Genomic DNA, 112708 nt, shown 5'->3' with positions numbered 1-112708 from the left:
TGGCGCACGACGTCCTGGCTCCCGGCTTCAACCGGGAGGCCATGGAGGGCTACCACCGGACGATGCTGGCGGTGGCCGGGCGGCTCACCGGCCACTGGGACGGTGAACTGGCGGCGGGGCGCCCGGTGGACGTGCCCGGCGACATGACCAAGCTGACCCTGGAGACGATCGCGCGGACCGGTTTCGGGCACGACTTCGGCTCCTTCGAACGCTCCCGCCCGCACCCCTTCATCACCGCGATGGTGGGCACGCTCACCTACGCGCAGCTGCTCAACACCGTGCCGTCCCCGCTGCTGCTGCGCCGGGCCGCCCGCCGCAACGAGACCGACATCGCCCACCTCAACCGCACGGTGGACGAGCTGGTCCGCGCCCGGCGCGCGAGCGGGCAGGGGGGCGGCGACCTGCTGGACCGGATGCTGGACACGGCCCATCCGGAGACCGGGGAGCGGCTGTCGGTGGAGAACGTGCGGCGCCAGGTCATCACCTTCCTGATCGCGGGCCACGAGACCACCTCCGGCGCGCTCTCCTTCGCCCTGCACTACCTCTCCCGCCATCCGGAGGTCGCCGCCCGCGCCCGCGCCGAGGTGGACCAGGTGTGGGGCGCGACGGCGGTGCCCGGCTACGACCAGGTGGCCAGGCTGCGGTACGTGCGCCGGGTGCTGGACGAGTCGCTGCGGCTGTGGCCGACGGCGCCCGCCTTCGCGCGGGAGGCCCGCGCGGACACCGTGCTGGCGGGGACGCATCCGATGCGGCGGGGGGCGTGGACGCTCATCCTCATGCCGATGCTGCACCGGGACCCTTCCGTCTGGGGCGCCGACGCCGGGCGGTTCGACCCGGACCGTTTCGAGGCACGGGCCGTACGGTCCCGGCCGCCGCACACCTACAAGCCCTTCGGGACCGGGGTGCGGGCCTGCATAGGACGGCAGTTCGCCCTGCACGAGGCCACCCTGGTGCTGGGACTGCTGCTGCGCCGCTACGAGCTGCGGGCCGACCCGGCGTACCGGCTGCGGGTGACCGAGCGGCTCACCCTGATGCCGGAGGGGCTGCGGCTGCGGCTGGAGCGGCGGTCCGGTGCCGCGACCGCCCCGGCCGGGGTGCGCCGCGCCGACGTCTCCTCCGCGCCGGACGGGAGCGAGGCCCCGTCAGCAGACCGCTGTCCAGTGCGCCGGCCGGGTGACTGACCCGGGCAGCCGGGTGCCCGGGCCGCCCCTGGCCGCGTTCAGCTGGGGCTGGGTGAGGAAGAAGGCACCGGTCAGGTCGGCGTCCGTGAGGCCGGCGTCGCGCAGGTCGGCACCGATCAGGTCCGCGCCGCGCAGGTCGGCGCCGCGCAGGTCGGCGCCCCTGAGGTCGGCGCCCTTGAGGCGGGCTCCCATCAGGTCCGCGCCCCGGCGGTTCTTCTTCCGGCCGCCCGTCCCGGCCCGCGCGAGCTCGCTGGTCCTCAGCAGGAGCACGTTGACCTGCTGCCGGTGGGCGCCCACGTCCAGGGCCCCGAGTTCTTCCGGGCCCCGGCGGGTCAGTGCCTCGGTCTCGTCCAGGGCGCGGCGCAGGCCGGCGTGGACCGGGCGGGCGGCCGGCAGGGTGAGCGCCTCGGTGAGGTACCAGAGCAGTTCGTGCAGCCGGCGGACGACCGGGAAGACGTCGAGCATGCGCCGGGTGTGCTCGGGCGGGCCCGTGCGCCAGTCCCGTCCGCCGAAGGTGATCTGTGAGACCTTCTGGCCCGCGCCGAAACAGTCGTAGACCGTGCAGCCGGTGAAGCCCTCGGTCCGCAGTTCCGCGTGGATGCCGCAACGATGGTCGCCCCCGAGGTTGGGGCAGGGCCGTCCGGCCGGCTTGTCGATCGCGAAGTCCGCCGAGGCGGCGAACGGCAGGGCGACGCAGCACAGGCCGGAACAGCGTCGGCAGTCACCGCGCAGGCCGGCCCGGTCGGTCGTGTGGTCAGGCATCCCGCCAGCCTACTTACCGGCGGGTAGTGACCCGGACTCCGCCCGTCCGGAACGGAAACTCACCGAGGGGTTTCCGGCACTGTGGGGGTCCTCTCATCCAACGGAAAACAACCTCGGCTACCACTGGGGCAGGAACCGAACGAACCAGGAGCCGACCCCGGACCGAGGAGAGACGTCATGTGCAGCCACCAGCCGCCGTGCCCCACCGCGGACAGTCCCGGCCACCGCGCCGCCGTCATCGTGTCGGCCCACCCCGAACAGGGCTGGAGCCTGCTGTGCGACGGCACCATCGTGTTCGACGACACCGGTGAACTCCTGCCGGACGGACGGGTGGTGAGCCCGCGGCGCGTCCCGGGTGCGGCGGCCGTGGCCGCCTGAGTCAGCCGAGGCCGTCGGGCAGGTCCAGTTCGGCGAGGCGCTCGGGGTCGGCGAGGATGTGCATCGCGACGATCCGCCCGTCGGCGACCACCAGGTGCATGACGGTGAGCAGGCGCCCTTCGGAGACGTTGACCAGGCCGACCGCGCCGTTGACCAGCACCGGCCGGGCGAGCGGGGTGAACTCCCGGAACAGCATGGCCTGTTCGGCGACCGGCCTGGCCCCGCGCAGCAGTGTGGACGCCGCCGCGCCGGTCAGGGCTCCGGAGTCGGCCCGCAGCACGGCATCGGGGTGCAGGACCGCGACCAGTGCCTCGAAGTCCCCCGCCAGCGAGGCCGCCATGAAGGCGTCGACGACCTTGCGCTGCCGTCCGAGGTCCGGGTCGGCCGCGGGCGTGGCCCCCTGCACCCGGCGCCGGGCACGGCTGGCCAGTTGGCGGGTCGCGGCGGCACTGCGGTCCACGATCGGCGCGATCTCGTCGAAGGGCACCGCGAACATGTCGTGCAGGACGAACGCGAGCCGCTCGGCGGGCTCCAGCGTCTCCAGGACGATCAGGAGGGCGAGGCCCACCGAGTCGGCCCGCAGGGCCTCCTGTTCCGGGTCCGTCACCCCCAGGGGCCGGATCACGGGGTCGGGGACGAAGGTGTCGTCCAGGGGATCCTCACGACGTCCGGTGCGCCAGCGCAGCATGTCGAGGCAGACCCGGCCGGTCACGGTGGTCAGCCAGCCGCCGAGGTTGCGGATCTCCCCCGCGTCGACGCGGCCCAGCTTCAGCCAGGTCTCCTGGACGGCGTCCTCCGCCTCGGCCAGCGAACCCAGCATGCGGTAGGCCACCGCCCGCAGCTGACCGCGGTGCTGTTCGAAGCGGTCCGCCAGAAGTTCCGTCTCGTCCACGCCGTCCCCCATGCCCAGTCCGGTGCCCGCCGTGTGAAGGCGTGATGATCCAACCACGCCCGCACGCCGCTGTGAACGCCGTTTCTCTGACACGGCGGGCGTCCGGTACCGCGACGCCTCGGCGGTTCAGTACCGCTGTGTCTGGGCGAACTCCGGTGTCGGCGCCGGCCGGGCGGTGGAGGGGTGGGCCGGCGCCGTCGGCGTCCGTGCCGCACGACACCAGCGTGACCGTGCCGGCCAGGATGACGGCCGTCCGCCGGGAGCGGGCACGGGTGACGAGGGGGCCGTCATCGAGCCTTCCGAGCCGCGGGCAGACGCACGGCACGCTATGGCGGGGCTGTGGCAGGGCTTGTCGTGCCGTCGGCGGACGGCCGCCGCCTGGGGAACGCTCAGCGCGCCGCGAGGCTGGAGCGTCGCACCACCAGCTCCGGCTGGAGCACGACCCTGCGGTGCTCGTGCTGCCGCGCCGCGGTCTCCTCCTCCGTCTCCTCCAGGAGGAGCTCGGCGGCCAGGGCGCCCATGGTGACCGCGGGCTGGCGGACCGAGGTGAGCGGGACGGCCGCGGCGGCGGCGAACTCGATGTCGTCGTAGCCGACGATCGCGAGGTCGTCGGGGACACCGACGCCCGCCGCGTACATGGCCTGCAGGACGCCCAGGGCGAGCAGGTCGTTGGCGCAGAACACGGCGGTCGGGCGGTCGGCGAGGCCGAGCAGGCGGGCGCCGGCGTCCCGGCCGGCGGCCACGTCCAGCCGCTCGGTGGGCAGTTCCCGCAGGCACTGCGGGCCGAGGCCGGCCTCGGCGAGCGCGTTCAGGGCGCCCGTACGGCGGTCCCGGACCTGGTTGAGACCGGGCGGGCCGCTGACGTACGCGATGGAGCGGTGTCCGGCGTCCACGAGGTGGCGGACGGCGAGCGCGCCGCCCGCCACGTCGTCGACGGAGACCGAGCACTCGGTGGTGCCCTCGGCGACCCGGTCGACGAGGACGAAGGGGATGCCGTGGCGCCGGAACGACTTGATGTTGCGGCCGGTCGCGTCCGCGGGGGTCAGCAGCACGCCCCGGACCCGCTGCTCGGCGAAGAGCGAGAGGTAGTCCGCCTCCTCGCCGGCGTTCTGGGCGCTGTTGCAGACCATCACGCCGAGTCCGGCCTCGCGTGCGGCCCGCTCGGCACCGCGCGCCACGTCGACGAAGAAGGGGTTGCCCATGTCGAGGACGAGCAGCCCCATGATCCGGCTGCGGCCCGCGCGCAGCTGGCGCGCGGACTCGCTGCGGACGTAGCCGAGCCGGTCTATCGCGGACAGCACCCGGGCCCGGGTCTCCGTGGCGACCGTGTCGGGCCGGTTGATGACGTTCGACACCGTGCCGACGGAGACCCCGGCGGCACGGGCGACGTCCTTGATACCCACCGACTGGGCCATCAGGCAGGGACCTCCAGGAGAACGAGAAGGAACGAACGCGGCGGGAAGACCTTCACATTACAGTCACCCCGCCGCACTCCGGACCGGGGTCAGGCGGGCAGTCGGAAGTCGACGACGTGGAGCGCCGAGGGCGTCGTACCGCTCGACTTCTCCTGATAGAGCACCGACAGGACGTTGTCCTGCGCGATGCGCGTCTCGTCGATGACGACCTCGCCGAAGGCGTTGAGACCGCTGCCGTCGAAGAGCACCGTCCAGTCGGTGTACCCGGAGGCCGCCGAGGCTCCGGCGATCCGGCCGAACGGGAAGATCGCGTAGGCGTTGTCGTACTTGTCGAGAGCGAGCTTGGTGCGCTGGCTGGAGTTCAGCGGCACCGGTATCTCGGTCTTCTGCCAGGTGCCGGAGGCGTTCTTGCGGACGTGGAAGGCACGGCCGTTGGCGGTGCGGTTGGCCACGTAGTTCGTGGTGCACTGGCCGAAGCGGCCCGGCACGTAGCTGATGATGGCGTGCGGCCGGCCCGCCGAGTCGGTGAACTGGCTCTCCTGGTTCATCAGGGAGTGGTCCGGGTTCAGCGGGTCCACTACGAGCCCGGCGTCGGTGACCGCCACCTTGTCGGAGCCGCCGGTGGTGCCGACCACGGCGCCCGCGTTGTTGCGCCAGGTGCGGCCGCGGTCGTCGGAGTAGACGTAGCCGGTGTCGTGGTTGGTGATGCCGCCGCTGTTGCACATCACGGCGCCGTTCTGCTCGCGCCAGGTGAAGAAGGAGTGCAGGCGCCCGTTCTTGTCGTAGTCGATGCCGTGCAGGTACATGTTGCGGGCCGTGCTGGAGCCGTGCTCGCTGGTGTAGGTGCCGGTGGAGCTGGACCACTCACCGAGGTTCGTCCACTTGGTGCCGTCGTACTCGGCCAGCGCGTTGCGGCCGTTGCCGGAGATGGCGACCCGGTAGCTCAGCTGGAGCTTGCCGTCGGGGGTGGAGACGAACTGGGGGTAGGTGAACTGCGAGGTGAGCGCCAGCCCGTCCAGCGTGGACTGCGGGGCACCGAAGCGGCTCGCGGTCCAGCTCAGCCCGGCCGGGTTGTCCATGAGCCCGGCGACCGACTTGACGTAGGTGAAGCCGTCGCTGTGGGAGTCCATGTTGAGGTGGAGACGGCCGTCGACCTTGGAGACGCCCATGGAGATGACGTTGTGGGAGTCGTCGTAGCGCAGGGTGTGGCCGACCTTGACCGTGGACCAGGTGCTCCCGCCGAGCACGCGGCGGCCGACGACGGCGTTGCGGTCGGCGGTGTACCAGACGGCGTACTGGTAGCCCTTGTAGGTCAGCAGGCCGTTCTTCTGGAACGAGTTGTTGTTGACCAGACCGTCGTACGACACGAAGAAGAGGGCCTGGCTGTCGAGGGTGGTGTTGCCGGTCAGGGTGACCGAGGGGCCGGGGTCTGCGGCCCGGGCGGTACCGGCGGCGAACACGGGGGTCATCACGGCTCCGGCGAGGGCGGCGCCCAGCAGCGTACGTCTGTTCATCTCGGGGACTCCGTTGTCAGCGAGGTGGAGCGGGGGTAGAGGGGGATCTCAGGCGAGGTGGAACACTTCCGTGAGCGGTTTCATGGCCTCGTCGGGCCGGGCGCCGTCCAACGACTCGAAGAACGGCGCCATCTCGGCCTGCCACCGGGCGTTGACCTCGGTGGCCTCCATGCCGGCCTGGGCGGCGGCGAAGTCCTCGGTCTCCAGGTAGCCGACGAGCAGGCCGTCGTCCCGCAGGAAGAGCGAGTAGTTGTGCCAGCCGGTGGCCGTCAGAGCCTCCAGCATCTCCGGCCACACGGCGGCGTGCCGCTCTCGGTACTCGTCGAGACGGTCCGCCCGGACCTTCAGCAGGAAGCACACACGCTGGGTCAACGCCACTCCAGGGACTAGAAGTTGAACTGGTCGATGTTCTTCGCGTCGAACACGGTCGGCTTGCCGAGGCTGATCACGCCGTCCTTGCCGATGGTGTACTCGCCCATGGCGCCGGCCGTGAAGGTCTCGCCCTCCTTGCCGGTGATCTGCCCGGAGGACAGCGCGACGGCCGTGCGGGCGGCCAGTTCGCCGAGCTTCGCCGGGTCCCACAGCTCGAAGCCCTCGACCGTGCCGTTCTTGACGTACTTGCGCATGTCGTTCGGGGTGCCGAGGCCGGTCAGCTTGACCTTGCCCTTGTACTTCGAGCCGGAGAGGTACTGGGCGGCGGCCTTGATGCCGACGGTGGTCGGGGAGATGATCCCCTTCAGGTTCGGGTACTCCTGGAGCAGGCCCTGGGTCTGCTGGAAGGACTGCTGGGCGTCGTCGTTGCCGTAGGCGACCTTGACCAGCTTGATGTCCTTGTACTTCGGGTCCTTCAGCTCCTCCTTCATGAAGTCGATCCAGATGTTCTGGTTCGTCGCGGTCTGCGCGGCGGACAGGATCGCGATCTCACCCTTGTAGCCGATCTGTTCGGCGAGCAGCTGCACCTCGGTGCGGCCCAGGTCCTCGGCGCTGGCCTGCGAGACGAAGGCGTTGCGGCAGTCGGGATTGGTGTCGGAGTCGTAGGTGACGACCTTGATGCCGTTCTTCATGGCCTGCTTCAGCGCGGTGCACAGGGCGCCCGGGTCCTGCGCGGAGACGGCCATCGCGTCGACCTGCTGCTGGGTGAGCGTGTTGACGTAGGAGACCTGGCCGGAGGTGTCGGTGGCGCTGGAGGGACCGACCTCCTTGTAGCTGGAGCCCAGCTCCTTGACGGCCTTCTCGCCGCCCTTGTCGGCGGTGGTGAAGTACGGGTTGTTGACCTGCTTGGGCAGGAAGCCGACGGTCAGGCCCTTCTTGAGGGGCGCGTTGGGGTCGGCCTTGCCGGCGGAGGCGGCGGAGCCGGTGCTGTCGCTCTTCACGTCCTCCTTGGTGGTGCCGCCGCAGGCGGTGGCGGCCAGGGCGAGGGAGGTGACGGCGGCGAGCGTCGCACAGGTGCGGCGGAGGGTCGATGTGCGCATGGCTGGGGTTCCTTCAGGAGGGTGAGGTGAGGGACGAGGTCGGAGTCGAGGCCGCTCGGCGGCCCGCCCTGGCTACGGAGATCTGCCGTGCGACCCGGGGGCCGAGCACGGAGAGGACGAGCAGAACGCCGGTGACGACGATCTGCGACTGGGCGGAGACGTCCTGGAGGCTCATCACGTTCTGCAGCGCGCCGAGCAGGAAGACTCCCGCGATCGCGCCGCCGAGCGTGCCCTTGCCCCCGTCGAAGTCGATGCCGCCCAGCAACACGGCGGCCACGACGGACAGTTCGAGGCCGGTGGCGTTGTCGTAGCGGGCGCTGGCGTAGTGCAGCGCCCAGAAGACGCCGGTGAGGGAGGCCATCAGGCCGGTCACCGTGAACAGGATCAGCTTCTGCCGCCTGACGCGGATCCCGGCGAACCGGGCCGCCTCCTCGTTGGCGCCGATCGCGAACAGCGACCGTCCGAACGGCGTGGCGTGCAGGGCGACCACGGCGATGGCGAGCAGCAGCAGGAAGGGCAGGAAGGCGTACGGGACGAAGGTGTCGCCGATACGTCCGGCCGCGAAGTCCAGGTACTGGGTGGGGAAGTCGGTCACCGCGTCGGAGCCGAGGATGATCTGCGCGATGCCCCGGTAGGCGGCCAGGGTGCCGATGGTGACGGCGAGGGACGGCAGGCCGAGCCGGGTCACCAGCAGGCCGTTGACCAGCCCGCAGACGACTCCGAGCAGCAGGCAGATCGGGATGATCGACTCGATCGTCATGCCCTGGTTCCACAGGGCGCCCATCACCGCGCCGGACAGGCCGGCCGTGGAGGCGACCGACAGGTCGATCTCGCCGGAGACCACGAGGAGCGTCATCGGCAGGGCGATCAGCGCGATGGGCAGGGTGTTGCCGATCAGGAACGACAGGTTGAGGGCGTTGCCGAAGCCGTCGACGGTGGAGAAGGACAGCAGCAGCAGGACGATCAGGAGGGCGCCGACGACCGTGTCCCAGCGGACCACGCGGTTCGCGAGGGAGACAGAGGACTCAGGCATGGCGGGCGTTCCTCTTCTTCAGGGCCGACGCCACCCGCAGTGCGACCACGCGGTCCACGGCGATGGCGAGGATGAGCAGGATGCCGTTGATGGCGAGCACCCACACGGAGCTGACGCCGAGGGCGGGCAGCACGCTGTTGATGGAGGTCAGCAGGAGGGCGCCGAGGGCCGCGCCGTACACGCTGCCGGAGCCGCCGGTGAAGACCACGCCGCCGACCACGACGGCGCTGACGACGGTGAGTTCGTAGCCGGTGCCGGTGCCGGAGTCGACGTTGCCGAACCGGGCCAGGTACAGGGCGCCGGCGAGTCCGGCGAGCGCGCCGCAGAAGGTGTACGCGACGAGGATCCGCTTGCGGACCGGGATGCCGGCGAGCCGGGCGGCCTCGGGGTTGGAGCCGAGGGCGTACATCTCGCGGCCGCTGCCGAAGTGCTTGAGGTAGTAGGCCGTCGCCACCAGGACGGCGAGGGCGATCATCGCCAGCCACGGCACCGCCGACAGGCCGCCGGAGCCGAAGTCGACGAAGCCGCCGGGCAGGTCGGCCGCGGTGATCTGGCTGGAGCCGACCCAGATGGAGTCGATGCCGCGGATGATGTAGAGCGTGCCGAGGGTGACGACGAGGGCCGGCACCTGGCCGAGGCTGACGAGGAGCCCGTTCAGCAGGCCGAAGCCGATGCCGAGGAGGATGGCCAGCACGACGGCGACGACCGGGGTGCCGCCGCCCTGGAGGTAGGTCCCGGCGGCGAAGGCGCTGATGCCGAGGGTCGAGCCGACCGACAGGTCGACGTTGCGGGTGATGACGACCATCGCCTGGCCGACGGCGACCAGCACCAGGATGGTCGCGTTCAGCAGCAGGTCCTTGATGCCCTGCTCGGACAGGAAGTCGCTGTTGCCGGCCTGGGTGACCGCGATCATCACCAGGAAGACGGCCAGGATGGCCAGTTCGCGCATCTTGAAGACGCGGTCGACCAGCCGGGTGCCGCTGGACTTGGGCACCTCGGTGGCGGGGGCGTGGTCGGGGGCGGTGACCGTCATGCGGCGGCCCTCCCGGTGGCTGCGGCCATCACGGATTCCTCGGTGGCTTCGGAGCGCGGGATCTCTGCGGTGAGGCGTCCCTCGTGCATCACGAGCACACGGTCGGCCATGCCGAGGATCTCGGGCAGGTCGGAGGAGATCATCAGAACGGCGACCCCGTCGGCGGCCAGCTCGCTGAGCAGCCGGTGCACCTCGGCCTTGGTGCCGACGTCGATGCCGCGGGTCGGCTCGTCGACGATCAGCACCCTCGGGCCGGTGGCGAGCCACTTGGCCAGCACGACCTTCTGCTGGTTGCCGCCGGAGAGGGTGGAGACGGCGTCGGCGATCCGGGCGTACTTGACCTGGAGTTTGACGGCCCAGTCGAGGGAGCGGCTGCGTTCGGCGCCGCGGTCGACGAGGCCGGCCTTCACGGTCGTACGGAGTCCGGTGAGGCCGATGTTGCGCTCGATGGACATGTCCATCACCAGGCCCTGGGCGCGCCGGTCCTCGGGGACGAGCGCGAGCCCGGCGGCCATGGCGGTGGACGGTGCCCCGTTGGTGAGCGCGCGCCCCTGGACCTCGACCTCCCCGGCGTCCCAGCGGTCGATGCCGAAGACGGCCCGGGCGACCTCCGTACGGCCGGCCCCGACGAGTCCGGCCAGGCCGACGATCTCGCCGTGCCGCACGTCGAAGGAGACGTCGGTGAAGACGCCCTCCCGGGTCAGCCGCCGCACGCTCAGCGCGACCTCGCCGGGCTGGACGTCCTGCTTCGGGTAGAGCTCGTCGAGGTCGCGGCCGACCATGCGGCGCACGAGGTCGTCCTCGGTCATGCCGTCGATCGGCTCGCTGGAGATCCAGGCGCCGTCGCGCATGGTGGTCACCCGTTGGCAGATCCGGAAGATCTCCTCCAGGCGGTGCGAGATGAACAGGACGGCGGCGCCCTGCTCGCGCAGGGTGTCGACGACGCCGAAGAGGCGGGCCACCTCGCTGCCGGTGAGGGCGGCCGTCGGCTCGTCCATGATCAGGACACGGGCGTCGAAGGAGAGGGCCTTGGCGATCTCGACGATCTGCTGGTCGGCGATGGACAGGCCGCGGGCGGGGCGGTCGGGGTCGAGTTCGACGCCGAGCCGCCGCATCAGGGCGAGGGTCGCCGCGTGCGTGGCCTTGTGGTCGATCCGGCCGAGGGCGCGGTGCGGCTGGCGGCCCATGAAGATGTTCTCGGCGATCGACAGGTCGGGGAAGAGTGTGGGCTCCTGGTAGATCACGGCGATGCCGGCGTCGCGGGCGTCGCCGGGGCCGTGGAAGTGGACGGGTTCGCCGTCGAGCAGCACCTGGCCGGCGTCCGGTCGGTGCACCCCGGCGAGCGTCTTGATGAGGGTCGACTTGCCCGCACCGTTCTCACCGGCGAGTGCGTGCACCTCGCCGGGGAACAGTTCCAGGGACACGTCCCGCAGGGCGCGCACCGCTCCGAAGGACTTGGACACGTCCTTGAGCGACAGCACGGGGGCCGGACCCGTTTCGGACGGGTGGGTCATGAGGGCTCCTCGACGACGCCGGCGGAGGCCGTCACAGCGTCGTGAAAGGTTTCAACTGGATTGCCGGGACGTTAGGCGCGCCAGCCATGGCACGTCAATGGTCCGTCTCGAAAAAGTTTCGATAGCCAGAGGTCACGGTCAGGGCACGGCCCGCGGGGTTTGCCGCACCTCTTGACACCCCTTCGGGCGACCCATAACTTCGCCGTTTGAATCGATTCATACGGCATGGCTGACAGAGGAGCCCCGAAGTGACCGACCTCGCCGCGGTGAAGGCCGCTCTCAAGACCCAGGCAGTGGAGACGCCGTCCTGGGCGTACGGGAACTCCGGCACGCGCTTCAAGGTGTTCGCGCAGCCCGGGGTCCCCCGCGATCCGTGGGAGAAGCTGGCGGACGCGGCGAAGGTGCACGAGTTCACGGGCGTGGCTCCGACGGTCGCCCTGCACATCCCGTGGGACAAGGTCGACGGCCCCGACGCCTACACAGCGCTGGCGAAGTTCGCCGAGGAGCGGGGTGTGAGGCTGGGGGCGGTCAACTCCAACACGTTCCAGGACGACGCCTACAAGCTGGGCAGCATCTGTCACGCGGACCCGGCGGTGCGGCGCAAGGCGCTGGATCACCTGCTGGAGTGCGTGGACATCATGGACGCCACCGGCTCGCGTGACCTGAAGCTGTGGTTCGCCGACGGGACCAACTACCCCGGGCAGGACGACATCCGCGAGCGGCAGGACCGGCTGGCCGAGGGGCTGGCCGAGGTGTACCGGCGGCTCGGCGACGACCAGCGGATGCTGCTGGAGTACAAGTTCTTCGAGCCGGCCTTCTACCACACGGACGTGCCCGACTGGGGCACGGCGTACGCCCACTGCCTCAAGCTCGGCGAGAAGGCACAGGTCGTGGTCGACACCGGGCACCACGCCCCGGGCACCAACATCGAGTTCATCGTCGCCACGCTGCTGCGCGAGGGGAAGCTCGGCGGGTTCGACTTCAACTCGCGCTTCTACGCCGACGACGACCTGATGGTCGGTGCCGCGGACCCGTTCCAGCTGTTCCGGATCATGTACGAGGTGGTGCGCGGGGGCGGTTTCTCCGCCGAGGTCGCGTTCATGCTCGACCAGTGCCACAACATCGAGACGAAGATCCCCGCGATCATCCGGTCGGTGATGAACGTGCAGGAGGCCACGGCGAAGGCGCTGCTCGTGGACCGCGAGGCGCTGGACGCGGCGCAGCGGTCGGGCGACGTGCTGGAGGCCAACGCCGTGATCATGGACGCCTACAACACGGACGTGCGTCCGCTGCTCGCGGAGGTCCGCGAGGAGATGGGGCTCGACGCCGACCCGATGGCCGCGTACCGCCGGTCCGGGTGGGCCGAGCGGATCGTCGAGGAGCGGGTCGGCGGTCAGCAGGCCGGCTGGGGGGCGTGAGCGGCTGTTTCGCGTCCGCCGGGTCAGGCCGGTTACAGGCTGCGGGCCGTACGTGGCCGGTCGCGCAGTTCCCCGCGCCCCTTCCCGGGGCGCAGTCCACACCCTCGTCACCCTCGTCACCGTCGTCTCCCTCGTCACCCTCGTCTTCGAAGGACTGAACACACATGGCACCCCATCCCGAAGCCGCCGCTCTTCTCGCTCGTTCCCACCGGCTCGGCGCCGATCCCCGCAACACGAACTACGCGGGGGGCAACGCGTCGGCCAAGGGCACCGAAACCGATCCCGTCACCGGGGGTGATGTGGAGCTGATGTGGGTCAAGGGGTCCGGTGGTGACCTCGGGACGCTGACCGAGGCGGGGCTGGCCGTGCTGCGGCTGGACCGGATGCGGGCGCTCGCCGGCGTCTACCCGGGTGTGGAGCGCGAGGACGAGATGGTCGCCGCGTTCGACTACTGCCTGCACGGCAAGGGCGGTGCCGCCCCCTCCATCGACACCGCCATGCACGGGCTCGTCGAGGCCGCCCACGTGGACCATCTGCACCCCGACTCCGGGATCGCGCTGGCGTGCGCGGCCGACGGGGAGAAGCTGACCGCCGAGTGCTTCGGCGACACCGTGGTGTGGGTGCCGTGGCGGCGGCCCGGTTTCCAGCTCGGACTGGACATCGCGGCGGTGAAGGAGGCCAACCCGCAGGCGATCGGCTGCGTCCTCGGCGGGCACGGGATCACCGCCTGGGGGGACACCTCGCAGGAGTGCGAACGCAACTCGCTGCACATCATCCGCACCGCGGAGGCGTTCCTCGCCGAGCGGGGCAGGCCCGAGCCGTTCGGTCCGGTGATCGAGGGCTACGCGCCGCTGCCCGAGAGCGAGCGGCGTCAGCGCGCGGCGGCCCTGGCGCCGTACGTCCGTGCCGTCGCCTCGCAGGACAAGCCCCAGGTCGGTCACTTCACCGACGCCGACGTCGTCCTCGACTTCCTGGCCGCCGCCGAACACCCGCGGCTCGCCGCGCTCGGCACCTCCTGCCCGGACCACTTCCTGCGCACCAAGGTCCGGCCGCTGGTTCTGGACCTGCCGCCGACCGCTCCGCTGGACGAGGCGCTCGCGCGGCTGAAGGAACTGCACGCCGAGTACCGCGAGGAGTACGCGGCCTACTACCAGCGGCACGCCGCACCCGACTCCCCCGCGATGCGCGGCGCCGACCCGGCGATCGTGCTGATCCCGGGCGTCGGCATGTTCTCCTTCGGCAAGGACAAGCAGACCGCCCGGGTGGCCGGCGAGTTCTACGTCAACGCGATCAACGTGATGCGCGGGGCCGAGGCGGTCTCCACGTACGCGCCGATCGAGGAGTCGGAGAAGTTCCGCATCGAGTACTGGGCGCTGGAGGAGGCCAAGCTCCAGCGGATGCCGAAGCCCAAGCCGCTGGCGACCCGCGTGGCGCTGGTCACCGGCGCGGGCAGCGGGATCGGGAAGGCCATCGCCGAGCGGCTGGTCGCCGAAGGCGCGTGTGTCGTGATCGCGGACCTCGACGCCGAGAACGCGGCCCAGGTCGCCGAGGAGCTGGGCGGGCCGGACAAGGCCGTCGCCGTGACCGTCGACGTCACCTCCGAGGAGCAGATCGCCGAGGCGTTCCAGGCGGCGGCGCTGGCCTTCGGCGGTGTGGACCTGGTGGTCAACAACGCCGGCATCTCCATCTCCAAGCCGCTGCTGGAGACCTCGGCGAAGGACTGGGACCTCCAGCACGACATCATGGCCCGCGGCTCCTTCCTCGTCTCGCGCGAGGCGGCCCGGGTGATGATCGCGCAGGGACTGGGCGGCGACATCGTCTACATCGCCTCCAAGAACGCCGTGTTCGCCGGGCCCAACAACATCGCCTACTCCGCGACCAAGGCCGACCAGGCCCACCAGGTGCGGCTGCTGGCGGCCGAGCTGGGCGAGCACGGCATCCGCGTCAACGGCATCAACCCGGACGGGGTGGTGCGCGGCTCCGGGATCTTCGCGGGCGGCTGGGGCGCCAAGCGGGCGGCCGTGTACGGGGTCCCGGAGGAGAAGCTGGGCGAGTTCTACGCCCAGCGGACCATCCTCAAGCGGGAGGTCCTGCCCGAGCACGTCGCCAACGCGGTCTTCGCGCTGACCGGCGGCGAGCTGACCCACACCACAGGTCTGCACATCCCGGTCGACGCCGGCGTCGCGGCCGCCTTCCTGCGATGAGCGGGCCCGTGAAGTCGTACGCCGCGGTCGACCTCGGGGCGTCCAGCGGGCGTGTCATGGTCGGCCGCGTCGGGCCCGACAGCCTGGAGCTGACCGAGGCGCACCGCTTCCCGAACCGGCCGGTCCGGGTTCCGGAGGGGCTGCGCTGGGACATCCTCGGGCTCCACGGGGGTGTCCTGGACGGGCTGCGGGCGGCGGGCGCCCGCTGCGGCGGGCGGCTCGACTCCGTCGGCATCGACAGCTGGGCCGTGGATCACGGCCTCCTCGACGCCGACGGGGCGCTGCTGGGCAACCCCGTGCACTACCGGGACGCCCGGACCGAGGGCGTCGCGGAGAAGGTGTGGGCGACCGTCCCCGCCCCCGAGCTGTACGCGGCGACCGGGTTGCAGTACGCCCCCTTCAACACCCTGTACCAGCTGGTCGCGGCCCGCTCCTGCGAGCAGCTCACGTACGCGAGGCGGCTGCTGCTCATTCCCGATCTGCTCACCTACTGGCTGACCGGCGAGCAGGGCACCGAGCTGACCAACGCGTCGACGACCCAGCTGATCGACCCCCGCACGCGCGGGTGGTCGTACGACGTCGCGTCCCGGCTCGGCATCGACCTGGACCTGTTCGCGCCGCTGCGGCAGCCCGGCGATCCGGCGGGCGTGCTGCGGCCGGACGTGCTGGAGGAGACCGGGCTGGCCGGTCCGGTGCCGGTGACGGCGGTCGGCTCCCACGACACCGCGTCCGCGGTGGCGGCCGTCCCGGCGGGCTCCGAGCGGTTCGCGTACATCTGCACCGGCACCTGGTCCCTGGCGGGCCTGGAACTGGACGCGCCGGTGCTGACGGAGGAGAGCCGCCTCGCCAACTTCACCAACGAGCTGGGGCTGGACGGCACTGTCCGCTACCTGCGCAACATCATGGGCCTGTGGCTGCTCCAGGAGTGCGTACGGGCCTGGGGCAACCCCGATCTGGGGGCGCTGCTCCTCGACGCCGCCAAGGTGCCTGCGCTGCGGTCGGTGGTGGACGCGGGGGACGCCGGGTTCCTGGCACCGGGCCGGATGCCGGAGCGGATCGCCGAGGCGTGCCGCGTCTCGGGGCAGCCGGTGCCCACGTCGCCCGCCGAGATCACGCGCTGCATCCTCGACTCCCTCGCCCTCGCGCACCGCCGGGCGGTCGAGGACGCGCAGCGGCTGGCCGGCCATCCCGTCGACGTCGTGCACGTCGTCGGCGGCGGCACCCGCAACGCCCTGCTGTGCCAGCTGACCGCCGACGCCTGCGGGCTGCCGGTGGTCGCGGGCCCGACCGAGGCGGCGGCCCTGGGCAACGTCCTCGTGCAGGCCCGCGCCCACGGCCTGGTCGGCGACCTGGCGGGGATGCGCGGACTGCTCACCCGCACGCAGCCGCTGACGCGCTACGAACCGCAGGGCGACACCGCCCGGTGGCGCGAGGCGCAGGCCCGGCTCGCCGCCGGGTGACGGGGGCTCCCCCGGGGCCACCTGGCCGGACTACCCTTCACCCATCCGATGACCGACCACAAGGAGCCGCGATGCGTGTCGCCCTGTTCCTGACCTGTGTCAACGACACGCTCTATCCGGACACCGGGCGCGCCGTGGTGAAACTGCTGACCAGACTGGGTGTCGACGTCGACTTCCCGATGGCGCAGACCTGCTGCGGGCAGGCGCACTACAACACCGGCTACCGGCATGAGGCGGAGCCGCTGGCCCGGCATTTCTCCGATGTCTTCCGGGACTACGAGGCGATCGTGACACCCTCCGGCTCCTGCGGGGCGATGGTGCGGGAGCTGTATCCGCGGATGGGCGAGCGGGCCCGCGCCGAGGGGCGCGGGGACACCCTCGCGGCGACCTTGGCGCCGGTGGTGCCGAAGACGTACGAACTCACCGAGTTCCTGGTGGACGTGCTGGGGGTGACGGACGTCGGGGCCCACTACCCGCACACCGTCACCTACCACCCCACCTGCCACGGGCTGCGCGGCCTGGGTCTGGGCGACCGGCCCCGGCGGCTGCTCCAGGCCGTGCGGGGGCTGGAGCTGGTCGAGCTGCCGGGTGCCGACGAGTGCTGCGGCTTCGGCGGCACGTTCGCGCTGAAGAACGCCGACGTCTCGGCGGCGATGGGCGCGGACAAGGTGCGCAACGCCGAGTCGACGGGCGCGGAGGTACTGTGCGCGGCCGACAACTCCTGTCTGATGCACATCGGCGGGACCATGACCCGGCTGAAGACGGGTCTGCGGCCGGTGCACATCGCGGAGATCCTGGCCAGCACGGAGGAGGAACCAGCGGCATGAGCGGCACGTTCGTAGGCATGCCTGCGTTTCCCCCACCCGCCCACCCAACCCACCCGGCGTTTCCCGAGGCCGCGCACGAAGCGGTCAACAACCCCACCCTGCGCGGCAATCTGCGGCACGCCACGCACACCATCCGCGCCAAGCGGGCCAAGGCCGTCGCCGAGGTGTCCGACTGGGCGGAACTGCGGGAGGCCGGCAAGCAGATCAAGGACCACACGCTCCGCCGTCTCGACCACTATCTGGTGCAGGTGGAGGCGGCGGTCACGGCGGCGGGCGGCGTCGTCCACTGGGCCGCCGACGCCGATGAGGCCAACCGGATCGTGACCCGGCTCGTCAAGGAGACGGGCGAGTCGGAGGTCGTCAAGGTCAAGTCGATGGCCACACAGGAGATCGGGCTCAACGAGGCGCTGGAGGCCGAGGGCATCCGCGCCTACGAGACCGATCTCGCCGAGCTGATCGTGCAGTTGGGCAAGGACCGGCCCTCGCACATCCTGGTCCCCGCGATCCACCGCAACCGGGGCGAGATCCGGGACATCTTCGCGCGCGAGATGGGCGAGTGGGGCCGCCCGGCCCCCGAGGGCCTCACCGACACGCCCGCCGAACTCGCCGAGGCGGCCCGGGTGCACCTGCGGGAGAAGTTCCTGCGCGCCAAGGTCGGCATCTCCGGCGCCAACTTCATGGTCGCCGAGACCGGCACGCTGGTCGTGGTGGAGTCGGAGGGCAACGGGCGGATGTGCCTGACCCTGCCCGAGACGCTGATCTCGGTCGTCGGCATCGAGAAGATCGTGCCGACCTGGCGGGACCTGGAGGTGTTCCTGCAGACCCTCCCCCGCTCCTCGACGGCCGAGCGCATGAACCCGTACACCTCGACCTGGACCGGGACCACCGACGGGGACGGGCCGCGGACCTTCCACCTGGTGCTGCTCGACAACGGCCGCACCGACACCCTCGCCGACGAGGTCGGCCGCCAGGCCCTGCGCTGCATCCGCTGCTCGGCCTGTCTCAACGTCTGCCCGGTGTACGAACGGGCCGGCGGACACGCCTACGGCTCGGTCTACCCGGGTCCGATCGGAGCCATCCTCAGCCCTCAACTCCGGGGAACCGCAAGCGAGATCGACGCCTCCCTGCCGTACGCCTCGTCGCTGTGCGGGGCCTGCTACGAGGTGTGCCCGGTCGCCATCGACATCCCCGAGGTGCTGGTGCATCTGCGGGAACGGGTCGTGCAGGGCGGCCCGGTGACCCGGGAGGGCAACAAGGTGGTGCTCAAACCGGCGAAGGGGCATGCCGCGGAGCGGGCGGCGATGCGCGCGGCACGCTGGGCGTTCGCGCGTCCGGGCGCGCTGCGCGCCGGCCAGCGGCTCGCCTCGCGCACCCGCCGCTTCCATCCGCGCACGCTGCCCGGCCCCGGCGGCGCCTGGAGCGACACCCGGGATCTGCCGCCGGTGCCGGCCGAGCCGTTCCGCGACTGGTGGCGGCGTACACAGGGCGAGAACGGCGCGAACGGCGACAAGGGGGCCGCGAAGTGAGCAGCAGGGAACGGATCCTGGGCCGTGTGCGGCGCGCGCTGGCGGACGTACCGCGGGACGACCCGCCGTACGAGCGGGCGGTCGCCCGGGACTATCTGCGCGAGCACGGCGACCTGGATGTCGAGCGGACGGTGGACCTGCTGGCCGAGAACCTGGCGGACTACCGGGCCATCGTGCACCGTTGCACGGCCGCGGACCTGGCGTCGACGATCGCCGGGATGCTGGCCGCGCGGGGGGCGAAGACCGTGCTGGTCCCGCCGGGGCTGGACCCGTGGTGGCTGTCCGCGACGGCCGCCGAGACGGTGCCCGACCTGGCGGAGAGCACCCCGCGGGAACTCGACGGGGTCGACAGCGTGGTGACCGCGTGCGCGGTGGCGGTCGCCGAGACCGGCACGATCGTCCTGGACGGCGGCCCCGACCAGGGCCGCCGCCGCATCACCCTCGTCCCCGACCACCACATCTGTGTCGTACGGATCCCCGAACAGGTCGTCGCCTCCGTCCCGCAGGCTCTCGAACGCCTCGACCCGGCCCGCCCGTTGACCTGGATCTCCGGGCCGTCGGCGACCAGCGACATCGAGCTGGACCGGGTCGAGGGGGTGCACGGCCCGCGCACCCTGGAGGTGGTGCTGGTGAGCGGTCGGGTGAGCACGGGGGTCACCTCGCAGCGGCCGGAGGGAGCCGGCAGGACGCGTTGACGTCCCGGTACGTACGCCCTCAGCGCGGGCCAGGGCGACCGGCCCGCGCGCGGGGTGGTCCTGGGTACACCCCCGGATACGGGTTCTGCGCCCCATGTGCTCCGCCCGGCCTCTCCGTAGCTTCGTGAGCGAGGCACACCGCGTGCCGGACGGAGAGGATGACGATGTTTCGCACAGGCTCACGGCGGACGCACGACACGGGCCCCGCCCCGGAGGCACTGCGGCTGGTCAAGGTCAGCAAGACCTACGGCACGGACGACAGCGCCGTGACCGCGCTGGACGGGGTGACCCTGTGCCTCGGTCGCGGCACCTTCACCGCGGTGATGGGGCCGTCGGGCTCCGGCAAGTCCACGCTGCTGCAGTGCGCGGCCGGGCTCGACCGGCCGGACAGCGGGATCGTGCGGGTGGACGGCACCGAGCTGACCGGCGGCGGCGAGGCCGAGCTGACGAAGTTCCGGCGGGGGCGGATCGGGTTCGTGTTCCAGCAGTACAACCTGCTGGACACCCTGACCGTGGCCCAGAACACCGTGCTCCCCCTCAAGCTCGCCGGGCAGCGCGTGGACCGCAGACGGACCCGGGAGGTGCTGACGGCCGTCGGTCTGGGCGACCGGCTCGGGCACCGGCCCGACCAGCTGTCCGGCGGCCAGCGGCAGCGGGTGGCCATCGCCCGCGCGCTGGTCGGCGAACCCCGGGTGATCTTCGCGGACGAGCCGACCGGGGCTCTGGACACACGCAGCGCGCGCGGTGTGCTGCGGCTGCTCCAGGACACGGTGCGGGTGCACGGCCGGACCGTGGTGATGGTGACGCACGACCCGGTCGCCGCCTCCTACGCCGACTCCGTGCTGTTCCTCGCCGACGGCCGGCTGGCCGGGCACCTGGACGCCCCGACACCGGACGCGGTGGCCGAGCGGCTGGCGCACCTGGGCGACGACATGACGGCGGGGGTGTGAGCGATGTTCCTGCTGGCGATGCGGTCGGTACGGCAACGGCCCGGACGGTTCCTCGCGACGCTGCTGTCCGCCTTCCTGGGCGCGGCGATCATCATGACGTTCAACTCGCTGTACGACACGGCCGGGCAGGGCGGAGTCGACCCGGTGAGCGCGGACACCCTGAACACCTCGGCGAGTGTCGTCGGCGGATACGGCACCCTGCTGGTGTTCTTCGCCGTCGCCTCGACGCTGACGGTCAACGTCCGCCAGCGGGCGGCCGAGCTGGAGCTGCTGCGCTGCTCGGGGGCGACTGCGGCCCAGCTCAAGCGGATGGTCGTGGGTGAGGCGGTGGCGGTCGCCCTGGTGGGCGTGGTGCTGGCGAGCGGCCCGGCGATGCTCGGCGGGCGGGCCCTGCTGGCGGTGTTCCAGGACAGCGGGCAGGTCGCGCGGTCCGTCGACCACTCCTTCGGCCCCCTCGCGCTGATGTCGGGCCTCGCCATCACGCTGGTCGCCGCGGCGGGCGCCGCGTTCCTCGCCGTACGGCGCGCCACCCGCGGACACCGGCAGCGGGGCCGGGTACGGACGGTGCTCGCGTACGCCGCGCTGGTGATCGGTGCCGTGGCGGCCTGCTCCACCTTCGCCCTCTCGGCGACGGACGCGGCGCTGATGGCGGCGCCGGCGTACGGGGCGATCCTGCTGTCGGTGGGTTTCGCGCTGCTGTCGCCGCGGCTGCTGAAGGGCGTGCTGGACCGGCTGCCGCTGACCGGCGCCAGCGGCTGGCTGGCGGTGCGCAACCTGCGCCGCCGCTCGGACCACCTCGCCGGGATCCTGATGTCGCTGATCCTGTTCACGGCGGTGGCCACGGCCACGCTCTACATGCAGGCGGTGGAGAACGACGCCATGACGGCCACCGGGGTGACCAAGTCGGTCGAGGCCAAGAACCTGGAGACGCTGAACCTCACGGTCGTCGGCATCATCGTGGTGTTCGTCTGCGTGATGCTGGTCAACTCGCTGTACGCGGCGACCACGTACCGCGGCCGGGAGTTCGGGCAGCAGCGGCTCGCCGGAGCGACCCCGGGACAGGTGCTCGGCACCGTGGGCACCGAGGGGCTGATCCTCACGGTCACCGGGCTGTTCTTCGGCACGGTGGCCGCGCTGGCCGGGATCGTCCCGTTCACCGTCGTCCGCACCGACTCGGTGCTGCCCGGCCAGGGGCTGGGCATCTGGCTGGCGGTCGTGTCGATCGCGGCGGCGGCGACCCTGGGCACCAGCCTGGTCACGGCCCGGCGGGTGCTGCGCACTCCGGCCGTGCGGGCGGTCGCGGTGGCCGCGTGAGGACGACGGAGAGAGGCTGCCGGTCCGACGGCCGCCTTCTCCTTGCGGCGGCTTCCGCGGCGCGGCGGCTTCCGCGGCGTGGCGAGTGGTCGGTTCCCGTGTCCGCAATCACCCGGTGACACTGTTGATGCGTCAGGTGGCGCGGGCCGTCGTGGAGGGACACTCCCCGGCGGTCGCGCGAGCCACGGACGGCCCTGCCGGACGCACCGCTCCGGCAGTCTGCGCAGGGCCAGAGCGACGAAGGACGCGGGCGGCAGGATCGTCGACGACGTGATAGCGCGTCAACTCAGCGGCTCGGTGCAGAAGTCGGCGTATCCGGGTCTGCCCGTGGCGGCGGGTACGGTCGCCGCCACGTCCCCGGGCGGACTGGCGGCCGGGGGGTGCGGAGGATCTACCGTGCGGCGGTCGCCACTCCGTCGGCGGTCGGCGACGGCTACGGGACCGCGCCCGAGGCCGTGGCGGAAGCAGTGCGAAGAGTCTTCGAACTCGCGGATGCGGAGCGCCGCAGCGGGCGCGTGCGGCTGTGCTCCATCGCCCTGCCGCTCCTGGGAGCGGGCCGCGGCGGCCTCGACGCGCGCACCGGCGTGGAAACCATCCTCGGAGCACCGGAGCCGGCGCTCGCGGCGCACCCCGACTGGTCGGTGCACCTGGTGACCCGCAACCCGCTCAGTGCCCGCGCCGTCCTCGACGCCCTGGCCGCACGCCGACGGTGACACGCCCACGGGCCATATCCTCCCGAGAGCCCGCCGGAGCGGAGCGTGTGTCAGTCCGCCTCGCGCAGACGGTACTTGCTCTGTGTCCCGTCGGGCGTCTCGACGGTGACCCACCCGTCCCGGATGACGTACAGAAAGCCGCCGTTGCGTGCCGTGTACCCGAGCTCAGTCCGGGTGGCGGGGACGGTGATCGCCTCGTTCCCGTCGCCCTGCAGCCAGGATCCGTCGTAGTACACCTCCCCGTCTGCGGTGCGGCACAGGATGATCCGGTGCTGGGATGTCGTGTAGTGGTGCAGCAGCACGGCTCCGGAGCCGTGCGGAATGCGGTCGGCCACGGCCGTCGGGCAGCCGGCGCCGTCCCGCAGCGTCCGGACGTCCGCGCCCTGACCGGTGCCACGCTCGTACCAGTAGGCGGCGGCACCAGCGACCACGGTCACGAGCAGCGCGGCCGACAGACCCCAGGCCAGGCCTGGTCGACGACGCCCTCTGGCCGGTGGCCGCGCGATCTGCCGGGGCGGCAGGGGCTGCGGCTGAAATCGTGGCTGCGGCTGCGGCTGCGGCTGCGGCTGCGGCTGCGGCTGCGGGGCGACCGGTAGCCGCACCGGGGCCGGACTCGGTACGGGGGCCGGACTCGGTACGGGGGCCGGACTCGGTACGGGGGCCGGTCTCGGTACGAAGACGGCAGCGCGTGGGGCCGGAGGCGACGGGGAGAAGCCGCCGGGTCGGATCTCCTGGCGGCGCCGGTCGGCGTACGTGTCCAGGACGCGCAGCGTGTCGCCACGGTAGCCGAAGCCCCGGGCGCGGGTGAGGAATACCGCGTGCAGGGTGTCCCGCCACTGAGCGGCCGTGGGCCGGCCGGTCGTGGCGTACGGGTCGTCGAGGGCGCGAGTGAACAGCCCGCGCAGTCTCCCGTCCAGGTCGGTCGGGAAGTCCGAGGCCTTCACCCAGGGACCGCGCGCTCCATGGTGCCAGCGCGGGCCACCGGGATTGAGGAACAGACCGCGGTAGAGCACCAGCGCCAGGGCGAACCGGTCGCTGTAACGGTCGTGCGCCTTGATCCTCCCGGCGATGAGGCGGGGATCCTGCCACTCCGTCGTGGCGACCCCGTGCGTCGGCGGCGGGTGGTGCGGCATGAGGCCGTCGCAGTCGATGAGGTAGGCGTGGGTGTCCTGCTCCCGCCAGACGAGGTTCTTCCAGGCGACATCCCCGTGCGTGAGCTCGCGCTCGTCGAGCTCCACGAAGATGTCGCACACCCGGATCAGCACGCCCAGCCGAACCTGGGCCCGCGGCGGGTCGGCGCGGGCGAGGCACAGGAAGTCCAGCGTGCGCGTCCGGAGCCGGCCCTGGTCGTCGTGGCGCATGAAGGACTCGGGAAGCAGCGGCAGGATCACTCCCGCGACCGCGCCCCCGCGACCGTGGATCACGTCGATGGGCCAGTTGATCGATGACTCCGCGGTCGTCGCGAGTTTCCCCGTCCCGTCCCGTCCCGGCCCTCGGCCCGCCGTACGACCTCGTCCCCGATCAGGGCGAGCCGGTGCAACCGGTCGATGTCCGGCGACGCCGAGACCGGCGTCCGGTACTCCTTGTAGACGCGGCGCCGCCCGTCCTGGCCCTCGCACCGGTACAGCACCGCCTGGCCGCCGTCATCGTTCAGCGGTCGCGCCTCGACCTTGTAGGTCCGCCCCAGCCTGTTGGACACCACCCTCATCGGCTACACGTCCTCGGTGCGGTGCGGCCAGAGGACCAGGGCGGTACGGTCGTCGTGCGAACCCTGGCGCCGGTAGCGCAGGGAGTCGGCCATGGCCGAGGCGTCGCAGCGCACGGCCCACCGCTCCGCGAGCCACGTCCGCACCGCCGGGGAACCGAAGACGTCCTCAGCGAGACCGTCGGAGGCGAGGACGAGGCTGCTGTCCCGGGTGTCCGGCAGGGGGGCGTACTCGGCGGCGTCCGCGGGCGCGGGATGCGGCAGGGCCGCGGTGACGCGGTTGAGCGGACCCTCCTCCTTGTGGAACACGGTCCCCCACACGCCGTCGGCCAGGGTCATGACCGCGCAGTCGCCGATGCGGACGGCCCAGCCGACGCCGTCCGCGGGCACCAGGACGAAGGCGACCGTGGAGGACAGGTCACCGTCCGTCAGCCCGGGGAGGGCAACCGCACGCAGGCGGAGCAGCTGGGCGCAGGCCTCGCCGAGGATGTCTCCCAGCACCGCGTGCGGATTCGCCTCCAGCCGCTCTGCCGTGGTCCGGCGTGCCGCCGTACACAGGAGGGCGGACAGCAGGGAGGCACCCAGTTGCGAGGTGAGGGCGCGGGAACCGAGGCCGTCGCAGACCACGGCGGCCAGGAGGGAGCCGTCGTCCGAGACGGTGAACTGGTAGGCGTCCTGTGCCGTGGTGCCGCTGTTCAGGTGCGACTGCCCGACGAGGCTGGCCGCGCCGAGCCAGCGGTCCCGCAGCAGTCCCGCGTCGGCCCGCACGCCGGGGAGCGAGGTGTCCACGGGGGACAGGCGCGGCAGTGGGAGCGGTTGGAGGGTTCCGACGCGCGGGGCGTGGGTGGAGAGAGTGCGGGGCCGGCCCGCCGGGCCGGTTCCCCCGGTGTCGGCCGCGTGCGGATTCCCGCCGCGGGCGGGTGACTCGGATCCGTGGCCGGCGGGCTGTCCGGTGGCGGACCCGTCGCCGGCGGGCGGCTCGCCGGCGGAATCGCCGCCGGAGGCCGCCTCGGTGGTGGTCCGGACGTTCACAAAGACTCCGGCTGACCCGTCGTCGGTGGAGCCCTCGGAGGCGGATCCCCGTCCTGCGGTCCCTTCGGCGGTCCCTTCGGCGGTCCCTTCGGCGGTCCCTTCGGCGGTCCCTTCGGCAGCGGTATCGTGGCCGTCGGCTCCGGTCCCGTCGTGGACCGGGTCCGCCGGGCCAGCGGCGGTGCCCGCGCCGGGCAGTGGCGGGTCCGCTGTCACGGCGCCGGGCCACGGCCTGGCGGCCGGTATGTCCGCACTCCCGGTCTGCCGGGCCGCGCCCCGCCGGACCGGAGCCGGGTCGGCCGGCGGGCCGGCCGGCGAGCGTCCGTCGTCCGCCTCGCTGCTCGGGCCGGCACCCCGGCTGCGGCGCCATCTGTCGAACATGCTCACCCCACCAGGCGCTGGTCGAGCGGGAGTTGCGTGAGCTTGGTCCCGTCGCTCGGGACGGAGAGCGCCCCGCCGGCGGTGGAGGAGAAGGAGCTGGAGGTGGTGCGGATGCTTCTGACCACCGTGTGCAGGATCTCCCGCACGGCCGTGCCCGGATCGCTCTCGTCGGTGAAGAAGGCGAAGCCCGTCGAAACGCGCTGGATGGCCTCACGGTTGGCCCGGCCGAAGCCGAAGCTCACGATCTGGACGCCGTACTTGTCCTCCTTCGCCGTGATCTCCGCTCGGGCCTGTGTCCAGTCCTCATGGGCGTTGTGTTCGCCGTCGCTGATGAAGAAGACGACGGGCTGGTGGTAGGCGCTGCCCTTGCCGAGGCCCTTGATGCCGTCGCGCAGGGCCTGCCCGGAGGCCCGCAGCCCCGTCGCGAAGTCGGTTCCGCCCTGCGGAGCGAGCACGGGCATGTCGGCGAAGGCGATGTCCGTCAGCGGCAGGACGCACTCGGCGTGGTCGGAGAAGGTGACGACGGCGAGCCGCGCGATCTCTCCGGTGCCCGGGTCGTCCTTGATGACCTGCTTGATCTCGGGCAGTGCCTGGTTGACGGCGTCCATCGGTGCGCCTCTCATCGAGATGGAGACGTCGAGGCAGAGGCAGACGGGAAAAACAGCGGGCCGTTCGACGTTGGAGAATGCGGACATGCGTGTCATCACTTCCGTTCAATACGCGGAAAGCAGCGAACTCTGAATGACCTCTCTTCATTCCGTTTTTTGGGCGCGCTCCACCGGTACACGTGCCACCGGCAAACGTGATCCATTCACCGGAAGGAAATATCAGGAGGCGCGAAGAGGGACATTCACCGAAGCGGAACGCCGGGCCACCCAGTGGGCCGCTGAAAGGAAAGTATGCACCTGCACGAGCGAGTGCGAAGCACTTTCGGCCCATTCCCCGGAAAAACCCGGAAAATGCCCGGCTCTCGCCCAGGTGGTCAGGACCAGGGGGCGCGCTCCTCGCCCGGCGGCCCGATCTCGACGCCGTAGCGCGCCAGCTCCCTGCCCACCCAGCGCATGGTCTCCGAGGCGTCCAGGTCCCGCGGGGGCTCGTCGGTGACCTCGACGAGGCCGCTCTCCGCGCCATGGTCGAACAGCACCAGAGACTCGTGCGGGAGATCGAGCCGGGACAGCCAGACGAACCCCTGCGCCCAGTCCGCCTCGGCACGCAGCCAGTGCCCCCAGCGCCTGGTGAAGGCGTACTCCGTGGGGTTGGAGTGCACCAGCCACCCGTCGCTCTGCTGCACCGAGTTGAGGTCCGGCATGCTGCGCAGGGACACCAGCGACACGTCACGGGCCAGCCGGACCTGGGAGAGCCGCTTGCCCTCCACCTCCTTGCGCGGCAGGATCCGGCGATTGCCATGGCCGTCGAAGCGCATGTCGCGGATCAGCCTCTCGACGAGGGCGGTCACCGGCTCGGGTGCCGCGTACAGATACGCGTACCGGTCGTTGGGGGTGCTGTCGAACCGGGCGCCGCCGAAGTGGTGGTCCTGCGCGGTGGTGTTGAAGCAGTCCGCGTCGCGCTTGCGCGAGTGCACTCGGTAGAGGACCTTGCCGGCCCTCCATGTGACGCGCCGGGGCTCCGCCGTGCCCTTGCCGGGCAGTCCCGCACCACGAGCCATGTCAGTCCTCCTCCCCCACCACACGTGCGGCGGCCAGTAGTTGATCGTCCAGGCCCGCGCCGAGCAGGGCCGCCGGCACCGCGTCCAGCCAGAGGTTGGGGCCGAGCCACCAGTCGGCCACGCCCCACGGGTCGAGGGCCGCGCCCAGCAGGCCGTTGATGGTGAGGACCAGCGTGCGGGACCGCCCGTCCGGGCCGAACTGGAAGGCCGGGAGCAGTTCGGCCCCGTCCTGTGACCGCAGGCGGATGAGTTCCGCTTCGTCGGCTTCCACGCCGAAGCCGTCCCGCAGCTCATCGGCGGTGACCGCGGGTTCGGACAGGATCCGCTCGCGGGCCGAGGCCCAGCGCCGTTCCGCGGCCGGGAGGGGACCGGTGCCGCCGTCCGCCGCCGCCCCCGGTGCGACCGGGTCCGCGGAGCCGCGGGGCCGGCCCGCGCCGGGGCCGCCGAGCGAGAGGTGCGCGACCAGCAGCTCGTGCGGCGCCTGCGCCGTCGTGCCGTGGAAGCGCCGGCCGACCGCGCCGCGCTCGGAGTCGGGCAGGGCCGTACGCAGATGCAGGGCGAGGGCCTGCGTGACCGCCCGCAGCCGGTGTTCGTCACCCCCTTCGGCCACGAGGGCCAGCAGGCCGTCGAGTTGTTCCCGGTCCCGCGACCTCAGTTTCTCCCGCATCGCCTGTAGATCCCATACCAGCGCGCTGATCAGTTGCCGGTCATAGTCTCCATGCGCCCCCTCTCGGAATCAGGACGGAGACGTACGCTAGTGAGATACGGTTCCTTTGGCAATTGGGCGGCACGACCGGGGGATTTCGGAGGAAGCTATTCCTGCACGCGGACAGGGGGCATTCACGCGCATGGGCAATGAGGCTTCGGATGATCATTCCGAGGAGTCCGCAGCGGCGGAATTCGTCGAACTGAGCACGTACGGGAACGAACACCCGTACGAGAATGGCGGAGCGGAACGGGCCGCGAACGGAACGGCGGACGGGGCCCGGGAGGAACCAGTGCACCGGGCGGTCCACCTGCTCGGACTGGCCGAGGAGACACTGGCCGCAGAGACACCGGCCGAAGAGACGGTGACCGCGCAGACGGTGACCGCGCAGACGGTGACCGCGCACACGCCGTCGGGAGAGCCGCCGACCGTCCGCCCGGGAACCGGGGCCGAGGTGGAACGGGCCGTGGCCGCGCTGGAGGAGGCGGAAGGCATCCTCGCCGGACCGTGTGCCTCGGCGACGGAGACCGGCGAACGCCGGCGGCTGTACGAGGGGTCGCTGTGGGCCGCCGAGATCCGCTACGCCCACGGGCGGGCTGCCCCCGACCTGGACACCGTGATCGCCCGCGCCGAGGCCCTGCGCGCCCTGGCCGTCGAGGCGGGCGCAGCCTCCGCCACCGACGACGGCGATCCGCAGGCCGCCCGCCATGCGTTGGTGGATCTCACCTGTGACCTGGCCCTGGACCTCGCGACGCGCTGGAGCCTGAGCGAGCCCGGCACGCGCCCACCCGCGACCGCGTTCAGTCCGTCGCCTTCGCGTATTCCTGTGCCATGCCTCCCGCGAAGTCGTACACCACGACCTGCTCGTCGCTGACGACCCAGGCGTCGTGGCCGGGTGTGCACACGAAGACGTCGCCGGGGCCCACCTCGCTCTCGGCGCCGTCGTCCATGTGGATACGCAGACGCCCCTGGACGACGTAGCCGTTGTGGTGGACCTGGCAGCTGTCCGTGCCCGCTATCGGTGCCACGGACTCCGACCAGCGCCAGCCCGGCTCGAAGGTCGCGACAGCGAAGTCGAGTCCGCTGAGATGGACGGCTTCGAGATGCCCCCGGGGGAAATCGCGGCGCTCGTCCGCCTTGTCGAGTGTCTTCACCTCAAGCATGACGGCTCTCCCTTCCGGCCGTTGTCCGTACGGCCGGGGCCGGTCTCCGTCTTCCGCCCGTTCGAGCGGAACCGGCGGGGGCCGCGCCCCATCACTCCATGGTCCGCCCGTCCATCCGGAGCCGCCATTCGGGTGACGGCGGCTCCTGGTGTCAGGCTCCGGTCGCGCACAACCGGGCGAAGCGCTCCACGTCGATGTTCCCGCCGGAGACGATCACTCCGATCCGGCTCGGGAGGGTTCCCGCCCGGCCGGCGAGCAGGGCGGCCAGCGGGGTGGCGCCGCTGGGCTCGACGACGATCTTCAGGCGTTCGAACGCGAACCGCATCGCCGCCCGGATCTCGTCGTCGGACACCAGGGCGATCCCGTCCACGAGCCGCCGGTTGACGGAGAAGGTCAGCTCCCCCGGGGTCTCCGCGGCCTGGCCGTCGGCGATGGTGCGGGGCACGGGGATCGTGACCCGCCGGCCCGCCTCCAGCGACCGTCTGGTGTCGTCCCCGGCCTCCGGCTCCACGCCGATCACCCGGATGCCGGCGTCCAGGCCCTTGGCCGCGGTGGCACTGCCGGCGATCAGCCCACCGCCGCCGACCGGCGTCATCAGCGCACCCAACTCCCCCACCTCTTCGAGGAGTTCGAGTGCCGCGGTGCCCTGGCCCGCGATGACGTGCGGGTGTTCGTAGGGCGGGATGAGGGCGAGGTCGCGCTCGGCGGCCAGGGCCTCACCGATGGCCACGCGGTCGCCGGTGTAGCGGTCGTACGTCACGATCTCGGCGCCGTAGGCGGCGGTGGCCGCCCGCTTGGAGGCCGGGGTGTCCTCCGGCATGACGATCACCGCGGTGGTGCCGAGTTCCCGGGCGGCCAGGGCGACGGCCTGGGCGTGGTTGCCGGAGGAGTAGGCGGCGATGCCCCGGGCCAGTTGCCCGGGGGTGAGCCGGGAGGCCGCGTTGTAGGCGCCGCGGAACTTGAAGGCGCCCACGCGCTGGAAGTTCTCGCACTTGAGGAAGACCTCGGCGCCGACGAGTTCGTCGAGGGTGCGTGAGCGCAGGACGGGGGTGCGGTGGGCGACGCCCTTCAGTTGGGCGGCCGCGTCACGGATGTCGTCGAGGGTGACCGGCGGGGTGGTGGTCGTCACGCGTGTCCTCCATCGGAAGCGGAAGAAGAAGCAGCAGCGGCAGGGCCGGAGGAGCCGGCCACGGCCCCGGAGGGGGACCCGACGGCGGAACCGGCCATGGCGTCGGAGGGACCGGAGGGATCAGGGGCATCGGCGGCCGGGGTGGTCGCGGCCCTGGCCTGGGAGAGGTAGCTGTACGCGGAGGCGCGGGAGATGCCGAGCCGGGCGGCGACCTGCTCGACCGCTCGCCGTACGGCGAAGACCCCGCGGTCGTCGAGGCTGCGGAACAGCTCCAGGCGTTCCGCGCGGTCGAGGCCCGCCCAGGGGCGGTTCTGGCGGAGCTGATGGGCGTCGAGTATCACGTCGACGACGGAGTCGATGTCGTTGCCGAACGTGGTGACCGGCAGTTCGGCGGGTGCCCGGCCGATTCCGGCGAGTGCGCCGAGCAGGGCGTGGGCCTCGGTGACCGCGGAGACGTCGAGGTTGACGCAGACGGCGCCGAACACCGCGCCGGTGGAGTCCCGCAGCACCATGGTGGAGGACTTGACGGTCTGCCCGGCGGGCGTGCGGGTGACGTAGTTCAGCTCGTCGGCCGCCCGGTCGCCGCGCGCGACCATCCGCAGGCCGATCTCACTCATCGCCCCGCCCACGGCACGGCCGGTCACCGCCCCGGCGAGGGCGACCACCGACCGCTCCGGGCGCCGGTAGTCATGCAGGACCACTTCGCACATCGGGCCGAACGTCGCCACGATCCCCTCGACGACCGGCTTCAGCGCGCCGAGGATCGCGTCCCGCTCGGCCTCCAGGCGCTGTTCGCCCGACATCACGCCCTCCCTCTCCCGACCAGCTCCTCTAGACTACACGTCCAATCACTGGACTGGAAGTCCAATCAGCCTCCGGTCGTCCCCTCGGACCCACCCCCGGACGCACCCCTGCCCAGGACCTTGACGGCACTGATGTTACCGGTAACATCAGTGCCGTCGGAGCGAACGAGAGGTGTGTGCTGTGCCGGGGGAAGAACGCGTTGTCGACAGCAGCAGGCCGGTGCCGTCCGTGGCGGCGCCGGCGCACACACCGGTTTTCAGTCCGGCCGCCGTGGTGGCTTCCTGCGTCGGCTTCGTCCTGATCGGAGCCCTGCAAGCCCTCTACGGTCCGGCCATTCCGGCGTTCCGCGAGGAGTTCGGGCTGACTCCCTCGGCCGCCGGCCTGGGGCTGAGCGCCCATTTCGTCGGCGGGGTCGCCGGTGTGCTGCTGTTCGACCGGCTCTACGGCCGCTTCGGCAACCGGCAGATCCTCGGCGCCTCGTACCTGCTCATGGCGATCGGCGCGGCGGGCTTCGCGCTGGCGCCGGCCTGGCCGGCCGCGCTGGCCTCGGCGCTGTTCGCCGGGCTCGGCTTCGGCGGCATCGACTACGGCCTCAACCAGCTGTTCGCGCTCGGCTTCGGTCACCGTTCGACCGCCATGCTGAACATCCTCAACGCGCACTTCGGCGTGGGCGCGATCCTCGGACCCGCGCTGATCGGTGTGGTCGGCTCCGAGCACTACCCGGCGGTCTTCCTCGGATTCGCGCTCGCCAACCTGCCGTTGCTGCTGTGCCTGAAGGGCGTCCGCGACCGGGCGCCACAGCCGGCCGGTGCCCCGGAGGCGGGCGGCGCGCGGGTCGTCGGCCGCAGCCTGGGCTCCGTACTGGCCGTCTTCGTCGCGCTCTACGTCCTGCACGTGGGCATCGAGGCGGGTGTCGGCGGCTGGGAGCCCACCCATCTGGAGACCGTCGGCTACGGCGCCGGGGTCGCCGCGACCGCCACCTCCGTCTACTGGCTGATGATGACCGTCGGCCGGTTCCTGGTCGCGCCGATCGCGCTGCGTTTCTCGGCGCAGGCCATCATCACGGTCTCCTGCGCGGGCATGACGGTCTGTCTGCTGCTGGCCTCGGTCCCGGCCCTCGCGCCGTACGCCTACGCCGGGGTCGGTCTGTTCATCGCCCCGATCTTCCCCACCGGCCTGCCCTGGCTGCACCGGGCCGCCCCGAGCGCCCGCCGGGCCGGTGCCGTGGTCATCGCCGCGTCCATGATCGGCGGTGTCGCCGCCGGGCCGGCGCTCGGCAAGGCCATCGAGGCGTCCGGCGTCCGCGCGGTCCCGCTGCTGCTGTCCGGGATCTCGGCGCTGTGCCTGGCGGCGACGCTCTGGCTGATCCGCGCGACCCGCGCCCGCTGAAGCGGTCCGGTCCGACCCCCTCCGTCCTCACTCAGCGTCCGTTCGGCTCTCCGTCCGAACCCATCCGTCCGCACTCGGCACCCGATCCCTCCGTCCGAGCCCCTCCTCCGTTCCCAGCGCCTCTCCCCACCCGCACCGGCCTGTCGCACCCGACCGAAGGGAAGCCCCCGCATGCCCGCTCTGACGACGTCGTCCGACGGATTCCTCCTGCACGGCGAGCCGTTCCGGATCATCTCCGGGGCCCTGCACTACTTCCGCGTCCATCCCGACCAGTGGGCCGACCGGCTGCGCAAGGCACGCCTGATGGGGCTCAACACCGTCGAGACGTACCTGCCGTGGAACCTCCACGAGCCGCAGCCCGGCACGCTCGTCCTCGACGGCCTGCTCGACCTGCCGCGCTTCCTGCGGCTGGCGCGACAGGAAGGCCTGCACGTCCTGTTGCGTCCCGGGCCGTACATCTGCGCCGAGTGGGACGACGGCGGACTGCCCGCGTGGCTCATCGCGGACCCGGACATCCGCCTGCGCACCAGCGACCCCCGCTTCACCGAGGCGTTCGACCGCTACCTCGACCAGCTCCTGCCCCCGCTGCTGCCGCACCTCGCGGCGAACGGCGGGCCGGTGATCGCCGTCCAGGTGGAGAACGAGTACGGGGCGTACGGCGACGACATCGCGTACCTCCAGCACGTCGAACAGGCCCTGCGCTCCCGGGGTGTCGACGAGCTGCTGTTCACCTGCGACCAGGCCAACGCCAAGCACCTGACCGCCGGCAGCCTGCCCGGCACGCTCAGCACGGGGACGTTCGGCAGCCGGATCGACGAGCATCTGGCCGCGCTGCGCGCGCACCGGCCCGACGGCCCGCTGATGTGCGCCGAGTTCTGGATCGGCTGGTTCGACCACTGGGGCGGCCCGCACCACGTGCGGTCGGCACAGGACACGGCCGCCGACCTGGACCGGCTGCTGTCCGCGGGTGCCTCGGTCAACATCTACATGTTCCACGGCGGCACCAACTTCGGCTTCACCAATGGTGCCAACCACCACCACACGTACGCGCCCACCGTCACGTCGTACGACTACGACGCCCCGCTCACCGAGAGCGGCGACCCCGGCCCGAAGTACCACGCGTTCCGTGAGGTCATCGCCCGGCACGCGCCGGTCCCCGACGAGCCGGCCCCGCGGCCGGGTCCCAAACTCCCGCCGCGCACCGTCGACCTGGACCGCAGGGCTCCGCTGCTGCCGTACCTCGCCACGCTGGGCGGGGCGGTGCGCACCCAGGACCCGGTGACGATGAACGAACTCGGCGTGCACGGCGGGTATGTGCTGTACCGCACCACCGTTCCCGCGTCGGGCGACGGCCTGCTGCACTTCGCGGGCGGGGTGGGCGACCGGGCCCAGGTCTTCGTGGACGGCGCCTCCGTCGGCGCACTGGAACGCGAACGCCACGACGAGACACTGCCGTTGCGCGTCCCGCGGTCCGGTGCCGTGCTGGAAGTGCTGGTGGAGAACCAGGGCGGGGTCAACTACGGGCCCCGCATCGGCGCGCCCAAGGGGCTGCTCGGACCGGTGTCCTTCCAGGGCACCGCTCTGCACGGCTGGGAGTGCCTGCCCGTGCCCCTGGGCGACCTCGGCGCGGTGCCGTTCGATCCGTCCGAGGCGGCCACGGACGCGGTGCCCGCCTTCCACCACGGCACGTTCGAGGTGGACACCCCGGCCGACACGTTCCTGGCCCTGCCGGGCTGGACGAAGGGCCAGGCGTGGGTCAACGGCTTCCACCTCGGCCGCTACTGGAACCGCGGCCCGCAGCGCACGCTGTACGTGCCGGGCCCGGTCCTGCGCGGGGGCGCCAACGAGCTCGTCCTGCTGGAACTGCACGCCACGGCCGGCACCCGGGCACGGTTCACCGACGCCCCCGACCTCGGACCGGAGAACACCTGATGCCCCGCCCTCATCACCTGCGCGTCCCCGCCCCCGCCGGTCCACCGCTGACCGGGCACCTGCCCTTCGCCGACGCCCCCGGCGTGCCCGACCCCATCGAGGTCACCAGCCGGTGGCTCACGCGTGGCGGACGGCCCTGGTTCCCGGTCTCCGGCGAGTTCCACTACTCCCGCTACCCGGCCGCCGAGTGGGAGGAGGAGCTGCTGAAGATGAAGGCGGGCGGTGTCACGGCGGTCGCCAGCTATCTCATCTGGATCCACCACGAGGAGATCGAGGGCCGGATCCGCTTCGACGGCGACCGTGACCTGCGCCGCTTCGCCGAGCTGTGCGCCCGGCACGGCCTGGACTTCATTCCCCGCATCGGTCCCTGGTGCCACGCCGAGGTCCGCAACGGGGGCCTGCCCGACTGGCTGCTGGCCCGCGACTGCGCCCCGCGCACCGACGACCCCGCCTACCTGGAGCCCGTGCGCGCCTGGTTCGCGGCGATCGCCGGGCAACTGCGGGGCCTGGACCGGGCGCACGGCGGCCCGATCGTGGCGGTCCAGATCGAGAACGAGCTGTACGACCAGCCCGGCCATCTGCTCACCCTCAAGCGGATGGCCCAGGAGGCCGGACTGAGCGCCCCGCTGTGGACGTCCACCGCCTGGGGCGGGGTCCGGCTCCCGCCCGACGAGCTGCTTCCGCTCTACGGCGGCTACACCGAGACGTTCTGGACCGAGGCGGACGGCGGCTGGCCCGACACCTGCCGCAAGCACTTCTTCTTCACCCACCAGCGCGACGACGAGGGCATCGGCGCCGACCTGCGGCCGACCACCGTGCGCGGCGGCGAACCGGACGCCCTCGCGGACCGGTTCCCCTGGGCCACCTGCGAGCTGGGCGGCGGGATGGCGGTGTCGTACCACCGCCGCCCGCGGGTCGACGCCGACGACATCGGCGCGCTGGGGCTCACCAAGATCGGGTGCGGCTCGGTGTGGCAGGGCTTCTACATGTTCCACGGCGGCACCAACCCGGCGGGCGGGCTGACGACCCTGCAGGAGTCCCACGCCACCGGCTACCCCAACGACCTGCCCGTCCTGACGTACGACTTCCAGGCACCGCTCGGCGAGTACGGCCAGTACCGGCGGACGTACGACGAACTGCGGTTGCAGCATCTGCTGTTGGCGGACTTCGGTCATGTCCTCGCGCCCATGGAGTCCGTGCTGCCGGAGCGGCGGCCGGCGGATCAGGACGACCGGAAGACGCTGCGCTGGGCGGTGCGCGGCGACGGCGGGTCGGGGTTCCTGTTCGTCAACAACCACCAGCCGCACGAACCGCTGCCGGACCATCCGGACACGTCGTTCACGGTCGAATTCCCGGGCGGCACAGGGGCGTTGACCCTGCCGAGTACGCCCGTCACGGTCCCGAGCGGCGCCTACTTCTGCTGGCCGTTGCGGCTCGACGTGGCGGGACTGCGGCTGGAGTGGGCCACCGCGCAGCCCGTGTGCACGGTCGACCTGGACGGCCGTACCGTGCTGGTGCTGGCCGCCACCGACGGCATCGCTCCCGAACTCGCCCTGGACGCCTCGACGGTGGTGTCGGTCGGTACGCCGTCCGGGGACCTCACACCGGTCGGCGACCGGCTGCTGGTGACGGGGCTGCGGCCCGGCACCGAAGCCCTGGTCGAGGTGGACACGGCGGACGGCGGCCGGGTCGGCCTGCTGGTCCTGGACGCGGCGACGGCACGTACCGCCTACCGGGGCGAGGCGTGGGGCGCCGAGCGGCTGGTGCTGTGCGACGCGGGAGTCGTCTTCGACCGGGAGCGGCAGGAGGTACGGCTGCACGGGCCGGACTCGGCCGTCTCGTTCGCGGCCCTGCCCGCTCCGCCGCGGGCGCCGGTGGTCGACGGGACGGCGGCGGTCACCGAGTCGGCGGACGGGGTGTTCACGCGGTACACGGCGTGCGCGGGTACCGAGTCCGGGGACCCGGCCGCCGTGCCGCTGGTGCTCGTCCGGCCGGCGGGTCCGGCGCCGGAGCCCACGACGGGCGTGCAGGGACGGGCGAGCGTGCCCGCGGACAAGCACTTCGACTCCGTGGCCGCCGAGTACCACGTCGACGTACCGGACGACCTGCCGCCGGGCACGCTGCTGCGCCTGCGCTGGACCGGGGACGTGGCACGGGCGTACGTGGGGGACACGCTCGTCGCGGACCAGTTCTTCTCCGGGCGGGTCTGGGACATCGGTCTCGACCGGCTGCCCGCCGGCACACTGCGCGCGCGGGGGCTGCGGCTGCGGATACTGCCGCTGCACCCGGACGCCCCGGTGTACGTACCCCGGGAAGCGGCCGACGGCACCCGGACAGCCGCCGTGACACGCGCCGAGTGGGTCACACGGCACACCTGCTCGGTACGGGCGGACCGAAGGACCGCCTCGCCAGAGGGCGCAGAGGGCTGAGAGGACTGAGGGTCGGGCGTGGCCGGGTGGGTCTCGGGGGCCGCCCGGCCGGCGGGTCACGAGGCGCGGCGAGGACGGGCCGGCCCTCGCCACGCCCTCGCCACGCCCTCGGCGTGCTGCGTCGCCCCCGCCACTCGGGGACCGGGGCCGTCCGTCGTACGTCCGGCCTATGCTGTGGTCCTGCCGGGCGGAACAGGACCGCCGCAACGATGTCGAGGAAACTGTCACCATGACCCGAAGCGCCGCCGACGGAGCCGTTCCGAAGTGGCGCAGCAGACGGAACTTCGCGGGGGCGCGTCCCGTGATGGACGACGTGGCCCGGCTGGCCGGTGTCTCCAAGCAGACCGTCTCCCGCGTGCTCAACGACCATCCGTCCGTTCGCGCCGAGACCCGCGAGGCGGTCCTGGTGGCGATGCGCACGCTCGGTTACCGGCCCAGCCGCAGCGCCAGGTCGCTGGCCAGCGGCCGGACCCGGATGCTCGGGGTGATCTCCTTCGACGCCGCCCGCTACGGGCCCGCGTCGATCCTCACGGCGATCAACACGGCGGCGCAGGACGCCGGGTACCTGGTGAGCTCCATCGCGCTCGACACCGCCGACCACGGCACGGTCGTCGAGGCGGTGGACCGGCTCTCGGCCGAGGGCGCGGACGGGGTGATCGCCATCGCGCCGCAGCTGTGGGTGGGCCGGGCGCTGGCCGACACCCACCTGGACATTCCGCTGGTGGTGCTGGAGAACGGCTTCGACACCGAGACCCCGCTGGCCACCGGCGACTCACGGGCGGGCGCCCGCAAGGCCACCGAGCATCTGCTGCGGCTCGGCCACCCGACCGTCTGGCACATCGCGGGGCCGACCGGCTGGACCTCCGCCGATCACCGGCGGGCCAGCTGGCGGTCGACGCTGGCGGCGGCCGGCGCCGAGGTCCCCGAGCCGCTCGTCGGTGACTGGAGCGCCGACTCCGGGTACGACCTGGGCCGCCGGCTGGCCTCACGCCCGGACGTGACGGCGGTGTTCGTGTCCAACGACCAGATGGCGCTCGGCCTGCTGCACGCCCTGCACGAGGCCGGCCGCTCCGTCCCCGGCGACGTCAGCGTCGTCGGCTACGACGACATCCCCGAGGCCGCGCACCTCCTCCCGCCCCTGACCACCGTCCGCACGGACTTCGCGGAGATCGGCACCCGTTCCCTCCACCTCCTCCTGAACCGCATCGACGGTTCCGCGGAACCGCCCGGCCCCGAGTCACTGGTCCCGGTCGACCTGGTGATCCGCGCCAGCAGCGGACCCGCGCCGGGACACTGACGCCGGCGCCCGCCACCGGGACCGACGCTGCCGCGGCCCGCAGACCGCGTGGCCGGCGCCGGTGGTGACCGCCCCGTGGCGCCGAGCCCGCTCCCTCCCGGCCCACCTGCTTTCGCAGGAACGCAACGGGCCGCCGAAACGGCGCGCCCGTCACAGGCAGCGTTCCACCCACATGTAGACGAGGCCGATCGCTCCGGTACCCATGCCGTAGCAGGCACCGCGCAGCATGTGGGTGAGGGCGGTGCGCCGGCGGCCAACGGCCCACTCGACGGCGGTGGTCAGGCGTCCCGGGCCCGTGCGGGCCGGGTCGTGGCCGGCGTTCATGGGAGACGTCCCCTCTCGCACATCAGCGGCGTCCTGCGGTGAACTGCTGGAGCTGGTCGACCAGTTGGCGGTCCGGCCGGGCGACGATGACGGAGCAGCCGGGGGTGCGCGAGGCGAGCCGGTCGACCTCGCTCTCCAGCCGGCCGCTCGGGGCGTAGGCCCGGGAGCCGTTGGTGCGCACGTACCGCGCGAAGATCTCCAGTCCTTCGATGAAGGCGGCGTCCGGTGGAGCGGTGTCCGCCATGGAGTGCGTGAGCTGGTGGAACCAGTGCCGCGCGCGCTTCGACTCACCGAGGGACAGATGGTGCAGGTGGAGGCAGTACGCGGCGGCCCGGCTGCCCGCGCCGGCGGCGAGTTCCCACCAGAACTGGGCGGACTCCGGATGCCGCGTCAGAAACAGCAGGCAGCCGAAGACGAGGGCTCCGTCGACGTCCATCTGCTCCTCGGTCAGCGGCCCGCGGCCCGGTCCTTCGGCGATCTTGTCGACGTGCGCGGCGGCGTCCGGCTCGTTGAGCACCCACCGGCAGACCACGCTCAGGCGCTGTCCGGCCTGTGCCGCGCGGGTGATCTCCACGGTGGGAGTGCGGCGTGAGGCGTCCGCCGCGAGCCGGCGCAGTGCGGTGGCGACGTCGAAACGGTCCGCGGCGGAGACGGGGATCCGCGCGTCGGCCAGGAGGGCGTCGACGTTGGGGGTCATGGTCCTTCTCCCTTCTTCTTCGGCTTCTTGCGGTCGTCGGGCAGGCCCAGCTTGATCCGCAGGCGTTCCTTGCCCCGGCGCAGATGGTGGCCGACGGTGCGCTCGTCGATGCCGACGAACCAGGCGACCTTGGCGGTGGGGTAGCCCAGGACGTAGCGCAGCACGATCACCTCGAACTGCCGGTTCGGCAGGTCCGCGATCGCCTCGTACAGGCCGCGGCTGGACTCCATCTTCTGGAACTTGTGCCGCGCGGCGGCCAGCGCCTGAGCGATCGGGCCGTTGATGACGAACGCGGGCGCCCGCCCTTCCGACTCCAGGCGGTCGTGCACGGCCCGCCGTACGATCGCCCAGGCGCCCTGTTCGAGGTTCCCGGCGCTCAGCAGTTCCGTCCAGCCGGCGTGGATCTCCAGGAACACCTCGTGTATGACCTCTTCGGCCGCCGCGCGGGTGCCGAAGTGGACTTCCGCGTACGCGTGGAACACCTCCTGGTGCCCGAGGTAGAAGGCCTCGAAATCCAGTGGCAGATCCAGCGGAACGAACATCGACTGGGCCGGCCCGAGGCCGTGTTCCGGAGGCGGGGCGTCCTTGCGGGCGTCGTCGTGACTCACACGAGCCTCCCGTCGACTGGGGACATGGGCAGAGATCCTCTCCATCGAGGGGCAGCAAGGGACCGGCCCAACTCGCTCCCGGGGGCGGCTCGTTGGGTCTGCTTCCCACCTAAGCGATTCACCGCCCGGATCACTCACCACAACGCCACGGAATGACCGGCCGCCCCCGCGCGACAGCTCCGCGCGAGCTTCCCCGAGCGCCGCCGGTCACTCGCTGTAGCCCCCTGACCAGGACCGACCCGTGAGAGGGGCAGGCCGCACACCTGTCCGCCCCACTCATCGTGTTCTCCATCACACCCCCCGGGCGCCTCACGCCTCCGTCCCGCACGCGCGGTGGACTCATCGGGGAGCCAGCACTTAGTAGCCATGGCTATAGTAGCTATGTATTCTATTGTCGAGTCATTCCGTGAGGACATCGACAGACCCACAGAGACATCGAGGAGCAGCCATGACCACCACCGCCGCCGCCACCGCCTCCGTCGCCTCCATCGCCCCGAATCCCGCCACCGCGCCTTCCGTCGACGGCCGGGTCATCGGCCTGGCCCACTACGCCAGTCGCGCGGTCCTGGAGTCCGTCCTGGCCCACCACGGACTCACGTTCCAGCAACTGCTGGCCCTGCGCCTCGCCTCGATCGCCGACACCCCCGTCGAGCGCGACGAGCTGGCCGGTCAGGTCGCCGGGTCCCTCAAGGTCGACCCGGCGCAGGTGCACAGGACCGTGGACGAGCTGATCGCCAAGGAGCTGGTGACACCCGAGGCCTCCCGGTTGCGGGTCACGGACGCCGGGCAGGCCGTGTACGCCGAGGCGCGTGCCGGGACCGCACCGATCTCCGCCCGGATCTACGCCGGCATCCCCGCCGCGGACCTGGCGGCCGCCGGCCGCGTCCTGACCCTGGTCACCGAGCGGGCGAACGCGGAACTGGCCGCCTTCTCCCAGTAGGCGGCAGTCTCGCCGAAGCAGTGAAACGCCTGACCGTCTCGCGGGGTTGGAGGCCGCAAGGAGGTCGCCGCGCGTGTGGCCGCTTGCGCACCTCGTCCAGCAGACCGGGGTCGCAGTCGGACCACTCGAAGCCACTGTCCGCTCCCGCAACCCGCCCGATGCAGCACGCGCCCGATGCGGCACGCGCCCGATGTGGCACGCCGCTTGTGACTCGTTGCCTGTGACTCGCCGCTACGCCAGGCCGCCCGCAAGTCGCCGGTACGGCGCGCCGTCCGCTACGTCGCCTCGGCGCCGCCCACCCGTGTGCGCCGTCCCCGCCGGTGGGCGATCTCGCCCAGGACGACGTCCACGGCGATGAAGGCGGCCAGCGGGATGCCGAGCAGCGGAACGAAGTAGCCGAGTACGGCGACGGCCGCCGCGCACGGCAGCAGGATCTGCGGGGGCACCTGCTGCCAGGCGCCGCGCGGGATCGGCCGGCCGAAGGCGGAGCCCCGCCCGCGCTGCCACCACATGCGGTAGCCCCACACGATCAGCAGGACGAGACCGAGCGCGAGGAACATCAGGGCGATCTGGTTGACCAGCCCGAAGAGAGATCCGGTGTGCAGGTCGATGCCCCAGCGGGTCAGCTTCGCCAGCACCGGGTAGTCCGCGAACCGCAGGACGTCGGTGACCTCGCCGGTCGTCGGGTCGACCGCGGCGGAGTCCTGCTTCTCGGGCCAGCTGCGCTGCACCTGCTTCACGACGTACGCCGACGAGGCGTCGGCGGGCGGGACGATCTCGACCGGGTCGCCGAGACCCTCGGCGCGGGCGGCCGCCAGGACCTTGTCGAGGCCGACGCCGTGCTCGGCGCCCCCGGCCGAGGCCGAAGCCCCGTGGCCCCCGTGCTCGCCGCCCGCCGCCGCCGTGACCGACGGGGTGGCCTGGCCGAGCGAGGTGCGCAGTTCGTCGATGTTGGCTCCGGCGTACGTCGACCAGGTCAGCCCGGTCGCCGAGAGGAACAGGAACCCGGCCGCGGCCCAGGCGCCGACGGTGCCGTGCAGGCCGAGCGTGCGGCGCCGCCCGTCGGTGCCCCGCAGCTTGCGCAGCGCACGGCGGCGGGAGAACCACAGCGCCAGACCGCCGAGGGCGATCACCCCGAGCCAGCTCGCGGCGAACTCGCTGTAGAGGCGGCCGGACTGCCCGAGGTGCAGATCGCGGTGGAGCTCGTCGATCCAGGTGCGCAGGGGCAGCGCACCGGTCGCGCCGTACTGTTCGAGCGCGCCGCGCACCTTCCCGGTGTACGGGTCGACGAACACGGCCAGTGTGTGGTCCGCGTCGACTCCCCCGACACCGGAGAGCAGCACGCGGGTGGTCGCGTCGGCCGCGGGCGAGGGACGTATCGCGGACACCGTGCCCTCGGGGTGCGCCTCGCGGGCGGCGGCCACCTGCTCGGATATCGGCAGCTTGCGGTCGCCGACGGCGGAGACGGTCAGCTCGTCGGCGTACACGAACTTCTCGGCCTGGAACGAGCCGGCGTACAGGAGGCCGGTTACGGCGGCGACGAGCAGGAACGGTGCGACGAGCACTCCGGCGTAGAAGTGCAGGCGCAGGACCAGCGGGCGCAGCGAGGCCCCTGAGCGGGGCGACGACGCCGGGGCGGCGGCGGGTTGCGGGGCCTCGTCCGTGGCGGACGAGGGAGCGGTGGACATCGGCGGGCCTCTCCCGGGGCAGGGGGCGTTTCTCGGCTCTGGCGGCCACAGGGGCTGTGGCGGTCCAGATGTCGGGAGGAAGGGGCGTCGAGTTCCCGGCCATAGGAGTGGCGTGCGTCACATTGGGGGGTCCGGGGCGTCCGGAAGGGCCGTGGCATGCTGGCGCGATGGCATCTCCCCGTGATCGCGCGCCCGTTGCCGACCTCGTCGAGGAACTCCTGGCCGTGGACGGCCCGTTGCCCGTCGTCGCGGCCGGAGATCCGGTACTGCGGCGCGGCACCGAGCGCTTCGACGGTCAGCTGGAGCCCGCGCTGCTGTCCCGTTTCGTCGATGCCCTGCGGCTGACCATGCACGCGGCGCCGGGCGTGGGCCTGGCCGCACCGCAGGTGGGGGTGGGGCTGCGGATCGCGGTGATCGAGGATCCCGCGCCCGTGCCGGAAGAGGTACGGCTGGCGCGCGGCCGGGTCCCGCAGCCCTTCCGGGTGCTGGTCAACCCCTCGTACGAGCCCGTCTCCACCGCCCGTGCCGCGTTCTTCGAGGGGTGTCTGAGCGTGCCGGGCTGGCAGGCGGTGGTGGCGCGGCACGCCGAGGTGCGGCTGACGGGCGAGGACGAACACGGGCGTGCGGTGGACGAGGTGTTCACCGGCTGGCCCGCGCGGATCGTCCAGCACGAGACCGACCACCTCGACGGCCTGCTGTACCTCGACCGTGCGGAACTGCGGTCGCTGTCGTCGAACGAGGCGGTGGCGCGGCGGTGGGCGCAGCCGACACCGGGGGAGGCCGCGGTCTCCCTCGGGTTCGGACTGCCCGGGTGACGGGGCGGGTCAGTTGTCCCGGTACGCCTCCAGCAGCCGCAGCCACACCTCGCTGATCGTCGGATACGACGGCACCGCGTGCCACAGCCGGCTGATCGGGACCTGGCCCGCGACGGCGATCGTGGCGGAGTGGAGGAGTTCGCCGACGCCGGGGCCGACGAAGGTGACGCCGAGGAGGACCTCGCGTTCGAGGTCGACGACCATGCGGGCGCGGCCCTTGTAGCCGTCGGCGTACAGGCCCGCTCCGGCGACCGACGCGAGGTCGTGGTCGACCGCGCGGACGCGGTGTCCCGCCTGTTCCGCCTCCGCCAGGGACAGGCCTACGGAGGCCGCCTCGGGGTCGGTGAAGACGACCTGGGGGACGGCGGCGTGGTCGGCGGTGGCCGCGTGGGCGCCCCAGGGGTCGGACTCCACCGACGGCACGCCACAGGCGCGGGCGGCGATGGCGGCGCCCGCGATGCGGGCCTGGTACTTGCCCTGGTGGGTGAGCAGCGCGCGGTGGTTGACGTCGCCGACGGCGTAGAGCCACTCGCTGCCGGTGACGCGCAGGCTGTCGTCGACGTCCAGCCAGGAGCCGGGCTCCAGCCCGACGGTGTCGAGGCCGATGTCGTCGGTCTGCGGGGCGCGTCCGGTGGCGAAGAGGATCTCGTCGGCCTCGATGCGGTCGCCGGTGCCGGTGACGACCACGACCGTGTCGTTGTCCCGGGTGACCGACTCGACGGACGTGGCGGTACGGACGTCGGCGCCCGCCTCGGTGAGCGCCTCGGCGACCAGTTCGCCGGCGAAGGGCTCCATGCGGTTCAGCAGGCCCTTGCCGCGCACCAGGAGGGTGACCTGCGAGCCGAGGGCCTGCCAGGCGGTCGCCATCTCGGTGGCGACCACTCCCCCGCCGACCACGACCAGCCGGCCGGGGACCGCCTTGGCGCTGGTGGCCTCACGGCTGGTCCAGGGCCTGACGTCGGCGAGGCCGGGCAGGTCGGGCAGGACGGCGCGGGTGCCGGTGCAGACGGCCACCGCGTGCCGGGCGGTCAGCACCCGCCGGGTGCCGTCGGCGCCGGTGACCGTGACCGTGCGCGGTCCGGTGAGGCGGCCGTGGCCGCGGTGGAGGTCGACGCCGATGCCGTCGAGCCACTGGACCTGGCCGTCGTCCTTCCAGTGGGAGGTGTAGTGGTCGCGGTGCGCGAGGACCGCGGACGCGTCGAGGGGGCCCTGCGCCGACTGGCGCAGACCGGGCACCCGGCGGGCGTCGGCGCGGGCGATGACCGGGCGCAGCAGGGCCTTGCTGGGCATGCACGCCCAGTACGAGCATTCGCCGCCGACCAGTTCACTCTCCACGACCGCGGTGGAGAGTCCGGCCGCACGGGTGCGGTCGGCGACGTTCTCCCCCACCGGCCCGGCCCCGAGCACCACGACGTCGTAGGCGATGGCTTCCGTTTCCGTCATGGGGTCAGTCTGGTGGGTGGTGTGCGTGGAGGCCACATGGGTACGTGCGCGGAATATGGACCCGGGCCGTCGTGTTGTGCCAGCGGCTTCGCCCCGACTTCAGGAAGAGGGATCACGCCATGAGCAGCACCGTGGAGCTCACCAAGGAGAACTTCGACCAGACGGTCACGGACAACGAGTTCGTCCTGATCGACTTCTGGGCGGCCTGGTGTGGTCCGTGCCGTCAGTTCGCGCCGGTATACGAGAAGGCGGCCGAGGAGAACCCGGACCTGGTGTTCGGCAAGGTGGACACCGAGGCGCAGCCGGAGCTGGCCGCGGCCTTCGGCATCCAGTCCATCCCGACCCTGATGATCGTGCGTGACCAGGTAGCCGTGTTCGCGCAGCCGGGCGCCCTGCCCGAGGCCGCCCTGACGGATGTCATCGGGCAGGCCCGCAAGCTGGACATGGACGAGGTCCGCAAGGCGGTCGCCGAGCAGCAGGCGCAGGCCGGGCAGAACGGCGAGTAGGGGCCCGTACCGCCTCCCGGCGGGCGAGCCCGTGGTACCGCCTTCCGGCTTCTAGAAGGGGTACGTCGCCACGTCGCCGCGCACCGTCGTCCAGCGCACCTCGGTGAAGGCCTCCAGGTTGGCCTCGCCGCCGAAGCGGGCACCGGTGCCGGACGCGGCGATACCGCCGAAGGGGGCCACGGCCTCGTCGTTCACGGTCTGGTCGTTGATGTGGACGATGCCGGTCGGGATCCGCTCCGCCAGGTCGAGGCCGCGGGCGGTGTCCCGGGTGACGATGCCGAGCGAGAGGCCGTAGGGTCCGGCCGCCGCCAGGGCGGCCGCCTCGTCGGGCGTGCCGAAGGACCGTACGGGCGCCACGGGGCCGAACACCTCGTCCGTGTACGCGGGCGTGCGGTCGTCGACATCGGCGAGCACCGTCGGCCGGTAGAAGCGCCGGTCGTGCGTGCCGCCCGCGGCCAGCTTGGCGCCGTTCGCGGTGCTCGCCTCCACCAGGCCGTGCACCTTGGCCAGTTGGCCGTCGTCGATGATCGGACCGAGGTGGACCTGCTCGCGGTGCGGGTCGCCGACGGCGAGCGAGTCGGCCTTCGCCGCCAGCCGCTCGACGTACGCGTCGTACAGGGAGGCGTGGACCAGGTGGCGGCCGGTCGTCATGCAGATCTGGCCCTGGTGGAAGAAGGAGCCCCACGCGGCCGTGGAGATCACGGCGTCCAGGTCGGCGTCCTCCAGCACGATCAGGGCGGAGTTGCCGCCCAGTTCCAGGTGCGCGCGCTTGAGATGGCGGCCGGCCGCCTCGCCGACCGCCCGGCCCGCCGCGGTCGACCCGGTGAACGAGATGACGGGGATGCGGGGGTCGGCCACCAGCGCCTGGCCCGCGTCCGGGCCGCCGGGCAGGACGTGGAACAGGTCCTCGGGCAGGCCCGCCGCGGCGAAGACCGCGGCGAGCGACAGGCCGCCGCAGACCGCCGTACGCGGGTCCGGCTTCAGGACGACCGCGTTGCCGAGGGCCAGCGCGGGGGCGACGGAGCGGATGGAGAGGATCAGCGGGGCGTTGAAGGGGGCGATCACGCCCACCACGCCGACCGGGACGCGGCGGGTGTAGGACAGGCGGGCCGCCTCGCTGGGCAGCACCTGTCCGGCCGGGCGGGAGGCGAGCGCGGCGGCCTCGTAGCACTCCTGGGCGGCGACGTGCAGTTCGAAGTCGGCCTTGCCGGGGATGGAGCCGGACTCGCGGACGAGCCACTCGCGCAGTTCGTCGGCGTGCGCGGCGAACAGGTCGCCGGCCTTGCGCAGCACCTGTGCCCGGACGAAGTGCGGGACGCGGGCCCACTCGGTCTGGGCGCGGCGGGCGGCCTCGGCGGCGGCTTCGACGTCCCCGGCGGTGGCGAGCGTGACGGTGCCGAGCGGGTCGCCGGTGGCGGGCTCGGTCACGGTGTGTTCGGGTCCGGACAGGCTGCGGGACTGCCAGGTCTTGGGGTCGAGCAACGACATGACGGCTCTCCGTTCGGTCACCGGCGGACTCACGGGGGAAGCGGACGTCCCGGGGCGCGGCCCCCATTTGGTTGAGTGTGCAACATCCTAGTCATGTCGCCGGGAAAGCGGGGCCCGCGGCGCGTCAGCTGGAGCCGCGGTGCACGACCGACGCGCCGAGCACCCTGTGCGTCTCGGGTGCGGCGCCCGGGTCGCGTACCGCCCGGTCGACCAGTTCGGCCAGGTCACGGCCGGACGGCAGTTCGAGGTTGACCGTGCTCAGCCGCGGCCGCAGCAGCCGGCCGAGCATGAGATCGTCGGCGCCGATCACCGCCGTGTCCCCGGGGATGTCGACACCCTCGTCCTGCAGGGCGCGCATCAGCAGCATCGCGTACTCGTCGTTGTACGTGAACACCGCGTCCAGGCCGCGCTCGGGCCAGCGGGCGGCGAGCCGGGCGGCGGACGTCTCGTCGTAGGCGAGGGGCAGTTCGGTGACTGTGGCGTCGGTACCGCGCAGAGCACTGCGTACGCCTTCCAGGCGGGGCGCGGAGAAGGGCTCCAGGCCGGGTTCCTGCGGTACGACGACACCGATGCGGCGCCTGCCGCGGGCGTGGAGGTGCGCGGCCGCGCAGCGGCCGACGGCCTCGTGGTCCATGAGCAGGGCGTGGGCTCCCTCGACGGACTCGGGGCCGAGGGTGACGACGGCCCGGGCACCGGAGCGCTTGAGCACCGTCACGCCCTTCGGGCCGAGGCCGGAGCCGGGCACCAGCACCGCGACCGGCCGCAGCTCGGCCCAGGAACGGGCGGCCTCGTCACCCTGGAGTCCGACCGCGCCGTACTGCACGACCGTGTAGTCGAGGCGCCCCAGCTCCCACTGGAGTTCGCTGATGAACCGGTTGTAGAGCGGGCCCACCGGGAAGGAGGGCGCGGGCATCAGCACCATCCGGCTGTGCCCGGCGCGCAGGCTGCGGGCCGCGGCGTGCGGCACGTACCCGAGTTCCTTCGCGGCCTCGTGGACGCGGCGGCGGGTGGGTTCGCTGATGCGGACGGCACTGGTGTTGTTGAGGACGTAGGAGACGGTCGCGCGCGAGACGCCGGCCAGGCGGGCCACATCGGCACTCGTGGGGACAGAGCGCGGAACGGGCGACGCGGGCGCGGGCGTTTTCGGTATCTGCACCATGACGTACCGCATCTTCGCAGAACCTGTGTTCCGGCTTTCGAGTGGGGGAACGTCGCGACGGGTTCGGTTGCCCGCTCAACTTCGCGGAGTCACCGGCGAACGTGTCCGGTACGAGTGTGTCCGCCGCGAACAGGCCTGTGTCCGCGACACCGCGGAGCAGCACCCGGCCGTCCTGGACGAGCTGCTCGGACCGGTCGGGCCGGCGCCGGCCGAGGGCTCGTGGCGCGGACGTCCGGAGCGGGAGGGTGCTGACGACGTACACGGCGAGGCTCCTCGCCGTGCCTGCCGGACAGGCTCGCGGCGCTCGGCTGAGCCCGCGGCGCCGGGTTGATCGGTGACACCGGGTTGATCGGTGACACCGGGTTGATCGGACGCCGGATTGATCGGCGACGCCGGCTCGAACAGCGGTAGCGGTCCGGCCGGCGGAGCTGGCCGAAAGGGAGTCACCGGCCGCCCGTCACCCGGTCGACCAGGTCGTCCCATCCGGTCTCCAGTCGCTCCAGCGGCATCCCGCACTGCCGGGTGAGGTGGTGGATCAGGACGGGGCTCAGGTACCCCATCAGCGTGTGGGAGAGCAGGTCGATGTCCGCGTCCGGTGCCGCCTGCCGCAGCAGCAGGGCGACATGGCCGCGCAGCACCTGGCGGGGCGCCACGGAGAAACGGCGGTCCGGGCTCGGCTCGGCCGCCAGCTGGAGGTCCAGTTCGTCGACCGAGCGGCGGAGCATGGCGCGGCCGAAGGCCCGCAGCCGCTCCACGGGCGGCGCGCCGGGTCCGAGGGGCGGCGGGCCGCTGAGGAAGGCGGCCTGGAACTTCTTCTCGGAGTGGTCGAGCAGCGCCGTCAGGAGGCCCGTGCGATCGCCGAAGCGGCGGAAGACGGTGCCCTTGCCGACGCGCGCCGCGGCGGCCACCGCCTCCATCGTCACCCCGGCCGCCCCGTGTTCCGCCACCAGGCGGGCGGCGGCCTCCAGGAGCCGGGCCCGGTTGCGGGCGGCGTCGGCCCGCAGGCACGGCTCGTCCTCGGCGCCGCCGAGCTGGAGCAATTCGGGTGCGGCTGCCTGGTACCGCGGTTCGGCGAAGGGAGGCGGGGAGGCGGACATGAACCCAGAGTAAGGCACCGGGAAGAAAACTGGACCGCGGTCCGCTTAGGGTGGTAGAACCTTGAAGCGGACCTCGGTCCGGATCGTTACGGCAGTGTTTCAGTCTCAGGGAGTCCCGCATGTCTGTTCGTATCCTCGCGCTCGTCGGCAGCCTTCGTGCCGGTTCGCACAACCGCCAGCTCGCCGAGGCCGCCGTCAAGGTCGCTCCCGAGGGCGCCGACGTGGTGCTGTTCGAGGGCCTGGCCGACATCCCCTTCTACAACGAGGACATCGACGTCGAGGGCAGCGTCCCGGCCGCCGCCGCCAAGCTGCGCGAGGCCGCGCAGGCGTCCGACGCCTTCCTGCTCTTCTCGCCCGAGTACAACGGCACCATCCCGGCCGTCCTGAAGAACGCCATCGACTGGCTGTCCCGCCCGTTCGGCGCCGGCGCCTTCGGCGGAAAGCCGGTCGCCGTGGTCGGTACCGCCTTCGGCCAGTACGGCGGCGTATGGGCGCAGGACGAGACCCGCAAGGCCGCGGGCATCGCCGGCGGCAAGGTGATCGAGGACCTCAAGCTCTCCATTCCCGGCTCGGTGACCCGCTTCGCCGAGACCCACCCGGCCGACGACGCCGAGGTCGCCGCGCAGCTGACCGACGTGGTCACCCGTCTGCACGGCCACGCGGGGGAGGCCGTCGCGGCCTGAACCGTACACCTGGTCAGCTGACCTGCCGCGGTTCCCGAAGGGGGCCGGAACCGTTCGGTTCCGGCCCCCTTCGCGTGGCTCAGGCCACCGCCGTCGGCGCCAGTTCGCGCAGCTCCTCCAGCGCCGCCACGACCGCCGGACGGGCCCGGCCGCCCCGGCGGGTGCAGGTCAGGAGCTTGCGGTGCGGGTTGCCCGTACAGCGCACCCGGGCGATCGGCAGGTGCGGGGTCAGCTGGGCCAGGCGCGGGATCAGCGCGACGCCGAGCCGGTGGGCCACCAGGTGGGCGGTGACGTTCCAGTCCAGGGCGTGATGGACCACGTCGGGGCTGAAACCGGCCTCGCCGCACGCCGACAGCACGTGCGCACGGCAGGGGCTCTCCGGCACCGGGGCGATCCACTCCTCGTGCGCCGCGTCCGCGAGGCCGACGCGGTCGCGCCCGGCCAGCGGGTGGTCCTCGGGCACGACGAGGTCGAACGGATCGTCCAGCAGCGGCTGTTGCTCGAAGCGCGCGTCGGTCAGCGGCGGGTTGTACGGGGTCGCCTCGACCACCGCGAGGTCGCTCTCCCCCTCGAAGAGCAGGTCGAAGCTCGCCGGGACGCCCGACTCCTGGATGCGGACCACCAACCGCGGATGACGTGCGCGCAACCGGACCGCCATCGGGGCCAGCAGCACCGACACGGCCGTCGGGAACCCGCTCGCCCTGAGCGGCCCGGCGGGCTCGCCGTCGCCGGCGCGCAGGTCGAGTTCGGCCTGTTCCCAGCGGGCCTGGATGGCGTCGGCGTGGGCGAGCAGACTCTCGGCGGCCGGAGTGAGCCGGATGCCGCGCCCCTGCGGTTCCAGCAGGTCGACACCCAGCTCACGGGCCAGCTGCCGGATCTGCTGGGAGGCGGCGGACGGGGTGAAGTGCAGGGCGCGGGCGGCTGCGGTGACCGTGCCGTAGTGCGCCACCGCGCGCAGGACATGAAGCCGACGCAGGTCGATCATGAAGGCCACGCTTCACGGTGCCGTCCAGAAAGTCAACCTGGACGTGTACGGAGGCTTCGGCGCACGCTGGCTGGGTCGCGACGGCCCACCAGCCCTCCGTACCCGAGGAGTTCCCATGACCAGCCCCACCGGCGCCGCCTGCCCGCACTGCGGTCGGCCCGACGGCGCCGAGCCCTTCCAGGTGGTGTCCCGGCACGGTACGGCCGCCGGGCACACGATGTGGACGCGCTGCGGCTGCGGCTCGTTGCAGGTCCGCGTCGCCGACCGTCACGGCACGCGGGTGGTCTCCCGCAGCCGGCCCGCAGCCGCCCGGTCGAGCCGGGCCGGCCGGTGAACACCGGGCCAGGCAGGCGACCGCGGCCGGTCGGCAGTCGGCAGTCGGCAGTCGGCAGTCGGCGGTCAGCGGTCAGCGGTCGGCGGTCAGCGGTCGGTGGTCGGCGGTCGGCGGTCGGCGGTCGGTGGTCGGCGATCAACGGTCGGCAGTCGGCAGTCGCCTCGCCTTGACGGCTTGATGGGCGCGGGCGGCCCGCCGGCGATCGGTGGCGTCGTCAACGTGCGGCGAACTGGACGCGGGTCGGCTGCACGACGTCCGGTTGCAGCGCGATTCCGCTGAGAGTCAGTCGTTCTCCGTAGATGTCGGTGATCCTGACCTCGCCGCCGCACCCGGTGCCTTTTTCGGACAGGAAGTAGTTGAACTCGGCGCGGGGCAACTGCTGCCAGCCGGTGCCGCTGCGCACCTCCAGCCGCGCCAGCGGATTGCGGTGGCCGATCGCCTGGATGCCGCACCACCAGCGGCTGGATCCGGTCTTGTACCGGATCGAGATCGTGTCGGATGTACGAGGGCTCAGCAGGCTCCAGGTGATCGGGATCCGGCCGAGCGAGGGCTCGGCGAGTGCGGCGAAGGCCTGTTCGCTGAGGTCGAGCTGGCCGGGTGCGCAGGGCAGCGGGCATTCGTTGGTGATCCGGACCGTGATGGCGGCGCCATCGGCCGCGCGGACGCGCACGTACGCCCCGCATGCCTTGGCCGACTCGTAGTCGGTGTGGTTCATCGCCGCGATCATGAGGTCATCGCTCGGGCCGTACAGACAGGCGCCGTCGCCGGAACCGGCGTCGTAGGCGGTGGCGACACCCCGGTAGGTGACCTCGGGGCGGATCCGTCCCGCCAACGGTGCCGCGCCGGAATCCGGCCCGGGGATGCTCGTGGCCGACGGCTGCGCCGCCGTGGCGGTCGCAGCCGCCGGTGTGGTGGCGACCGGCGGAGTGGTCGCGCCGGCCGTTGCGGACGGGGACGCCGCGGTCGGCTTGCGCCCTGGTGCGGAGGGCGGCGCGGTCACGCCGTCGCCGGCGCCCGCGTCGCCGACGGACGTGGCCCCGGCCCGCCCGGCATCGACCTCGCGGTCCGGGCTGGAGACCATGACCAGGGACAGGACCAGCCCGACCGCCGCGACGGCGGCGGCGGCGGAGACGAGGACGGTACGCCGCTTGCGGCGAGGGAGCCGATGGGAAGAGGACGCCACGGATGAGTCCGTTCTTGACGGGCCGACGGGCACGACCGGCTTGACCGGCTTGACCGGTCGGGAGAGCGAGGGCTTTGTGTGAGGCCCCGGTGAACGGAGCTTCCGGCCCTTCAGTGGCCGCCGCGTCCGAAAAGGTTGCCGTGGTTTCCGACCTCTTCGGCCAGGTTCTCACCGGCGATGCAAGGGCCTGTGACTGAGACCTGCGTTGCAGAACGGCTCAGTGCAGCGATTCGCTCCTGCTCCCCGCAACAGCTCCGGCTGCGTTCAGGGCGGGTGGCAGCGGCCGGACGGTGGTGCTCGGCGCCGTTCCGGTGCGGTGCGCCCCGGGGCCGCTGCCGTCGCGGACCGAGGGGCCGTCAGGTCACCCGTTCCGTCGCCGCCTCCTCCTGCTTCTTCGCCGCCCGCAGGCTGGTCAGCGTGGTGACCGCGAGGACCAGCACGATGAAGCCGAGCGAGAAGGGGATGCTGATCTCCGGGACGTGGACCCCGGACTCGTGCAGCGCGTGCAGGACGAGCTTGACGCCGATGAAGCCCAGGATGATCGACAGGCCGTAGCTGAGGTGGACCAGCTTCCGGAGCAGGCCGCCGATGAGGAAGTACAGCTGCCTCAGACCCATCAGCGCGAACGCGTTGGCCGTGAAGACGATGTACGGATCCTGGGTCAGCCCGTAGATGGCGGGGATGGAGTCCAGGGCGAACAGGACGTCGGTGGAACCGATGGCGAGCATCACGACCAGCATCGGGGTCATGACCCGCTTGCCGTTCTCCGTGACGAACAGCTTGGTGCCGTGGTACCGGTCGGCCACACCGAACCGTTCCTCCACCGCCTTCAGCAGCTTGTTCTCCTGGTACTCCTCCTCGTGTCCCGCCTTGCGGGCGTCCTGGACCAGCTTCCAGGCGGTCCAGATCAGGAAGGCGCCGAAGAGGTAGAACACCCAGGAGAACGCGGAGATGATCGCCGCTCCGGCCGCGATGAACCCCGCGCGCAGCACCAGGGCCATGATCACGCCGACCATCAGCACCCGCTGCTGGTACTGGGTGGGCACCGCGAACTTGCCCATGATCAGGACGAAGACGAAGAGGTTGTCTACGCTCAGCGACTTCTCCGTGATGTATCCGGCGAAGAACTCACCGGTGGGCCCGCTCCCTCCGAAGAAGAACAGCCCGACCCCGAACAGACAGGCCAGGACCACCCAGACGACCGTCCAGGTCCCCGCTTCCCTGATCGACACGTCGTGGGGTTTGCGGCCGATGAAGAAGTCCGCGGCCACGAGGGCACACAGGGCTGCGACGGTCAGCAGCCAGACGGTGAGAGAGACGTGCACTGGTGCTCCTGGTGCTCCTGGTGCTCGATGGGCATCGACAGCGTTGCCAGCTCCGCTGATCTCTTCCACCGACAGGAGGTGAAGAACAGGCCATGACCTGGCAAAGAACAGCGGTTCACGAGGGTACGTGGCCGAAACGCGGCGGTGCTCCCCGCCGGACGGCGGGCAGGCTCCGCCGGACGGCGGTGCACCGGACGGCGTCCGACGCGCGGATCATTGCGCCACCAGCCGCCGTGCCTCACGTGAGGAGACACCATGAGTCACGTCCCGCCCCCGTTCGACCCCGAGCTGGCCGCCGCCCTGGATCTGATCAAGGACGTGCTGACACCGGGCCTGACCCTCGACGAGCTGGACGCCGTACGCCAGGGTCCCGCCATCCAGCTGCTGGCCGAGCTGGACCTGACCATGGAGGGGTTCTTCGAGATCGAGGACCGTACGGTGCCGGGCCCCGAGAACGCTCCCGACATCTCGCTGCTGATCTGCCGCCCCGCCGCCCCGGCCATCGCCGCGCCGCTGCCGGTCATCTACCACGTGCACGGCGGCGGCATGATCCTCGGCACCAACCGGGTCGGAGTGGACGGTCCGCTGGGCTGGGCGAGGGAACTGGGCGCGGTCGTGGTGTCGGTGGAGTACCGGCTGGCGCCCGAGCATCCGCATCCGGCCCCGGTCGAGGACGTGTACGCCGGCCTCGTGTGGACGGCGGAGCACGCCGCCGAGATCGGCGGTGACCCTGAGCGGATCGTCGTCGCCGGGGCCAGCGCGGGCGGCGGGCTGAGCGCGGCCCTGGCCCTGCTCACCCGGGACCGCAAGGGGCCGCAGCCGATCGGCCAGCTCCTGATGTGCCCGATGCTGGACGACCGCAACGACACCCCGTCCGCCCACCAGATGGCGGGCCTCGGCGTCTGGGACCGCACGGCGAACGAGACCGGCTGGACGGCGCTGCTGGGCGAGCTGCGCGGCGGCCCGGACGTACCCGCGTACGCGGCACCGGCCCGGGCCGAGGACCTGTCCGGGCTTCCTCCGGCGTTTCTCGACGTGGGTTCCGCGGAGACCTTCCGGGACGAGGTCGTCGCCTACGCCTCGCGGCTCTGGCAGGCCGGCGGGGCGGCCGAGCTGCACGTCTGGCCCGGCGGCTTCCACGGCTTCGACGGCTTCGCCCCCCAGGCGTCCCTGTCCCGGTCGGCACGGGCGGCGCAGCTGGAGTGGCTGCGGAGGCTGCTGGGCGGCTGAGGTCCCCGCGATCGTTCTGCGGGGTGAGCCGGGAGGGGCGGTTCGGCGGGACGGGGCCCGGGGTGGAACGGGACCGGACCAGGGGGTAGATGCCTGAGCTGGGCTGAGCTGAGCTGAGCCGGGTTCAGCTGAGCTGGACCGGCTGGGCTGGACCGGGCTCAGGGCGCGGGCGAGGTGGCCCCGCCACTCCGTCACCCATCCGCAACGCGCCACGGAACGTGACCGGATGCCGCACCATGGGGCGTATGAAAGAGCTGGCCGGGCGCCTGACCGCGCTGGATCCGGACGCCGGTGCCGCCGTCCAGGTCATCGCCTACTTCGACCGGCTGGCCGAGTCCCGGGCCGGCCTGGAGGCACTGGTCCGCGGGGCCGCCGTACTGGCCGGCGTGCCCGCGCGGCTGGTCGACGCCGAGCGGCGGGTGCGTGTCCGCGTCCAGGCCGACGGTGCCCGCCGGGACACGGACCTGCCGCCCGATCCCGCGTGGCCGTCCGCCGCACTGACCCCGGACGGGGAACCCGCCCTGTGGCTGGAGCGGGCGGAGGGCGGGCCCAGCGTGGTGGACGCGGTGATCCTTGAGCGGGCCGCCGGCGCCGTACGTCTCGTCCTCGACCGCACCCGGGGCCGGGTCCCGGCCGACGACCCGGCGCTGATCGAGACGGTGCTCGACGCCACCGCCCCGGCACGGGCCCGCCTGCACGCGGCCCGTGGACTGGGCCTGGACCCCGCGGCACCGGCGCGCGCCCTGGCCTCGCGCGGCGGGCGTCCCCGGGTCGTCGCCGCGCACCCGGACGCCGGCCTGCCCGCCGGGCGCCTCGGAGTCGGCCCCGCCGTACCCGTGCTCGACCTGCCGCGTTCCTGGAGCGCGGCCCGTACCGCTCTGCGGTTCACCGCGGACGGCACCGCCCAGGACCCCGGCCGGCGTGTGGTGCACGCCGACGAACTCGGCGGGATCGCTCTGCTGGCCGACCTTGTCGCTCCGGGCGCCGAGCCACCGCCGGACGTCCGCGACCTGGAGAGGGCCGCCGCGGCCACACCCTGGCTGCTGGCCACCCTGGACGCGGTCGCCTCGACGGCGAGCCTGCGCGCGGCGGCCGCCGAGGTGAACGTGCATCACTCCACGCTCCAGGACCGCCTCACCCACGCGGAGCACCTGCTCGGCTGGCCGGTACGCACACCCCAGGGCCGGCTCAGGCTCCAGCTGGCCCTGATGATGCGGCACTTGGCCCGGCCGTAACGGTCATCGGGACCGGCCGGCGTGCCGGGGGGCTTCGGGCACGCTCCCAGCCCAGCGCACCCGCCAGAGCAGCCTTTGCTTGCATGCGCGCAATAAACGCATCCGCCGGAAATTTCAATGATGCCCTATCCTGGGTGTCATCACTTCGGGACGGAGGAGCAGGCCCCATGACCGCCACAGACCCCGCACTGACCGCTCTCGCGCAGGGCTGGTGCGCGCTCTCCCTGCTGCACGGCCGGATCGAGGCCCACATCGAGCGGGTGCTGCAGGCGAAGCACGACCTGAGCGTGCGGGAGTACTCCCTGCTCGACGTGCTCAGCCGCCAGCACGACGGGGTGGGCGGCCATCTCCAGATGAAGCAGGTCGCCGACGCGGTCGTGCTGAGCCAGAGCGCCACCACCCGCCTGGTGACCCGGCTGGAGGACCGCGGGCTGCTGTCCCGGTACCTGTGCCCCACCGACCGCCGCGGCATCTACACGAACGTCACGGAGGCGGGCCTCACGCTGCTGGAGGAGGCGCGCCCCACGAACGAGGGCGCCCTGCGCGAGGCACTCGACCAGGCCGCGCGCAATCCGGAACTGGCCCCGCTCGTCCGGGCGGTGGAGACGCTCGGCGTGCCGGCCTGAGGCCTGCGGATCGTCGCACGCACGCCGCACGCGCGCAGCACGCGCACGCGCCCCCGGCCCCCTCTCCCGTGAGCGCTACACACCCGCGGGAGAGGGGGCGTCCGCCTACTCGCCGACCGTCAGCACCAGCTTGCCGCGGGTGTGTCCCGCGCGGCTCAGGCGCCAGGCCTCCGCCGCCTCGGCGAGCGGCAGCGCCCGGTCCACGGTCACGGAGAGGCGGCCCTGGTCGGCCAGTTCGGCGAGCGCCGTCAGGTCGGCCGGATCCGGGCGCACCCACACATAGTGGCCGCCCTTCTCGGCCGCGCCGGCATCGACGACGGACGCGACGCGCTCGGGGCTCTTCAGGACCTCCCGCGACACCTCCACCGCATCCTCACCCACGAAGTCGAGGGCCGCGTCCACGCCGTCCGGGGCGAGTGCGCGGATCCGGTCGGCGAGTCCGTCGCCGTAGCTCACGGGCTCCGCGCCCAGGGCACGGACGAAGTCGTGGTTGCGTTCGCTCGCGGTGCCGATGACACGGGCGCCGAGGGCCGCGGCGATCTGTACGGCGAACATGCCGACCCCGCCGGCCGCGGCATGCACCAGGACGGTCTCGCCGGCACCGATTCCGACACGCTTGATGGACTGGTAGGCGGTGAGACCCGCCAGCGGGACCCCGGCGGCCTCCTCCCAGCTGAGGGAGGCCGGCTTGCGGGCGAGCATCCGGACGTGCGCGGAGACCAGTTCGGCGTAGGAACCGAGCTGCACGGAGTCCTTGCGGACGTAGCCGAACACCTCGTCGCCGGGCGCGAACTCCTCCACGTCCAGGCCGACCCGTTCGACGACCCCGGCCACGTCCCAGCCGGGAATCAACGGGAAGTGCGTCTCCATCAGGGCGTCCAGGTGCCCGTCCGCCAGTTTCCAGTCGACCGGGTTGACCCCGGCCGCCTTCACCCTGACCAGAACCTCGCCCGGCGCCACCTTCGGCTCCGCATGCTCCCCCAGCTCCGGATCCTGACCGTATCGCTGCAGTGTGATGGCTTTCATGACCATCCATGTAACCACAGGCTCCGCGTTTGCACACATCCGGCGCATGCAAGTATTGACAGCGCCTGCAAGTTTCGCGTGCATCAAAATATCGAGGTCATCGAGGTACCCCGCACATGACTACAACTGACAGCTCCACGAGGCCCGAAAAAGCACAGGTCAGCGCCGATGTGCACCGTTGACAGCCGGTGGAGGCGGCCGTAGAAATGGGCCCCATGAGCCTCCCGCAGCGCCCCCTGTCCGGGATCACGGTGGTCAGCCTGGAGCAGGCCGTGGCCGCCCCCTTCGCCACCCGGCAGCTCGCCGACCTCGGTGCCCGGGTGATCAAGGTGGAGCGGCCCGGCGACGGTGACTTCGCCCGCCGCTACGACACGACCGTGCACGGCCACTCCAGCTATTTCGTCTGGCTCAACCGGTCCAAGGAATCCCTCACCCTGGACCTGAAGGACCCCCGGGGGCGCGAGATCCTGCACCGCCTGCTGGCCGACGCCGACGTGTTCGTGCAGAACCTCGCCCCCGGAGCCGCCGACCGCCTCGGACTCGGCGTCGACGCGCTGGCGGACCGCTGTCCCCGGCTGATCCCCTGCACGATCTCCGGGTACGGCACCTCCGGCCCCTGGGCCGACCGCAAGTCGTACGACCTGCTGGTGCAGTGCCAGACCGGGCTGGTGTCCCTGACCGGAACCGCCGAGGAGACCGCCCGGACCGGGATCTCCGTCGCCGACATCGCCGCCGGGATGTACGCCTACAGCGGCGTCCTCACGGCCCTGTACACGCGCGCCACCACCGGCAGGGCGCACCCGGTGGAGGTGTCCCTGTTCGAGGCACTGGCGGAGTGGATGAGCCAGCCCGCCTACTACACCCGCTACGGCGGCACCCAGCCCCCGCGCCTGGGCACCCAGCACGCCACCATCGCACCGTACGGCGCCTTCCCCGCCGCCGACGGCCGGGACGTGCTGTTCTCCATCCAGAACGAGCGCGAGTGGACCGCCCTGTGCGCGCACTTCCTGGGCCGGCCCGCACTGGCCGACGACCCGCGCTTCGCCACCGGCTCCGACCGCGTCGCCCACCGCCGGGAACTCAACGCCATCGTCGCCGAGCGGGTCGCCCGCTCCGGCGCGCAGGAGATCCTCCAGGAACTGTGCGCTGGGTGCTGCTCCCAGCGCAGCGCTGCGCGCGCTCGCACGGCGGCGGTGTAGGGGAGCTCGGCCGCCGGGGGCGCGGGCACGCCCTCCCGGGGTCGGCCGTCACCCATGGCATCCACGGCCCGTGCGCCCGCCACCTCCACGGTCTAACCTAGACCCCCTAGGAAAATGCGACCCAGAGGTGCCCATGCCCCGAGCAGGTCTGACCCCCGACCGCATCACCGCGGCCGCCGCCGAGCTCGCCGACGAGGCCGGTTTCGAGCACGTCACCCTGTCCGCCCTGGCCCGGCACTTCGGCGTCAGGGACGCGAGCCTGTACTCGCACGTCAGGAACCTCCAGGACCTGCGCACCCGCCTCGCGCTGCTCGCCGGGGCCGAGATGATCGACCGGATCGGCGCCGCGGTGGCCGGGCGCTCCGGCAAGGACGCGCTGGCCGCGTTCGCGGGCGCCTACCGGGAGTACGCCCTGCGGCACCCCGGCCGGTACGCCGCCACCCAGATCCGCGTCGACCAGGCCCTGGCCGCCGACTCCCCCGCCCTGCGCCGCACCGCCGAGATCACCTACGGCATGCTCCGCGCCTACGGGCTCGACGAGCCCGACCTCACCGACGCCGTACGGCTGTTGCGCGCCACCTTCCACGGCTACTGCGCCCTGGAGTCCAGCGGCGGCTTCGGCCACCCCCGCGCCGTACAGGCCTCGTGGGACAAGGCGATCGACGCCCTGCACCTCACGCTCGAGCACTGGCCGCGCGAGGCGAAGGGCCATGGCTGAGGCGCGGTTCGGCGAAGGGCGCGCCGAACCGCTCCGGCCGGCCGGGCGGTGAACGGGACCCGCACCGGCCGGCGGGACGGCGGCGGGGTCAGCGGCCGGGGCGGGGGTGGGTGCGGAAGGTCCGGCGGTAGGTGTCCGGGGGCACGCCGATCGTGCGGTTGAAGTGCCGGCGCAGGGTGGTGGCGGTGCCCATGCCGGTCGCCGCCGCGATGGCGTCGACGCTGTCGTCGGTGGCCTCCAGCAACTCCTGGGCGCGGTGGATGCGTTGCGTCAGCAGCCATTGCAGCGGGGTGGTGCCGGTCGCGGCCCTGAAGTGGCGGTTCAGGTTGCGCGCGCTCATCCGCGCCCGGCGGGCCAGGTCCTCCACGGTCAGCGGGCGGTCGAGGCGCTCGATCACCCAGGGCAGCAGCGCGGTGAGCGGGTGGTCGTCCCGGACCGGTACCGGGGCGCTGACGAACTGGGCCTGTCCGCCGGCCCGGTGCGGCGGCACGACCAGGCGGCGGGCGGCGGCGTTGGCGACGGACGAGCCGTGGTCGAGGCGCACGAGGTGCAGGCACAGGTCCAGGGCGGCGGCCTTCCCGGCGGAGGTGAGCACGCTGCCGTTGTCGACGTAGAGCACGTCCGGGTCGACGTCCACCTCGGGGTGACGGGCGGCGAGGACCGCGGTGTGCGCCCAGTGCGTGGTCGCGCGCTTCCCGTCCAGCAGACCGGCGGCGGCCAGCACGAAGGCGCCCGTACAAAGGGAGGCCACCCGTGCGCCCGCCTCGTGGGCCGCGCGCACCGCGTCGACCAGGCCGGCGGGCGGGGCCTCGTCGATGTCGGCCCAGCCGGGCACGATCACGGTGTCGGCGTGGGGCAGCCGGTCGAGCCCGTGGTCGGGTTCCACCTGGAACCGGCCGACCCGCACGGGTGCGGGCCCGCACACCGTCACGTCGTACCAGGGGCCGGCCACGCCGTCCGGGACGGAGCCGAACAGCTCGTACGCCACCGACAGTTCGAAGTGCAGCATCCCTTCGGTGACCGCCAGCGCGACGCTGCCCCCACCCCCACCCCCGCCCCGGACCACACCCGTCCTTGTGCCCATGTCCGTAATTGTACGGGGCATGGCGTTGCGGACACTCACGACGGGCGGTCCGCCCACGACACGATGGGCGCGGTCGATCGGTCGAGCACGGGGAGAACTCATGGGATCAGGGCGCACGGTGACGGTGTTCGGCGCGTACGGGCACACCGGGCGGTTCGTGGTGGCGGAGCTGCGGGAGCGCGGATTCGTCCCGGTCCTGTCCGGCCGCGACGCCGGCAGGCTGCGGGCGATGGCGGCGTCCGGTCCCGGGCTGGAGGCCCGGCCGGCGTCGGTCGGCGACCCGGCCGCGCTCGACCGCGCGCTGGCCGGTGCGGCGGCGGTGATCAACTGCGCCGGGCCGTTCGCCACCACCGCGGCCCCGCTGATCGAGGCGGCGCTGCGCGCGGGAATCCCGTACGTGGACGTGGCGGCCGAGATTGAGGCCAACGCCGACACGTTCGCGCATTTCGCGGACCGGGCCCGCGCCGCCGGAGCGGTGATCGTCCCCGCGATGGCCTTCTACGGCGGTCTCGGCGACCTGCTGGCCACGGCGGCGATGGGCGACTGGACGGCGGCCGACGAGGCGCACATCGCGTACGGGCTGAGCGGTTGGCACCCGACCGCCGGGACGCGCGCCGCGGGTCAGGTCTCCCACACGCGACGCGAGGGCCGGCGTGTCCGCTACGCGAACGGGCGGCTGGACTACCACACCGACGACCAGCCCGTCCTCACCTGGCCCTTCCCCGCACCGATGGGTCCGCGCACCGTCATCGGGGAGTTCACGATGGCCGACGTCGTCACCGTCCCCAGCCACCTGGCCGTCCCCGAGGTGCGTACGTACATGACGGTCGAGGCGGCCCGCGACCTGTCGGCCCCGGACACGCCCGCACCGTCCGCGGTCGACGAGCGGGGGCGGTCCGCGCAGACCTTCCTCGTCGACGTGGTCGTACGGTCCGGCGGCGCGGAACGCCGGGCCGTGGCCCGGGGCCAGGACATCTACGCCGTCACCGCGCCGCTCGTGGTGGAAGCGGTCGACCGCATCCTCACCGGGCGGACCCGGACGGCCGGGGTCGCCTCCGCCGGCGCGCTCTTCGACGCGCCGGACTTCCTGCGCGCGCTGTCCCCGCACCTCTCCGTCGACCTGCCGGGCAGCGCGGACGACGCCGGGGCGGCCGTCGCGTCGACGGTCCGGGCCTGAGTCACTGCGATCACGGGCACGCCCCATGGCCCCGCTCCTCGAGAGGACCGGGGCCCGGGCCGGGCGGTGCGGCTGTGGCTGTGGCTGTGCGTCAGGGCGTGGGGGTCAGACCCGGGTGAGGCGGACCGCCACCGTCTCGCTGACCGTCACCGGCCGGTCGTAGTCCGGGTCCGTCGCCGTCGCACGACCCTCGACCTCGACATCCCCCTTCTGGAAGGGGACCGAGCCGGTGGGTACGGCCGTACCGGTCCAGGCGACCGGCGCGTCCGGAGTGCAGGACACCGACGTGGAGAAGGAACCGCGGATGAGGTCCCGCTTCTTCACCTGCGTGACGTCGCCCGCCACGGTCACCCGCACCGGCTTGTCGCAGCTCACCGTGCCGTGGAAGGTGGCCTTGCCGTTGAGGGAGCTCGCGGTGCCGTCCAGGGCGATGGCGAGGCCCAGGCCGAGTTCGGCCGGCGGGGCCGGGTTGTCGATGTGGACCTCGCCGCGCGCGGCCGGGGTGCCTCCCTCGCAGTGCTGCACGAAGGTGGCGTCGAGCTTCTTCACGTAGCCCTGGGGGCCGAACTCCACCGCGGAGATGGTGAAGGTGCCGGTGAGCTGGTTGCAGCCGCGGCCGTTGCCGCTGAGCGACAGGCCCGGTTCGGTCCCCTCGTTGAACGGGTAGCGGGTGGCTCCCGTGTAGGTCCCGGGCGTCAGGGCCTTGCCGGACGGCGCCCCGAGGTTCAGGGTCCACCAGTCGCCGTTCGCTCCGTCGACGGAGACGGTGACCACGCCGTTGTCGGTGTTGGCGGAGACGTTCATGCGGTCCTGGGAGGCCGTCGCGTAGGCGTAGGACCGGCCGCCGCTGATGTAGTCGCCCTCGTCGCCGCTGAAACCGAAGGAGCCCTCGGTGACCGGCAGGGCGTGCGCTTCGGTGCCGGAGAGCAGGCCGGTGGTGCCGGCGGCCATGGCCAGCGCCAGCGCGAGGGTGGCGGTGGCACGGCCCAGGACGCGTCTGGGCAGGCTGAGGTTCATGGATGTTCCCCCTGGTGAGATGACGTGAGCCTTGTCCGCCGACGGGATGCCTCCGCGTGCGCGTTCGCACACTTGTCCGCATGCTTCTGTCGGCGAGGTGAGTCTGCCAACCAGACGGACGTGCGACAACTGTGTTTCAGGTGCGGTGAGTTGATGTTTCAGCCAACACCGGGTGCCAGCGGTGCGAGACGCCGGCCGTTCCAGCCGTCTCTCCGCGCTGTGCGCTTGGCCCCGGCCACACCCCTCCAGGACGAGCCGCCCGTCGGGCAGCGCGTCCACGTGGCCGCTTCGCACGCACACACCGTCAGGATGCGCTCGTGTACGGTGCCGCCGTCGCCGACGCGGCCTGGGAGGGGCGCCGGTCCGGGACGCCGGGGGACGAGCCTGGGGCGCCCCGGTTCCGGTCGGAGCGCCCCAGGCGTTCAGCCCACCCGCACCAGGCCTTCGGGCAGCAGGTGCCGGGCGACGAGTTCGTCGCGCACCAGGCCCGCGTAGACCGTGGCGCCATGGGTGGAGGTGTGGGTGTTGTCCCGCTTCTCGTTGTAGAGGTAGAGCGCCTTGGAGCCCTCGACGCCCAGGGACTCCACGACCGCCTTCGTCTTCGCCGTCAGGTCGATCAGCGGCACGCCCTCGGCGGCGGCGACCGAGCGGACCACCTCAGGATGGTTCACGCCGAGTCCGTTGACCAGGAGCGCGGTGCCGTTGTCCAGCGTGCCGTCGGCGTTGAACCAGCGGCGCACGATCGGGGTGACGAGGACCGGCTTCCCGCCCTTCTCCCGCACGCCCGCCACCAGGGCCTCCAGGTTCGCCCGGTAGGTCGCCTCGTCGGTCGTCTTGTCGTTGTGGGCGAGCTGGATCAGGACCAGGTCACCGCGGCGGATCTGCGGCTGGACGGTGGCCCACAGCTGCGGGTTCCCCAGATACGTCACCGTACTCTCGCCGGAATCCGCGTAGTTGGCGACGGACAGGCCCTTGCGCAGGTACTGCGGCAGCTGCTGGCCCCAGCCGGCGTAGGGCTCGCCGGGCTGGTCGCAGACCGTGGAGTCGCCGACGAGGAAGATCTGCCGGGGCTGCCGGGCCGGGGTGACCCGGATGTCGGCGAGTGCCGGGGCCGGGCCGCCGAACGTGAGGTCGAGGCCGGGCGTGCCCGCGGGGCCCGTCGGCTCGCCCTCGGGGGTGCGGACGTTCACGGTGAAGGCGCGGGCGACCCGTTCGCCCGCGGCCACCGGGGTCTCGGGGAGCAGCGCGCGCCGGGTCTCCCCGCTGACGCTGGTGCGCGAAGCGGCGTCACCGCCGAGGACGACCCGCACGTCGTACGTGCCGGGCGCGACGTCGAAGTGACAGGCGGTGGCGGTGCAGTGGTCCGGGCCCAGGGGGCGCTGACCGCCCTGCGCCTGGGCCGGTACGGCGGTCAGGGCGGCGCTGAGGGTGAGCGCCGCCACCACGGCGAGGTTGAAACGTCTCATACGGCTCCTCCGGCGGTCCCGCGATGGTGCGACAAGGCCTGGCGGCTGGACGGTACCGCTCTTGGCAAGCGCTTTCTAGACCTTGGGACATTTTCACAAGACTGCCAACTTCCAGCGCGCGAAAGCCCTTTCGCGAATGTGATTCAACTGTCACCCTGACCGACACCGCAGCATCCCCCCACACCTCCCGAAGGAGGCACCCCCACATGTCCGGATCCGTGAACAGACCGGTCCGCCGCCGCACCTTCGTCCTCGGCACCGCGGCCGCCGCCGGTTCGGCCGCCCTGGCCGGCCCGCTCGCCCCGAGCGCGTCCGCCGCGGCCTTCGGCTACACCGACGACGGGTCGAACTACGTCGTCGACACCGGCGCCAGCCTCGTCTTCAAGGTCAGCAAGACCAACGGCGACCTGACCTCGCTGGTCTACCGCGGCGTGGAGTACCAGGGCTACGGCGGCATGAACTCGCACATCGAGTCCGGCCTCGGCGCCTCCACCGTGAGCGTCAAGCAGTCCGGTTCGACGATCCTGGTCTCCGTCGCGTACGGCACCCTGAAGCACTACTACGCGGCCCGCAGCGGCGAGAACAACGTCTATCTGTGGACCAACAAGGCCGACACATCCGTCTCCGCGACCCGCTACATCGTGCGCGTCAGGAAGGGCCTGTTCCTCAACGACGAGCCGGACTCCTACACATACACGAACAGCACCGTCGAGGCCTCGGACGTGTTCGCGAAGGCCGACGGCCAGACCCGCTCGAAGCACTTCTCGAAGCTGCGGGTGATGGACTACAGCCACGTCGGCTGGTCCGGCGGCGGCGTCGGCCTGTGGATGGTGCGCAGCAACCACGAGAAGGCCTCCGGCGGCCCGTTCTACCGCTCGCTGCTGCGCCACCAGAGCGCGGACGGCGGCGGCCTGTACGAGATCCTCTACTACGGCCAGAACCAGACCGAGGACCAGCGCTTCGGCCTCCAGGGCCCGTACGTCATCGCCTTCACGGACGGCGGCGCTCCCTCCTCGTCGCTGTTCCCGGGCACGCTGACGACCTCGTGGGCCGACTCGCTCGGCCTGGCCGGGTACGTCGGGGCGAGCGGCCGGGGCCGGGTGGCGGGCGTCGGCATCACGGGCCGCAACACCGCCTACGCGTACACCGTCGGCATCGCCAACGCGGCGGCGCAGTACTGGGGTTCGGCGCGGGCGTCCGACGGTCACTTCTCCATCGGCGGGGTCCTTCCGGGGACGTACACGCTGACTGTCTACAAGGGCGAGTTGGCTGTATACAGTACGCAGGCGACCGTATCCGCAGGGGGGGCGACCACCCTCAACTCGATCGCGATCCCGTCCTCGAACGATCCGGGCAACGCGAGCGCGATCTGGCGGATAGGCGACTGGAACGGCACCCCGGGCGGCTTCAAGAACGCCGACCTGATGACGTACGCGCATCCGTCGGACGTGCGGGCCGCCTCCTGGACCGGCAACGTGGTGATCGGCAGCGGCAACGAGACGTCCGCCTTCCCGTGCTACCTCTGGAAGGACGTCAACAGCGGTCTGCTCGTGTACTTCAAGCTGACCGCGGCGCAGGCCGCCGCCGCGCACACCCTGCGCATCGGCGTGACGACGGCCTACGCCAACGGCCGCCCGCAGGTCACCGTCAACGACGCCTGGACGTCGGCCATCCCCTCACCGCCCACGCAGCCGAACACCCGGTCGCTGACCAACGGGTCCTACCGGGGGAACAACCACACGTTCACCTACAGCGTTCCGGCGAGCGCCTGGCTCACGGACACCGGCCAGTACAACGTGCTGAAGATCAACGTGGTGAGCGGTTCGGGGGCGGCCGGCTTCCTCAGCGCGGGGACGGCGATCGACGCGATCGACCTGCTGACCTGACCTGAGCGGACGTCATGTCCCGCGCGTCCACTGCTGGTTGGTGCCGCCGTTGCACGTGAACGTGATCACGGCCGCGCCGTTGGCGGTGGACGCGCCGTTCACGTCGAGGCACTTGCCGCTCGCCCGGGAGGTGACGGTCACGTAGGAGCCGGTGGTGGTCAGCGACCACTGCTGGGCGGTCACGGAGGCGCCGCAGTTCTCCTGGGTGACCGTGGTGGCGTTCTCCCGCACGCACAGGGAGCTGTTGCGGACCACCAGCTGGTAGTAGCCGCCGCCGACGGACTTGAACCAGTACTTCTGGTTGGTGCCGCCGTTGCAGTCGTACTGCTTGATCTGGGCGCCCGGCCACAGTGACTGGCTCGTCACGTCGGCGCACTTGGACGAGTGCCGGGCGATCAGCGTGTTGTACGTGGCGCTCGTGCCGCTGATCGTGCCGACGGCCGTGTCGACGGTGACCTCCGGGGACCAGGACATGGACATGGAGGTGGAGCTCGGGAAGGTCAGCGGCAGCCACACGTACCGCGAGTCGTTGACGGTGCCGCCGAAGGAGTTGCCCCAGCGGTCGCCCATGTACAGATACGACGTGCCCGCGGATCCCTGCACCGGCAGGACGTATGCGGTCTGCGAGCCGTACGTCGTCGAGTCGCCGATGTTCGTCATCGCCGACCAGGGTCCGGCCAGGGAGGTCGCGGTCGCGTACTGCTGCTGGTTGGGGTTCCAGCCGGTCGCGCCCGAGGTGAGCATGAAGTAGACGTTGCCCCGCTTGAACAGCGCCGGGGCCTCGCGGTGTCCGCCGTGCCAGGGGTCGGCGACCAGGCTCGCGATGCCGGTGTAGTCGGCGGTGAGCCGGTAGATGTGCAGGTCGTAGTTCTCGCGGGCGGCGGAGATCATGTAGCCGGCGCCGTCGGTGTCGACGAACACCGTGATGTCGCGGGACATGTGCTGGCCGAGCGGGCGGAAGCTGCCACGCCAGGTGTAGGTGCCGTCCACCGTGTCGGAGACGGCGACGGCGGCGCGGGCCTCGCTGTAGTCGGTGCCGTTCTCCTTGTGCATCCACATCACGAACTTGCCGGTGGACGCGTTGTACATGACCTTCGGCCGCTCGATGTTGGCGGTGGCCAGCTCGGGGTCGCTCGCCTCGGTCAGGACGTGGCCCCGGAACTCCCAGTTCTTCAGGTCGGTGGAACGGTAGGCGTCCACGTACCGGAAGGTGTTGTCGGCGTTGCGGTTCTCACCGAACCAGTAGTAGAAGGAGCCGACCTTCAACACCCCGCCGCCATGGGCGTGCACGGGGTTGCCCGACGTGTCCGTGAACTGCGTGCCGTTGGTGATCGTCTGGGGCGCGGCCTGGGCCGGTCCCGCGGTGGCCAGGGCGCCGAGCAGCGCCAGGCAGAGAGCCAGCAGGGCGGCGTACGCACGTCTCATCTCACACACTCTCCTTGACCGCGTCGACGGAGGCGGCCGTCGCCGTGTCCGCGACGGGGATGCCGAAGTCGGGGGTGCCGTCCGGCTTCCAGCCCAGCTTCTGGATCCGGGTGTGGCGGTTGGGATCGTTCAGCGGGTCGCCGACGATCTCCTTGTACTGGCGTGCGTGGTAGACGAGGACGTCACTGCGGCCGTCCTCGGCGACCGTGAAGCAGTTGTGGCCGGGCCCGTACTGCCGGGTCGTGTCGTTGCTGACGAAGACGGGCGTGGGCGACTTCGACCAGCTCGCGGGGTCCATCAGGTCGCTGCCCGCGTCGGCGGTCAGCAGGCCCATGCAGTAGTGCCAGTCGGTGGCGCTGGCGGAGTAGGACATGAACAGACGGCCGTTGCGGGTGATGACCGACGGCCCCTCGTTGACCTTGTAGCCGACGCACTCCCAGTCGTACTCAGGTGTGGACAGGCGTATCTGAGGACCCGTCAGGGTCCACGGGTTCGCCATCCTGGAGAGCCACAGGGCGGTGTTGTTGTCCATTCCGGGCTCATGCTGGGCCCAGGCGAGGTAGCGGGTGCCGCGGTGGGTGAAGGTGGTGGCGTCGAGGGAGAAGGTCTCCCAGGCGGTCCTGAGCTGGCCGCGCTCGACCCAGGTCCCCTTGAAGGGGTCGCGGCTCGCGTTCTCCAGGACCCAGATACGGATGTCCCACACACTCTCGGCGGGCGCGGCGGCGAAGTAGATGTACCACTTGCCGCCGATGCGGTGGATCTCCGGCGCCCAGATGTGCGCGCCCATGTCGCCGGTCGCGTGCTTGGTCCAGATCACGGACTCGGCGGCGGTCGCGAGGCCGTTCAGGGTGCGGGAGCGGCGCAGGATGATCCGGTCGTACTCGGGGGCGGTGGCCGTGAAGTAGTAGAAGCCGTCGGCGTGCCGATGGATGTGCGGGTCGGCCCGGTTGCGGACGAGCGGGTTCACGTAGGGGGCAGCCTTCGGGGTGGGGGCGGCGTGGGCGATGCCGGGGGTGACCGCCGCCAGGGCGCCCGCGGCGAGGGCGCCCTTCAGCATCAGTCTGCGGCTGGGGGCCTCGTCGGGCACTACTGGGGGCAGGTCGTGGTCGCGGCTCATGCGGACGGCCTCTCGCGGGGGGAACGAGACATGCGAAACGTTCGGGATGTCGAACAAGATCTGTCATTACGAACGCCGAAAAGGTAAGGGCGTGTTACGTGAAGGTCAACGGGTCCGACGAGACAAAGAAAGAACCCCGTTTTTCTGTTATCGCCGACCGCACCGGCCCGTCTCCGCTGACGTGCGCAGTCATACCCACACCACAGCAGCGGCCGCCGGCGCCCTCGCGGCGGCCGCGGCCCTCCTCCTGCCCGCTCCCCCGGCATCCGCCGCCGGCGTCCGGGACGTCACCGCCGACGTGCTCGCGGACCGTGACGTGACGCTCACCGGTGACACGGCCGTGACCGTGCCGTCCGGGACGACGACGTACGACGGGGTGTTCCGCGGCGCGGGCACGCTCACCGTGCGCGGCAGCGGGACCCTCGTCCTGACCAGGGACAGCGACTTCACGCTGCCGAAGGCCCGGCAGCGGCAGAAGGTGGCGACGCCCGGCGGCAACCACCCGTACGTCACCGTGGCGGACCCGGATCCGCCCGCGATCACGGTCGCGCGGGGGGCCACCCTGCAGTACGGCGACGGCGGCACGACCGGACTGATCGGCCACTTCCCGTACGGCACCCCGGCGTTCCGGCTCAACCAGGACAACATCAGGGTCGACGGCACCCTGCGGCTGTCCCTGAGGAGCGCCTACAACCTGGGCACCATCAGTGGCTCCGGGCTGATCACCCAGCCGAGGTTCCTGTGGGGCACCTGGGACCTGTCGGGCGCCCACCCGTTCTCCGGAGTGATCGACAACGGCACCCAGGTGAACGCCGGACGGCCGGAGTACGCGACGTCGCTGCCGGACGTCCGCAAGGTCCTCAACCAGGGCACCTGGACCGTGGACACGCCGCTGGGGCAGACCGTCACCATGGGCATGGACTTCTACCAGCGCGAGTACGGCAGCGACATCAACGTCCAGTCGCGGCCGGGCGGCAAGGTCGTCCTGACCGGCCAGTACAGCTGGTCGGACCAGGGCGGCGACACCGACCCCTCGCTCAGTGACCCCGCCCTGAACTGGACGCCCGCACGGAAGAACGTCAACAAGCGCGGCACCAACATCAAGGGCGCGGATGTCCGGTGGGGTGACGGCACCACGGACAGGATCTTCATGCCGGGCACCGCCGAGACCGTCTACATCAACCTGCTGGCGGCACGCTCGCGCTCGAAGCTCACCTTCGACTACAACGGCCCGGTCACCCTCGGCGCCCCCATCGGCGGCGGCCGGTTCCACGACACGCTGGCCGCGCCCGGCGCCGGGGACATCGTGATCGCGGGAACGCGCGGGAACGACGTGACCTTCGCGGCCAAGCAGTACTACGACGGCTCCACGACGGTCGAGAAGGGGGCGGTGCTGCGGCTGGGCTCGGCGCGCGGCGACGGTTCCCTGCTGACGGGCGGTGCGCGCCGCCGGGTGGTGAACGACGGGACGCTCGTCGTGGGCAACGCGAAGACCGCCGTCTCGCTGGCGCACGTGAGCGGCGCCGGGGCGTTCGTGCAGTCCGGCGCGGCCACCACCACGCTGACCGGCAGCGCGGTGACGTACACCGGCACGACGACCGTCAAGAAGGGCACGCTCGCCCTGCGGGGCGGCGCCGCCCTCACCCGCAGCCGGGCGATCCGGCTCACCTCGTCCGGTGCGCGACTCGACGCCGGGGCGGCGGGACTGCGGGTGGCGACCACCCTCACCGGCACGGGAACGGTGAAGGGGGCGGTGACCAACGAGGGGACCGTCGCCGGCGGGATCACCGTCACCGGGGACTACACGCAGCGCCGCGAGGGCGAACTGGTGCTGCGGGACAAGCCGTTGAAGGTGACGGGGGCGGTGCGGCTGGGCGGGGAGCTGGGTCTTCCCACGGCCGGAACCGATCCCGCTCGTGAGATCACCGTGCTCGACCACGCGGGGCGTTCGAAGGTCAGCGGTGCGTTCTCCGGCCTGGAGGAGGGCACGAAACTCAAGCTGGGCGACACGACGTACCGGATCAGTTACCGGGGTGGTGACGGCAACGACGTCGTGCTCAGCGCCGTCGCCGCGAGCCCGTCACCGTCCGGGTCCGCCCAGGGCACGGCGTCGTCCGGGGCCGTGGCGGCCGGCACCCGCGCCGCGACCACCGCGAGCGGCGGGCTCGGCTGGTGGCCGTACGTCCTCGCCCTCGGGCTGCTCCTCGGGCTCGTCGCGCCGGCCGCGACGCGCGGGCGGCCCGGCCGGCGCAAGGGCGGGCGGCACGCCGCGCAGGGATGAAGCGGCCCCGGCACCGGTGACCGCCGGACCCGGGGCCGCGGACGGCCACCGGCGTCCCCGGGCCCGCCCGGCCCGCCTCCGACACCTCCGGGTGCGACCGCGCCCGACGCGCCGGCCACGGCGGCGGGCGAAGGCACGCTCACCGCACCGCCGCCGTCCACCGCGCGTCAGCGCCCGCTGGGCGCCTCCGGGAACCCCAGCCGCGGGGCCAGTCCACGCGCCTCCCTCGCCCACTCCGCGAGGAAGGCCAGCGTCAATCCCCGTTCCCGGTACCGGAGTTCGGGCATGCGCCAAGGTTATGCCGCGGTCCGCGCCGGCTCCCGGCGTCCGCGCAGCCACACGTACACCGGTATGCCCGCGAAGAGGAACAGCGTGCCCTGGTAGACGGCCGCGTAACCGGCGCCCGCGATCAGCCAGAAGGAGAACGCGAAGGAGAGGGCGGCGACGATCAGGTCGCGGGCCAGACCGGCCGGGCGGACCCGCTCGCGGGTGCCCTGGGCGAGCCAGTACAACTGGGCGGCGGCCGACAGGAGATACGGCACGCACCCCGTGAACGTGGTGATCAGGACCAGGACACGGAACGTGGTGTCCGGGCCGGCCGTGTAGTTGAGTCCGATCAGCAGGGTGCCGAGGACCGCGCAGGCCCACACGCCGAAGCCGGGCACGCCGCCCCGGCCGGCCTTCGCGAAGGGCGCCGGGAAGAGACCGTCGCGGGCGGCGGCGTACGGCATCTGCGCGGCGAGCAGGATCCAGCCGTTGAGGCAGCCGGTGATCGAGGCGACGGCGACCAGCGCGATGGCGGTACCGCCCCAGGTGCCGCCGGTCATGGCGTTCACGGCGTCGGCGAACGGGGCGCCGGAGCCGACCAGTTCGTCGTGCGGGACGAGGCCGAAGACGGCCACGACGCCGAGGATGTACACGAGGGCGGAGCCGAGGGTGCCCAGGACGCTCGCGCGGCCGACCGTGCGCTCGGGGTCGCGGACCTCGCCCGCGCTGACGGCTGCCGACTCGACGCCGAGGAAGCTGTAGAGGAGCAGCGCGGCGGAGGCGGCCAGCGCGCCGGGGAGGCTCTGGCCGGAGGCGTTGAACGGGCCGTAGTTGTCCGCGTCGACGAAGAAGAGGCCGACGGTGGCGACCAGCAGCAGCGGGACGAACTTCAGGACCGTGGACACGACTTGGACCGCGCCGACCCAGCGGGTGCCGACGAAGTTCGCGGCGGCCGGCAGCCACAGCGCGGCCAGCGCGACCAGCGCTTCGAGGGTGTGGTTGCCGTGCAGGGGTATCAGGACGTCGACGTAGCCGACGACCGCGACCGCCAGGGCGGCGATGCTGACCCAGCACATCGTCCAGTACGACCACGCCGACAGGAAGCCCGCGAAGGGACCGAAGGCGTCGCGCGGGTACACGTACAGCCCGCCGGTGACCGGGCTGCGCCGGGCCAGCCTGCCGAAGAGCAGCGCGAGCAGCACCGCGCCGGCCGACAGGACCACGAAGGCGAGCAGGCTGACCCCGCCGTACGGGGCGACGGTGGCGGGCAGCACGAAGATGCCGCCGCCGATGATGTTGCCCATGACGAGGGCGGTGGCGGCGGCCGGACCGAACGGGCGGCGGCGCGGGACCGGCCGGGCCGCGGGGTCGGCGGCCTCGGTGGTGCTGGGGGCGGTCATGGCGGTTCCCGGGGAGAGGGGACGGGGAGGGAGGGCGTGATCGTAACGCGGCATTCCACATGCTGGGCAACCTGTTCATGTAATGGACACGGACGCTTGGTCTTCCGCCTCTCGACTAGCGTCGTGGCATGACCAGCGACACGCCTCCTTCTGTTCCCGCTCCCTCCCTCTCCGCGGCCCTCGCCGCCGGGACGGTCGTCCTCGACGGCGGCCTGTCCAACCAGCTGGAGTCCGCCGGGCACGACCTGAGCGACGCGCTGTGGTCGGCACGGCTGCTCGCGGAGCGGCCCGGGGCGCTCACCGAGGCGCACCTCGGGTACTTCCTGGCGGGCGCGGACGTGGCGATCACCGCCAGCTACCAGGCGACCTTCGAGGGTTTCGCGGGGCGCGGGATCGGGCGCGAGCGTGCGGCGGAGCTTCTCGGCCTGAGCGTCGCACTGGCGCGGGACGCGGCACGGCGGGCGCGGGCGGAGGGCGTCACCCGGCCGCTGTGGGTGGCGGCCTCGGCCGGCCCGTACGGCGCGATGCTCGCGGACGGCTCCGAGTACCGGGGCCGGTACGGGCTGAGCGTGGCCGAGCTGGAGACCTTCCACCGGCCCCGCCTGGAGGTGCTGGCCGCCGCCGGTCCGGACGTCCTCGCGCTGGAGACGGTGCCCGACGCCGACGAGGCCGAGGCGCTGCTGCGGGCGGTGCGCGGGCTCGGGGTGCCGGCCTGGCTGTCGTACTCCGTCGCGGGCGACCGCACCCGCGCCGGGCAGCCGCTGGAGGAGGCGTTCGCCCTGGCCGCGGACGCGGACGAGGTGATCGCGGTCGGGGTGAACTGCTGTGCCCCGGGGGACGTGGACGGCGCGGTGGAGACCGCCGCCCGGGTCACCGGCAAACCGGTCGTGGTCTACCCCAACAGCGGCGAGACCTGGGACGCCGGGGCCCGTGCCTGGGCCGGCCGCTCCTCCTTCGCCCCCGAGGAGGTGCGCGGCTGGCGGGCGTCGGGGGCGCGGCTGATCGGCGGGTGCTGCCGGGTGGGTCCGGAGGCGATCACGTCGATCGCGGGCGCGCTGAGGCCCGCGTAGACCCTCCGCCTTTTCTCCCCCTCCCCCTTCCCTCCCTCTCCCTCTCCCTCTCCTGAGCGCTGAGGCCCGGAGAACTCCTGCCCCCTCCCCGTCCCCGCTGCTAGCCTCCGTTCGGGAACCGGTTTCCATCCTGTTGCCGCAGTTCCCGAGGGGTGGGCGAGGAAGCCCGGGGAGAGGGGCGAGGCTGGTATGACGAGGAAGAGCGAGGACCCGGGGCGGAGCACCATCCGGGACGTGGCGGCCCGCGCGGGAGTCTCCGCGTCCACCGTCTCGCGGGTGCTCGGCGGGGTGTACCCGGTGAGCTCGGCGACCCGCACCCGCGTGCTGCGGGCGGTGCGCGACCTGGACTACGTGGCGGACGCGCGGGCCAAGGCGGTCGCGGGCGTCGGCACGCCCACACTGGCGTTCGTGCTGGAGGACATCACCGGCCCGTCGTTCGCGCTCATGGCGCACGGCGTGGAGCGCGAGGCGACCCGGCTCGGCCATCTGTGCCTGGTGTGCAGCACGGAGGGCGACGTCCGGCACGAGCTGGAGTTCGTCGAGATGATGCGCGCCCAGCGGGCCGCCGCCGTGATCCTGGTCGGCGGCGCCGCAGACACCGCCGCGTACCGCGAGCGCACCCGCCGCATGGCCGACTCGCTGGCGTCGGCCGGCTCCCGCCTGGTGCTGTGCGGCCGCCCGACCCTGGGCCCCGGGGCGCCGGTCACCGTCATCGAGTACGACAACGAGGGCGGCGCCTACGCCCTGGTCGCGCACGTCCTCTCGCAGGGCCACCGGCGGGTGCTGTTCCTCGGCGGCAAGCCCGACCACACCACCGCCCAGGGCCGCGCGCGCGGTTTCCTGGCCGCCCACCGCGCCCGCGGTCTGGAGCCCGACCCGGCGCTGCTGCTGCACGGCGACTTCACGCGCGACGCCGGTCACCGTCTGATGCGTGAGGCCCTCAAGGACGGGCTGGAGTTCACGGCCGTGGTCGCCGCCACCGACATGGTGGCCGCGGGCGCGCTGACCGCGCTGCACGAGGCGGGCCTGGACGTGCCGGGCGACGTGTCGCTGGCCGGCTACGACGACATCCCGTTCGCCCGCGACCTGCACCCCGCCCTGACCACGGTCCACGTCCCCTACGAGGAACTGGGCCGCCTCGCCGTGCGCACCGCGCTGGGCCGCACCTCCGAGACCCCGGACGAGCACCTGCTGCTGGGCACGCACGTGGTGGTGCGGGACTCGGTGGCGGCAACCGGTTCCTAGGCGGCCCGGATGCCGGGCCGGGGGCGTGAAGCCGGGGTTCCGCGGCCCGGCCCCGGCGTCCCGCCTCCGCTCTCCCCCGCCGGTTCAGGAGCGGCGGACCGCCCCGGGAAGCCGCAGCCGCCGTACCACCGACCGCAGTTCCGCGCTCCGGCCGGCCGTACCGCGCGCGGCCGTACCGCGCGTTCACGGTCGCGCGGCCCGTGCGCCGGGCACGGCTCGAAGCCCGGTCCCGGGCCGTGGCAGGGGCCGAGGTCCGGGAGCAGGGAGGGCCAGGCGGACTCGTGGACGTGACGTGGGGCCGCGCTCGTGCGCCGTGCGCCTGCGGTACAGCGCACTGCATGGTGGCCCGGTGTTCCGGCGCACGGGCGCGGCCTTGCGGTTACTTGGCGTACATCAGCGTGCCGAAGCCGAGCTGGTCGAAGCCTCCGCTGGTGGAGCCGTAGTCACCTCCGCCGCCCTCGGGCCGCACGCTCTCGGCCATGGCGGTGATGTACGGGACAGACAGCCCGCGGCGGCGGGCGTAGTGGTAGTGCAGGATGTTCCAGACCGGCCGCACCTGTCCGCGCGAGGCTGCGGAGATCGCGGTGTGCGACTGCTGGGCGCAGTTCTGGCCCGTCCCCCAGGTGTACGTGGTGAAGGGGACGTCCTGGCCCAGGTTGTACCTGGCGACGTACTGCGCGGCCTTCATGAACCGGTTGTTGTCGTAGCCGTACAGGTCCTCGCCCTGGGACCAGGCCATCTCGCAGAAGGCGCCCATCTGGCCCATGCCCATCATGGTGTGGCCCTGGTCGCGGCCCGACTCCTGCCACTGGGCCAGCCCCTGGCTCTCGTAGACGAACGGGACGGCGTGGCGCAGGGAGCCGTTGCCGGCGCCGTTCTTGAAGTAGCCGACCGCCTGGTCGTACTTCGCGGCGTCGTCGCACAGGATGCCGATGGCCAGGACCGAGTTCATGTTGCACAGATCCCAGTTGGCCCAGTAGTTGGTGATGCAGGCGTCGTTGTGGCCGGTCAGGAACTGGTTGTTGAGCGGGTAGAAGACGTCGAGCAGCATCCTGCGGAACCGGTCGAGGTCGAACCCGCTGTAGCCGCGCATGAGTTCGGCGGCGTTCGCGAACTGGTAGCCGTAGATCCCGGCGGCCAGGAAGCGGTCCGCGTTGCCGGTGAGGGTGGTCAGCGTGGCCGACCAGGCGTTGAGGATCCGGACGGCCGCGTCGCCGTGGGCGGTGGTGCCCGCGACCTTCCAGCGCAGGGCGTTCTGGTAGGCCGCGTGGATGTCGTGGTACAGGATCCCGTAGTTCTCGCCGGTGCCGCCGCGGATGACGGTGGCCTGCGGGTTGGGTTTCCAGGTGCTCGCCGCGTGGGAGTTGGCGGTCAGCCGGTTCCAGCCGGACAGCCACGGGTCGTCGCCCGCGGCAACCCGGACCTTGGCCCGGTTCAGCTCGCCGTAGGCGTGCAGCATGCCGGGGTGGGTGAACGTCGCGGGCGCCGCGTCCGCCGCGGTGGCGGCGAAGGCGGAGCCCAGGGCGACGGCGGCGGTGAGGCCGCCTGCGGTCCGCAACAGACCGCGGCGGCTCACCTCGGTGGTGCGGGGGTGCTGGTGGGGGGATGTGCGGCTCATGTGGTGCGACTCCCATCCGTGGGGGGATCAGTCGGCGTTGAAGATGCTCACCTCGTCGAACTCCGCGGTGCCGAGGGCCAGCGGGCTGCGGGAGCAGACCACGAGGCCCACGTGGTAGGCGGCGTCACCGAAGCCGGGAACCTCGCCGGAGGCGAGGGCGGTCCAGGTGGTGCCGTCGTCGGTGGAGACGGCCGCGGCGAAGGCGGTCCCGGTGCGCTTCAGCCGCAGCAGCAGGGGCAGTCGGACGGTGGCGGTGCCAAGGAACGCGGAGGCGCCCGCCACCGTTGTGCGCAGCATGAGCTGCGCGGTGGTCCCGCCCGTGACGATCACCCCGGCCGCCTGGTCGAACGGTGACAGCGACTTGGCCATCAGCAGCCCGACCCGGTCGGCGGTGGCGCCGGTGCGGGAGACCAGCCGGGCGGTGACCGTGCAGTCGCCGGTGACGGGCTGCCGGACGAACTGCCCCGTCATCGCCTGGTTGTTGACGCTGAGGTCGGTGCCGGCGCCCCGCACCACGAAGGTCCCGTCCTGGTGGGCGGTGTTGCCGGGGGTGCGGACGGCGACCACGCCGAGCGTCCCGAAGGCCCGGTCGTCGAGGACCACGTCGCCGAGGTCGCCGTAGGTCCAGGGGGCGGGCGGGGGTGTGCCGACCGTGAGGGTGAGGGTGCCGGTGCCGTCACCGGCCGCGTTGCCCGCGGTGGTGGTGACCGTGAAGGCACCGGTCCGGGTGGGGGTTCCGGAGATCAGGCCGGTGCGCCCGTCGAGGCGCAGTCCGTCGGGCAGGCCGGCCGCGGCGAACCGGACGGGCTCGTGCGAGGCCCGCAGCAGGTGCCGGAAGGGGACGCCCGTGGTGGCGAACGCCGTGGCGGCGGAGGTGACGCGGGGGACGGACGGCGAGGGCATGACCGCCGCCGCGGGTGCCGACAGCGGGCCGCGTCCGGTGGTGTTGGTCTTCGCGACGGCGTAGTGGTACGTCGTCCCGGGCGTGCCGGTGGCGTCGGCGAACCGGATGCGGGTTCCGGAGCCGACCGGGCCGACGCCGGTCGCGAGGGTCACGTACGGGCCGTCGGCGTCGGTGGCGCGCAGCACCCGGTAGCGGGCGGAGAGGTCGGGGTCGGTCCAGGCCAGCTCGACGGCGTCGGCGCCGGGGGTGGCCCGGAGGTCCCCGGCCGTGCGGGCGGGGCGCGGCGCGGACCAGACCTCGCCGTGGGCCGAGGTCACGCTGACGTTGTCGAAGGCTCCGGTGCCGGTCTCGGCGTACTCCTCGTCGACACCGAGGCAGGAGGTGAGGACGAGACCCGCGTATGCGGTGTGCGGCATACCGTCGACCTCGGTGCGGCCGACTTCTGTCCACCGTATGCCGTCCGGCGAGATCGCTCCGGTGCACCATCGGCCCTTGCGGGTCAGCCGCACCCAGTAGGGCGCGCGCAGCCGGTAGCCGTCGCCCGCACCCTCCACGTACGGCGCCCGCAGCGGGGTCGCCGACTCGGGCAGGGCGCCGAGGCCGGAGATCGGGAACGCGGCCGAGGTGGTGATCGCCTGCCGCTGGGAGGGCGGCACGGGCGTGCTGCCGGTGGCGGAGACGCCGGCGCCGGCCGACGGCCGTACGGTCCACACCCCGCTCCAGGTGTGCAGCGGCAGCCCCTGGATGAGCATGGCGGCGTGTGCCGCGTCCGCGTCGAGGGAGGCCCGGAGGCTGACGCCGATCTTGGAGTACTGCGAGCTGAGCGGCCACACGATCCGCGCGGTGACCGTGCCGTCGCCGCGCAGCGGCAGGTACGCCAGGCGGTAGGTGTCGGCGGTGCCGGACGCCTCCAGCACGAACCGCTCGCCGTCGAAGACGGCGGAGCCGGGGATTCTCACGTCACCCAGATCCTGGGTGGACCAGGGCTCGGGCAGCCCCGCGGAAGCGGGGACCGGACTCGACTCACCGCTGCTGCCCAGCGAGTTGGCGGCGGTGACCGTGTAGAAGTAGGTCCGGCCGGGACGCACACCGTCGTCTGCATACAGTGTCCCGTCGACGGCCGACCCGATCTCCGTGTACGGCCCTGCGGGAACCGTGGCCCGGCGGACGGTGTACGTGCTCGCCCACGCCGACGGCAGCCAGCGCACGGTGACGGATCCGCCCTCGCCGGTCGCCGTGACACCGGCCGGTGCCGTGGGGACGGCCGGTGCGGGCGCCGCGGTGCCGGCGTAGGTGAAGGTGCCCCAGCTGGGCAGGTCGTCGTTGCCGCCCTCGACGAAGCGGGTACCGCCCGTGCCGCGGAAGACGGCCGCCTCGGTGTACGGGGTGTCGAGGCCGCGGACGCCTGCGTAGTGGGCGTACGCCATCTCGTAGATCGGGGGCAGGGTGCCGCGGCCGATCGCGGAGACGGTCCGCTTCACGTACTTGCCGGTGCGGTCGAGGTCGGGGACGAAGGGGACGTCGCCGCCGAGGTTGTAGCGGGCGGCGTACTCGAAGTTGGCGAGGACGCGGTTGCCGTCGTAGCCCCACAGGTCGACGCCCTGGTTCCAGGCGACCTGGGCGATGTCACCGGTCAGACCGGCCGCGAGCTGCTCGTGGCCCTGGTCGCGGCCGGACTCCTGGCCCTGGCCCGCGTCGGTGACGATCCGGTGGGCGACACTGCCGTTGCCGGCGCCGGCCGCGGCGAAGCGCAGTGCGTCCTCGAAGAGGGCCGGCTCCTCGCAGAACACGCCGATGGCCAGGACGGTCTGGATGGCCGTCAGGTCCCAGTTGCCGTTGGCGTACAGCATGTAGCCGGACACCGCCGGATACCAGACGTCCAGAAAGGACCGCTCGCAGCGGGTGATGTCGGCGTCCGCCCAGCCGTCGTAGTCGCCGTGCCGCAGCAGTTCGGCCGCGTTGACGAACTTGAAGGCCTGGAGTCCGGCGCCGAGCGGGCCGTCGGCGCCCGTGATCATGGTCAGCGAGGCGGACCAGGCGTTGAGGATGTCGCGGGCCTTGTCGGCGTGGGCGCGGTCGCCGCTCACGCACCACATCAGGGCGTTCTGGTAGGCGGCGGCCGAGTCGGCGACGGCCTGGTTCTGGAAGGTGGCGGGGCCCCGGCCCCAGGAGGTGATCTGGCCGGTGTTCTGGACGGTGTACGTGGACTTCGACCGGGCGTGGGCCGCGAAGGCCAGGTATCCGTCGTGGACGGGCGACTCCCGCGCGGCGACCGCTGCCTTCATGCGCGCCAGGTCGGCGGCGCTGTGCAGCAGTCCGGGATGGGCGAAAGCCCGGAGCCGGGTGGGGTCGTTTTGGGCCCACGCCGCCGCGGCGGAGGCGGACAGCAGTCCGCCCGCGGAAGCGGCCACGAGCCCTGCCGCGCCGAGGAAGGACCGCCGGCTGAGAGGAAACACGGGTGACTCCATGGTTCGGACGGGCCGCGTCACGCGTGCTGGACGGTGAGGGTCAGGGTCTGCGTCGCGGTGCCCGCGCTGTTGGCGGCCGAGACGGTGACCGTGAAGGTGCCGACGTTGTCCTCGGCGGTGCCCGAGATCAGACCGGTGGCGGTGTCGATGTCCAGCCCCTTGGGCAGCCCCTCGGCGCCGAACGACGTCGGCAGTTCGGTGGCCGTGATCAGGTGGTTGAAGATCTGGTTCTTGGTGGCCGTGGCCTGGTCCGGGCTGGTCAGCTCGGGCTTGACGGCGGACGTGGCCTCGGTGGAGTTCAGGAACCGCAGGTTCAGCACGTGTTCGTTGGCGTACGCCGGCATCATGTCGGTGAACTTGTACCAGCCGGGCTTCTTCATCCCGTTGGCGATGGCCTTGCCGTTGACGACGAGGTTCTGGAAGGTGACGTTCTTGATGGCGTGGTCCGCGTCGTGCCCGACCATGACGGACGGGTTGGCACGCGTCCCGTCGTAGGTCAGGTTTCTGATGTACACGCCGTCGATGCCCCGCCCGACGGAGGTGTTGTACGACTTGTTGAACATGACCCGCATGTTGATCAGCTGGCCCCAGCGGAAGTCCTCCACCCGGATGTCCTGGACGCGGACGTTGCGTACCAGGTTGCTGTCGCCGGGGTTGAGCGCGATGCAGCCCTGGTAGTCCATCTGCGGTTCGCGGTGGTCGAGGATGTCGATGTTGCTAAGGACGAGGTTCTCGATGGTCTCCGGCTTGTCGGTGTTGCCGTGCGTGCCGACGTTGACCGGGTGCGCGACGTCCGCCCAGAGGGTGGAGTTGCGGACGGTGATGTTGCGGCAGTCGCCGTAGTAGTTCCAGCGGTGGGCGTAGATCGCGATGCAGTCGTCGGAGTTGCGCATCCAGACGCCGTCGATGAGGACGTCCTCGCTGGAGAAGACGTCGATGCCGTCGCCCCACTGGCCGTGGCTGTAGGAGTGCATGTTGCGGACGGTGACCTGCTTCGACTGGCCGACGGTGACCGAGTAGCCGCTGCTCGGGTTGAGCACCGTGATGCCGTCGATCTCGATGTTCTGGGAGTACTCGACCAGGATGCCGTTCGCCGTGTTGTACAGCACGCCGCGGCCGGTGATGCGGGCGTTCTCCACCTCGTGGAACTCCACCCGGGAGGTGAGGACCGCGCCGCCGGCCAGGTAGAGCGTCTTGCCGCTGGGCACCTTGACCACGTTGTCGGCGGTCTTGTGCAGGCCGGGGCCGAAGTAGAGGACGTCGGGGTCGGGGGCGTTGGTCTCGGTCGGGTTGGCGTGCAGGTGCAGGTTGTTGAAGAGGTCGCCGTCGATCTCGACGGAGAGGTTGCGCGGCTCGGTGAGGGTAAAACTCACCGTGGCGCCGTCCACCGTGAAGTCGGTGCCGTGGGACAGGGGGCGGATCCGCGCGGTGCCGATGGCCCCCTTGGACGAGGTGACGGCGACCTCGACGGTGCCCTTGAAGTCGAAGGTGGCGACGGAGGAGTTGAAGACCGGACCGCTGCCCGTGTTCGCGTCGATCTGCTTCGCCCGGGCGCGGTAGACGGGCACGGTCTGCCATGTGCCGCCCGGCGTGCGGGCCTTGACGGTGTAGCTCGCGTTGGTCGGGACGCCGCTCGGTATGGGGTACACCACCAGCTTGTCGGCCGACCCGGGTCCGTCCGCCGCTCTCGCGGTGCCGGCTGCCGCTCCGGTCAGTGAGTACGCGGCGACGGTGGCACCCGCGGCCTGGAGGACGGTGCGCCGGGACAGGCCGGTGCTCTGGGTGTCGTTCATGGCAGCAGTTCCTTCAGTGAGAGGGGAGGAGTGAAAGGGAGGAGGGTCACTTGAGGCCGGTGGTGGACATCCCGGCGACGAAGCCCCGCTGGGCGACGAGGAAGATCAGCAGGATCGGGACGACGTACATCACGGAGGCCGCGGCCTGCAGGTTGGCGACCGGGGTGCCGGCCGAGGTGACGTACGTCGTCATGACGGCGACGGCGAGCGTCGACTTGTCGGTGGACAGGAGGAGTTGGGGCGCGATGTAGTCGCCCCAGGACCAGGTGAAGGCGATCACGAAGCTCGCGGACAGCACCGGCCAGGACTGCGGGAGGAAGATCCGCCAGAAGATGGTGGCGTAGCCGCAGCCGTCGACGATCGCGGCCTCCTCCAGTTCGCGCGGCAGTCCCGCGAAGAACTGCCGGAAGAGGAAGACGAGATACGGGGCGGCGGCCAGCCCCCACAGCACCCAGGGCCAGTAGGTGTCGACCATCCCGAGCTTGGCGAAGATCAGGTAGGTCGGCAGCAGGGTGATGAGCTGGGGCAGCATCATCGACCCGAGCAGGATGCCGAACAGGGTCTTCTTGCCGGGCGCGTCCAGGCGGGCGAAGCCGAAGCCGACCCAGGCCGAGCTGAGGGTGACGAGCGTGGCGTAAATGGTCGCGATGATCAGGGAGTTGCGGGCGTAGCCGAGGAAGTCGATCAGATTGAAGGCGTCCGCGAAGTTGCGCCACTGGAAGTGGTCCGGCAGCCAGTGCACGGGCGAGGCGGCCAGTTCGGCCGGGGACTTCAGGCCGGTGAGGACGAGCCAGCCGACCGGGCCGAGGAACAGGCCGGTGAGCGCGACGAGCACGGTGTAGAGGACGAGGCGGTTCACGCGCAGCCGTACCCGGGGCGCGGAGTCGGTGGTCAGGCTCGTGGCGGTCACTTCTTCGCCTCCGGGTCGACGGTGTAGAACACCACGCCGGACGTGAACTTGAAGATGAGTCCGGTCACGATGAGGATCAGCACGAAGAGCACCCACAGCAGTGCGGAGGCGTAGCCGTAGCGGCCGAGCGCGAAGTACTGCCCGAACACATGCATCATGTAGAGGTAGTTGGACTGCGGCAGCGCGGTGACGCCCGCCGTCGTGCCGTCCGGTGTCAGCAGCAGCGGCATGATGGTCTGCACCGAGGCGATCACACCGGTCACCGTCTGGAAGAGCAGCACCGGCGACAGCAGCGGCACGGTGATGCTGCGGAAGGTCCGCCAGGCGCTCGCGCCGTCGATACGGGCGGCCTCGTGGAGTTCGCGGGGCACGTCCTGGAGCCCGGCCAGCGAGATGATCATGATGTTCCCGGCGGCCCACAACACGCTCATCAGGAGCACGTAACGGGCGTACGGGTCGGCGAGCCAGCCGAGGGCGTCGAAGCCGAACAGGGTCAGGGCGCCGTTGGCGGCACCGGAGTTCTGGTCGAAGAGCGCCTTGAAGGCGAGGCCCGCGCCCACCGGGGGCACCACGGCCGGCAGATAGAGCAGCGTGCGGAACAGTCCGCGCGCCCGGACCGGCCGGTTGACCAGGACGGCGAGGCCGAGCCCCGCGATGATCGACAACGGCACCGAGGTCACCGCGAACAGACCTGTGCGGCCCAGGGAGTCCCAGGTCCGGGAGTCGGTGAGCAGCTCCCCGTAGTTGCCGAGGCCGACGTACTCCCAGTGCGGCGAGATACCGTCGAACGTGGTGAGGCTCAGCCACAGCGCGTACGCCATCGGGACGATGGTCAGCAGCGCGAACCCGATGATCCAGGGGGCGGTGAACAGGTAGAACGCCCGGTGCCTGCGGGCGGTCACGGAGGTCCGCGGGCGTTCCGCGGCCCGCGCCCGGTGCGCGCCGGCGGCCGGGCGGGGCGGATCCGTGACCGAGGAGATCTGGCCGGCCGTCATCCCACTTGCTCCTTACCGCGCTTCAGCTGCTCGTTCATGACCGAGTTGAGGCGCCCCGCCAGGGTGTCGACGGACATCCGGCCGTGCATCGCGGGCGGGGCGACCTGGTTGAAGAGGGCGTAGAGCGAGTCGGCCGTGGCGTAGGGCGTGAAGGCGATCACCGAGAAGTGCCTCAGCTCGGCGTTCTGCACCGCCAACTCCCGTTTCTGGTGGTCCTCTTGGGCCGGCATCAGCGACCGCAGGGACTTCAGGGTGGGGATCCCCCAGCCGCTCGACGCGCGAGACGTGGCCGGCGCCTCGCCGAAGAACCACTCGAAGACCCGCCAGGCGGCGTCCTTGTTGCGCGCCTTCCTCGGCATCCACAGGCCGGTGCCGGCCTGGCAGGGGCTGACCCGCGGGCCGCCCTCGAAGCGCGGCGCGGGAGCCAGGCGGGACACCCGCGCGAGTTTCTTGTCGGCGTTGATCAGACCGCCCAGCCAGTAGCCGTTGCCGGACATGGCCATCCGGCTCGCCTGGTAGGTGGGCCCGTCCCACGCGTTGGGGTCGGGCTGGACGATGCTGGGCCCCACCCGGGTCCGGCCGTACTCGATGTACCAGCCCAGCGCCCTGCGGGCCTCGGGGGTGGTGAAGTCGACGCGGGAGAAGTCGTCGCTGAACAGCCGTCCGCCGGCCGCCGCCGTCAGGCTCGCCAGGAGGTTGGGGGTGAGCACGCCGTTGTAGCTGCCGCCGAAGACGGTCGTCTGGCCGTTCTTCCGCCGGGTGAGCCGCTGGGCGTTCTCCAGCCACTCCTCGTACGTGACCGGCTCGGTCTCCGGCGGACGGCCGACGCCCGCCGCGTCGAAGAGTGCGGTGTTGTACCAGAACATGGAGTCCTGGGAGAAGTCCTTCGCCATGCCGTAGCGCGGGCCCCTGCCCTGGATGCGGCCGTCGTAGCGCCACAGGTCGTTGACCGGGTCCAGGTCGTCCAGCCTGAGGACGGCGCTCCGGGCGAAGTACGGGTCCAGCTCCTCCATGACGTCCCGCGCGGCGAAGTACGGGGCGTCCGTGGCGCCGACACCGCGCACCAGGTCGGGCGGGTTGCCGTTGGTCATCATCCCGATCAGCTTGGTGAGGTCGTACCGCACCGTGACGATCTTGACGCCGATGTCCTTCTGCGCCCGCTTGACGAGTTCCGGGGAGATGTCGTCGGGCTTGACCATCAGCGTGACGGTCTCGCCCGGGCCGCTGACCCCGGTGGACACCTGGAGGGCGCAGCCGCTGAGCGCCGTCGCACCGGCCGCGCCGCCCGCGGAGAGGGCGAGAAAGCGGCGGCGGTTCAGCGAGGCACCGGCATGTGGGCGCATGAACGCACCACCTCCTGCTCTGCACGTTCGGGATGTCGGCCGCGACGTCGGCTGATGGATCACGACCCCGGCCGTAGCAACCGGTTGTCGTGCGTTGGGGCAGAGCTTCTTCCTGTCCGGAAACGGCGTCAAGAGGCTTGACGGGTTTTCGAAAAGACTGTGTAACCTCGGCGTCACGAGCCGGTCGCCCGGTTGAGGCGGGCGGAGAGCGGCCTGATCTGCACAGGAAGCGGCCAGTCGGCTGCGGATTCCGGCCACTGCATTGGGAACCGGTTGCCGAGCCCGACGGCTCCTGTCGGCGATGCCGGCGATACCGGCGACTCCTGCCCGACTTTGACGCCTCCTGTCAGCTCTGGCGACTTCCTGTCAGCTCTGGCGGCTCCTGTCGGAGGCCCGGCCTCCTGTCGGATCTCGTGACTCCTCTCGCCCGACCGCGCCCCAGCCTCCCCGCCCCTCCCCGACCCTCCCCTCTCTCCCCCACTCCTCCCCGCTCCTCCTCGCCGTCCCGTCCCCTCCCCGCCGCTTCTCCATCTCCCCGACGCGTCGGCAAGCCCCAGTAAGCGATTTCACCGGGCCGCCCCCCTCACCCGGCCGGGCAGCCGGTTGGAAGCGCGCCTGCCTCGCCCGTTCTGCCGATTGACCGCCCGTCACCGCCAGATCTACGGTAGAAGACGCTTTCTGAAAATGTTTCCGTCCCGTGCGTCAGGAGAGACATGCCCAGCCCGCAGCCACCCAGGGCCGTCTTCGCGATGGATCCGGTGCACCTCCCCCTGCTCTTCCCCCCGCCGCTCATGACCCGGCTCACCCGCGCGGCGGAGCTCGACCCCGCGCTCGTCGTGCGCGACTTCGCCGATCCCGCCGTGGCGGACGCCCTGGCCCGGGCCGAGGTGCTGATCACCGGCTGGGGCTGCCCCCGCCTCGACGCCGGGGTCCTCGCCACGGCACCCCGGCTGCGGACCGTCCTGCACGCCGCCGGCTCGGTCCGCTCCCTGGTCGGCGAGGCCCTGTGGGAGCGCGGCATCACCGTCTCCAGCGCGGTCACCGGCAACGCCCTGCCGGTGGCGGAGTACACCCTCGGGATGATCCTGCTCGCCGGGAAGGAGACCTTCACCCACCGCGAGCGCTTCCGCGTCACGCACGCCTACCCGCCTCCCGCCGAGACGGCGGCGATCGGCAACGTCGGCCGCCGCGTCGGCGTCATCGGCGCCTCCCGGGTGGGCCGCCGACTCCTGGAGCTGCTGCGGCCGTTCGACTTCACCGTGCTGCTGCACGACCCCTACGTCAGCCCCGCCGAGGCAGCCGCCCTGGGCGCCGAACTGCTGCCGCTGGAGGACCTGCTCCGGCACAGCGACATCGTGAGCCTGCACGCCCCCGACATCCCAGAGACCTACCGCATGCTCGACGCCGGACGGCTCGCCCTCATCCGGGACGGCGGCGTCCTGGTCAACACCTCCCGGGGCGCCCTGATCGACCCCGCCGCGCTCACCGACGAACTGGTCTCCGGCCGGCTGCACGCGATCCTCGACGTCACCGAGCCCGAGCCGCTGCCCGCCGGCTCCCCGCTCTACCGGCTGCCCAACGTCTTCCTCACCCCGCACATCGCCGGCTCGCTCGGCAACGAGCTGGAACGGCTCGGCCGGATCGTCGTCGAGGAACTGGAACGCCTGGCCGCGGGCGCGCCACCGGCCCACGAGGTACGCCACGCGGACCTGGCCCGGGTCGCGTGAGGAGCGTGCCGACCGGACGGGCCACCTCGGGGAAACACCGGGAAACAATGGGATACGGTTTCAGCCCCGACGCGGAACGGACGGCGCCCCGCGGACTCCGGCAGGGCCCATGAGGCGCTCCCCGCACCCCGGTCGTCGGGCGAGTCGGTCGCAACGGTGAAGGAGCCGCAACGGTGAGTCAGCGCAAGGCGCCGGGTGACGCCGGACGGGCCACCATCCGCGACGTGGCGGAGCAGGCGGGTGTCTCGGTGGCGAGCGTGTCGCGCGTCCTGTCCGGCAACTACCCGGTCTCGGAGGAGCTGCGCCGCCGGGTGATGAAGGTGGTCCAGGACCTGGACTACGTCACCAACGCCCACGCCCGCTCCCTCGCCGGCGGCGGTACGCCCACCGTCGCCATCCTCATCAACAACATCACCGGCGCCGCGTTCGCCCATGTCGCCAAGGGGGTCGAGGGCGCCGCCACCCTGCGCGGCTGGCTGTCCCTGGTCGGCACCACCGGCGACGACCCGGAGCGGGAGCTCGCGCTGGTCAACCTGATGCGCCAGCAGGGCGTGGCCGCGGTCGTGCTGCTCGGCGGCGCCTACGACTACGACGAGTACCAGCTGCGCATGGCCCGCTTCGCGCGCTCGCTGGACGCTGCCGGTTCCCACCTGGTCCTGGTGGGCCGGCCGCCGCTGGAGGGCGACGTCCCGGCGACCACGGTCGACTACGACAACGAGGGCGGCGCCTACGCGATGGCCAGCCATCTGCTGTCGGCCGGTCACCGCGAGGTCCTGGTGCTGCCCGGCCACGCCGAACTCACCACCGCGCAGGGCCGGCTGGCGGGTGCCCGGCGGGCCTTCGAGGCGTACGGCGTGCCCTTCGGGCCGGAGATGGTGCGGCACGGCCCCTACGACTACGAGCACGGGTACGAGGCCGTCGAGGAGAGTCTGCGCGACGGGGCGCAGTTCACCGCGGTGCTCGCCGGCACCGACGTGGTCGCCGCGGGCGCGATGCAGGCGCTGCGCGCGGCCGGCCTCAGGGTGCCGGAGGACGTCTCGATCGTCGGCTACGACGACATCCCGCTGGCCTCCCAGCTGACGCCTCAGCTCACCACCGTGCACGTGCCGTACGAGGAGATGGGCCGGGTCGCCCTGCGGGCGGTCGCCGACCGGCGCGAGGGCGACGGGAGCCGCCGCAGGGGCGGCGACGGCGACCACCTGGTGCTGGGCACCCATGTCGTCGTACGGAACTCCGTGCGGCCGCCGGCCCGGCGGGGATGACCCGGCGGCGCGGCAGGATGCAACTCGTTTCGTAAACGTTTTCCCCGGGTGAGGACGGACGGCGAAGACGCGTTCCCGCCTCCCCCGCCGTTGCGGCTCGACGCTTCTCACCACGCCTCCGACCTGCTGGGATATACCCCTGCGGGACGGCGGCCGACGTGCGCCCGGCGCTGGGCCGGCGGACCGACCGGCGTAACAAATTGCCGCGCACCTCTTGCCACTAGCGGGAACACCCGCCTACCGTCCCAGCAACCGCTTACTACAGCTTCCGCTTGGCCGTACCCCCCGCAACCGCGTGCCGATGCTTTCCGGCCGCCGTTCCCGGCCGGCACCGAGCCGCCCACCTCGCTCCCCTCTGTGAGCCCTACTTCCCGAAGGAACACGGTCAGATGAACTTCACCAGCCCCCGGAGAAGGTTCGCCCGCGCCGCCGTAGCGGGACTCGCGCTGACAGGTCTGCTCTCCGCGTGCGGCGGAGGATCGGACGCAGGGGACTCCGACGCGTCGGGTCCGGTCACCCTCCCCTTCTGGGGCTGGGCCAACGGCCAGGAGGCCGTCGTCGAGGCGTTCAACGCCTCCCACAAGGACATCCGGCTGAAGTACACCAAGGTCACCGACCAGCTGACGATGCAGAAGCAGCTGACCAACGCGGTGAAGGCGGGCAACGCGCCCTGTCTGGTGCAGAACACGGCCGAGTACGTCACGAGCTGGGTCTCACAGGGCGCGCTGGCCGACATCACCCCGTACGTCGAGGCGGACCGGGGCAGGTTCAACGCCGGTTCCTGGGCGAGCGCCGAGGTGCAGGGCAAGATGTACGGCGTTCCCACCAGCTCCGCCCCGAACTTCACGATCTACCGCACCGACGTCTTCCAGAAGTACGGCCTCAAGGCCCCGACGACCTGGGACGAGTTCATCGCCGCGGGCAAGGAGCTGAAGAAGCACGGCATCAAGATCACCAACTTCGCCGGTGAGGACCCGAGCACCCTGGAGGTGCTCGCCATGCAGGCGGGCGCCCACTGGTACGCGATCGACGGCGACTCCTGGAAGGTGGACTTCCAGGACGAGGGCACGCTCAAGGCCGCGCAGGTGATCCAGGAGATCATCGACAACGACCTCAACTCCAAGCTGTCCTTCGCCGACTACGCGGCCGTCCAGCGCAACTACGACAACGGCGGGACCGCGACCCGGCAGATCTCCACCTGGCAGATGGCCGGCATGGTGCAGAACTTCACCAAGTCCTTCGGCCAGTGGGCCCTTGCCCCGTGGCCGGCGTTCGCCGGCGAGGCGGCCAAGACCCCGGCGGGCACCAACCTCACCGGCAGCGTGACGCTGGTGACCAAGGACTGCGCGCACCAGGAGCAGGCCGCCGAGGCGGCGTTGTGGATGTCCACCGACGCGGGCGCCGTCAAGACCATGGCGAGCCCGGAGACCGGCAACGGCGTGATGCCGGCGCTGAAGGACAGCGACGCGTACGTGAGTGACGCGGTCTCCGAGAAGCTGCTCGGCGAGAACTACGAGCCGGCCAAGAAGGTCGTCACCGACAGCCTGGGCACGGTGACCGACGACTGGGTCTACGGCCCGAACTGGACCGCGATGTTCACCGAGATGCAGAGCGGCTGGGCGAAGGTCGTCACCAAGGAGGAGAAGGTCACCGACCTGCTGGCGCACATGCAGCAGTGGACGGTCGAGGACCTGAAGTCCCGCGGCATCAGCGTCAAGGGCTGAGGCGCCCGACGATGATCCGCTCCCTGCGCTGGAAGGGCGCCGCCTTCACGGTCCCCTTCCAGCTCGGCTTCCTCTTCCTGTACCTGGTTCCGATCGGTTACGCCGTCCACCAGTCGCTGTTCCGCGTCCAGCAGTCGGGACTCGGTCTCGGCGGCTCGACGGAGGAGTTCGCCGGCCTCGACAACTACCGGCAAGGGCTGACCGACTCGGCGTTCATGGGTTCGGTGCTGCGGGTGGTGCTGTTCGCCTGTGTGCAGATCCCGGTGATGCTGCTCGTCAGCCTGGTGCTGGCGCTGTTCCTGGACGCGCTCACCTCGCGGGCGGCGAGCCGGTTCCGGATCGTGCTGCTGGTGCCGTACATGATCCCCGGGGTGGTCGCCGCCCTGGTCTGGATCAACCTCTACAGCCCCGACGTCGGCCCGCTGACGCCGCTGGGCGAGGTGTTCGGGGCCTCCTGGAACTTCTTCGCGCCCTCGATGGTGTGGCCGTCCATCGGCAACCTGCTGACCTGGCACGGCATCGGCTACAACATGGTGATCATCTACTCCGCGCTCCAGGGCGTGCCCCGTGAGCTGTTCGAGGCGGCGCGGCTGGACGGCGCGTCCGAGCGGCGCGTCGCGCTGAGCATCAAGATCCCGTACGTGCGCGGGGCGTTGGTGCTGACCGGCATGCTGTCGGTCATCCAGATGCTGCAGCTGTTCAACGAGCCGGCGCTGTTCCGGAACGTCACGCCGCAGACCGTCGGCGACAACTTCACCCCGATCATGATCATCTACAACCAGGCGTTCAACGCCGGCAACTACCACTACGCCGCCGCCCTGTCGGTGCTGCTCGCCCTCATCCTCGGCGTCGCCTCCTTCCTGTTCTACCGGCTGACCTCGAAGGAGGCGGACTGATGCTGACGGCCGACAACGGCACGAAACGGGGGTCCTCCCGCCCCGTCACCCGGCTCACCGAGCCGGACCCCGCCTCGCGCGGCCGGGGCGGCCAGCGCTTCCTCCTGGTCGGACTGAGCCTGGCCAGCGTCTACAGCCTGTTCCCGGTGTGGTGGCTGGTCGTCGCCGCGACCAAGGACCGCACGGGGCTCTACCAGACCAACGGCCTGTGGTTCTCGGGCTGGCACCTGTGGGACAACCTGCGTCAGCTGTTCACCTACGAGGACGGCATCTTCCTGCGCTGGACGGCCAACTCGTTCCTGTACGCGGGGGTCGGCTCCCTCGGCGGCACCCTGCTCGCCCTCGCGACGGGCTACGGCCTCGCCCGCTTCCGGTTCCCCGGCCGCAACCTGGTGTTCGCGTGCGTGGTCGGCTCGTTCCTGGTCCCGATCGCCCTGCTCACCCTGCCGCTGTACCTGCTGTTCTCGGAGATCGGCCTGGTCGACACGCCCTGGGCGATGCTGATCCCCTGCCTGGTCAACCCGTTCAGCGTGTACCTCGCCAAGGTGTACACCGAGGCCACGATCCCCTTCGAACTGCTGGAGGCGGCCCGCATCGACGGCGCCGGCGAGCTGCGGATCTTCTTCTCCATCGTGCTGCGGATGATGACGACCGGCGGCGCGACGGTGTTCCTGCTCGCCTTCGTGAACACCTGGAACGCCTTCTTCCTGCCGCTGACCGTGCTGCGCGGCGAGGAGAACTGGACCCTCAACCTGGGCCTGTACAACTGGTCCGGCAAGCGCCTGGAGTCCGGCGTCGACCTGACCAGCCTGGTGCTGACCGGCGCGCTGCTGTCCATCGTGCCGATGGCGGTCATGATGGTCGCGATGCGCCGCTACTGGCGGACGGGCGTGACGCTGGGAGCCCTCAAGTGACCTCGATCCCCGGAGCCTTGACGTGACGCTGCTGCACAACCCCGTCATCCGGGGCTTCGCCCCCGACCCGTCCCTGGTCCGCGTCGGCGACTGGTACTACGTGGCGACGAGTTCCTTCGAGTGGTTCCCGACGATCCCCCTCCACCGCTCCCGGGACCTGGCCCACTGGGAGTACGCGGGCCACGTCCGGGGCGCGGTCCCCGGCGGCTCGCTGGCGGGTGTCCCCGACTCGGGCGGTGTCTGGGCTCCGTCGCTGAGCTGGGACGGGGAGCGTTTCTGGGTGGTCTACTCGATCGTCCGCTCGGTCGGCACGCCGTACTTCGACACGGACACCTACGTGAGTACGGCCACGCACGTGGACGGGGAGTGGGCGGCGCCGCGCCGGGTGGCGAGCCACGGCTTCGACCCCGCGCTCTTCCACGAGGACGGCCGGCTGTGGCTGCTGAACCTCCAGAACGACCACCGGCCCGGCGGCCGTCGCTTCGCCGGGATCGTCCTGACCGAACTGGACCGCGACACGCTGAGCCCGGTCGGCCCCACCCACCTGCTGCTCCAGCACGAACGGCTCGTCGAGGGGCCGAAGCTGCTGCGGCGCGACGGCTGGTACCACCTGGTCCTGGCAGAGGGCGGCACCGGCTTCGAGCACGGCGTCCTGGTGGCGCGCGGCCGTGACCTCACCGGACCGTACGAGCTCGACGACCGCCCGCTGCTGACATCCCGGGACGATCCGTCGCTGCCGTTGCAGAAGGCGGGGCACGGCGAGCTGGTGCAGACGCCGGACGGGGACTGGGTGGTGAGTCATCTCGTGGCCCGCCCGCTGCCGACGCCCGACGGGCCGCGCTGCCCGCTCGGCCGCGAGACGGCGATCCAGCCGGTGACCTGGGACGCGGAGGGCTGGCCCCGGCTGCGGCACGGGGGGTGGCATCCCGCGGTCGAGGCCGACGTACCGACGCGTGCGCACCCCCTGGCACAACGCGCCGACGGCGCGGACCCGTTGGGCTGGCCCTGGAGCACGCTGCGCGCCGGCCCCGACCCGTCCTGGGCGGACGCCACCACCCGTCCCGGCCGGATCCGGCTGCGTGGGCGGCACGGACCCGAGTCGCGGTGGGCGCACAGCCTGCTCGCCCAGCGGATCACCGAGCACCGGGCCGAGGCCGAGGTCACCGTCGAGGCCCGGCCGCGGACGTTCACGCAGGCCGCCGGGCTGGTGCTCTGGTACCACACCCAGGCGTATCTCGCCCTCGACCTGACCTGGGCGGAGCCCGAGGGCGAGGGGCAGCACGGGCAGCAGTGGCGGGACGGCGGCCGCAGCGTGCTCCGCCTGGTGGAACGCGACGGGGACGCCACCCGGCAGGCGGCGGTGATCGACGTCGACGCGGACGGGCCGCTCACCCTGGGGGTGACGGTCGAGGCCGCGGAGGCGCGGTTCTGGTACGTCCGCGACGGGGAGCGCGCCTGCGCGGGACCGCCGCTGGACTTCACCAAGCTCTCCGACGACCACGGGTCCACGCTGCGCTTCACCGGGTCGATGGCGGGCATCCATGCCGTGGACCTGGTCGACGCGGCGTTCACGGCCGACTTCACCGGCTTCCGGCTCACCTGCTGGTAGCCGTCGCCGCGTTCGGGCTTTCGAAAGTCCAGGACCATCAAGACCTGCGAAGTCCGGCCCCTTCCCGACTGTGTGTGGCGAACCTAGGGTAGGAAGCGCTTACTGTTTTCGCGCTGGTCGAAACTTTTCATGGCCCTCGGGCGGGGTCGGAGAGGTGGTTCCCGATGGTCCGCACGGGGAGTGCGAGCGTGGCGGCCGGGCCGACCCTGGCGGTCGTGGCCCGCGAGGCCGGCGTGTCCGTGCCGACCGCCTCCAAGGTGGTCAACGGCCGCGAGGACGTGGCCCCCGAGACCCGTCGCCGGGTCACCGAGGCCCTGGACCGGCTCGGTTACGTCCGCAGACCGCGCTTCGACGCGGCGAAGTCCTCGGGCCTGGTGGATCTGGTCGTGCACGCGCTGGACAGTTCCTGGTCGGGGGCTGTGCTGCACGGGGTGGAGGCGGCGGCTCACGACGCGGGCCTGGAGGTGGTGGTGTCGGCCGGTCTGACCCGCACCCGCAGCAGCCGTCCTGAGCGCGGCTGGCTGGACAAGCTCATCGCCCGCGGCTCGTCGGGCGTGCTGTTCAACCTGGCCGAGCTGACCGAGTCGCAGTACGCCTGGCTGGACCAGCACCGGATCCCGTACGTGCTGATCGACCCGGTGCTGGAGCCTCCGGCGGGCGTGGTGTCGGTGGGCGCGGCGAACTGGCAGGGCGGGGTGACGGCGACCGAGCATCTGCTGGGGCTGGGTCATGAGCGGATCGCGGTGATCGCGGGCCACCAGCGCACGATGTGCAGCAGTGCGCGGATCGCCGGCTACCGCTCGGCGCTCGCCTCCGCCGGGGTCCGGCACCGCCCCGAGTACGTCCGCCACGCCGGCTTCGACGAGGGCCTCGCCCGCCGCCGGATGCTGGAACTCCTCGACCTGCCCGAACCGCCCTCGGCCGTCTTCGTCTGCTCGGACCGGATGGCGCTGGGCGTCTACGAGGCCCTGTCCGAGCGGGGGCTGCGGGTGCCGGACGACCTCAGCGTCGTCGGCTTCGACGACCTCCCCGAGGCACGCTGGCTCAGCCCGGCCCTGACCACGGTCCGTCAGCCACTGTCGGAGATGGCGGCCACGGCCCTGCGGCTGCTCCTGCGGATCATGGACGGGGACCGCCCGGAGAGCACCCGTACAGAACTGTCCACGCGGTTGGTGGTGCGGGCGAGTACGGCGCGGGTGAGTGGGGCGCCGGTGGACGGGGCGGGGACGGCTGCCGCGGGGGCGGGTGGCTGAGAGGGCGGGTGGCTGAGAGGGCGGGTGGCTGAGAGGGCGGGGCGGGGGCGCGGAGCGGGGTGGAGCGGGCTGCACCCCCGGCTCGGGAGTGTGCTCTCTCGTGGCGGCGGGCGGACGACGGGATGGTGGGCCTCGGAAGGTCACCCGCTCCCGGCCGAAGGAAAGCCCCATGCAGTGGGGCAGAGGCAACAGGGGCAGCGGGCCTGACGGACACGAGGCGATGCCCTGCGCGAATCGCCTGGCCCCGGGCCCTACTGCGCGAGCCCCGTCGCCCAGTCGATCCCTCCCCGCAGGTGGGCGCGGAAGGCGGGGTCCTCGTAGGCCTCGCAGGCGTGGCCGAGGGCGGTGTAGAAGACGCGGCCCCGGCCGTGTTCGCGGCACCATGCCAGGGGGTGGTCGGCGCCCATGCCTCCCCCGTCGTAGGACGACTCGTCCGCGCGGGCCAGCACCCGTACCCGGGCACGGGGGTTGGTGTGGAAGTCGTACCACTCGTCGGTGAACTCCCATACGGCGGGCAGGTGCCGGGTGGCGGGGTGGGCGCGGTCCTCGACGATCACCTTGCCCGGCTGGTACGCGGGGTGCCGGGCGAAACAGGCGCCCAGCAGCTGCTCGTAGTACGGCCAGCCGTACTCCGTACAGGCCGCCGCGTGCACCCCGACGAAACCGCCGCCCGCCTCCACGTACGCCGCCAGCCGCTCACGGCCGGGCGGCGTGAGCACCTCGCCGCTGGTCGAGAGGAAGACCACCGCCGCGTAACCGTCCAGGGGCGCTTCCAGGGCCGCCGGGTCCTCCGTCGCGTCCACCTCGTGGGCGCCGAGTGTGCGGACGGCGGTGATCGCGGCCGGGATGGAGTCGTGCCGGTAGTCGGTGGTGCGGGTGAAGACGAGGAGTCGAGGGGCCATGGCGTCCGACCGTTTCTGGAGACTGAGCGGGAGTGAGTCCTGTTGCCAGGTCTCATACTCAGCCGAATGCCCCGAACGGCGCTGGGCGTTCTGGCCAGACGGGCACCTCACCGTGTGCCGCTCCTCCGCCCGGGAGCGCTGTCCGATTCCTTCAAGACCACCGGCCGCCGGCCTGTCTACGGTGGCCGCATGAGTCCACGATTCGATGCCATCGGCCTGGTGGCCTCCGACATGGCCGCCTCCGTCGCCTTCTACCGCCGTCTCGGCCTCGCCTTCCCCGAGGGCTGCGAGAACGAGCCGCACGCCGAGGCCGCACTGCCCGGCGGACTGCGGCTGCTGCTGGACACGGAGGAGACCGTGCGGTCCTTCCATCCCGGCTGGCAGCCGCCGTCCGGCGGCGGACGCCACTCGCTCGCGCTGCGGTGCGACAGCCCCTCGGAGGTCGACTCCGTGTACGGGGATCTGGTCGGCGCCGGTTACCGCGGTGAGCTGGAGCCGTGGGACGCGGTGTGGGGTCAGCGGTACGCGGTGGTGCTGGACCCGGACGGCAACGGCGTCGACCTGTTCGCGCCGCTACCGGCCACGGGCCAGTAGCGCCCTCAGCGGCATCCCCGCCAACTCCCGGACGTCCCGCGCGAGATGGGCCTGGTCCGCGAACCCGGCGCGGGCCGCCGTCTCCGCGAAGGGGACGCCGGCGCGGGCCAGCGCGAGTGCCCGCCGCAGTCGGAGCACCCGGGCCAGCGCCTTGGGTCCGTAGCCGAAGGCGGCCAGGGAACGGCGGTGCAGCCGGCGGGCGCCGATGCCGAGTTCGTCGGCGGTCGCGGCGACCGGGCGGCCCGCGTCGAGGGCGGTGACAAGCCGTCGCAGGAGCGGGTCGGGGGGTCCCGCGGCCAAGGCCCGGCGCAGCGCCACCTCCTCCAGTCCGCTCGCCGGGTCGGCGGCGGCGTCCACCCGCGCGGTCAGCCGCCGCACCTCCCGGGACGGCCACAGGTCGGCCAGGTCCACGCGCCGGTCGCGCAGCTCGTGCGCGGGCACCCCGAGGAGGGCGGGCGCGGTGCCGGGGTAGAAGCGGACGCCCGCCCAGCTGCCCGGCCGGCCCTCGATGACGTACGCGCGTGTGTCGGGTCCGGCGACCGTCAGCCGCCCCTCGTTCCACAACAGGTCCATGCAGCCGTCGGGCAGGACGGGTGCGGCGGTCTCGGACGGGGTGTTGGTCCACACCACCGCCCCGGTCAGCCGGGACGCCCGCTCCGCGTACACGTACGCCAGGCTACTCGGAGCGGAGCCCGTGGAACCCGTGGGGCCCGTGGAGCCAGCCCCTACGCCGGTCGCGTCCGGTGCTCCTGCGGGCTCACGCCGTACACCCGCTTGAACGCGCTGGACAGGGCGAACGCGCTGCCGTAGCCGACCTGTCGGGCGATCGCGTCGAGGGTGTCCTCGCTGTCACGGAGGCGGTCGGCGGCGAGGGCGAGGCGCCAGCCGGTGAGGTAGGTCATCGGGGGCTCGCCGACGAGGCCGGTGAAGCGGCGAGCGAGCGCGGCGCGGGACACGCCGGCCTTGGCGGCGAGCGAGGCCACCGTCCAGGGGTGCGCGGGGTCCTCCTGGAGCAGGCGCAGCACCCGGCCGACGACGGGGTCGGCGAGCGCCGCGTACCAGGCGGGCGGTGCCGCCTCCGGGCGGGCGAACCACGCCCGGAGCACGGCGATGACCGTCAGGTCGAGGAGGCGGTCCAGGACGACCTCCTGGCCGGGCTCGTCCCGCACCACCTCGTCCATGAGGACGGGCGTGAGCGCGCACCGCCACCTGTCGGAGGTCAGGGAGAGCAGCGGCGGCAGCGCGTCCAGCAGACGTCCGCTGATCTCGCCCCGCACCAGGTACGTCCCGATCAGCATCACCGTGGAGCCGTCGGCCCGGTCGCCCCAGCCGCGCACGCCGATGTCCATGGAGCCGTTGAGGGGCCTGCCGTCGGGGTAGCGGCACTCGGCGCCCGGCAGGATCAGCGCCTGGGGCGCGGTGCCGGGGTCGTCGGCGCAGGTGTACGGGCCGGGGCCGCGCGCGATGGCGAGCTCGCCCTCCCGCAGCCGTATCCGCTCCCCCGTGTCCGGCACGATCCAGGCGTCGCCGCGGACCATCAGCATCACCGTGAGCGGGGCGCGGTCCTCGACGCGCACGGCCCACGGCGGGTCGAAACACGCGCGGATCATGAAGGCGCCCCGGGCGCGGGGCCCCTCCAGGAGGCCGGTCAGGGGGTCCCCCCGGGTGAACGCGTCCGAGCGTGGGGCGGGGGTCATGACGTCAGCGTAGACGCCCGCGCAGGGGAATGAGCGGTTCAGCGATGGGCTGTCGGAGCGCGCGGCCGTTGACTGGAGGCATGGCGGACAACACAGCGAACGCGGTACACACATGGACGACGACGGTGGTGGTGACGGGCGCCTCCGGGCGTACCGGCAGCCGCGTGGCCCGCTCCGCGCGGGCGGCGGGACACACGGTACGGCCCGCCTCCCGCGCCCAGGGCTTCGACTGGGCGGACCCGACGACCTGGGCCGGGACCCTGCGCGGCGCCGACGCGGCGTACCTCGTGCACCCGTCCGACATCGGCTCCCCCGCGGCGGCCGAGGGGATCGGGGCGCTCGCCCGGGAGGCGGTGGGGCTCGGGGTACGGCGGCTGGTGCTGCTGTCGGCGCGCGGGGAGACCCAGGCCCGGCCGGCGGAGGAGGCGCTGAAGTCGTCCGGGGCCGACTGGACGGTCGTACGGGCGTCCTGGTTCGCGCAGAACTTCAGCGAGGGACCGCTGGTGGAGGGGGTGCGCCACGGGGAGCTGGTGTTCCCGGCCGGGGAGGTGAGGGAACCGTTCGTGGACGTGCGGGACATCGCGGACGTGGTGGCGGCGGTGCTGGGGAAGGGCGGCCGCGGCTGCGTGGGGCGGACGGTGGAGCTGACCGGGCCTCGGCTGCTGTCCTGGCGCCAGGCGGTCGCGGAGATCTCCTCGGTGACCGGTACGGAGATCGCGTACACGCCGGTGCCGGCGCGGGCGTACGGGGAGACGCTGGCCGGGTTCGGGGTGGAGCCGCGGGACGTGGAACTGCTGGTGGAGGTCTTCGAGGAGCTGATGGACGGGCGCAACGCGCGGGTGACCGGCGAGGTCCGCCAGGTGCTCGGGCGCGAGGCGCGGGACTTCTCGGACTTCGTGCGGGACGCCGCGGCGGCGGGGGCGTGGAAGCCGTAGCGGCGGCGTGGGGTGCGTGCGGGAAGGTCTCCCGCCGGCCGCGGGTCCGCCGGGGCGGGTGGCGCCCCGGCACGGCGGAGCCGCCGCACGGGGTACGGCCCCGCGCTGCGTCGCGTGCGCTTTCAGGAATCGTCGGGCTTGTGCGGGGGGTGGGTGCTCTTCACATGGGTGCGCAGGCGGGACGTGACGTCTTCCGGGGGGAGGAACCGGGACCAGCGTTCCGGGAATTCGGAGGGCATGTCCGGGTCGTCGGGGTCGCTCTCGCGGGCCGCGGCGGCGCGGGCCACGTACTCGGCGACCTGGGCTTCGCGCAGGCGCTCGTTGGCGGCGCGGGCCGCGGCCGTGGCGGCGGCCGGCCAGACGCGGTCGATGGCGGCGTTGACGGCGGCTCCGACGAGGACGGCGAACGCGGACACACCGATCCACAGCAGTACGGCGACGGGCGCGGCGAGCGAACCGTAGATGGTGGGGCCCTCGACGGTGTTGGTGAGGTAGATGCGCAGCAGGAAGCTGCCGAGCACCCACATGCCGAGGGCGACCAGGGCGCCGGGCACGTCCTCGATCCACGGGGAGCGCACGGGGACGGACACGTGGTAGAGCGTCGTCAGGAAGACGATGGACAGGACGATGACGACGGGCCAGTAGAGCACCTGGACGACCGTCGTCGACCAGGACACGACGTTCACCACGGCGTCCGGTCCGGCCACCATCAGCGGCAGCACGACCGAGCCGATCAACAGGGCCACGACGAACAGGGCGAAGGCGAGCAGCCGGGTCTTGACGATGCCGCGGACGCCGTCGAGGCCGTACATCACGGTGATGGTGTCGATGAAGACGTTCACCGCGCGGGAGCCGGACCACAGGGCGAACAGGAAGCCGATGGAGATGATGTCGGGCCGGCCGCCCTTCGTCACGTCGTGCAGGATCGGCTGGGCGATCTGGGTCACGCCCTTGTCGGACAGGACCGTGCGGGAGGCCACCAGAAGGTTGTTCTCCAGGCTCTGGATGGTGTCGGCGCCGGTCCAGTCGTCGACGTAGCCGAGCAGTCCGATCATGCTCAGCAGCAGCGGCGGCACGGACAGCAGCGTGAAGAACGCCGCCTCGGCCGCGAGGCCGAGGATCCGGTACTCCATGCAGGAGTTGGTGGTGTCCTTGATCAGCAGCCAGGCGGTCCTGCGCTTCGAGACGTTCCGGTAGAGGGCACGCGCCCGGTGGAGCCGACCGGAGGGCCGCTGCGGGATTTCACTTGCTGGCTGCACGACCTAACGGTATCCGTCCTGCGGCCCCCCACTCACCCCGCGGTACGCCGGTCTGCCAGGGTGTCCGCCCCGCCGCACCCCGACTGCCCGGATGCCCGGATGCCCGGATGCCGGGATGCCGGGATGCCGGGATGCCGGGGAGAATGTGGCCGTGTCCGTCTCGCCGACGTGGCGGCCGGTGTCGTACCTGCCCCGCGCCGTTCGGGGCACCCGGCTGAGCAGGAGTCCTGGCAACAGGACTCACTCCCGCTCAGTCTTGAGGAACGGTAGGTTTCGCAGCATGGCAGGCAGCACCCACACCGTGTCCAACCAGCCCCCGCCGCTGACCGGCTACGACGTCTTCAGCACCGACCGCGCCCTGACGGCGGCGGTGGAGCGGCATGTCTCCCCCGATCTGCTCGACGAGGTCCGCGGGGAACTGGCGGCGCTCGGGCGGGCCGCCGGTTCGGCGCAGTTGCAGGAGTGGGGGGCGCAGGCGAACGAGAACCCGCCGGTGCTGCGCACCCACGACCGCTACGGTCACCGTCTCGACGAGGTCGACTTCCACCCCGCCTGGCACCGCCTGCTCGGCAAGGGCGTCGCGGCGGGCCTCACCGCGGCCTGGGCGCGGCCGGGCGGGCATGTGCGGCGCGCCGCCGCGTTCCAGGTGTGGACGCAGGTCGACGCCGGCAATCTCTGTCCGCTGTCGATGACCCACGCCGCGGTACCCGCCCTGCGCACGGACCCCTCGCTCGCGGCGGAGTGGGAACCGCGGCTGACGTCCATGGTCTACGACCGCGAACTGCGGCCCGCCCGCCTCAAGGCCGGGGCCCTGTTCGGCATGGGCATGACGGAGAAGCAGGGCGGCAGTGACGTACGCGCGAACGCCACGGCCGCGACCCCCCTCGCCGAGGACGGGGCGTACGGACTGACCGGGCACAAGTGGTTCTGCTCGGCGCCGATGTCGGACGGGTTCCTGGTGCTCGCGCAGGCACCGGAGGGGCTGACGTGCTTCCTGGTGCCACGGGTGCTGGAGGACGGCACCCGCAACGTCTTCCTGATCCAGCGGCTCAAGGACAAGCTGGGCAACCGGTCGAACGCCTCCGCCGAGGTCGAGTTCGACGGGACCTGGGCGCGCCGGGTCGGCGAGGAGGGGCGCGGGGTGCGGACCATCATCGAGATGGTCGCGGCGACCCGGCTGGACTGCGTGCTCGGCTCGGCGGGCCTGATGCGGCAGGCCGTCGCCCAGGCGGTCCACCACTGCACGTACCGCGAGGCGTTCGGCGGCACGCTCGCCGGCAAGCCGCTGATGCGCAACGTGCTGGCGGACCTCGCACTGGAGTCCGAGGCGGCGACCGCCCTCGCGCTGCGGCTCGCGGCGGCCTGCGACGACGGCGGTGAACTGGAGCGCGCGCTGCTGCGGATCGCGGTGCCGGCCGCCAAGTACTGGGTGACCAAGCGGTGTACGCCGGTGGCGGTCGAGGCCGCCGAGTGCCTGGGCGGCAACGGGTACGTCGAGGAGTCGGGCATGCCCCGCCTGGTGCGCGAGTCGCCGCTGAACTCGGTCTGGGAGGGGGCGGGCAACGTCCAGGCGCTGGACGTGGTGCGGGTGTTGCAGCGGGAGCCGCAGGCCCTGAACGCCTACCTCGTGGAGGTCGGCACGGCCCGCGGCGCCGACCACCGGCTGGACGCCGCGGTCAAGGACCTGCTGACCGATCTCGGCGACCTGGAGGGCGTCGAGGGGCGGGCGAGGCGGCTGGCCGAGCGGCTCGCGCTGGTGCTCCAGGGCTCGCTGCTGGTGCGGTACGCGCCCCCGGAGGTCGCCGACGCGTTCTGCGCGGCCCGTCTGGGCGGCGACGCGGGCGCGGCCTTCGGCACCCTGCCGAGCACCCTGGACCTGGCGTCGGTGGTGGAACGGGCGCGGCCGCTGGCCTGATCACGTCCGTGCGGGGGTGGTGCTGCGCCGACACGGCACCACCCCCGCCACTGGCCCGTTGAGGCCGGTGACGCCGCTCGGGGCGACGCCGCTCAAGTTTCAGCCACCACAGGGCCCTTCACCAGGGTTGCAAAGGGTTGCAACTTGGTGGTGTGCGGGTGGACTGGGTTCCTCCGCCTCGGGCAGACGGCACTATGAGACGGACAGTCAAGACAGTCTTCGGGCGTGACCGGGCGGCCGTACGGGTGCCCGGTCCACAGCGCCTCTCAGGAGGGTTCCGTGGCACGTACCGCCAGGTACGCCGGACCGTATGCGCGCAGCATGCCGCGCCCGGTGATCGAGGCGTCCTGGGAGCGCGTGGGCCGCGCCGGGATCGATCCCGATCACGACTTCCGGACCGGGCTGCTGCCCCGCGGGGAGGTGCAGCGGCGGCGGGAGACCTCCCCGCTGCGGCATGTGCTGCCGGTGCTGCGGGAGGGGCTGGTGTCGGTGGCGGACGCCTCCCGGCACATCGTGCTGATCGCGGACGGCGAGGGCCGGGCCCTGTGGCGTGAGGGCAGCGCCCCCGTGCTGCGCCGGGCCGACGAGTCCGGCATGGAGGTCGGCTCCGACTGGCGGGAGGAGGTCGTCGGCACGAACGGCCTGGGCACGCCGGCGGTGGTGCGCCGTCCGGTACAGGTCGTCGCCGCCGAGCACCTGGTCCGCTCCCTGGCCACCTGGACCTGCGCCGGCGCTCCGATCACCGATCCGCGGGACGGCCGGCTGATCGGCGTGGTCGACGTGAGCGGCCCGCTGGAGACGATGCACCCGGCCACACTCGCCTGGGTCGACTCGGTGGCCAAGCTCGCCGAGGCGCGGCTGCGGGAGCTGCACCAGCATTCGCTGGAGCGGCTGCGCGCGGTGGCCGCGCCGGTGCTGGCCGGGCTCGGCGGGCGGGCCGTGGTGGTGGACCGGGACGGCTGGACGGCCGCGGTGACCGGGATGCCGTACACGAACCGGGTGCCGCTGCCCGAGTCGCCGTCGCCGGGTGTGCGGTGGCTGCCGTCGCTCGGGCTGTGCGCGCTGGAGCCGCTGACGGGCGGCTGGCTGGTGCGCGTCACCGAGGAGGCGGTGCCGGGCGGCAGCACCCGGATCGTGCTGGATCTGGCGCAGCCGCGCCGCTGGTCGGTGACCGTGTCGGGCTGCACGGGCTCGTGGAGTCACGAACTGAGTCCCCGGCACGCCGAGTTGCTGTACCTGCTGGCCCGGCACCGGGCGGGCCGCAGCGCGGCGGGCCTGGCAGAGGAGGTGTTCGGGGATCCTGCCCGCACGGTGACGGTGCGGGCCGAGATGTCGCGGGTGCGGCGCTATCTCGGGGGGCTGCTGGAGCACCGGCCGTACCGTTTCGGCGAGGAGGCGGAGATCGAGGTGTTCCTCCCGGCCGACGCGCGCGACCTGTTGCCGCACTCGACCGCTCCGACGGTGCTCGCCGCGCGCTCGTCCGCGGAGCCGGGGCGAGAGGCCTGATCGAGCCGATCTGGTCCGCGGGGACAACCCGGGCGACCCAGAAGTGCATCTTCCGCATAATTGCACGGTCTTCGTCCCGGGCGGCCCCCAACTGCCGTAGCATCCCTCTACGGGCCACCACCCCACCTGCTCCTTGGTCAACGTACGGATCACCAGGCGCAGTTGGCCCGCCTCGGGAGGACGCATGAAACAGCGCGGCAGACACCGCCGGCAAAAGCGGGGCAGGGCGCTGCGCGCCTTCCTGGCCGGCACCGCCCTCGCACTGACCGGCGCGGCCACCATGATCAGCGCCTCGCAGGCCACGGCCGACCTGGATCCGGGAGCGCTGAAGCCCCTCTCCTCCGCCGACGGCACCACCGCGCTGCGGCTGCGGCACGACCAGGTCCCCGAACGCACGCTCGACCGGCTCGCCGCCTCGATGGGCCGGCCCGTCGGCGTCGGCGCCGTTCTCGACGGCGCCGACCGCGGCCTGCGCGACGCGGACTCCTGTACGGGCGCCGAGCGCACGGCGCTGCCCGTGGAACCGGCCGCCACCCGCGCCTACTGCTGGGACACCGCCGACACCCGCTCCTGGCAGCCCGGCGCGGTCACCACCTCCGGGGACGCCGACGACGACGGCGTCTGGGGCCACGACCGCGTGATCCTCTCCGGCTGGACCCAGGACGGCGGCGCGGACGGCCGGGACCTGGCCCGGGTCGCCTTCGTCGACGCCAACGACCTGGGCCGCCCCAGGTACACATGGGTGCTGCTGGCCGTACCGGTCGAGGGCGGCCGGGACTACCGGCCGCTCGCCTCGCGGCTGTCCGGCATGGTCTGGTACCAGGACAAGCTGCTGGTCACCGCCGACGAGCAGGGCCAGGACGCCCTCTACGTGTACGACATGAACCGCGTCCAGCGCACCACGGTGGCCGCGGAGGGTGTCGGGCGGGTGCCCGGCGGCTGGTCGGCGCACGGCTCCCGCTTCGTGATGCCCGCCGTCGCCTCCTACCGGCTGGCCGGCGCGGACGCCGCCGCCCGCCCGCAGGGCATCTCCCTGGACCGCACCACGGCACCCGACAGCCTGGTGGCGAGCGAGCGGCCCGCCTTCGGCAGCGAGCGGCCCGCCCGCCTGTGGCGCTACGCCTTCAGTACGGACAAGGACACGGACCGGGCCGGCCTGCTGGCCACCGACGCGGCCGGGCGCGCGATGCCCACCGAGGCGTACGAGACCGGCGCGGCCGACATCGGGGGCGTACTGTCGCACCGCTCCGACTGGTACGTGGCCCGCGCCTCCGGCAGCGACGACGAGCACGGCTCGCTGTGGCAGCAGACCACGGACGGCGCGCGTGCCACCCGCTGCGGATCCGAGGGACGGCTGGACTGCTGGAGCCCGCAGACGCCGTCCCTGTCCTACTGGGCGGAGAGCGGCGAGGTCTGGGCCCAGTCGGGGCAGGTGCTGTACGCGCTGCCGCTGGCGTCGATCGACCGGGCGCTGGGGTAGCCGGGCGGCTCGCCGGGTCCGGCCGGGCGGCGATCGACAGATCGACCGGGCTCGTGATTCCCTGGCCGCCATGACCAACACCCCCGTGACCACCTGGTCCCTGGAGCAGACCGCGCCGACCGACCTCCTGCCGGCCGCCGCGCCGGAGGGGGACGTGCGGATCGTCCGCTCCGGCGTCCCCTCCCCCGAGTTCAGCCGCTTCCTGTACGCGTCCGTCGGCGGAGACATCCGCTGGGTCGACCGGCTGAGCTGGACGTACGCGCGGTGGCAGGAGCACCTGGAGCGGCCGGGCGTGGAGACGTGGGTGGCGTACGAGCGGGGGACGCCCGCGGGGTACGTGGAGCTGGAGCCGCAGGACGAGGGCGTCGTGGAGATCGTCTACTTCGGGCTGGTCCCGGCCTTCCGCGGGCGGCGGATCGGCGGGCACCTGCTGTCGTACGGTGCCGCCCGCGCCTGGGATCTCGCGGACCGCTGGCCCGACCTGCCGCAGACCAAGCGGGTGTGGCTGCACACATGCAGCCTGGACGGCGAGCACGCGATGGACAACTACCTGCGCCGGGGCTTCCAGCTCTTCGACACCTCGGTCGAGGAGAAGCCGCAGGTGACCGCGCCGGGCCCGTGGCCGGGCGCCTACCCGTTCTGACCTGCGGCGACAAGACCCCGCGCCGGTCATGTGACCGACACCACCCCTGTCTCACCATGCGGGACAAGGTTGTCCGCATGACGGACAAAGCTGGACTGTGTCCAGATCGCCGTGCCACGCTTCCGTCATGCCTGGAACTGGAATTGCCTTGGTGAGTCGGCGCCACGTCGACCTCGGCCGCATGTCCAGCGCCATCTGTCCGGCGAGCTGACGAGCCCCGGCGTCGCCCGACATCCCCACGCCTGTCTCGTTCCCGCGCAATGCCGCGCATGTCCACCCATGCGCCCGTATGCGCAGGTCGGAGCCTCACGCCCGGCGCCCGACCACCACGCCGCATCCACGGCGCCCCGCGCCGACCCCTTCCCCTCGCTGTCCCGAAGGACGTATCAACCATGGCCGCCACCCCGCAGAAGCCCGCCGCCGCGACTCCCCGCCGCAAGGTGAGCCGTCACCGCGGTGAGGGTCAGTGGGCCGCGGGGCACCACACCCCGCTCAACGGCAACGAGCAGTTCAAGAAGGACGACGACGGTCTCAATGTGCGGACACGCATTGAGACGATCTACTCCAAGCGCGGCTTCGACTCGATCGACCCGAACGATCTGCGCGGCCGGATGCGCTGGTGGGGTCTGTACACCCAGCGCAAGCCCGGGATCGACGGCGGCAAGACCGCGATCCTGGAGCCGGAGGAGCTGGACGACGAGTACTTCATGCTGCGCGTCCGGATCGACGGCGGCCGGCTCACCACCGAGCAGCTGCGGGTGATCGGCGAGGTCTCGCAGGAGTTCGCGCGCGGCACCGCCGACATCACCGACCGGCAGAACGTGCAGTACCACTGGATCCGCATCGAGGACGTGCCGGAGATCTGGAACCGCCTGGAGGCGGTCGGCCTGTCCACCACCGAGGCCTGCGGTGACACCCCCCGCGTGGTCCTCGGCTCGCCGGTCGCCGGGATCGCCGAGGACGAGATCATCGACGGCACCCCGGCCATCGAGGAGATCCACCGCCGGATCGTCGGCAACCCGGCCTTCTCCAACCTGCCCCGCAAGTTCAAGACCGCGGTCTCCGGCTCGCCGCTGCTGGACGTGGCGCACGAGATCAACGACGTCGCCTTCGTCGGCGTGCACCACCCCGAGCACGGACCCGGTTTCGACGTGTGGGTCGGCGGCGGCCTGTCCACCAACCCGAAGATCGGCGTGCGGCTCGGCGCCTGGGTCCCGCTGGACGAGGTCGCCGACGTCCACGAGGGCGTCATCTCGATCTTCCGCGACTACGGCTACCGGCGGCTGCGCACCCGCGCCCGCCTGAAGTTCCTGGTCGCCGACTGGGGCCCGGAGAAGTTCCGCCAGGTCCTGGAGGACGAGTACCTCAAGCGCAAGCTGACCGACGGCCCGGCGCCCGCGCAGCCGGTGGAGCGCTGGCGGGACCACGTCGGCGTGCACCGGCAGAAGGACGGCCGCTTCTACGTCGGGTTCGCCCCGCGCGTCGGCCGGGTGGACGGCGCCACGCTCACGAAGATCGCGGAGCTCGCCGAGGCACACGGCTCGGGCCGGGTCCGTACCACCGTCGAGCAGAAGATGATCATTCTCGATGTCGAGGAGCCGCAGGTCGAGGCGCTGGTCGAGGCGCTCCAGGCGCTGGACCTGACCGCCAAGCCCTCCCCGTTCCGGCGCGGCACCATGGCCTGCACCGGTATCGAGTACTGCAAGCTCGCCATCGTCGAGACCAAGGCGCGCGGCTCCCAGCTCATCGACGAACTGGAGCGCCGCATCCCGGAGTTCGACGAGCCGATCACCATCAACATCAACGGCTGCCCGAACGCCTGCGCGCGTATCCAGGTGGCGGACATCGGTCTCAAGGGCCAGCTGGTCCTCGACGGCCAGGGCCGGCAGGTCGAGGGCTTCCAGGTGCACCTGGGCGGCGCGCTCGGTCTGGAGGCGGGCTTCGGCCGCAAGGTGCGCGGCCTGAAGGTGACCTCCGAGGAACTGCCGGACTACGTGGAGCGGGTGCTCAAGCGGTTCCAGGCCGAGCGTGAGGACGGCGAGCGGTTCGCCGCCTGGGCCGCCCGTGCCAGCGAGGAGGCCCTCTCATGAGCGAGCGGGCCGCCCCCTTCTACTGCCCCTACTGCGGCGACGAGGACCTCCGTCCCCATGAGCAGGGCCACGGCGCGTGGGAATGCGCGGCGTGCAACCGCGCATTCCAGTTGAAGTTCCTCGGGCTGCTCGCCCGGGGCCTTCAGCCGACCGACGCAGGGGGAGAAGAGATATGACGACGACTCAGGAAGAGCGCACCACAGCGGATCTCAAGGCGCTCGCCGAGCAGGCGGGCCGGGACCTGGAGGACGCCTCCGCGCTGGAGATCCTCCAGTGGGCGGTCGACACCTTCGGCGAGCGTTTCTGCGTGACCTCCTCGATGGAGGACGCGGTGGTCGCCCACCTGGCGTCCCGCGTACGCAAGGGGGTCGACGTGGTTTTCCTCGACACCGGCTACCACTTCCCCGAGACCATCGGCACCCGGGACGCGGTGGAGGCCGTGATGGACGTCAACGTCATCACGCTGTCGCCGACGCGGACGGTCGCCGAGCAGGACGCCGAGTTCGGCCCGAAGCTGCACGACCGCGACCCGGACCTGTGCTGCCGGATGCGCAAGGTCGAGCCGCTCGAAGAGGGCCTGAAGGGCTACCAGGCCTGGGCGACCGGCCTGCGCCGCGACGAGTCCCCGACCCGGGCGAACACCCCGGTCGTCGGCTGGGACGACAAGCGCCGGAAGGTCAAGATCTCCCCGATCGCCCGCTGGACCCAGGACGACGTGGACGCGTACGTCGCCGAACACGGCGTCCTCACCAATCCGCTGCTGATGGACGGCTACGCGTCCGTCGGCTGCGCCCCCTGCACCCGCCGCGTCCTGGAGGGCGAGGACGCGCGCGCCGGCCGCTGGGCGGGCCGCTCCAAGACCGAGTGCGGGCTGCACGGATGACGACGACCGTGCTTTCTACGAACCAGGAGACTCACGTGACGACCGGAGCCACCGTCTGGCTCACGGGTCTGCCGAGTGCCGGCAAGACCACCATCGCGTACGAGCTGGCCGGCCGGCTCCGTGCGCAGGGCCACCTCGTGGAGGTGCTCGACGGCGACGAGATCCGCGAGTTCATCTCGGCGGGCCTCGGTTTCAGCCGCGCGGACCGGCACACGAACGTGCAGCGCATCGGCTTCCTCGCGGAACTGCTCGCCCGCAACGGCGTCAAGGCGCTGGTCCCGGTGATCGCGCCCTACGCCGACAGCCGTGAGGCGGTGCGCGGGCGTCACCAGGAGAGCGGGGCGGCGTACATCGAGGTGCACGTGGCCACTCCGGTCGAGGTGTGCAGCGAGCGGGACGTGAAGGGTCTGTACGCCAAGCAGGCGGCGGGCGAGCTGACCGGGCTCACCGGGGTCGACGACCCGTACGAGGAGCCCGAGTCGCCCGACCTGCGGATCGAGTCGCAGCACCAGACCGTCCAGGAGTCCGCGGCCGCGGTCCACGCGCTGCTCACCGAGAGGGGACTGGCATGACGACGACCGTTGCCAAGGCCACGGAGGGCGACGAGGGCACGGACAGCCCGTACGCCCTCTCGCACCTGGACGCGCTGGAGTCCGAGGCCGTCCACATCTTCCGTGAGGTCGCGGGCGAGTTCGAGCGGCCCGTGGTCCTGTTCTCCGGCGGCAAGGACTCCATCGTCATGCTGCACCTGGCGCTGAAGGCGTTCGCCCCCGCGGCGGTCCCCTTCTCGCTGCTGCACGTGGACACCGGGCACAACTTCCCCGAGGTGCTGGAGTACCGCGACCGGACGGTGGCGAAGCACGGGCTGCGGCTGCATGTGGCCTCCGTGCAGGAGTACATCGACCGCGGTGTGCTGAAGGAGCGTCCGGACGGCACCCGCAACCCGCTGCAGACGCTGCCGCTGACCGAGAAGATCCAGGCCGAGAGGTTCGACGCGGTCTTCGGCGGCGGACGCCGGGACGAGGAGAAGGCCCGGGCCAAGGAGCGGGTGTTCTCGCTGCGGGACGAGTTCTCCCAGTGGGACCCGCGCCGCCAGCGCCCCGAGCTGTGGAACCTCTACAACGGCCGGCACGCCCCCGGCGAGCACGTCCGCGTCTTCCCCCTCAGCAACTGGACCGAGCTGGACGTGTGGCAGTACATCGCCCGCGAGGGCATCGAGCTGCCGGAGATCTACTTCGCCCACGAGCGCGAGGTGTTCCAGCGGGCCGGGATGTGGCTGACCGCCGGCGAGTGGGGCGGCCCGAAGGACGGCGAGCGGACCGAGAAGCGGCTCGTGCGCTACCGCACGGTCGGCGACATGTCCTGCACCGGCGCGGTCGACTCCGACGCGACCACACTGGAAGCCGTGATCACCGAGATCGCCGCCTCCCGGCTCACCGAGCGCGGCGCCACGCGGGCCGACGACAAGATGTCCGAGGCCGCGATGGAAGACCGCAAGCGCGAGGGGTACTTCTAGACATGACCAGCATCACGGAACCCATCGAGCCGCTGTCGGTCGAGCAGCTGTCGGAGACCACCCTGCTGCGGTTCGCCACCGCCGGGTCCGTCGACGACGGCAAGTCCACCCTCGTCGGCCGGCTCCTGCACGACTCCAAGTCGATCCTCACCGACCAGCTGGAGGCCGTGGAGCGCGCCTCGGCGAGCCGCGGGCAGGACGCGCCGGACCTCGCGCTGCTGACCGACGGCCTGCGGGCCGAGCGGGAGCAGGGCATCACCATCGACGTGGCGTACCGCTACTTCGCCACGCCCCGGCGCCGGTTCATCCTCGCCGACACGCCCGGTCACGTGCAGTACACCCGCAACATGGTGACGGGTGCCTCCACGGCCGAGCTGACGGTGATCCTGGTCGACGCCCGCAACGGCGTCGTCGAGCAGACCCGCCGGCACGCGGCCATCGCCGCGCTGCTGCGGGTGCCGCACGTGGTCCTCGCCGTGAACAAGATGGACCTGGTGGACTACCAGGAGCCGGTGTTCGCGGCGATCGCCGAGGAGTTCACGGCGTACGCGACCGAGCTGGGCGTCCCCGACGTCACCGCGATCCCGATCTCGGCGCTCGCCGGCGACAACGTGGTCGAGCCGTCCGCGACCATGGACTGGTACGGCGGCCCGACCTTCCTGGAACACCTGGAGACGGTCCCGGTCGCGCACGACCTCAGCCACTGCCACGCCCGGCTGCCCGTGCAGTACGTGATCCGGCCGCAGACCGCCGAGCACCCGGACTACCGGGGCTACGCGGGCCAGATCGCCGCCGGTTCCTTCCGCGTCGGCGAGTCGGTCACCGTGCTGCCGTCCGGGCGGGCCACGAAGATCGCCGGCATCGACCTGCTCGGCAAGCCGGTCGGCATCGCCTGGACGACACAGTCGGTCACCGTCCTGCTGGAGGACGACATCGACATCTCGCGCGGTGACCTGATCGTGCCCAGCAAGGACGCGCCGCCCACCACCCAGGACATCGAGGCGACCGTCTGCCACGTCGCCGACGCGCCGCTGACCGTCGGCCACCGGGTGCTGCTCAAGCACGGCACCCGCACGGTGAAGGCGATCGTCAAGGACATCCCGTCCCGGCTCACGCTCGACGACCTGTCCCTGCACCCGCACCCCGGACAGCTCGTCGCCAACGACATCGGCCGGGTGAAGATCCGGGCCGCCGAACCGCTGCCGGTCGACTCCTACGCGGACTCGCGGCGCACCGGCTCGTTCATCCTGATCGACCCGAACGACGGCACCACGCTCACCGCGGGCATGGTCGGCGAGTCGTTCGCGTCCCCGGAGCCCGTCAAGGACGAGACCGAGGACGACGGGTGGGACTTCTGAGCATGAACACCACCGATTTCTACTCCTCGTTCGCGAAGGAGGGCGGCCGCGTCGGCAGCGGCGACCTCGGCAGCGGGCAGGGCGGAGTGGCGCGATGTGCGTGCTGACGTACGCGCACCGCTCGCGCGCCCTCACCTCCCACCGCCGTAGACGCCACCTGCCGACCACCCGGCCACGACCTGAGAGACCGTGACCGCCGGGCCGACGAGAGGAACACCTCCCGTGCCTGCCAGCACCGCCCTACGCCGCACCCTCGCGGTCCTGACCGCCCTCCCGCTGCTGGCCCTCGCCTCCTGCGGTTACGGCTCGAAGGCCCAGGACGACGGCGCCGCCGAGGTGGCCGCCGGGGCGAAGAAGATCGACGGGCTCGACTCCGTCCGGATCGGCTACTTCGGCAACCTGACCCACGGCACCGCCCTCGTCGGTGTGCGCAAGGGCTACTTCCAGAAGGAACTCGGCGCGACCAAGGCCGCGTACCAGGTCTTCAACGCCGGCCCCTCGGAGATCGAGGCCCTCAACTCCGGCTCCATCGACATCGGCTGGATCGGCCCGTCCCCGGCGATCAACGGCTACACCAAGTCGGGCGGCAAGAACCTGCGGATCATCGGCGGTTCGGCGTCCGGCGGGGTGAAGCTCGTGGTCAACCCGGAGAAGGTCACCTCGCTCAAGGACGTCAAGGGCAAGACGATCGCCACTCCCCAGCTGGGCAACACGCAGGACGTGGCGTTCCTCAACTGGATCGCGGAGCAGGGCTGGAAGGTCGACGCGGAGAGCGGCAAGGGCGACGTCTCGGTGGTCCGCACCGACAACAAGGTCACCCCGGACGCCTACAGGTCCGGCTCGGTCGACGGCGCGTGGGTGCCCGAGCCGACCGCCTCCAAGCTGGTCGCCGAGGGCGGCAAGGTGCTGCTCGACGAGGCCGACCTGTGGCCGGACAAGAAGTTCGTGATCACGAACATCATCGTGCGGCAGGACTTCCTCAAGGAGCACCCGAAGGCCGTCGAGGCGGTGCTGAAGGCCTCCGTCGACGCCAACCAGTGGATCAACGCCAACCCGGACGAGGCGAAGGCGGCGGCGAACGAGCAGCTGAAGGCGGACTCGGGCAAGGCGCTGCCGGCCGCGGTCATCGACCCGGCGTGGGCATCGATCCGGTTCACCGACGACCCGCTGGCCTCCACCCTCAACACCGAGGCGGAGCACGCGGTCAAGGCGGGGCTGCTGGAGAAGCCCGATCTGAAGGGCATCTACGACCTCACGCCGCTGAACAAGGTCCTCAAGGCCGAGGGCGCGAGCACGGTCAGCGACGCCGGTCTCGGCGTCGGCTGATTCCGGTCCCGATGAGTTCCCAGGAGGTGACGACCATGGCCACGACCTTCGCCAAGGCCGCCGAGTCGGTGGAGCACGCGGCGCGCATCGAGCACGTCTCGAAGTCCTTCGCGGGCCCCGCCGGGCGGCAGCTCGTGCTGGACGACATCAGCATCGACGTCGCACCCGGCGAGTTCGTCACCCTCCTGGGTGCCTCGGGCTGCGGCAAGTCCACGCTGCTGAACCTGGTGGCGGGGCTGGACGAGCCCACCGTCGGGTCCATCACGACGGAGGGCCGTCCGGCCCTGATGTTCCAGGAGCACGCCCTGTTCCCGTGGCTGACCGCGGGCAAGAACATCGAACTGGCCCTGCGCCTGCGGGGTGTTCCGAAGAACGAACGGCGCGAGCGGACCGAGGAGCTGCTCGGGCTCGTCCGGCTGAAGGGCGCGTACGGCAAGCGCGTGCACGAGCTGTCGGGCGGTATGCGCCAGCGGGTGGCGCTGGCCCGCGCGCTCGCCCAGGAGAGCAACCTGC

At 72.2% G+C, this 112708-nt stretch carries 99 protein-coding genes (2 of these 99 running past the window's edge); 53 read left to right on the top strand and 46 right to left on the bottom strand.

Annotated elements, in window-relative coordinates; translation table 11 throughout:
- Positions 1-1181, top strand: the 3' portion of a protein-coding gene (locus ACWD0J_RS04455; RefSeq protein WP_451494240.1) for a cytochrome P450. 361 nt of this gene lie to the left of the window's left edge; only the last 1181 of its 1542 coding nucleotides appear in the window; its start codon lies off the left edge, out of view; the stop codon is at positions 1179-1181.
- Here ACWD0J_RS04455 and ACWD0J_RS04450 read toward each other — a convergent pair.
- Complete coding sequence (locus tag ACWD0J_RS04450; protein WP_451494239.1) at positions 1143-1943, bottom strand: pentapeptide repeat-containing protein; 801 nt, start codon at positions 1941-1943, stop codon at positions 1143-1145. The two genes, ACWD0J_RS04455 and ACWD0J_RS04450, sit on opposite strands and share 39 nt — an antisense overlap.
- Positions 1944-2120: 177 nt before the next feature.
- Here ACWD0J_RS04450 and ACWD0J_RS04445 point away from each other — a divergent pair, with 177 nt between their 5' ends.
- Positions 2121-2321, top strand: coding sequence for a DUF5999 family protein (locus ACWD0J_RS04445; RefSeq protein ID WP_451494238.1), 201 nt, complete (start codon positions 2121-2123; stop codon positions 2319-2321).
- A 1-nt stretch (position 2322) separates the two neighbouring features.
- Here ACWD0J_RS04445 and ACWD0J_RS04440 read toward each other — a convergent pair whose 3' ends face one another.
- From ACWD0J_RS04440 to ACWD0J_RS04405, 8 genes are all read right to left on the bottom strand, one after another.
- Positions 2323-3225: a sigma-70 family RNA polymerase sigma factor gene (locus ACWD0J_RS04440; protein ID WP_451494237.1), complete on the bottom strand. Its 903-nt coding sequence runs from the start codon at positions 3223-3225 to the stop codon at positions 2323-2325.
- Between the two features lie 377 nt (positions 3226-3602).
- On the bottom strand, positions 3603-4628 hold the full coding sequence (locus ACWD0J_RS04435) for a LacI family DNA-binding transcriptional regulator (RefSeq protein ID WP_451494236.1): 1026 nt from the start codon (positions 4626-4628) through the stop codon (positions 3603-3605).
- An 89-nt stretch (positions 4629-4717) separates the two neighbouring features.
- Positions 4718-6142, bottom strand: coding sequence for a BNR repeat-containing protein (locus ACWD0J_RS04430; protein ID WP_451494235.1), 1425 nt, complete (start codon positions 6140-6142; stop codon positions 4718-4720).
- Between the two features lie 48 nt (positions 6143-6190).
- Positions 6191-6514, bottom strand: coding sequence for an L-rhamnose mutarotase (locus ACWD0J_RS04425; RefSeq protein WP_451494234.1), 324 nt, complete (start codon positions 6512-6514; stop codon positions 6191-6193).
- Between the two features lie 14 nt (positions 6515-6528).
- Positions 6529-7614, bottom strand: a complete 1086-nt coding sequence (rhaS, locus tag ACWD0J_RS04420; protein ID WP_451494233.1) for a rhamnose ABC transporter substrate-binding protein — start codon at positions 7612-7614, stop codon at positions 6529-6531.
- Between the two features lie 13 nt (positions 7615-7627).
- Entirely contained in the window at positions 7628-8647 is a 1020-nt protein-coding gene (locus tag ACWD0J_RS04415) for an ABC transporter permease (protein WP_451494232.1), read from the bottom strand.
- Positions 8640-9680, bottom strand: a complete 1041-nt coding sequence (locus ACWD0J_RS04410) for an ABC transporter permease (RefSeq protein ID WP_451494231.1) — start codon at positions 9678-9680, stop codon at positions 8640-8642. Before ACWD0J_RS04410 ends, ACWD0J_RS04415 begins: the two co-directional genes overlap by 8 nt.
- Positions 9677-11194, bottom strand: coding sequence for a sugar ABC transporter ATP-binding protein (locus ACWD0J_RS04405; protein ID WP_451494230.1), 1518 nt, complete (start codon positions 11192-11194; stop codon positions 9677-9679). Before ACWD0J_RS04405 ends, ACWD0J_RS04410 begins: the two co-directional genes overlap by 4 nt.
- Before the next feature lie 248 nt (positions 11195-11442).
- Here ACWD0J_RS04405 and rhaI point away from each other — a divergent pair, with 248 nt between their 5' ends.
- The 9 genes from rhaI to ACWD0J_RS04360 all read left to right on the top strand — a co-directional run bounded on the left by rhaI (position 11443) and on the right by ACWD0J_RS04360 (position 22301).
- Complete coding sequence (gene rhaI / locus ACWD0J_RS04400; RefSeq protein WP_451494229.1) at positions 11443-12612, top strand: L-rhamnose isomerase; 1170 nt, start codon at positions 11443-11445, stop codon at positions 12610-12612.
- A gap of 164 nt (positions 12613-12776) precedes the next feature.
- Positions 12777-14816 carry a bifunctional aldolase/short-chain dehydrogenase gene (locus tag ACWD0J_RS04395; RefSeq protein WP_451494228.1) on the top strand — a complete coding sequence of 680 codons (2040 nt, stop codon included), beginning with the start codon at positions 12777-12779 and terminating at the stop codon, positions 14814-14816.
- Positions 14813-16276, top strand: a complete 1464-nt coding sequence (locus tag ACWD0J_RS04390; RefSeq protein WP_451494227.1) for a rhamnulokinase — start codon at positions 14813-14815, stop codon at positions 16274-16276. The genes ACWD0J_RS04395 and ACWD0J_RS04390 overlap by 4 nt, the downstream gene beginning before the upstream one ends.
- Before the next feature lie 71 nt (positions 16277-16347).
- Positions 16348-17103 (top strand): (Fe-S)-binding protein, encoded by a 756-nt coding sequence (locus ACWD0J_RS04385; RefSeq protein WP_451494226.1) that lies wholly within the window; start codon positions 16348-16350, stop codon positions 17101-17103.
- Positions 17100-18629, top strand: a complete 1530-nt coding sequence (locus tag ACWD0J_RS04380) for a LutB/LldF family L-lactate oxidation iron-sulfur protein (RefSeq protein ID WP_451494225.1) — start codon at positions 17100-17102, stop codon at positions 18627-18629. The genes ACWD0J_RS04385 and ACWD0J_RS04380 overlap by 4 nt, the downstream gene beginning before the upstream one ends.
- Positions 18626-19324: a LutC/YkgG family protein gene (locus ACWD0J_RS04375; protein WP_451494224.1), complete on the top strand. Its 699-nt coding sequence runs from the start codon at positions 18626-18628 to the stop codon at positions 19322-19324. Before ACWD0J_RS04380 ends, ACWD0J_RS04375 begins: the two co-directional genes overlap by 4 nt.
- 164 nt (positions 19325-19488) lie before the next feature.
- On the top strand, positions 19489-20274 hold the full coding sequence (locus ACWD0J_RS04370; protein WP_451494223.1) for an ABC transporter ATP-binding protein: 786 nt from the start codon (positions 19489-19491) through the stop codon (positions 20272-20274).
- A 3-nt stretch (positions 20275-20277) separates the two neighbouring features.
- Positions 20278-21588 (top strand): FtsX-like permease family protein, encoded by a 1311-nt coding sequence (locus ACWD0J_RS04365; RefSeq protein WP_451494222.1) that lies wholly within the window; start codon positions 20278-20280, stop codon positions 21586-21588.
- Positions 21589-21968: 380 nt separating this feature from the next.
- A complete protein-coding gene (locus tag ACWD0J_RS04360; protein WP_451494221.1) occupies positions 21969-22301 on the top strand; it encodes a hypothetical protein in 333 nt (110 codons plus the stop codon).
- 50 nt (positions 22302-22351) lie between these two features.
- Here the strand turns inward: ACWD0J_RS04360 and ACWD0J_RS04355 are convergent, their stop codons facing one another.
- The 6 genes from ACWD0J_RS04355 to ACWD0J_RS04330 form a co-directional block, all read right to left on the bottom strand.
- Positions 22352-23725 carry a hypothetical protein gene (locus ACWD0J_RS04355; RefSeq protein ID WP_451494220.1) on the bottom strand — a complete coding sequence of 458 codons (1374 nt, stop codon included), beginning with the start codon at positions 23723-23725 and terminating at the stop codon, positions 22352-22354.
- Positions 23722-24009 (bottom strand): hypothetical protein, encoded by a 288-nt coding sequence (locus ACWD0J_RS04350; RefSeq protein ID WP_451494219.1) that lies wholly within the window; start codon positions 24007-24009, stop codon positions 23722-23724. The genes ACWD0J_RS04355 and ACWD0J_RS04350 overlap by 4 nt, the downstream gene beginning before the upstream one ends.
- 3 nt (positions 24010-24012) lie before the next feature.
- Entirely contained in the window at positions 24013-25038 is a 1026-nt protein-coding gene (locus ACWD0J_RS04345) for a protein phosphatase 2C domain-containing protein (protein ID WP_451494218.1), read from the bottom strand.
- Positions 25039-25418: 380 nt separating this feature from the next.
- Complete coding sequence (locus ACWD0J_RS04340) at positions 25419-26111, bottom strand: vWA domain-containing protein (RefSeq protein WP_451494217.1); 693 nt, start codon at positions 26109-26111, stop codon at positions 25419-25421.
- Between the two features lie 287 nt (positions 26112-26398).
- Positions 26399-27082, bottom strand: a complete 684-nt coding sequence (locus ACWD0J_RS04335; protein WP_451494216.1) for an RES family NAD+ phosphorylase — start codon at positions 27080-27082, stop codon at positions 26399-26401.
- 1 nt (position 27083) lies between these two features.
- Positions 27084-27749: a DUF3168 domain-containing protein gene (locus ACWD0J_RS04330; protein WP_451494215.1), complete on the bottom strand. Its 666-nt coding sequence runs from the start codon at positions 27747-27749 to the stop codon at positions 27084-27086.
- Between the two features lie 181 nt (positions 27750-27930).
- Between ACWD0J_RS04330 and ACWD0J_RS04325 the strand changes: the two genes are divergently transcribed.
- The gene (locus tag ACWD0J_RS04325) at positions 27931-28662 is read left to right on the top strand and encodes a hypothetical protein (RefSeq protein ID WP_451494214.1); all 732 of its coding nucleotides are present in this window, start codon (positions 27931-27933) and stop codon (positions 28660-28662) included.
- On the opposite strand, the gene ACWD0J_RS04320 is transcribed toward ACWD0J_RS04325, so the two are convergent.
- From ACWD0J_RS04320 to ACWD0J_RS04310, 3 genes are all read right to left on the bottom strand, one after another.
- Positions 28589-28951, bottom strand: coding sequence for a cupin domain-containing protein (locus ACWD0J_RS04320; protein WP_451494213.1), 363 nt, complete (start codon positions 28949-28951; stop codon positions 28589-28591). The two genes, ACWD0J_RS04325 and ACWD0J_RS04320, sit on opposite strands and share 74 nt — an antisense overlap.
- Before the next feature lie 151 nt (positions 28952-29102).
- Entirely contained in the window at positions 29103-30080 is a 978-nt protein-coding gene (locus ACWD0J_RS04315; protein ID WP_451494212.1) for a pyridoxal-phosphate dependent enzyme, read from the bottom strand.
- Positions 30077-30883, bottom strand: coding sequence for a helix-turn-helix transcriptional regulator (locus ACWD0J_RS04310; protein ID WP_451494211.1), 807 nt, complete (start codon positions 30881-30883; stop codon positions 30077-30079). Before ACWD0J_RS04310 ends, ACWD0J_RS04315 begins: the two co-directional genes overlap by 4 nt.
- A gap of 271 nt (positions 30884-31154) precedes the next feature.
- Between ACWD0J_RS04310 and ACWD0J_RS04305 the strand changes: the two genes are divergently transcribed.
- From ACWD0J_RS04305 to ACWD0J_RS04290, 4 genes are all read left to right on the top strand, one after another.
- Positions 31155-32273, top strand: coding sequence for an MFS transporter (locus tag ACWD0J_RS04305; RefSeq protein WP_451494210.1), 1119 nt, complete (start codon positions 31155-31157; stop codon positions 32271-32273).
- A gap of 171 nt (positions 32274-32444) precedes the next feature.
- Complete coding sequence (locus tag ACWD0J_RS04300) at positions 32445-34205, top strand: beta-galactosidase (RefSeq protein WP_451494209.1); 1761 nt, start codon at positions 32445-32447, stop codon at positions 34203-34205.
- Complete coding sequence (locus tag ACWD0J_RS04295; protein WP_451494208.1) at positions 34205-36634, top strand: beta-galactosidase; 2430 nt, start codon at positions 34205-34207, stop codon at positions 36632-36634. Before ACWD0J_RS04300 ends, ACWD0J_RS04295 begins: the two co-directional genes overlap by 1 nt.
- A 229-nt stretch (positions 36635-36863) precedes the next feature.
- Positions 36864-37931 carry a LacI family DNA-binding transcriptional regulator gene (locus ACWD0J_RS04290; protein WP_451494207.1) on the top strand — a complete coding sequence of 356 codons (1068 nt, stop codon included), beginning with the start codon at positions 36864-36866 and terminating at the stop codon, positions 37929-37931.
- 150 nt (positions 37932-38081) lie between these two features.
- On the opposite strand, the gene ACWD0J_RS04285 is transcribed toward ACWD0J_RS04290, so the two are convergent.
- The 3 genes from ACWD0J_RS04285 to ACWD0J_RS04275 are packed head-to-tail and all read right to left on the bottom strand — an operon-like array spanning position 38082 to position 39560.
- The gene (locus tag ACWD0J_RS04285; protein WP_451494206.1) at positions 38082-38255 is read right to left on the bottom strand and encodes a hypothetical protein; all 174 of its coding nucleotides are present in this window, start codon (positions 38253-38255) and stop codon (positions 38082-38084) included.
- A gap of 22 nt (positions 38256-38277) precedes the next feature.
- Complete coding sequence (locus ACWD0J_RS04280; protein WP_451494205.1) at positions 38278-38952, bottom strand: hypothetical protein; 675 nt, start codon at positions 38950-38952, stop codon at positions 38278-38280.
- Complete coding sequence (locus tag ACWD0J_RS04275) at positions 38949-39560, bottom strand: RNA polymerase sigma factor (RefSeq protein ID WP_451494204.1); 612 nt, start codon at positions 39558-39560, stop codon at positions 38949-38951. The genes ACWD0J_RS04280 and ACWD0J_RS04275 overlap by 4 nt, the downstream gene beginning before the upstream one ends.
- A 448-nt stretch (positions 39561-40008) precedes the next feature.
- Between ACWD0J_RS04275 and ACWD0J_RS04270 the strand changes: the two genes are divergently transcribed.
- On the top strand, positions 40009-40500 hold the full coding sequence (locus ACWD0J_RS04270; protein WP_451494203.1) for a MarR family winged helix-turn-helix transcriptional regulator: 492 nt from the start codon (positions 40009-40011) through the stop codon (positions 40498-40500).
- A 275-nt stretch (positions 40501-40775) separates the two neighbouring features.
- Here ACWD0J_RS04270 and ACWD0J_RS04265 read toward each other — a convergent pair whose 3' ends face one another.
- Positions 40776-42188, bottom strand: coding sequence for a PepSY-associated TM helix domain-containing protein (locus ACWD0J_RS04265; RefSeq protein WP_451494202.1), 1413 nt, complete (start codon positions 42186-42188; stop codon positions 40776-40778).
- 167 nt (positions 42189-42355) lie between these two features.
- Here ACWD0J_RS04265 and ACWD0J_RS04260 point away from each other — a divergent pair, with 167 nt between their 5' ends.
- Positions 42356-43003: a peptide deformylase gene (locus ACWD0J_RS04260; RefSeq protein ID WP_451494201.1), complete on the top strand. Its 648-nt coding sequence runs from the start codon at positions 42356-42358 to the stop codon at positions 43001-43003.
- Positions 43004-43012: 9 nt separating this feature from the next.
- On the opposite strand, the gene ACWD0J_RS04255 is transcribed toward ACWD0J_RS04260, so the two are convergent.
- Positions 43013-44446 carry a dihydrolipoyl dehydrogenase family protein gene (locus ACWD0J_RS04255; protein ID WP_451494200.1) on the bottom strand — a complete coding sequence of 478 codons (1434 nt, stop codon included), beginning with the start codon at positions 44444-44446 and terminating at the stop codon, positions 43013-43015.
- 119 nt (positions 44447-44565) lie between these two features.
- Here ACWD0J_RS04255 and trxA point away from each other — a divergent pair, with 119 nt between their 5' ends.
- The gene (trxA, locus tag ACWD0J_RS04250; protein ID WP_451494199.1) at positions 44566-44952 is read left to right on the top strand and encodes a thioredoxin; all 387 of its coding nucleotides are present in this window, start codon (positions 44566-44568) and stop codon (positions 44950-44952) included.
- A 51-nt stretch (positions 44953-45003) separates the two neighbouring features.
- Here trxA and ACWD0J_RS04245 read toward each other — a convergent pair whose 3' ends face one another.
- From ACWD0J_RS04245 to ACWD0J_RS04235, 3 genes are all read right to left on the bottom strand, one after another.
- Positions 45004-46440 carry a benzaldehyde dehydrogenase gene (locus ACWD0J_RS04245; protein ID WP_451494198.1) on the bottom strand — a complete coding sequence of 479 codons (1437 nt, stop codon included), beginning with the start codon at positions 46438-46440 and terminating at the stop codon, positions 45004-45006.
- A gap of 124 nt (positions 46441-46564) precedes the next feature.
- Positions 46565-47599 carry a LacI family DNA-binding transcriptional regulator gene (locus ACWD0J_RS04240; RefSeq protein WP_451494197.1) on the bottom strand — a complete coding sequence of 345 codons (1035 nt, stop codon included), beginning with the start codon at positions 47597-47599 and terminating at the stop codon, positions 46565-46567.
- Positions 47600-48042: 443 nt separating this feature from the next.
- Complete coding sequence (locus ACWD0J_RS04235; protein WP_451494196.1) at positions 48043-48696, bottom strand: TetR/AcrR family transcriptional regulator; 654 nt, start codon at positions 48694-48696, stop codon at positions 48043-48045.
- Between the two features lie 119 nt (positions 48697-48815).
- Here ACWD0J_RS04235 and ACWD0J_RS04230 point away from each other — a divergent pair, with 119 nt between their 5' ends.
- Positions 48816-49379 carry an NAD(P)H-dependent oxidoreductase gene (locus ACWD0J_RS04230; RefSeq protein WP_451494195.1) on the top strand — a complete coding sequence of 188 codons (564 nt, stop codon included), beginning with the start codon at positions 48816-48818 and terminating at the stop codon, positions 49377-49379.
- A gap of 79 nt (positions 49380-49458) precedes the next feature.
- Here the strand turns inward: ACWD0J_RS04230 and ACWD0J_RS04225 are convergent, their stop codons facing one another.
- Entirely contained in the window at positions 49459-50364 is a 906-nt protein-coding gene (locus ACWD0J_RS04225) for a LysR family transcriptional regulator (protein ID WP_451494194.1), read from the bottom strand.
- 115 nt (positions 50365-50479) lie between these two features.
- Between ACWD0J_RS04225 and ACWD0J_RS04220 the strand changes: the two genes are divergently transcribed.
- Positions 50480-50698 carry a hypothetical protein gene (locus ACWD0J_RS04220; RefSeq protein WP_451494193.1) on the top strand — a complete coding sequence of 73 codons (219 nt, stop codon included), beginning with the start codon at positions 50480-50482 and terminating at the stop codon, positions 50696-50698.
- A gap of 214 nt (positions 50699-50912) precedes the next feature.
- On the opposite strand, the gene ACWD0J_RS04215 is transcribed toward ACWD0J_RS04220, so the two are convergent.
- Positions 50913-51881, bottom strand: coding sequence for an expansin EXLX1 family cellulose-binding protein (locus ACWD0J_RS04215; protein WP_451494192.1), 969 nt, complete (start codon positions 51879-51881; stop codon positions 50913-50915).
- A gap of 356 nt (positions 51882-52237) precedes the next feature.
- Positions 52238-53206: a TerC/Alx family metal homeostasis membrane protein gene (locus tag ACWD0J_RS04210; RefSeq protein ID WP_451494191.1), complete on the bottom strand. Its 969-nt coding sequence runs from the start codon at positions 53204-53206 to the stop codon at positions 52238-52240.
- A 255-nt stretch (positions 53207-53461) separates the two neighbouring features.
- Here ACWD0J_RS04210 and ACWD0J_RS04205 point away from each other — a divergent pair, with 255 nt between their 5' ends.
- From ACWD0J_RS04205 to ACWD0J_RS04195, 3 genes are all read left to right on the top strand, one after another.
- A complete protein-coding gene (locus ACWD0J_RS04205; protein ID WP_451494190.1) occupies positions 53462-54436 on the top strand; it encodes an alpha/beta hydrolase in 975 nt (324 codons plus the stop codon).
- A 245-nt stretch (positions 54437-54681) separates the two neighbouring features.
- Positions 54682-55671 carry a helix-turn-helix domain-containing protein gene (locus tag ACWD0J_RS04200; protein ID WP_451494189.1) on the top strand — a complete coding sequence of 330 codons (990 nt, stop codon included), beginning with the start codon at positions 54682-54684 and terminating at the stop codon, positions 55669-55671.
- 167 nt (positions 55672-55838) lie between these two features.
- Positions 55839-56297, top strand: a complete 459-nt coding sequence (locus tag ACWD0J_RS04195) for a MarR family winged helix-turn-helix transcriptional regulator (protein ID WP_451494188.1) — start codon at positions 55839-55841, stop codon at positions 56295-56297.
- Between the two features lie 105 nt (positions 56298-56402).
- Here the strand turns inward: ACWD0J_RS04195 and ACWD0J_RS04190 are convergent, their stop codons facing one another.
- On the bottom strand, positions 56403-57323 hold the full coding sequence (locus tag ACWD0J_RS04190; RefSeq protein WP_451494187.1) for an NADP-dependent oxidoreductase: 921 nt from the start codon (positions 57321-57323) through the stop codon (positions 56403-56405).
- A gap of 215 nt (positions 57324-57538) precedes the next feature.
- Here ACWD0J_RS04190 and ACWD0J_RS04185 point away from each other — a divergent pair, with 215 nt between their 5' ends.
- Together ACWD0J_RS04185 and ACWD0J_RS04180 are read left to right on the top strand one after the other, a co-directional pair.
- Complete coding sequence (locus ACWD0J_RS04185; RefSeq protein WP_451494186.1) at positions 57539-58522, top strand: CaiB/BaiF CoA transferase family protein; 984 nt, start codon at positions 57539-57541, stop codon at positions 58520-58522.
- Positions 58523-58655: 133 nt separating this feature from the next.
- Positions 58656-59240, top strand: a complete 585-nt coding sequence (locus ACWD0J_RS04180) for a TetR/AcrR family transcriptional regulator (protein WP_451494185.1) — start codon at positions 58656-58658, stop codon at positions 59238-59240.
- Positions 59241-59328: 88 nt separating this feature from the next.
- Here the strand turns inward: ACWD0J_RS04180 and ACWD0J_RS04175 are convergent, their stop codons facing one another.
- Positions 59329-60324: a helix-turn-helix domain-containing protein gene (locus ACWD0J_RS04175; RefSeq protein ID WP_451494184.1), complete on the bottom strand. Its 996-nt coding sequence runs from the start codon at positions 60322-60324 to the stop codon at positions 59329-59331.
- 100 nt (positions 60325-60424) lie between these two features.
- On the opposite strand from ACWD0J_RS04175, the gene ACWD0J_RS04170 reads away from it, so the two are divergent.
- On the top strand, positions 60425-61501 hold the full coding sequence (locus ACWD0J_RS04170; RefSeq protein WP_451494183.1) for a saccharopine dehydrogenase family protein: 1077 nt from the start codon (positions 60425-60427) through the stop codon (positions 61499-61501).
- A 105-nt stretch (positions 61502-61606) separates the two neighbouring features.
- Here ACWD0J_RS04170 and ACWD0J_RS04165 read toward each other — a convergent pair whose 3' ends face one another.
- Positions 61607-62518, bottom strand: coding sequence for a hypothetical protein (locus ACWD0J_RS04165; RefSeq protein ID WP_451494182.1), 912 nt, complete (start codon positions 62516-62518; stop codon positions 61607-61609).
- Positions 62519-62940: 422 nt separating this feature from the next.
- Positions 62941-63984: a rhamnogalacturonan acetylesterase gene (locus ACWD0J_RS04160; RefSeq protein WP_451494181.1), complete on the bottom strand. Its 1044-nt coding sequence runs from the start codon at positions 63982-63984 to the stop codon at positions 62941-62943.
- Positions 63985-64190: 206 nt separating this feature from the next.
- On the opposite strand from ACWD0J_RS04160, the gene ACWD0J_RS04155 reads away from it, so the two are divergent.
- A complete protein-coding gene (locus tag ACWD0J_RS04155; RefSeq protein ID WP_451494180.1) occupies positions 64191-65870 on the top strand; it encodes a rhamnogalacturonan lyase B N-terminal domain-containing protein in 1680 nt (559 codons plus the stop codon).
- A 12-nt stretch (positions 65871-65882) separates the two neighbouring features.
- On the opposite strand, the gene ACWD0J_RS04150 is transcribed toward ACWD0J_RS04155, so the two are convergent.
- On the bottom strand, positions 65883-67295 hold the full coding sequence (locus ACWD0J_RS04150) for an RICIN domain-containing protein (protein ID WP_451494179.1): 1413 nt from the start codon (positions 67293-67295) through the stop codon (positions 65883-65885).
- Position 67296: 1 nt separating this feature from the next.
- Positions 67297-68412, bottom strand: coding sequence for a glycoside hydrolase family 43 protein (locus ACWD0J_RS04145; protein WP_451494178.1), 1116 nt, complete (start codon positions 68410-68412; stop codon positions 67297-67299).
- Positions 68413-68593: 181 nt separating this feature from the next.
- Here ACWD0J_RS04145 and ACWD0J_RS04140 point away from each other — a divergent pair, with 181 nt between their 5' ends.
- A complete protein-coding gene (locus ACWD0J_RS04140) occupies positions 68594-70693 on the top strand; it encodes an autotransporter (protein WP_451494177.1) in 2100 nt (699 codons plus the stop codon).
- Positions 70694-70989: 296 nt separating this feature from the next.
- On the opposite strand, the gene ACWD0J_RS04135 is transcribed toward ACWD0J_RS04140, so the two are convergent.
- Positions 70990-72360 carry an amino acid permease gene (locus ACWD0J_RS04135; RefSeq protein WP_451494176.1) on the bottom strand — a complete coding sequence of 457 codons (1371 nt, stop codon included), beginning with the start codon at positions 72358-72360 and terminating at the stop codon, positions 70990-70992.
- Between the two features lie 128 nt (positions 72361-72488).
- Here ACWD0J_RS04135 and mmuM point away from each other — a divergent pair, with 128 nt between their 5' ends.
- Positions 72489-73430 (top strand): homocysteine S-methyltransferase, encoded by a 942-nt coding sequence (gene mmuM / locus ACWD0J_RS04130; RefSeq protein WP_451494175.1) that lies wholly within the window; start codon positions 72489-72491, stop codon positions 73428-73430.
- A gap of 189 nt (positions 73431-73619) precedes the next feature.
- Positions 73620-74675, top strand: a complete 1056-nt coding sequence (locus tag ACWD0J_RS04125; RefSeq protein ID WP_451494174.1) for a LacI family DNA-binding transcriptional regulator — start codon at positions 73620-73622, stop codon at positions 74673-74675.
- A gap of 379 nt (positions 74676-75054) precedes the next feature.
- Here the strand turns inward: ACWD0J_RS04125 and ACWD0J_RS04120 are convergent, their stop codons facing one another.
- From ACWD0J_RS04120 to ACWD0J_RS04095, 6 genes are read right to left on the bottom strand one after another with little or no spacing between them, the layout of a single operon-like run.
- Positions 75055-76293, bottom strand: coding sequence for an alginate lyase family protein (locus tag ACWD0J_RS04120; protein WP_451494173.1), 1239 nt, complete (start codon positions 76291-76293; stop codon positions 75055-75057).
- Positions 76294-76320: 27 nt separating this feature from the next.
- A complete protein-coding gene (locus ACWD0J_RS04115; protein WP_451494172.1) occupies positions 76321-79653 on the bottom strand; it encodes an alginate lyase family protein in 3333 nt (1110 codons plus the stop codon).
- A 29-nt stretch (positions 79654-79682) separates the two neighbouring features.
- Entirely contained in the window at positions 79683-81458 is a 1776-nt protein-coding gene (locus ACWD0J_RS04110; protein ID WP_451494171.1) for a putative Ig domain-containing protein, read from the bottom strand.
- A 46-nt stretch (positions 81459-81504) separates the two neighbouring features.
- Positions 81505-82368, bottom strand: a complete 864-nt coding sequence (locus ACWD0J_RS04105) for a carbohydrate ABC transporter permease (protein ID WP_451494170.1) — start codon at positions 82366-82368, stop codon at positions 81505-81507.
- Entirely contained in the window at positions 82365-83363 is a 999-nt protein-coding gene (locus tag ACWD0J_RS04100; protein WP_451494169.1) for a carbohydrate ABC transporter permease, read from the bottom strand. The genes ACWD0J_RS04105 and ACWD0J_RS04100 overlap by 4 nt, the downstream gene beginning before the upstream one ends.
- A complete protein-coding gene (locus ACWD0J_RS04095; RefSeq protein ID WP_451494168.1) occupies positions 83360-84706 on the bottom strand; it encodes an extracellular solute-binding protein in 1347 nt (448 codons plus the stop codon). The genes ACWD0J_RS04100 and ACWD0J_RS04095 overlap by 4 nt, the downstream gene beginning before the upstream one ends.
- Before the next feature lie 713 nt (positions 84707-85419).
- Between ACWD0J_RS04095 and ACWD0J_RS04090 the strand changes: the two genes are divergently transcribed.
- From ACWD0J_RS04090 to ACWD0J_RS04060, 7 genes are all read left to right on the top strand, one after another.
- Positions 85420-86433: a hydroxyacid dehydrogenase gene (locus ACWD0J_RS04090; RefSeq protein ID WP_451494167.1), complete on the top strand. Its 1014-nt coding sequence runs from the start codon at positions 85420-85422 to the stop codon at positions 86431-86433.
- A 173-nt stretch (positions 86434-86606) separates the two neighbouring features.
- Entirely contained in the window at positions 86607-87695 is a 1089-nt protein-coding gene (locus ACWD0J_RS04085) for a LacI family DNA-binding transcriptional regulator (RefSeq protein ID WP_451494166.1), read from the top strand.
- A gap of 389 nt (positions 87696-88084) precedes the next feature.
- A complete protein-coding gene (locus ACWD0J_RS04080; RefSeq protein WP_451494165.1) occupies positions 88085-89419 on the top strand; it encodes an ABC transporter substrate-binding protein in 1335 nt (444 codons plus the stop codon).
- 11 nt (positions 89420-89430) lie between these two features.
- Entirely contained in the window at positions 89431-90315 is an 885-nt protein-coding gene (locus tag ACWD0J_RS04075; protein ID WP_451494164.1) for a carbohydrate ABC transporter permease, read from the top strand.
- The gene (locus tag ACWD0J_RS04070; protein WP_451494163.1) at positions 90315-91229 is read left to right on the top strand and encodes a carbohydrate ABC transporter permease; all 915 of its coding nucleotides are present in this window, start codon (positions 90315-90317) and stop codon (positions 91227-91229) included. The genes ACWD0J_RS04075 and ACWD0J_RS04070 overlap by 1 nt, the downstream gene beginning before the upstream one ends.
- Before the next feature lie 22 nt (positions 91230-91251).
- Positions 91252-92838 (top strand): glycoside hydrolase family 43 protein, encoded by a 1587-nt coding sequence (locus ACWD0J_RS04065; protein WP_451494162.1) that lies wholly within the window; start codon positions 91252-91254, stop codon positions 92836-92838.
- 164 nt (positions 92839-93002) lie between these two features.
- The gene (locus tag ACWD0J_RS04060) at positions 93003-94091 is read left to right on the top strand and encodes a LacI family DNA-binding transcriptional regulator (protein ID WP_451494161.1); all 1089 of its coding nucleotides are present in this window, start codon (positions 93003-93005) and stop codon (positions 94089-94091) included.
- Between the two features lie 251 nt (positions 94092-94342).
- Here ACWD0J_RS04060 and ACWD0J_RS04055 read toward each other — a convergent pair whose 3' ends face one another.
- On the bottom strand, positions 94343-94993 hold the full coding sequence (locus ACWD0J_RS04055; RefSeq protein ID WP_451494160.1) for a ThuA domain-containing protein: 651 nt from the start codon (positions 94991-94993) through the stop codon (positions 94343-94345).
- 189 nt (positions 94994-95182) lie between these two features.
- Here ACWD0J_RS04055 and ACWD0J_RS04050 point away from each other — a divergent pair, with 189 nt between their 5' ends.
- Positions 95183-95587: a VOC family protein gene (locus tag ACWD0J_RS04050; RefSeq protein WP_451494159.1), complete on the top strand. Its 405-nt coding sequence runs from the start codon at positions 95183-95185 to the stop codon at positions 95585-95587.
- Here the strand turns inward: ACWD0J_RS04050 and ACWD0J_RS04045 are convergent.
- Positions 95567-96253, bottom strand: coding sequence for a DUF6597 domain-containing transcriptional factor (locus ACWD0J_RS04045; protein ID WP_451494158.1), 687 nt, complete (start codon positions 96251-96253; stop codon positions 95567-95569). The genes ACWD0J_RS04050 and ACWD0J_RS04045 overlap by 21 nt on opposite strands.
- 59 nt (positions 96254-96312) lie before the next feature.
- Positions 96313-97284, bottom strand: a complete 972-nt coding sequence (locus tag ACWD0J_RS04040; protein ID WP_451494157.1) for an AraC family transcriptional regulator — start codon at positions 97282-97284, stop codon at positions 96313-96315.
- An 80-nt stretch (positions 97285-97364) separates the two neighbouring features.
- On the opposite strand from ACWD0J_RS04040, the gene ACWD0J_RS04035 reads away from it, so the two are divergent.
- On the top strand, positions 97365-98219 hold the full coding sequence (locus tag ACWD0J_RS04035) for an NAD(P)H-binding protein (RefSeq protein ID WP_451494156.1): 855 nt from the start codon (positions 97365-97367) through the stop codon (positions 98217-98219).
- A 122-nt stretch (positions 98220-98341) separates the two neighbouring features.
- On the opposite strand, the gene ACWD0J_RS04030 is transcribed toward ACWD0J_RS04035, so the two are convergent.
- Entirely contained in the window at positions 98342-99478 is a 1137-nt protein-coding gene (locus tag ACWD0J_RS04030; RefSeq protein WP_451494155.1) for a YihY/virulence factor BrkB family protein, read from the bottom strand.
- Positions 99479-99758: 280 nt separating this feature from the next.
- Between ACWD0J_RS04030 and ACWD0J_RS04025 the strand changes: the two genes are divergently transcribed.
- The 13 genes from ACWD0J_RS04025 to ACWD0J_RS03965 form a co-directional block, all read left to right on the top strand.
- The gene (locus ACWD0J_RS04025) at positions 99759-101393 is read left to right on the top strand and encodes an acyl-CoA dehydrogenase family protein (protein ID WP_451494154.1); all 1635 of its coding nucleotides are present in this window, start codon (positions 99759-99761) and stop codon (positions 101391-101393) included.
- Between the two features lie 279 nt (positions 101394-101672).
- Positions 101673-102899 (top strand): GAF domain-containing protein, encoded by a 1227-nt coding sequence (locus ACWD0J_RS04020; protein WP_451494153.1) that lies wholly within the window; start codon positions 101673-101675, stop codon positions 102897-102899.
- Positions 102900-103083: 184 nt separating this feature from the next.
- Positions 103084-104379 (top strand): hypothetical protein, encoded by a 1296-nt coding sequence (locus ACWD0J_RS04015; protein ID WP_451494152.1) that lies wholly within the window; start codon positions 103084-103086, stop codon positions 104377-104379.
- Between the two features lie 70 nt (positions 104380-104449).
- Positions 104450-105022, top strand: a complete 573-nt coding sequence (locus tag ACWD0J_RS04010; RefSeq protein ID WP_451494151.1) for a GNAT family N-acetyltransferase — start codon at positions 104450-104452, stop codon at positions 105020-105022.
- A 127-nt stretch (positions 105023-105149) separates the two neighbouring features.
- On the top strand, positions 105150-105233 hold the full coding sequence (locus tag ACWD0J_RS04005) for a putative leader peptide (RefSeq protein ID WP_310739661.1): 84 nt from the start codon (positions 105150-105152) through the stop codon (positions 105231-105233).
- Positions 105234-105414: 181 nt separating this feature from the next.
- Positions 105415-107112, top strand: coding sequence for a nitrite/sulfite reductase (locus ACWD0J_RS04000; RefSeq protein ID WP_451494150.1), 1698 nt, complete (start codon positions 105415-105417; stop codon positions 107110-107112).
- A complete protein-coding gene (locus ACWD0J_RS03995; RefSeq protein WP_451494149.1) occupies positions 107109-107288 on the top strand; it encodes a hypothetical protein in 180 nt (59 codons plus the stop codon). The genes ACWD0J_RS04000 and ACWD0J_RS03995 overlap by 4 nt, the downstream gene beginning before the upstream one ends.
- Positions 107285-107995, top strand: a complete 711-nt coding sequence (locus ACWD0J_RS03990; RefSeq protein ID WP_451494148.1) for a phosphoadenylyl-sulfate reductase — start codon at positions 107285-107287, stop codon at positions 107993-107995. Before ACWD0J_RS03995 ends, ACWD0J_RS03990 begins: the two co-directional genes overlap by 4 nt.
- Positions 107992-108567, top strand: coding sequence for an adenylyl-sulfate kinase (cysC, locus tag ACWD0J_RS03985; protein ID WP_451494147.1), 576 nt, complete (start codon positions 107992-107994; stop codon positions 108565-108567). The genes ACWD0J_RS03990 and cysC overlap by 4 nt, the downstream gene beginning before the upstream one ends.
- Positions 108564-109511, top strand: a complete 948-nt coding sequence (gene cysD / locus ACWD0J_RS03980; RefSeq protein WP_451494146.1) for a sulfate adenylyltransferase subunit CysD — start codon at positions 108564-108566, stop codon at positions 109509-109511. The genes cysC and cysD overlap by 4 nt, the downstream gene beginning before the upstream one ends.
- 2 nt (positions 109512-109513) lie before the next feature.
- Entirely contained in the window at positions 109514-110869 is a 1356-nt protein-coding gene (locus ACWD0J_RS03975) for a sulfate adenylyltransferase subunit 1 (protein WP_451494145.1), read from the top strand.
- Between the two features lie 222 nt (positions 110870-111091).
- Positions 111092-112195 carry an aliphatic sulfonate ABC transporter substrate-binding protein gene (locus tag ACWD0J_RS03970; protein ID WP_451494144.1) on the top strand — a complete coding sequence of 368 codons (1104 nt, stop codon included), beginning with the start codon at positions 111092-111094 and terminating at the stop codon, positions 112193-112195.
- 11 nt (positions 112196-112206) lie between these two features.
- A protein-coding gene (locus tag ACWD0J_RS03965) for an ABC transporter ATP-binding protein (protein ID WP_451494143.1) crosses the window boundary here: on the top strand, positions 112207-112708 show its 5' portion. It continues 302 nt past the right edge of the window; only the first 502 of its 804 coding nucleotides appear in the window; its start codon is at positions 112207-112209; its stop codon lies beyond the right edge, outside the window.

Source organism: Streptomyces sp. NPDC003011 (assembly GCF_053591515.1).
The sequence above is the reverse complement of the archived record's forward strand: the minus strand, read 5'-3'. Positions and strand labels throughout refer to the sequence as shown.

Bases quoted from the DNA above. Each gene is read 5' to 3' on its own strand.
- ACWD0J_RS04180 (WP_451494185.1), top strand. From the start codon at position 58,656: ATGCCCCGAGCAGGTCTGACCCCCGACCGCATCACCGCGGCCGCCGCC.
- rhaS (WP_451494233.1), bottom strand. From the start codon at position 7,614: ATGCGCACATCGACCCTCCGCCGCACCTGTGCGACGCTCGCCGCCGTC.
- ACWD0J_RS04050 (WP_451494159.1), top strand. From the start codon at position 95,183: ATGAGTCCACGATTCGATGCCATCGGCCTGGTGGCCTCCGACATGGCC.
- ACWD0J_RS04035 (WP_451494156.1), top strand. From the start codon at position 97,365: ATGGCGGACAACACAGCGAACGCGGTACACACATGGACGACGACGGTG.
- ACWD0J_RS04120 (WP_451494173.1), bottom strand. From the start codon at position 76,293: ATGAGCCGCACATCCCCCCACCAGCACCCCCGCACCACCGAGGTGAGC.
- ACWD0J_RS04245 (WP_451494198.1), bottom strand. From the start codon at position 46,440: ATGTCGTTGCTCGACCCCAAGACCTGGCAGTCCCGCAGCCTGTCCGGA.
- ACWD0J_RS04310 (WP_451494211.1), bottom strand. From the start codon at position 30,883: ATGTCGGGCGAACAGCGCCTGGAGGCCGAGCGGGACGCGATCCTCGGC.
- ACWD0J_RS04255 (WP_451494200.1), bottom strand. From the start codon at position 44,446: ATGACGGAAACGGAAGCCATCGCCTACGACGTCGTGGTGCTCGGGGCC.
- cysD (WP_451494146.1), top strand. From the start codon at position 108,564: ATGACGACGACCGTTGCCAAGGCCACGGAGGGCGACGAGGGCACGGAC.
- ACWD0J_RS04165 (WP_451494182.1), bottom strand. From the start codon at position 62,518: ATGAACCTCAGCCTGCCCAGACGCGTCCTGGGCCGTGCCACCGCCACC.
- ACWD0J_RS04150 (WP_451494179.1), bottom strand. From the start codon at position 67,295: ATGAGACGTGCGTACGCCGCCCTGCTGGCTCTCTGCCTGGCGCTGCTC.
- ACWD0J_RS04135 (WP_451494176.1), bottom strand. From the start codon at position 72,360: ATGACCGCCCCCAGCACCACCGAGGCCGCCGACCCCGCGGCCCGGCCG.
- ACWD0J_RS04280 (WP_451494205.1), bottom strand. From the start codon at position 38,952: ATGACCCCCAACGTCGACGCCCTCCTGGCCGACGCGCGGATCCCCGTC.
- ACWD0J_RS04090 (WP_451494167.1), top strand. From the start codon at position 85,420: ATGCCCAGCCCGCAGCCACCCAGGGCCGTCTTCGCGATGGATCCGGTG.
- ACWD0J_RS04060 (WP_451494161.1), top strand. From the start codon at position 93,003: ATGGTCCGCACGGGGAGTGCGAGCGTGGCGGCCGGGCCGACCCTGGCG.
- ACWD0J_RS04325 (WP_451494214.1), top strand. From the start codon at position 27,931: ATGGGCAATGAGGCTTCGGATGATCATTCCGAGGAGTCCGCAGCGGCG.
- ACWD0J_RS04350 (WP_451494219.1), bottom strand. From the start codon at position 24,009: ATGAGGGTGGTGTCCAACAGGCTGGGGCGGACCTACAAGGTCGAGGCG.
- ACWD0J_RS04330 (WP_451494215.1), bottom strand. From the start codon at position 27,749: ATGCGGGAGAAACTGAGGTCGCGGGACCGGGAACAACTCGACGGCCTG.
- ACWD0J_RS04125 (WP_451494174.1), top strand. From the start codon at position 73,620: ATGACGAGGAAGAGCGAGGACCCGGGGCGGAGCACCATCCGGGACGTG.
- ACWD0J_RS04265 (WP_451494202.1), bottom strand. From the start codon at position 42,188: ATGTCCACCGCTCCCTCGTCCGCCACGGACGAGGCCCCGCAACCCGCC.
- ACWD0J_RS04435 (WP_451494236.1), bottom strand. From the start codon at position 4,628: ATGGCCCAGTCGGTGGGTATCAAGGACGTCGCCCGTGCCGCCGGGGTC.
- ACWD0J_RS04080 (WP_451494165.1), top strand. From the start codon at position 88,085: ATGAACTTCACCAGCCCCCGGAGAAGGTTCGCCCGCGCCGCCGTAGCG.
- ACWD0J_RS04015 (WP_451494152.1), top strand. From the start codon at position 103,084: ATGAAACAGCGCGGCAGACACCGCCGGCAAAAGCGGGGCAGGGCGCTG.
- ACWD0J_RS04175 (WP_451494184.1), bottom strand. From the start codon at position 60,324: ATGGGCACAAGGACGGGTGTGGTCCGGGGCGGGGGTGGGGGTGGGGGC.
- ACWD0J_RS04370 (WP_451494223.1), top strand. From the start codon at position 19,489: ATGTTTCGCACAGGCTCACGGCGGACGCACGACACGGGCCCCGCCCCG.
- ACWD0J_RS04070 (WP_451494163.1), top strand. From the start codon at position 90,315: ATGCTGACGGCCGACAACGGCACGAAACGGGGGTCCTCCCGCCCCGTC.
- ACWD0J_RS04395 (WP_451494228.1), top strand. From the start codon at position 12,777: ATGGCACCCCATCCCGAAGCCGCCGCTCTTCTCGCTCGTTCCCACCGG.
- ACWD0J_RS04005 (WP_310739661.1), top strand. From the start codon at position 105,150: ATGCCTGGAACTGGAATTGCCTTGGTGAGTCGGCGCCACGTCGACCTC.
- ACWD0J_RS04220 (WP_451494193.1), top strand. From the start codon at position 50,480: ATGACCAGCCCCACCGGCGCCGCCTGCCCGCACTGCGGTCGGCCCGAC.
- ACWD0J_RS04110 (WP_451494171.1), bottom strand. From the start codon at position 81,458: ATGAACGACACCCAGAGCACCGGCCTGTCCCGGCGCACCGTCCTCCAG.
- ACWD0J_RS03990 (WP_451494148.1), top strand. From the start codon at position 107,285: ATGACGACGACTCAGGAAGAGCGCACCACAGCGGATCTCAAGGCGCTC.
- ACWD0J_RS04160 (WP_451494181.1), bottom strand. From the start codon at position 63,984: ATGAGACGTTTCAACCTCGCCGTGGTGGCGGCGCTCACCCTCAGCGCC.
- ACWD0J_RS04200 (WP_451494189.1), top strand. From the start codon at position 54,682: ATGAAAGAGCTGGCCGGGCGCCTGACCGCGCTGGATCCGGACGCCGGT.
- ACWD0J_RS04235 (WP_451494196.1), bottom strand. From the start codon at position 48,696: ATGTCCGCCTCCCCGCCTCCCTTCGCCGAACCGCGGTACCAGGCAGCC.
- ACWD0J_RS04295 (WP_451494208.1), top strand. From the start codon at position 34,205: ATGCCCCGCCCTCATCACCTGCGCGTCCCCGCCCCCGCCGGTCCACCG.
- ACWD0J_RS04185 (WP_451494186.1), top strand. From the start codon at position 57,539: ATGAGCCTCCCGCAGCGCCCCCTGTCCGGGATCACGGTGGTCAGCCTG.
- ACWD0J_RS04340 (WP_451494217.1), bottom strand. From the start codon at position 26,111: ATGTCCGCATTCTCCAACGTCGAACGGCCCGCTGTTTTTCCCGTCTGC.
- ACWD0J_RS04145 (WP_451494178.1), bottom strand. From the start codon at position 68,412: ATGAGCCGCGACCACGACCTGCCCCCAGTAGTGCCCGACGAGGCCCCC.
- ACWD0J_RS04155 (WP_451494180.1), top strand. From the start codon at position 64,191: ATGTCCGGATCCGTGAACAGACCGGTCCGCCGCCGCACCTTCGTCCTC.
- ACWD0J_RS04040 (WP_451494157.1), bottom strand. From the start codon at position 97,284: ATGACCCCCGCCCCACGCTCGGACGCGTTCACCCGGGGGGACCCCCTG.
- ACWD0J_RS04205 (WP_451494190.1), top strand. From the start codon at position 53,462: ATGAGTCACGTCCCGCCCCCGTTCGACCCCGAGCTGGCCGCCGCCCTG.
- mmuM (WP_451494175.1), top strand. From the start codon at position 72,489: ATGACCAGCGACACGCCTCCTTCTGTTCCCGCTCCCTCCCTCTCCGCG.
- cysC (WP_451494147.1), top strand. From the start codon at position 107,992: ATGACGACGACCGTGCTTTCTACGAACCAGGAGACTCACGTGACGACC.
- ACWD0J_RS04055 (WP_451494160.1), bottom strand. From the start codon at position 94,993: ATGGCCCCTCGACTCCTCGTCTTCACCCGCACCACCGACTACCGGCAC.
- ACWD0J_RS04335 (WP_451494216.1), bottom strand. From the start codon at position 27,082: ATGGCTCGTGGTGCGGGACTGCCCGGCAAGGGCACGGCGGAGCCCCGG.
- ACWD0J_RS04365 (WP_451494222.1), top strand. From the start codon at position 20,278: ATGTTCCTGCTGGCGATGCGGTCGGTACGGCAACGGCCCGGACGGTTC.
- ACWD0J_RS04095 (WP_451494168.1), bottom strand. From the start codon at position 84,706: ATGCGCCCACATGCCGGTGCCTCGCTGAACCGCCGCCGCTTTCTCGCC.
- ACWD0J_RS04285 (WP_451494206.1), bottom strand. From the start codon at position 38,255: ATGAACGCCGGCCACGACCCGGCCCGCACGGGCCCGGGACGCCTGACC.
- ACWD0J_RS04445 (WP_451494238.1), top strand. From the start codon at position 2,121: ATGTGCAGCCACCAGCCGCCGTGCCCCACCGCGGACAGTCCCGGCCAC.
- ACWD0J_RS04380 (WP_451494225.1), top strand. From the start codon at position 17,100: ATGAGCGGCACGTTCGTAGGCATGCCTGCGTTTCCCCCACCCGCCCAC.
- ACWD0J_RS04440 (WP_451494237.1), bottom strand. From the start codon at position 3,225: ATGGGGGACGGCGTGGACGAGACGGAACTTCTGGCGGACCGCTTCGAA.
- ACWD0J_RS04410 (WP_451494231.1), bottom strand. From the start codon at position 9,680: ATGACGGTCACCGCCCCCGACCACGCCCCCGCCACCGAGGTGCCCAAG.
- ACWD0J_RS04290 (WP_451494207.1), top strand. From the start codon at position 36,864: ATGACCCGAAGCGCCGCCGACGGAGCCGTTCCGAAGTGGCGCAGCAGA.
- ACWD0J_RS04240 (WP_451494197.1), bottom strand. From the start codon at position 47,599: ATGGTGCAGATACCGAAAACGCCCGCGCCCGCGTCGCCCGTTCCGCGC.
- ACWD0J_RS03995 (WP_451494149.1), top strand. From the start codon at position 107,109: ATGAGCGAGCGGGCCGCCCCCTTCTACTGCCCCTACTGCGGCGACGAG.
- ACWD0J_RS03975 (WP_451494145.1), top strand. From the start codon at position 109,514: ATGACCAGCATCACGGAACCCATCGAGCCGCTGTCGGTCGAGCAGCTG.
- trxA (WP_451494199.1), top strand. From the start codon at position 44,566: ATGAGCAGCACCGTGGAGCTCACCAAGGAGAACTTCGACCAGACGGTC.
- ACWD0J_RS04230 (WP_451494195.1), top strand. From the start codon at position 48,816: ATGTCTGTTCGTATCCTCGCGCTCGTCGGCAGCCTTCGTGCCGGTTCG.
- ACWD0J_RS04260 (WP_451494201.1), top strand. From the start codon at position 42,356: ATGGCATCTCCCCGTGATCGCGCGCCCGTTGCCGACCTCGTCGAGGAA.
- ACWD0J_RS04415 (WP_451494232.1), bottom strand. From the start codon at position 8,647: ATGCCTGAGTCCTCTGTCTCCCTCGCGAACCGCGTGGTCCGCTGGGAC.
- ACWD0J_RS04385 (WP_451494226.1), top strand. From the start codon at position 16,348: ATGCGTGTCGCCCTGTTCCTGACCTGTGTCAACGACACGCTCTATCCG.
- ACWD0J_RS04300 (WP_451494209.1), top strand. From the start codon at position 32,445: ATGCCCGCTCTGACGACGTCGTCCGACGGATTCCTCCTGCACGGCGAG.
- ACWD0J_RS04170 (WP_451494183.1), top strand. From the start codon at position 60,425: ATGGGATCAGGGCGCACGGTGACGGTGTTCGGCGCGTACGGGCACACC.
- ACWD0J_RS04100 (WP_451494169.1), bottom strand. From the start codon at position 83,363: ATGACGGCCGGCCAGATCTCCTCGGTCACGGATCCGCCCCGCCCGGCC.
- ACWD0J_RS04225 (WP_451494194.1), bottom strand. From the start codon at position 50,364: ATGATCGACCTGCGTCGGCTTCATGTCCTGCGCGCGGTGGCGCACTAC.
- ACWD0J_RS04190 (WP_451494187.1), bottom strand. From the start codon at position 57,323: ATGAAAGCCATCACACTGCAGCGATACGGTCAGGATCCGGAGCTGGGG.
- ACWD0J_RS04025 (WP_451494154.1), top strand. From the start codon at position 99,759: ATGGCAGGCAGCACCCACACCGTGTCCAACCAGCCCCCGCCGCTGACC.
- ACWD0J_RS04405 (WP_451494230.1), bottom strand. From the start codon at position 11,194: ATGACCCACCCGTCCGAAACGGGTCCGGCCCCCGTGCTGTCGCTCAAG.
- ACWD0J_RS04270 (WP_451494203.1), top strand. From the start codon at position 40,009: ATGACCACCACCGCCGCCGCCACCGCCTCCGTCGCCTCCATCGCCCCG.
- ACWD0J_RS04450 (WP_451494239.1), bottom strand. From the start codon at position 1,943: ATGCCTGACCACACGACCGACCGGGCCGGCCTGCGCGGTGACTGCCGA.
- ACWD0J_RS04390 (WP_451494227.1), top strand. From the start codon at position 14,813: ATGAGCGGGCCCGTGAAGTCGTACGCCGCGGTCGACCTCGGGGCGTCC.
- ACWD0J_RS04075 (WP_451494164.1), top strand. From the start codon at position 89,431: ATGATCCGCTCCCTGCGCTGGAAGGGCGCCGCCTTCACGGTCCCCTTC.
- ACWD0J_RS04000 (WP_451494150.1), top strand. From the start codon at position 105,415: ATGGCCGCCACCCCGCAGAAGCCCGCCGCCGCGACTCCCCGCCGCAAG.
- ACWD0J_RS04010 (WP_451494151.1), top strand. From the start codon at position 104,450: ATGACCAACACCCCCGTGACCACCTGGTCCCTGGAGCAGACCGCGCCG.
- ACWD0J_RS04430 (WP_451494235.1), bottom strand. From the start codon at position 6,142: ATGAACAGACGTACGCTGCTGGGCGCCGCCCTCGCCGGAGCCGTGATG.
- ACWD0J_RS04195 (WP_451494188.1), top strand. From the start codon at position 55,839: ATGACCGCCACAGACCCCGCACTGACCGCTCTCGCGCAGGGCTGGTGC.
- ACWD0J_RS04320 (WP_451494213.1), bottom strand. From the start codon at position 28,951: ATGCTTGAGGTGAAGACACTCGACAAGGCGGACGAGCGCCGCGATTTC.